The sequence below is a fragment of the Vibrio sp. THAF64 genome (assembly GCF_009363455.1).
In the GTDB taxonomy this organism is placed as follows: Bacteria; Pseudomonadota; Gammaproteobacteria; order Enterobacterales; family Vibrionaceae; genus Vibrio; species Vibrio coralliilyticus.
Genome location: NZ_CP045355.1, coordinates 2,242,707 through 2,357,582, shown reverse-complemented (window position 1 = coordinate 2,357,582; position 114,876 = coordinate 2,242,707). Strand labels below are relative to the sequence as shown.

109 protein-coding genes, 4 tRNA genes, 1 riboswitch and 1 other annotated feature (2 of these 115 running past the window's edge) are annotated in these 114,876 nt (G+C 44.6%); of the genes, 60 read left to right on the top strand and 53 right to left on the bottom strand.

What is annotated here, in order from left to right:
- Together FIU99_RS10785 and FIU99_RS10780 are read left to right on the top strand one after the other, a co-directional pair.
- Positions 1-1,018 carry the 3' portion of an alkene reductase gene (locus tag FIU99_RS10785; protein WP_006962831.1) on the top strand. 74 nt of this gene lie to the left of the window's left edge, so only the last 1,018 of its 1,092 coding nucleotides appear in the window; its start codon lies beyond the left edge, outside the window; it ends in the stop codon at positions 1,016-1,018.
- 51 nt (positions 1,019-1,069) lie between these two features.
- Positions 1,070-1,603, top strand: a complete 534-nt coding sequence (locus FIU99_RS10780) for a YbhB/YbcL family Raf kinase inhibitor-like protein (protein WP_006962830.1) — start codon at positions 1,070-1,072, stop codon at positions 1,601-1,603.
- A 280-nt stretch (positions 1,604-1,883) separates the two neighbouring features.
- Here the strand turns inward: FIU99_RS10780 and FIU99_RS10775 are convergent, their stop codons facing one another.
- The 3 genes from FIU99_RS10775 to manA all read right to left on the bottom strand — a co-directional run bounded on the left by FIU99_RS10775 (position 1,884) and on the right by manA (position 5,042).
- Positions 1,884-2,294: a PPC domain-containing DNA-binding protein gene (locus tag FIU99_RS10775; protein ID WP_006962829.1), complete on the bottom strand. Its 411-nt coding sequence runs from the start codon at positions 2,292-2,294 to the stop codon at positions 1,884-1,886.
- Between the two features lie 98 nt (positions 2,295-2,392).
- The gene (locus FIU99_RS10770) at positions 2,393-3,550 is read right to left on the bottom strand and encodes a hypothetical protein (RefSeq protein WP_006962828.1); all 1,158 of its coding nucleotides are present in this window, start codon (positions 3,548-3,550) and stop codon (positions 2,393-2,395) included.
- Between the two features lie 307 nt (positions 3,551-3,857).
- On the bottom strand, positions 3,858-5,042 hold the full coding sequence (gene manA, locus FIU99_RS10765) for a mannose-6-phosphate isomerase, class I (protein WP_006962827.1): 1,185 nt from the start codon (positions 5,040-5,042) through the stop codon (positions 3,858-3,860).
- Positions 5,043-5,193: 151 nt separating this feature from the next.
- Between manA and FIU99_RS10760 the strand changes: the two genes are divergently transcribed.
- Complete coding sequence (locus FIU99_RS10760; RefSeq protein ID WP_236612205.1) at positions 5,194-6,108, top strand: ROK family protein; 915 nt, start codon at positions 5,194-5,196, stop codon at positions 6,106-6,108.
- Positions 6,109-6,116: 8 nt separating this feature from the next.
- On the opposite strand, the gene FIU99_RS10755 is transcribed toward FIU99_RS10760, so the two are convergent.
- From FIU99_RS10755 to FIU99_RS10740, 4 genes are all read right to left on the bottom strand, one after another.
- The gene (locus FIU99_RS10755; RefSeq protein ID WP_006962825.1) at positions 6,117-6,422 is read right to left on the bottom strand and encodes a DUF1496 domain-containing protein; all 306 of its coding nucleotides are present in this window, start codon (positions 6,420-6,422) and stop codon (positions 6,117-6,119) included.
- A 97-nt stretch (positions 6,423-6,519) separates the two neighbouring features.
- Entirely contained in the window at positions 6,520-7,413 is an 894-nt protein-coding gene (locus FIU99_RS10750; RefSeq protein WP_006962824.1) for a 1-aminocyclopropane-1-carboxylate deaminase/D-cysteine desulfhydrase, read from the bottom strand.
- Positions 7,414-7,480: 67 nt separating this feature from the next.
- Positions 7,481-8,749 carry a HAMP domain-containing sensor histidine kinase gene (locus FIU99_RS10745; protein ID WP_152472275.1) on the bottom strand — a complete coding sequence of 423 codons (1,269 nt, stop codon included), beginning with the start codon at positions 8,747-8,749 and terminating at the stop codon, positions 7,481-7,483.
- Entirely contained in the window at positions 8,742-9,416 is a 675-nt protein-coding gene (locus FIU99_RS10740) for a response regulator transcription factor (protein ID WP_006962822.1), read from the bottom strand. The genes FIU99_RS10745 and FIU99_RS10740 overlap by 8 nt, the downstream gene beginning before the upstream one ends.
- A gap of 214 nt (positions 9,417-9,630) precedes the next feature.
- Here FIU99_RS10740 and FIU99_RS10735 point away from each other — a divergent pair, with 214 nt between their 5' ends.
- The 6 genes from FIU99_RS10735 to fabV all read left to right on the top strand — a co-directional run bounded on the left by FIU99_RS10735 (position 9,631) and on the right by fabV (position 17,135).
- Positions 9,631-10,632: a glycosyltransferase family 2 protein gene (locus FIU99_RS10735; protein WP_006962821.1), complete on the top strand. Its 1,002-nt coding sequence runs from the start codon at positions 9,631-9,633 to the stop codon at positions 10,630-10,632.
- Entirely contained in the window at positions 10,629-12,032 is a 1,404-nt protein-coding gene (locus FIU99_RS10730) for a glycosyltransferase family 39 protein (protein WP_006962820.1), read from the top strand. The genes FIU99_RS10735 and FIU99_RS10730 overlap by 4 nt, the downstream gene beginning before the upstream one ends.
- A complete protein-coding gene (locus FIU99_RS10725; RefSeq protein ID WP_039952545.1) occupies positions 12,029-12,439 on the top strand; it encodes a GtrA family protein in 411 nt (136 codons plus the stop codon). Before FIU99_RS10730 ends, FIU99_RS10725 begins: the two co-directional genes overlap by 4 nt.
- 336 nt (positions 12,440-12,775) lie before the next feature.
- Positions 12,776-13,402, top strand: a complete 627-nt coding sequence (locus tag FIU99_RS10720; protein ID WP_006962818.1) for a TetR/AcrR family transcriptional regulator — start codon at positions 12,776-12,778, stop codon at positions 13,400-13,402.
- Between the two features lie 65 nt (positions 13,403-13,467).
- The gene (locus FIU99_RS10715; protein ID WP_152472274.1) at positions 13,468-15,753 is read left to right on the top strand and encodes an acyl-CoA dehydrogenase; all 2,286 of its coding nucleotides are present in this window, start codon (positions 13,468-13,470) and stop codon (positions 15,751-15,753) included.
- Between the two features lie 179 nt (positions 15,754-15,932).
- Positions 15,933-17,135, top strand: coding sequence for an enoyl-ACP reductase FabV (fabV, locus tag FIU99_RS10710; RefSeq protein ID WP_006962816.1), 1,203 nt, complete (start codon positions 15,933-15,935; stop codon positions 17,133-17,135).
- Between the two features lie 55 nt (positions 17,136-17,190).
- On the opposite strand, the gene xthA is transcribed toward fabV, so the two are convergent.
- Positions 17,191-17,997: an exodeoxyribonuclease III gene (gene xthA, locus FIU99_RS10705; RefSeq protein WP_006962815.1), complete on the bottom strand. Its 807-nt coding sequence runs from the start codon at positions 17,995-17,997 to the stop codon at positions 17,191-17,193.
- Positions 17,998-18,219: 222 nt separating this feature from the next.
- Here xthA and FIU99_RS10700 point away from each other — a divergent pair, with 222 nt between their 5' ends.
- Entirely contained in the window at positions 18,220-20,337 is a 2,118-nt protein-coding gene (locus FIU99_RS10700) for a methyl-accepting chemotaxis protein (protein WP_006962814.1), read from the top strand.
- Between the two features lie 35 nt (positions 20,338-20,372).
- On the opposite strand, the gene FIU99_RS10695 is transcribed toward FIU99_RS10700, so the two are convergent.
- Genes FIU99_RS10695 through dinG form a run of 5 tightly spaced genes read right to left on the bottom strand, consistent with a single transcriptional unit; the run spans position 20,373 to position 25,088 of the window.
- Complete coding sequence (locus tag FIU99_RS10695; protein WP_006962813.1) at positions 20,373-21,509, bottom strand: cupin domain-containing protein; 1,137 nt, start codon at positions 21,507-21,509, stop codon at positions 20,373-20,375.
- Positions 21,506-21,670 (bottom strand): pleiotropic regulatory protein RsmS, encoded by a 165-nt coding sequence (rsmS, locus tag FIU99_RS10690; RefSeq protein WP_006962812.1) that lies wholly within the window; start codon positions 21,668-21,670, stop codon positions 21,506-21,508. Before rsmS ends, FIU99_RS10695 begins: the two co-directional genes overlap by 4 nt.
- Before the next feature lies 1 nt (position 21,671).
- Positions 21,672-22,220 (bottom strand): primosomal replication protein, encoded by a 549-nt coding sequence (locus FIU99_RS10685; RefSeq protein WP_006962811.1) that lies wholly within the window; start codon positions 22,218-22,220, stop codon positions 21,672-21,674.
- Positions 22,217-22,996, bottom strand: a complete 780-nt coding sequence (locus FIU99_RS10680) for a TSUP family transporter (protein ID WP_006962810.1) — start codon at positions 22,994-22,996, stop codon at positions 22,217-22,219. The genes FIU99_RS10685 and FIU99_RS10680 overlap by 4 nt, the downstream gene beginning before the upstream one ends.
- 19 nt (positions 22,997-23,015) lie before the next feature.
- Positions 23,016-25,088, bottom strand: coding sequence for an ATP-dependent DNA helicase DinG (gene dinG, locus FIU99_RS10675; protein ID WP_006962809.1), 2,073 nt, complete (start codon positions 25,086-25,088; stop codon positions 23,016-23,018).
- Positions 25,089-25,605: 517 nt separating this feature from the next.
- Between dinG and FIU99_RS10670 the strand changes: the two genes are divergently transcribed.
- Both FIU99_RS10670 and FIU99_RS10665 read left to right on the top strand, forming a co-directional pair.
- Positions 25,606-26,700: a porin gene (locus FIU99_RS10670; RefSeq protein WP_152472273.1), complete on the top strand. Its 1,095-nt coding sequence runs from the start codon at positions 25,606-25,608 to the stop codon at positions 26,698-26,700.
- Positions 26,701-26,775: 75 nt separating this feature from the next.
- Entirely contained in the window at positions 26,776-27,441 is a 666-nt protein-coding gene (locus FIU99_RS10665; protein WP_006962808.1) for a DUF2057 family protein, read from the top strand.
- Positions 27,442-27,486: 45 nt separating this feature from the next.
- On the opposite strand, the gene bioA is transcribed toward FIU99_RS10665, so the two are convergent.
- A complete protein-coding gene (gene bioA, locus FIU99_RS10660; RefSeq protein ID WP_006962807.1) occupies positions 27,487-28,764 on the bottom strand; it encodes an adenosylmethionine--8-amino-7-oxononanoate transaminase in 1,278 nt (425 codons plus the stop codon).
- 133 nt (positions 28,765-28,897) lie between these two features.
- Between bioA and bioB the strand changes: the two genes are divergently transcribed.
- The 4 genes from bioB to bioD are packed head-to-tail and all read left to right on the top strand — an operon-like array spanning position 28,898 to position 32,565.
- A complete protein-coding gene (bioB, locus tag FIU99_RS10655) occupies positions 28,898-29,950 on the top strand; it encodes a biotin synthase BioB (protein ID WP_006962806.1) in 1,053 nt (350 codons plus the stop codon).
- A complete protein-coding gene (locus FIU99_RS10650; protein WP_006962805.1) occupies positions 29,937-31,082 on the top strand; it encodes an 8-amino-7-oxononanoate synthase in 1,146 nt (381 codons plus the stop codon). Before bioB ends, FIU99_RS10650 begins: the two co-directional genes overlap by 14 nt.
- A complete protein-coding gene (gene bioC / locus FIU99_RS10645; RefSeq protein ID WP_006962804.1) occupies positions 31,082-31,885 on the top strand; it encodes a malonyl-ACP O-methyltransferase BioC in 804 nt (267 codons plus the stop codon). The genes FIU99_RS10650 and bioC overlap by 1 nt, the downstream gene beginning before the upstream one ends.
- The gene (gene bioD / locus FIU99_RS10640; protein ID WP_006962803.1) at positions 31,882-32,565 is read left to right on the top strand and encodes a dethiobiotin synthase; all 684 of its coding nucleotides are present in this window, start codon (positions 31,882-31,884) and stop codon (positions 32,563-32,565) included. The genes bioC and bioD overlap by 4 nt, the downstream gene beginning before the upstream one ends.
- Positions 32,566-32,633: 68 nt before the next feature.
- On the opposite strand, the gene FIU99_RS27345 is transcribed toward bioD, so the two are convergent.
- On the bottom strand, positions 32,634-32,801 hold the full coding sequence (locus tag FIU99_RS27345) for a hypothetical protein (RefSeq protein WP_006962802.1): 168 nt from the start codon (positions 32,799-32,801) through the stop codon (positions 32,634-32,636).
- A gap of 308 nt (positions 32,802-33,109) precedes the next feature.
- Here FIU99_RS27345 and htpX point away from each other — a divergent pair, with 308 nt between their 5' ends.
- The 9 genes from htpX (at position 33,110) to FIU99_RS10595 (ending at position 40,189) form a co-directional block, all read left to right on the top strand.
- Positions 33,110-33,970, top strand: coding sequence for a protease HtpX (gene htpX / locus FIU99_RS10635; protein ID WP_006962801.1), 861 nt, complete (start codon positions 33,110-33,112; stop codon positions 33,968-33,970).
- Between the two features lie 185 nt (positions 33,971-34,155).
- Positions 34,156-34,575: a nuclear transport factor 2 family protein gene (locus FIU99_RS10630; RefSeq protein ID WP_006962799.1), complete on the top strand. Its 420-nt coding sequence runs from the start codon at positions 34,156-34,158 to the stop codon at positions 34,573-34,575.
- Positions 34,572-35,297 (top strand): SDR family NAD(P)-dependent oxidoreductase, encoded by a 726-nt coding sequence (locus tag FIU99_RS10625; protein WP_006962797.1) that lies wholly within the window; start codon positions 34,572-34,574, stop codon positions 35,295-35,297. The genes FIU99_RS10630 and FIU99_RS10625 overlap by 4 nt, the downstream gene beginning before the upstream one ends.
- Positions 35,298-35,309: 12 nt before the next feature.
- Positions 35,310-36,590, top strand: coding sequence for an NAD(P)/FAD-dependent oxidoreductase (locus FIU99_RS10620; RefSeq protein ID WP_006962795.1), 1,281 nt, complete (start codon positions 35,310-35,312; stop codon positions 36,588-36,590).
- Positions 36,590-37,387, top strand: a complete 798-nt coding sequence (locus tag FIU99_RS10615; RefSeq protein WP_006962793.1) for a DUF1365 domain-containing protein — start codon at positions 36,590-36,592, stop codon at positions 37,385-37,387. The genes FIU99_RS10620 and FIU99_RS10615 overlap by 1 nt, the downstream gene beginning before the upstream one ends.
- Positions 37,384-38,622, top strand: a complete 1,239-nt coding sequence (locus FIU99_RS10610) for a cyclopropane-fatty-acyl-phospholipid synthase family protein (protein WP_006962791.1) — start codon at positions 37,384-37,386, stop codon at positions 38,620-38,622. Before FIU99_RS10615 ends, FIU99_RS10610 begins: the two co-directional genes overlap by 4 nt.
- Before the next feature lie 2 nt (positions 38,623-38,624).
- A complete protein-coding gene (locus FIU99_RS10605) occupies positions 38,625-39,149 on the top strand; it encodes a DUF2878 domain-containing protein (RefSeq protein WP_006962789.1) in 525 nt (174 codons plus the stop codon).
- Complete coding sequence (locus tag FIU99_RS10600; RefSeq protein WP_172974063.1) at positions 39,106-39,654, top strand: chalcone isomerase family protein; 549 nt, start codon at positions 39,106-39,108, stop codon at positions 39,652-39,654. The genes FIU99_RS10605 and FIU99_RS10600 overlap by 44 nt, the downstream gene beginning before the upstream one ends.
- 1 nt (position 39,655) lies before the next feature.
- Positions 39,656-40,189 carry a DUF3833 domain-containing protein gene (locus FIU99_RS10595; protein WP_006962787.1) on the top strand — a complete coding sequence of 178 codons (534 nt, stop codon included), beginning with the start codon at positions 39,656-39,658 and terminating at the stop codon, positions 40,187-40,189.
- Between the two features lie 83 nt (positions 40,190-40,272).
- Here FIU99_RS10595 and purB read toward each other — a convergent pair whose 3' ends face one another.
- The 3 genes from purB to mnmA all read right to left on the bottom strand — a co-directional run bounded on the left by purB (position 40,273) and on the right by mnmA (position 43,560).
- On the bottom strand, positions 40,273-41,643 hold the full coding sequence (purB, locus tag FIU99_RS10590; RefSeq protein WP_006962786.1) for an adenylosuccinate lyase: 1,371 nt from the start codon (positions 41,641-41,643) through the stop codon (positions 40,273-40,275).
- Between the two features lie 149 nt (positions 41,644-41,792).
- Positions 41,793-42,410, bottom strand: a complete 618-nt coding sequence (hflD, locus tag FIU99_RS10585) for a high frequency lysogenization protein HflD (RefSeq protein WP_006962785.1) — start codon at positions 42,408-42,410, stop codon at positions 41,793-41,795.
- Between the two features lie 28 nt (positions 42,411-42,438).
- Positions 42,439-43,560 (bottom strand): tRNA 2-thiouridine(34) synthase MnmA, encoded by a 1,122-nt coding sequence (mnmA, locus tag FIU99_RS10580; RefSeq protein WP_152472272.1) that lies wholly within the window; start codon positions 43,558-43,560, stop codon positions 42,439-42,441.
- A gap of 194 nt (positions 43,561-43,754) precedes the next feature.
- Between mnmA and FIU99_RS10575 the strand changes: the two genes are divergently transcribed.
- Positions 43,755-44,024, top strand: a complete 270-nt coding sequence (locus FIU99_RS10575; RefSeq protein WP_006962783.1) for a hypothetical protein — start codon at positions 43,755-43,757, stop codon at positions 44,022-44,024.
- A gap of 242 nt (positions 44,025-44,266) precedes the next feature.
- The gene (locus tag FIU99_RS10570; protein WP_019275705.1) at positions 44,267-45,571 is read left to right on the top strand and encodes an inosine/guanosine kinase; all 1,305 of its coding nucleotides are present in this window, start codon (positions 44,267-44,269) and stop codon (positions 45,569-45,571) included.
- 92 nt (positions 45,572-45,663) lie between these two features.
- On the opposite strand, the gene FIU99_RS10565 is transcribed toward FIU99_RS10570, so the two are convergent.
- Positions 45,664-46,071 carry an H-NS family nucleoid-associated regulatory protein gene (locus FIU99_RS10565; protein WP_006962781.1) on the bottom strand — a complete coding sequence of 136 codons (408 nt, stop codon included), beginning with the start codon at positions 46,069-46,071 and terminating at the stop codon, positions 45,664-45,666.
- A 610-nt stretch (positions 46,072-46,681) separates the two neighbouring features.
- A riboswitch (Lysine riboswitch) is annotated at positions 46,682-46,864 on the top strand.
- A 113-nt stretch (positions 46,865-46,977) separates the two neighbouring features.
- Here FIU99_RS10565 and FIU99_RS10560 point away from each other — a divergent pair.
- From FIU99_RS10560 to FIU99_RS10515, 10 genes are all read left to right on the top strand, one after another.
- Complete coding sequence (locus tag FIU99_RS10560) at positions 46,978-48,579, top strand: Na+/H+ antiporter NhaC family protein (RefSeq protein WP_038155926.1); 1,602 nt, start codon at positions 46,978-46,980, stop codon at positions 48,577-48,579.
- A gap of 174 nt (positions 48,580-48,753) precedes the next feature.
- Positions 48,754-48,890 (top strand) — a sequence feature (His leader region).
- A gap of 40 nt (positions 48,891-48,930) precedes the next feature.
- Positions 48,931-49,827 carry an ATP phosphoribosyltransferase gene (gene hisG / locus FIU99_RS10555; RefSeq protein ID WP_006962779.1) on the top strand — a complete coding sequence of 299 codons (897 nt, stop codon included), beginning with the start codon at positions 48,931-48,933 and terminating at the stop codon, positions 49,825-49,827.
- Between the two features lie 5 nt (positions 49,828-49,832).
- Positions 49,833-51,125: a histidinol dehydrogenase gene (gene hisD / locus FIU99_RS10550; protein WP_152472271.1), complete on the top strand. Its 1,293-nt coding sequence runs from the start codon at positions 49,833-49,835 to the stop codon at positions 51,123-51,125.
- A gap of 12 nt (positions 51,126-51,137) precedes the next feature.
- Positions 51,138-52,178 carry a histidinol-phosphate transaminase gene (gene hisC / locus FIU99_RS10545; protein WP_152472270.1) on the top strand — a complete coding sequence of 347 codons (1,041 nt, stop codon included), beginning with the start codon at positions 51,138-51,140 and terminating at the stop codon, positions 52,176-52,178.
- Between the two features lie 69 nt (positions 52,179-52,247).
- Positions 52,248-53,321 carry a bifunctional histidinol-phosphatase/imidazoleglycerol-phosphate dehydratase HisB gene (hisB, locus tag FIU99_RS10540; protein WP_099607419.1) on the top strand — a complete coding sequence of 358 codons (1,074 nt, stop codon included), beginning with the start codon at positions 52,248-52,250 and terminating at the stop codon, positions 53,319-53,321.
- Positions 53,322-53,347: 26 nt separating this feature from the next.
- The gene (hisH, locus tag FIU99_RS10535) at positions 53,348-53,962 is read left to right on the top strand and encodes an imidazole glycerol phosphate synthase subunit HisH (RefSeq protein ID WP_152472269.1); all 615 of its coding nucleotides are present in this window, start codon (positions 53,348-53,350) and stop codon (positions 53,960-53,962) included.
- Between the two features lie 12 nt (positions 53,963-53,974).
- Positions 53,975-54,712 carry a 1-(5-phosphoribosyl)-5-[(5-phosphoribosylamino)methylideneamino]imidazole-4-carboxamide isomerase gene (hisA, locus tag FIU99_RS10530; protein WP_006962774.1) on the top strand — a complete coding sequence of 246 codons (738 nt, stop codon included), beginning with the start codon at positions 53,975-53,977 and terminating at the stop codon, positions 54,710-54,712.
- Positions 54,694-55,467, top strand: coding sequence for an imidazole glycerol phosphate synthase subunit HisF (hisF, locus tag FIU99_RS10525; protein WP_006962773.1), 774 nt, complete (start codon positions 54,694-54,696; stop codon positions 55,465-55,467). The genes hisA and hisF overlap by 19 nt, the downstream gene beginning before the upstream one ends.
- Complete coding sequence (hisIE, locus tag FIU99_RS10520; RefSeq protein ID WP_006962772.1) at positions 55,464-56,099, top strand: bifunctional phosphoribosyl-AMP cyclohydrolase/phosphoribosyl-ATP diphosphatase HisIE; 636 nt, start codon at positions 55,464-55,466, stop codon at positions 56,097-56,099. Before hisF ends, hisIE begins: the two co-directional genes overlap by 4 nt.
- A gap of 86 nt (positions 56,100-56,185) precedes the next feature.
- Positions 56,186-56,929, top strand: coding sequence for a YebC/PmpR family DNA-binding transcriptional regulator (locus tag FIU99_RS10515; RefSeq protein ID WP_043008606.1), 744 nt, complete (start codon positions 56,186-56,188; stop codon positions 56,927-56,929).
- 66 nt (positions 56,930-56,995) lie between these two features.
- Here the strand turns inward: FIU99_RS10515 and FIU99_RS10510 are convergent, their stop codons facing one another.
- A complete protein-coding gene (locus FIU99_RS10510; RefSeq protein ID WP_152472268.1) occupies positions 56,996-58,210 on the bottom strand; it encodes a putative manganese transporter in 1,215 nt (404 codons plus the stop codon).
- A gap of 184 nt (positions 58,211-58,394) precedes the next feature.
- On the opposite strand from FIU99_RS10510, the gene FIU99_RS10505 reads away from it, so the two are divergent.
- On the top strand, positions 58,395-59,300 hold the full coding sequence (locus tag FIU99_RS10505) for a manganese-dependent inorganic pyrophosphatase (RefSeq protein WP_043008603.1): 906 nt from the start codon (positions 58,395-58,397) through the stop codon (positions 59,298-59,300).
- 69 nt (positions 59,301-59,369) lie between these two features.
- Positions 59,370-59,759, top strand: a complete 390-nt coding sequence (locus tag FIU99_RS10500) for a DUF2750 domain-containing protein (protein ID WP_006962768.1) — start codon at positions 59,370-59,372, stop codon at positions 59,757-59,759.
- Between the two features lie 9 nt (positions 59,760-59,768).
- Here FIU99_RS10500 and FIU99_RS10495 read toward each other — a convergent pair whose 3' ends face one another.
- The 7 genes from FIU99_RS10495 to pspF form a co-directional block, all read right to left on the bottom strand.
- Entirely contained in the window at positions 59,769-60,554 is a 786-nt protein-coding gene (locus FIU99_RS10495) for a DUF2927 domain-containing protein (protein ID WP_152472267.1), read from the bottom strand.
- Between the two features lie 28 nt (positions 60,555-60,582).
- Positions 60,583-61,368: an ATP-binding cassette domain-containing protein gene (locus FIU99_RS10490; protein WP_006962766.1), complete on the bottom strand. Its 786-nt coding sequence runs from the start codon at positions 61,366-61,368 to the stop codon at positions 60,583-60,585.
- The gene (locus FIU99_RS10485; protein ID WP_006962765.1) at positions 61,365-62,363 is read right to left on the bottom strand and encodes an oligopeptide/dipeptide ABC transporter ATP-binding protein; all 999 of its coding nucleotides are present in this window, start codon (positions 62,361-62,363) and stop codon (positions 61,365-61,367) included. Before FIU99_RS10485 ends, FIU99_RS10490 begins: the two co-directional genes overlap by 4 nt.
- Positions 62,363-63,250: a putrescine export ABC transporter permease SapC gene (gene sapC, locus FIU99_RS10480; protein ID WP_006962764.1), complete on the bottom strand. Its 888-nt coding sequence runs from the start codon at positions 63,248-63,250 to the stop codon at positions 62,363-62,365. Before sapC ends, FIU99_RS10485 begins: the two co-directional genes overlap by 1 nt.
- The gene (locus tag FIU99_RS10475; RefSeq protein WP_006962763.1) at positions 63,237-64,199 is read right to left on the bottom strand and encodes an ABC transporter permease subunit; all 963 of its coding nucleotides are present in this window, start codon (positions 64,197-64,199) and stop codon (positions 63,237-63,239) included. Before FIU99_RS10475 ends, sapC begins: the two co-directional genes overlap by 14 nt.
- On the bottom strand, positions 64,199-65,818 hold the full coding sequence (locus FIU99_RS10470) for an ABC transporter substrate-binding protein (RefSeq protein ID WP_039952533.1): 1,620 nt from the start codon (positions 65,816-65,818) through the stop codon (positions 64,199-64,201). Before FIU99_RS10470 ends, FIU99_RS10475 begins: the two co-directional genes overlap by 1 nt.
- A gap of 109 nt (positions 65,819-65,927) precedes the next feature.
- Entirely contained in the window at positions 65,928-66,926 is a 999-nt protein-coding gene (pspF, locus tag FIU99_RS10465; protein WP_006962761.1) for a phage shock protein operon transcriptional activator, read from the bottom strand.
- 215 nt (positions 66,927-67,141) lie between these two features.
- Between pspF and pspA the strand changes: the two genes are divergently transcribed.
- The 7 genes from pspA to FIU99_RS10430 all read left to right on the top strand — a co-directional run bounded on the left by pspA (position 67,142) and on the right by FIU99_RS10430 (position 74,578).
- Positions 67,142-67,810 carry a phage shock protein PspA gene (gene pspA, locus FIU99_RS10460; protein WP_006962760.1) on the top strand — a complete coding sequence of 223 codons (669 nt, stop codon included), beginning with the start codon at positions 67,142-67,144 and terminating at the stop codon, positions 67,808-67,810.
- A 183-nt stretch (positions 67,811-67,993) separates the two neighbouring features.
- Complete coding sequence (pspB, locus tag FIU99_RS10455; protein WP_006962759.1) at positions 67,994-68,227, top strand: envelope stress response membrane protein PspB; 234 nt, start codon at positions 67,994-67,996, stop codon at positions 68,225-68,227.
- Positions 68,220-68,609 carry an envelope stress response membrane protein PspC gene (gene pspC / locus FIU99_RS10450; protein WP_006962758.1) on the top strand — a complete coding sequence of 130 codons (390 nt, stop codon included), beginning with the start codon at positions 68,220-68,222 and terminating at the stop codon, positions 68,607-68,609. The genes pspB and pspC overlap by 8 nt, the downstream gene beginning before the upstream one ends.
- 134 nt (positions 68,610-68,743) lie before the next feature.
- The gene (locus tag FIU99_RS10445; protein WP_006962757.1) at positions 68,744-69,775 is read left to right on the top strand and encodes an efflux RND transporter periplasmic adaptor subunit; all 1,032 of its coding nucleotides are present in this window, start codon (positions 68,744-68,746) and stop codon (positions 69,773-69,775) included.
- A 1-nt stretch (position 69,776) separates the two neighbouring features.
- The gene (locus tag FIU99_RS10440; protein WP_006962756.1) at positions 69,777-70,862 is read left to right on the top strand and encodes an efflux RND transporter periplasmic adaptor subunit; all 1,086 of its coding nucleotides are present in this window, start codon (positions 69,777-69,779) and stop codon (positions 70,860-70,862) included.
- Positions 70,855-73,956: an efflux RND transporter permease subunit gene (locus FIU99_RS10435; RefSeq protein WP_006962755.1), complete on the top strand. Its 3,102-nt coding sequence runs from the start codon at positions 70,855-70,857 to the stop codon at positions 73,954-73,956. The genes FIU99_RS10440 and FIU99_RS10435 overlap by 8 nt, the downstream gene beginning before the upstream one ends.
- 61 nt (positions 73,957-74,017) lie before the next feature.
- Positions 74,018-74,578, top strand: coding sequence for a DNA-3-methyladenine glycosylase I (locus FIU99_RS10430; protein ID WP_006962754.1), 561 nt, complete (start codon positions 74,018-74,020; stop codon positions 74,576-74,578).
- Between the two features lie 21 nt (positions 74,579-74,599).
- On the opposite strand, the gene FIU99_RS10425 is transcribed toward FIU99_RS10430, so the two are convergent.
- The 4 genes from FIU99_RS10425 to cls all read right to left on the bottom strand — a co-directional run bounded on the left by FIU99_RS10425 (position 74,600) and on the right by cls (position 79,380).
- Positions 74,600-75,457 (bottom strand): lipase secretion chaperone, encoded by an 858-nt coding sequence (locus FIU99_RS10425; RefSeq protein WP_006962753.1) that lies wholly within the window; start codon positions 75,455-75,457, stop codon positions 74,600-74,602.
- A 10-nt stretch (positions 75,458-75,467) separates the two neighbouring features.
- Complete coding sequence (locus FIU99_RS10420; protein WP_172974073.1) at positions 75,468-76,388, bottom strand: triacylglycerol lipase; 921 nt, start codon at positions 76,386-76,388, stop codon at positions 75,468-75,470.
- A gap of 244 nt (positions 76,389-76,632) precedes the next feature.
- Positions 76,633-77,838 (bottom strand): cystathionine beta-lyase, encoded by a 1,206-nt coding sequence (locus FIU99_RS10415; protein WP_006962751.1) that lies wholly within the window; start codon positions 77,836-77,838, stop codon positions 76,633-76,635.
- A gap of 87 nt (positions 77,839-77,925) precedes the next feature.
- On the bottom strand, positions 77,926-79,380 hold the full coding sequence (cls, locus tag FIU99_RS10410; RefSeq protein ID WP_006962750.1) for a cardiolipin synthase: 1,455 nt from the start codon (positions 79,378-79,380) through the stop codon (positions 77,926-77,928).
- A 406-nt stretch (positions 79,381-79,786) separates the two neighbouring features.
- Here cls and FIU99_RS10405 point away from each other — a divergent pair, with 406 nt between their 5' ends.
- The 3 genes from FIU99_RS10405 (at position 79,787) to FIU99_RS10395 (ending at position 82,979) form a co-directional block, all read left to right on the top strand.
- Complete coding sequence (locus tag FIU99_RS10405) at positions 79,787-81,217, top strand: sodium-dependent transporter (protein ID WP_029236244.1); 1,431 nt, start codon at positions 79,787-79,789, stop codon at positions 81,215-81,217.
- A 122-nt stretch (positions 81,218-81,339) separates the two neighbouring features.
- Positions 81,340-82,035, top strand: coding sequence for a TIGR01621 family pseudouridine synthase (locus FIU99_RS10400; protein WP_006962748.1), 696 nt, complete (start codon positions 81,340-81,342; stop codon positions 82,033-82,035).
- 11 nt (positions 82,036-82,046) lie between these two features.
- Positions 82,047-82,979: a class I SAM-dependent methyltransferase gene (locus tag FIU99_RS10395; protein ID WP_006962747.1), complete on the top strand. Its 933-nt coding sequence runs from the start codon at positions 82,047-82,049 to the stop codon at positions 82,977-82,979.
- 272 nt (positions 82,980-83,251) lie between these two features.
- Here FIU99_RS10395 and FIU99_RS10390 read toward each other — a convergent pair whose 3' ends face one another.
- The 5 genes from FIU99_RS10390 to FIU99_RS10370 form a co-directional block, all read right to left on the bottom strand.
- Positions 83,252-83,857 carry a CDP-alcohol phosphatidyltransferase family protein gene (locus FIU99_RS10390; protein ID WP_006962745.1) on the bottom strand — a complete coding sequence of 202 codons (606 nt, stop codon included), beginning with the start codon at positions 83,855-83,857 and terminating at the stop codon, positions 83,252-83,254.
- The gene (locus tag FIU99_RS10385; protein ID WP_006962744.1) at positions 83,850-84,497 is read right to left on the bottom strand and encodes an ATP-binding cassette domain-containing protein; all 648 of its coding nucleotides are present in this window, start codon (positions 84,495-84,497) and stop codon (positions 83,850-83,852) included. Before FIU99_RS10385 ends, FIU99_RS10390 begins: the two co-directional genes overlap by 8 nt.
- Positions 84,463-86,172, bottom strand: coding sequence for an ABC transporter permease (locus FIU99_RS10380; RefSeq protein WP_006962743.1), 1,710 nt, complete (start codon positions 86,170-86,172; stop codon positions 84,463-84,465). The genes FIU99_RS10385 and FIU99_RS10380 overlap by 35 nt, the downstream gene beginning before the upstream one ends.
- Before the next feature lie 27 nt (positions 86,173-86,199).
- Positions 86,200-87,342 (bottom strand): ABC transporter substrate-binding protein, encoded by a 1,143-nt coding sequence (locus tag FIU99_RS10375; RefSeq protein WP_006962742.1) that lies wholly within the window; start codon positions 87,340-87,342, stop codon positions 86,200-86,202.
- Between the two features lie 203 nt (positions 87,343-87,545).
- A complete protein-coding gene (locus tag FIU99_RS10370) occupies positions 87,546-87,992 on the bottom strand; it encodes an META domain-containing protein (RefSeq protein ID WP_006962741.1) in 447 nt (148 codons plus the stop codon).
- Positions 87,993-88,205: 213 nt separating this feature from the next.
- Between FIU99_RS10370 and FIU99_RS10365 the strand changes: the two genes are divergently transcribed.
- On the top strand, positions 88,206-88,454 hold the full coding sequence (locus FIU99_RS10365) for a DUF1289 domain-containing protein (RefSeq protein ID WP_006962740.1): 249 nt from the start codon (positions 88,206-88,208) through the stop codon (positions 88,452-88,454).
- A gap of 72 nt (positions 88,455-88,526) precedes the next feature.
- Here the strand turns inward: FIU99_RS10365 and FIU99_RS10360 are convergent, their stop codons facing one another.
- The 9 genes from FIU99_RS10360 to FIU99_RS10320 all read right to left on the bottom strand — a co-directional run bounded on the left by FIU99_RS10360 (position 88,527) and on the right by FIU99_RS10320 (position 98,294).
- Positions 88,527-88,748 (bottom strand): hypothetical protein, encoded by a 222-nt coding sequence (locus FIU99_RS10360; protein ID WP_006962739.1) that lies wholly within the window; start codon positions 88,746-88,748, stop codon positions 88,527-88,529.
- Between the two features lie 339 nt (positions 88,749-89,087).
- Positions 89,088-89,486 carry a GspS/AspS pilotin family protein gene (locus FIU99_RS10355; RefSeq protein ID WP_029236242.1) on the bottom strand — a complete coding sequence of 133 codons (399 nt, stop codon included), beginning with the start codon at positions 89,484-89,486 and terminating at the stop codon, positions 89,088-89,090.
- Position 89,487: 1 nt separating this feature from the next.
- Entirely contained in the window at positions 89,488-89,784 is a 297-nt protein-coding gene (locus tag FIU99_RS10350) for a YciI family protein (RefSeq protein WP_006962737.1), read from the bottom strand.
- Positions 89,785-89,897: 113 nt separating this feature from the next.
- The gene (gene yciA, locus FIU99_RS10345) at positions 89,898-90,296 is read right to left on the bottom strand and encodes an acyl-CoA thioester hydrolase YciA (RefSeq protein WP_006962736.1); all 399 of its coding nucleotides are present in this window, start codon (positions 90,294-90,296) and stop codon (positions 89,898-89,900) included.
- A 92-nt stretch (positions 90,297-90,388) separates the two neighbouring features.
- A complete protein-coding gene (locus FIU99_RS10340) occupies positions 90,389-90,940 on the bottom strand; it encodes a septation protein A (RefSeq protein WP_006962735.1) in 552 nt (183 codons plus the stop codon).
- Between the two features lie 125 nt (positions 90,941-91,065).
- Positions 91,066-91,308 carry a hypothetical protein gene (locus tag FIU99_RS10335; RefSeq protein WP_006962734.1) on the bottom strand — a complete coding sequence of 81 codons (243 nt, stop codon included), beginning with the start codon at positions 91,306-91,308 and terminating at the stop codon, positions 91,066-91,068.
- A 291-nt stretch (positions 91,309-91,599) separates the two neighbouring features.
- A complete protein-coding gene (locus FIU99_RS10330; protein WP_006962733.1) occupies positions 91,600-94,113 on the bottom strand; it encodes a response regulator in 2,514 nt (837 codons plus the stop codon).
- 481 nt (positions 94,114-94,594) lie between these two features.
- Entirely contained in the window at positions 94,595-97,120 is a 2,526-nt protein-coding gene (locus tag FIU99_RS10325; protein ID WP_006962732.1) for a hybrid sensor histidine kinase/response regulator, read from the bottom strand.
- Positions 97,113-98,294, bottom strand: a complete 1,182-nt coding sequence (locus FIU99_RS10320) for an acyl-homoserine-lactone synthase (RefSeq protein WP_039952531.1) — start codon at positions 98,292-98,294, stop codon at positions 97,113-97,115. The genes FIU99_RS10325 and FIU99_RS10320 overlap by 8 nt, the downstream gene beginning before the upstream one ends.
- 708 nt (positions 98,295-99,002) lie before the next feature.
- Here FIU99_RS10320 and ihfA point away from each other — a divergent pair.
- Positions 99,003-99,299, top strand: a complete 297-nt coding sequence (gene ihfA, locus FIU99_RS10315; RefSeq protein WP_006962729.1) for an integration host factor subunit alpha — start codon at positions 99,003-99,005, stop codon at positions 99,297-99,299.
- Between the two features lie 119 nt (positions 99,300-99,418).
- Here the strand turns inward: ihfA and FIU99_RS10310 are convergent, their stop codons facing one another.
- Both FIU99_RS10310 and yeiP read right to left on the bottom strand, forming a co-directional pair.
- On the bottom strand, positions 99,419-99,739 hold the full coding sequence (locus FIU99_RS10310; protein WP_006962728.1) for an HI1450 family dsDNA-mimic protein: 321 nt from the start codon (positions 99,737-99,739) through the stop codon (positions 99,419-99,421).
- 2 nt (positions 99,740-99,741) lie between these two features.
- Positions 99,742-100,308 (bottom strand): elongation factor P-like protein YeiP, encoded by a 567-nt coding sequence (gene yeiP / locus FIU99_RS10305; RefSeq protein WP_006962727.1) that lies wholly within the window; start codon positions 100,306-100,308, stop codon positions 99,742-99,744.
- Positions 100,309-100,444: 136 nt separating this feature from the next.
- Between yeiP and FIU99_RS10300 the strand changes: the two genes are divergently transcribed.
- Positions 100,445-101,212, top strand: coding sequence for a nucleotidyltransferase domain-containing protein (locus FIU99_RS10300; RefSeq protein ID WP_152472266.1), 768 nt, complete (start codon positions 100,445-100,447; stop codon positions 101,210-101,212).
- Positions 101,213-101,288: 76 nt separating this feature from the next.
- On the opposite strand, the gene FIU99_RS10295 is transcribed toward FIU99_RS10300, so the two are convergent.
- The 4 genes from FIU99_RS10295 to FIU99_RS10280 form a co-directional block, all read right to left on the bottom strand.
- Positions 101,289-103,139 (bottom strand): leukocidin family pore-forming toxin, encoded by a 1,851-nt coding sequence (locus FIU99_RS10295; protein WP_006962725.1) that lies wholly within the window; start codon positions 103,137-103,139, stop codon positions 101,289-101,291.
- Between the two features lie 383 nt (positions 103,140-103,522).
- On the bottom strand, positions 103,523-105,886 hold the full coding sequence (locus FIU99_RS10290; protein WP_006962723.1) for a DNA polymerase II: 2,364 nt from the start codon (positions 105,884-105,886) through the stop codon (positions 103,523-103,525).
- A 74-nt stretch (positions 105,887-105,960) separates the two neighbouring features.
- The gene (locus tag FIU99_RS10285; RefSeq protein ID WP_006962722.1) at positions 105,961-107,817 is read right to left on the bottom strand and encodes a DUF4105 domain-containing protein; all 1,857 of its coding nucleotides are present in this window, start codon (positions 107,815-107,817) and stop codon (positions 105,961-105,963) included.
- Between the two features lie 125 nt (positions 107,818-107,942).
- Positions 107,943-108,428, bottom strand: coding sequence for a DUF3015 domain-containing protein (locus FIU99_RS10280; RefSeq protein ID WP_006962721.1), 486 nt, complete (start codon positions 108,426-108,428; stop codon positions 107,943-107,945).
- 349 nt (positions 108,429-108,777) lie between these two features.
- On the opposite strand from FIU99_RS10280, the gene uvrY reads away from it, so the two are divergent.
- From uvrY to FIU99_RS10245, 7 genes are all read left to right on the top strand, one after another.
- Positions 108,778-109,422, top strand: coding sequence for a UvrY/SirA/GacA family response regulator transcription factor (gene uvrY / locus FIU99_RS10275; RefSeq protein ID WP_006962720.1), 645 nt, complete (start codon positions 108,778-108,780; stop codon positions 109,420-109,422).
- The gene (gene uvrC, locus FIU99_RS10270) at positions 109,422-111,254 is read left to right on the top strand and encodes an excinuclease ABC subunit UvrC (protein WP_039952530.1); all 1,833 of its coding nucleotides are present in this window, start codon (positions 109,422-109,424) and stop codon (positions 111,252-111,254) included. The genes uvrY and uvrC overlap by 1 nt, the downstream gene beginning before the upstream one ends.
- A gap of 78 nt (positions 111,255-111,332) precedes the next feature.
- Positions 111,333-111,890 carry a CDP-diacylglycerol--glycerol-3-phosphate 3-phosphatidyltransferase gene (gene pgsA, locus FIU99_RS10265; protein WP_006962717.1) on the top strand — a complete coding sequence of 186 codons (558 nt, stop codon included), beginning with the start codon at positions 111,333-111,335 and terminating at the stop codon, positions 111,888-111,890.
- Positions 111,891-112,126: 236 nt separating this feature from the next.
- Positions 112,127-112,200, top strand: a tRNA-Cys gene (locus FIU99_RS10260).
- A gap of 3 nt (positions 112,201-112,203) precedes the next feature.
- Positions 112,204-112,279, top strand: a tRNA-Gly gene (locus tag FIU99_RS10255).
- Between the two features lie 71 nt (positions 112,280-112,350).
- Positions 112,351-112,437, top strand: a tRNA-Leu gene (locus FIU99_RS10250).
- A 17-nt stretch (positions 112,438-112,454) separates the two neighbouring features.
- Positions 112,455-112,530, top strand: a tRNA-Gly gene (locus tag FIU99_RS10245).
- A 105-nt stretch (positions 112,531-112,635) separates the two neighbouring features.
- On the opposite strand, the gene FIU99_RS10240 is transcribed toward FIU99_RS10245, so the two are convergent.
- Positions 112,636-113,676: an alkene reductase gene (locus tag FIU99_RS10240; RefSeq protein WP_006962715.1), complete on the bottom strand. Its 1,041-nt coding sequence runs from the start codon at positions 113,674-113,676 to the stop codon at positions 112,636-112,638.
- Between the two features lie 135 nt (positions 113,677-113,811).
- On the opposite strand from FIU99_RS10240, the gene FIU99_RS10235 reads away from it, so the two are divergent.
- On the top strand, positions 113,812-114,390 hold the full coding sequence (locus FIU99_RS10235; RefSeq protein WP_006962713.1) for a TetR/AcrR family transcriptional regulator: 579 nt from the start codon (positions 113,812-113,814) through the stop codon (positions 114,388-114,390).
- 30 nt (positions 114,391-114,420) lie between these two features.
- Here FIU99_RS10235 and FIU99_RS10230 read toward each other — a convergent pair whose 3' ends face one another.
- Positions 114,421-114,876, bottom strand: the 3' portion of a protein-coding gene (locus tag FIU99_RS10230; protein WP_152472265.1) for a PQQ-dependent sugar dehydrogenase. 636 nt of this gene lie beyond the right edge of the window; 456 of the gene's 1,092 nt are visible here — the last part of the coding sequence; the start codon falls outside the window, past its right edge — the gene reads right to left on this strand; the stop codon is at positions 114,421-114,423.

Here is a 114,876-nt window from a genome sequence, read left to right as displayed (position 1 = left end):
CCGAGCGCGCACTAGCCAGCCGGGTAATATACCTAACCCAATGATGGCAACCTATTATCAGCAACGCGCGACCGCGGGCTTAATTATTTCTGAAGCGACACAGATTTCTGACGATTCACAAGGCTATTCTTTCACTCCGGGCGTCTACACCGATGAACAAGTGGCGGGTTGGAAAACCGTGACTCAAGCGGTCAAACAACAAGGCGCAGTGATGTTTTGCCAGCTATGGCATGTGGGTCGAGTATCGCACCCAAGTTTTCAAAACGGCGAGCAACCTATCGCACCATCGGCCCTGAAACCCGTAGATACGCAAGTGTGGATCGCTGACGAGAATGGCAACGGTAATATGGTGGATTGTGTCGAGCCAAGAGCCATGTCTCAGGCGGATATTGACCGAGTGGTGAGCGATTTTGCTTACGCGGCAAAGCGTGCGATTGAAGCGGGTTTCGATGGCATTGAAATCCACGGTGGTAACGGTTACTTGATTGATCAGTTCCTGCGTACAAACTCCAATCACAGAACCGATCAATACGGTGGAACTCAGGCAAACCGCATACGCTTTTTATTGGAGGTGGTCGATGCTGTGAGTGTTGCCATTGGCGCCGATAAAGTCGGAGTACGACTGGCACCTTTCATCACGTTTAAGGATATGAATTGCCCAGAGATTGTCGCGACGATTCTACAGGCGTCTCAGCAACTTCAAGCTCGCGACATTGCCTACTTACACCTGTCGGAGGCCGATTGGGATGATGCGCCAGTGATTCCTGAAAGCTTTAGACAAGAGCTGCGCAACTACTTCACCAACACCATCATTGTCGCCGGCAGTTACACTCAGCAACGTGCGGAGACTGTACTCGAAAAAGGGTATGCAGATTTAGTTGCTTTTGGACGTCCGTATGTTTCTAACCCAGATTTAGTCGCACGCCTAAGGCATCAACAGCCTCTGCAGGATCTGGACGGTGCGACACTGTTTGGTGGTGATGAACGCGGGTATACCGATTACCCCACGTATGGCTAAAGGCACTAGGCTCAACGCCGCAACTTTTAAACAAAATAGGAAAGGACAACAATGAAAAAGATAGCCAAATCCTTACTGGCAGTAGGAATCCTAACGACGAGCTCTGTTCAGGCGTTTGAACTCATGAGCGAAGACATTATTGAAGGCCACCCGATGCAGAAAACCTTTGAGTATCAAGGTTGGGGTTGTGATGGTGACAATATGTCTCCGCAGCTGACGTGGAAGGGTGCGCCTGCTGGGACCAAGAGCTATGCGATTTCTGTATACGATCCCGATGCGCCTACAGGCAGTGGTTTCTGGCATTGGTTGGCGTTTGACATTCCAGCTTCCGTCAAAGCATTACCTCGTGGAGCAGACATTAACAAGTTAGGTGGGACGGAATCACGCATCGACTTTGGCACCACTGGGTATGGCGGTGCATGTCCGCCAGCTGGGGATGGTATGCATCGCTACCAGTTTACAGTTTGGGCGCTGCCTACCGCCAGCTTAGAACTCAATCCACAAACACCCGCGGCAGTGGTTGGGTTTACCTTAAACAGTGTGGCTTTAGGTAAAGCGACATTAACCGCAACGTATACGCGCTAGACAGCACAAAGCTCAGAGCGTATTTTAATTATTGCTTACTCAAAAGGCCGCATACATTACTCATGCCGAATAGTTAAGCCAAAAATGAACGTTTGAACGATCCTACGAAGATATAAAAATCCAAGTGTATTCATGCGCTTGGGTTTTTATGTTCTCAATGTAAGATCTAAACAACGTACATGATTTTTCAGATGAGCCGCATGTTTGTGGCCTGTCAGACTGATGATCATCCTGAGATGATAGATGGGTGTCTTAGAGAAACTGGGGTCACTACCATTCCTCATTTCTTATTTCGACACTCCCCAACTACCAACTCGGTATACCCCGTTGCTTCATCCTGCTCTCTTGAAAAGCTTTGGTTAGGGTACTTGTGAAGGATCAGTTCGGCGGTGGTGTCTATGATGCTGTTTTCGAGAAGGTGTCCACCAATGACTTTCCCTTCGCTATCTGCAACGGAAATGTGGATGTGTTGGTGGTTTGGGGTCAGTGTTCCCATCACGGAAACAATTTCAAAAGGCTGAGTTAGTGTTATAGATTGTTCAGCACCTGCCAAGCGCATGCTAATTTGTTCTAAACACCCTACACAAGATGCAATAGACCCTGCTTGAATATCATATTGTGTCACCAGAGACTGGATTTGCTTTTTTAAGTCTTGGCCTTTGGTGAGTCGAACAGCGATTGGCTGAATCATAGTTGGTTCTCGGTGATAAAAGTGTTGTGTTTAATGCAAAAAGGAGCAAATTGATTGCTCCTTTAAGTCGTTTACAGGTTGAGTCCGAGTTTCATGAGTTAAATTCCGTGAATCCGAAATACTGCGGCTCCAATATAGCTGCTGCCGCCTATTTCTTGCTTAGGCGCAACAAGTAACCTGTGATGATTGAGGCCGATGTTTGTACTACCGCCAATATTGTGGCTATCTGCTTGATAGTACTCGTTGATGTCATACAAGTTACCTTCTGTATCCCAAATCTGTGGGCGATCAAAGTAGTAACCGGACATCACTTGTCGGGCTGAGCCTAGAATCATACCACCTTCTGTAATGGAGTCGATGCTTGTGGCGCCATAAGGTGACTCGGTCAATTGAGTAAAGCTCGATGGGTCATTGAGGTTTATTGTCCATGGACGAGTATATAAGCTGGCATCGACACCAACGATATCGCCGGAGTTATTGATGCTCATAGCCACTGAACCATATGGGTATAAAGCTTGTGGTACGTCGAGTTTATGATGTGTGTTGGCGGTATCCCAATAGCTTGCAAACTCGCCATCAGGGATAAACTCATCGTATGCACCACCTACTGCGATCCCGTTTATGTTACCGGCACTAACACGTTCAAATCCTTGAGATTCTCCGCCTCCTCCCGGCAAAATAGTCAATCCCTCATTGTTTGACCATGTCCATGCTAAAATGCCGCGCGCGCCGTTATGAGTGAAGAAATTGGTAAAGCCAAATACTTCTCCATGAACATTGACGTCGTAAGGGAAATTACTTGGATTCGATCCCAATTGATTTTCTGCAATGAATTTGGCGATTTCCCTATCGACTTCCTGATTGAGTTTTACTATTTCGCCGTCAGCTTTCCAAAATACTGCTTGGCACCCTGAGTGCGTAAAACAAGCTGTACCCACTGCGTCACCATTGTCATTGACTGCGTACAACTCAGATTGTGTCAGGTTAGGTGCAGTCAGCCATTCTACATTGGCTTCTGCTCCTTCTTGCGACCAACGGAAGCCAGCTCTGCTCAGCTCTGGTGCGCCCTCCCAATCCCAGTCGCCATTAGAAAAACCGACAACGTAATTGCCATCACTTATATCACGAGGGTATCCAGGAAGCTCAGCTTCAAGTGTGACTGTGATTTGATTTTGATTGGCTTCAGCGATTGCGGAAGCCGTAGTTACTGCCGAAAATACAACAAGTGGAAGTAAACTTGATCTAAACGGTTTCATACCTATCCCTATTATTCATCATTTAACAAGATCGCATACAACAGTCCATATGAATCAATGCGATATCCATATTGAACAATTTAATGTTGAAAAATTGTTAATGATTAAGAATGAATGATGATGCCATTTTCTTAAGGTATGAATTTTTAATGATATTTATGCTGTTGATAGAAAATTCAATTGATAGATATTTTCAACTATTTATCTATTTTTTGAGTGAGGAGAATTTTATGCGACTAGTTGCTTTTCTTTGGCAATAAAAAAGCCCACTCAATAGTGGGCTCTATGAATTGTCAGAGTACGTAGCCTAGTGAGCTCTTGCAACAGAGCCTTTAGAGCTCACGTTAATCGCTTGAGTAGAGTAAGGAACAAATGCTGACTGGCCTCGGCTTAACACTAGCCTCTCTGTACCTGAATGAAGCGTTACATCGCTATCAATAGCGAAGATTATCTCAGCGCGGTTTAGCTCGAGCTGCTTACTTTCTGGCTGCTTAAGAACAGAAAACTTAAAGTCTTCAACAGGCACTGGGAAGTTGAGCTCACCCTCGTTAGCGACAGGTTGCGTTAAGATTTTACCTTTATCCAGCGCTTCAAATTTGCAGCTGCTCACCAATTCTTCAACGTCCATATATTTTGGCGTCAAACCCGCTCGCAATACGTTATCCGAGTTGGCCATGATCTCTAGACCTGTACCTTTGATGTAGGCGTGAGGGGTTCCCGCATCTAAGAACATCGCTTCGCCTGGTTGAAGCTCAAGCACATTAAGCATTAGAGGGGCGAGGAGACCGACATCGTTAGGGTACTGGGTGTTCAATTCCACAACCAGTGCCGCTAATGAATCTTCGCTGTTATTAGCCCAGCTTAGCAATGCATCTAAGGCATCGGATTTTTTGCCGCCATCCAGTTCTAGCATGGCTTTGAAGAATGCCTGCAGACCTTCTGACGTAAGGTTCTCGCGAAAAGCATCAATATCCTGCTGCAGAGCATGAGCATTGATCTCATCAAACAGCGTAATCATCTCTTCGAAGTCGCGGAAGCCATTCATGGCCATATAAGGCGTTAGAGCGTACACCAGCTCTGGCTTGTGATTAGGGTCTTTGTAGTTACGGTTAGAGGCATTACGCTCAATGCCTGCTTTATCCTCTCTGGCAAACCCTTCTTCCGCTTGTGCTTTGGACGGGTGAACCTGAATGGAGAGTGCTTGCGCGGCGGCAAGTACTTTGAAAAGAAACGGCAGTTCACCGAAACGCTGCTGAGTTTCTGTGCCAATGGTTTGCTCTGGGCTCTGGTTGATAAAATCAGACAGTAGGACGGTCTCATTCTCTAACTGAATTTTTGAACATCCATTCGGGTGAGCACCCATCCAGATTTCAGCCTGAGGCTGTTGCTCAGGGTTTGCAATACCAAATAGCGTGTTAATCGAATCTCGGCTACCCCAAGGGTAGTTTTGAATGACGTTTTCCAGAAGGAAAAATGGAGCAGAGTTAGACATTCTTATACCTTACAAAACAAATGCAGCTAGCAAAAAAGCCCAAACGAATAGGCCTAAACAACCGTAGTTTACAAACTTGCCAATATCATGAGCAAGATAAAAGAGATAAGAGTGTGACTGTGTCATGATGAGGTGAAACTTTCAGGTGTTTATGAAGAGGAAAACTATGCTAGTTGGGCTAGATATTGGTGGTACGAAAATAGAAGGTGTAGGTCTGGATAAGGAGACTTATGCAACCTTAGTCAAACATCGTGAACCGACCAATACAGAAAGCTATCAGGGTTTTCTGGAATCGGTATTAGCTGTGATAAAAGAGGTGGAGAAGCACGGCGAAATCCATTCTATCGGCATCGGATGTTGTGGTTCGGTAGGCAATGATGGTTTGATGCAAGGGGCCAATGTCACCGTGCTCAATGGTCAGGACTTTATCGGCGATTTAAACCGCTACATTGATGTTCCTGTTGCTTTAGCCAACGATGCTGATTGCCTTGCTTTGTCAGAGTTCAAAGATGGGGCTGCGAAAGGTGCACAGCATTCGTGTGTCGCCATCATCATTGGCACGGGCTGCGGCTCAGGTGTGGTCATCAATAACGGCTTAGTGACAGGTTTGAACAAACTGGGTGGAGAGTTAGGGCACAATCCTTTGCCTGGATACGATAAAAACAAAGACGGTCAGCCTATTGAATGTTATTGCGGGTCGTTGAACTGTACAGAGTCATTTGTGTCTGGCACCGGATTTGGTCGCTTGTTCTCTGAAAAATACTATCCAGCAGATTCCAAACAAATCATGGCGTTATGTGCCGAGGGCGATTTAGATGCACAACAGCATTTTGATCTCTATTGTGATCAACTGGCGCGCGTGTGTGCATCCATCGTCAACTTTGTCGATCCAGAAGTGATAGTGCTGGGTGGAGGCATGTCGAATGTTGAAGCGATTTACCCGCTGGTGAATGAAAAGCTGAACTTATACACCTTTAATAAATCAGCAAAAACGCGCATTGTGAAGAATGTCCACGGTGACTCGTCCGGCGTACGAGGCGCAGCGTTTTTGCACTCACTTAGCTAGTTCGCCAATCATTTAATCGAATAGCTTTTAACTTTTGGGTTACTTTCTTTTGGCTCGACTTGAGTTTGGCTGTTGAGAGGCGCCCATTTTAACGCACCATTGGTTTCAAAATCGTTGGCTTCGGTACAAATCATGTAGTGTTCGCCAACTTGGAGTATTGCGCCCAGAGAATAGCCCTGGTCTTGGTAGTAACACACTCGCTTGGCGGCTTCGCTTCCATCGATGGCAATGACGGCTTTACCGGGCGTCGTAATAACGTTTGCCGAAGCGGATACCGATGCCAGCAATAGCAAAGTGTATAGATTGATTCGCATAAACTCTCCTTAGATTAACCCGTAGGATATAGGCGACCAGTTCTGAATCGCGATTAAGTTGCTACCGAGAAAAATGTGTGGTTGTGTTTACTTCTCTTCAATCTCCAAATTTACGCTGATAACGAGGCAACATACTTTCGTTTCCCAGCAAGCCACCTTGATGCACATAAATGATCGTTTTTTCTGGGTTTTCTTCAGACCAAGATTGTAAACATTGCCACATCATTGGGTCATAAAGCAGGTCAAACTCAACATTCGTTTGTTCCAGAAGTTTACGCCAGATTCCATAATCTTGACGATAAAGTTTGCCAAAATGGTGTTTGTTCTCTAGCTCAAGTATCTGAGGGAAATCGGTTTCACCGAGCTGCTTAAATTGCTCTATTAAATAGTCTTTGCCGCCGACACAAGGGCAGGTCAGCACGTCGATTCCATGAAGTTTTAGAAAGCGATGCAAGTACAATGCTGTTGTGCCAGTACCTGATGGTAGTGCGACGACAAACTCTTTACCTGTTTCGAATCTAGTCCAAGACAGTATTTCACGGGCAAGTTGCTCAATGCCCAGTCTGGCATCGGTGGAGCGACCACCTTCTTCGACGACTAGGCAGGTGGAATCTGGTCGACGGACAGCTTTAATGAATTCAGCAGGATGAAGGTTGATCTCATTGACAGGGATGATGCTCGCACCAAGGTCTAGCGCACCTCGATAGTTACCAATCGGCCGTTCCACTAACCATTGGGGAATGTGGTCAACGTAAAACTCCAGAGACCAGCCTTTGATAGCGCACAGGGCCGCTAATGAGTAAAGTGAGTTTGCTTGCGCACTGCCATAGCTAATCAATGTGGTGACGTCTGGATAGTTTCCATCTAACAGCGTCATGAACTTGCGAGCTTTGTTGCCACTAAAGTGGCTATGTAGTTGATCATCCCGTTTGAGGTAAAACGTGGTTCCATCAAATTGGTGCTGAGTTATTGGTGTATCGCAAAGTTTCATCAGATTCGTTGAGAGATAAAATGGACGATTATCTTACCTGATTTCACTTTAAAAGCATGAATATGGATCAAAACAGGATGCGCGCGCTACAGCCTCGTCTAGGGTGATTTTCCAGCTCAAATGACCAGCCATAGCGCTGGCTTAAATCATCGACGATCAGAAGCCCTAGTCCGTGTCCATCTGCGTTGGGCGTTTCACTTAACCCTGGCCCGTCGTCGATAATCACCAACTGCTGCTCTGACAGGTCAATGGTAATCTCTCCCTCCGCGGACGCCGCGATAGCATTACGAATTAAATTGCCCAGAATCATATTCATGACCGCAGGGGTAGCCCTTACGGTAGGCAGCCCTTCAATCGTTAGTCGGATAGCTATGTTTTTCTCGGTCGCTTGAACGGAATTGGCATCGACAATCGATTGAAGCTCTGCTTCTTCGATGCCTCTCAAAGGCGCGTCATCGACATTTCGCTCGTAGCGAACGATGGAGAGCAAGGCATCCACCATAGTTGTCATTTGTGTCGTCGCATCTTCTATCCGACTGATTTGCCGTTCCTGAAATTCGGAGTGCTCTGAACGAGACAGCAATTTGTTGGCACCTTTGACGACGGTAAGCGGTGTGCGCAGCTCATGGCTGGCGTAACGTGCAAAGGCTTGTTCGCGTTTGAGTGCAAGGTTAAGGTCTTGCCGGTATTGGTTGAGTTGTTCGGTTAATGCTTGAAACTCGTCCGCGGCTCCTTCACGAATCGTAAAGGCTTGCGTGGCGCTACCTGAGTGACTTTCCAGCTGTTTAGCGATTTCATTGACGGGTTCAATCAAGCGTGTTGAGAGACGATATAACAAGGTACCAAACAGAAACATCAACACTGAAACAAAGCTGATGACAATCACACCTGAATAGATGAATTCATCCGTCGCGAACTCAACTTGATCGATCAGAGACAGCAGAACGACGACTTTCTTTTCACCTTTATCGGTATAGTAGCCCTTGTAAACCATGTGCCCGTTGGGAGACAACGTGGAGCCAACCTCTCCAAGATAAGTGTCGTAAGTATCCGTATACTTTCGATAAAAGTCAGGCACTAACGATAAGTCGTTATAGGCTCGGGTAAGGGCATCAATCTGAATTTCACCATCTTCACCAGCAATAAAACGCGCGACAGCTTCATCTCTGTCAATTAGAATCCTGCGCTCCCCCACTCGATCTTCTGACCATTGGAGCGATAGAGTAAAGATGAGGAAAATGACGACGCCTATGATGCAGGAAATCGTCGTGAAAAACAGCGCCAATCGACCAGTCAGCGAACGCGTACTAGAGAGAACTCGGTTCACGTTAGACATCCTCTAGACGAAAGCCAATTTTTGGCAATGTGGTTAACATTGGTTGGGCGAAAGGCTTATCGAGTTGGTTACGTAGTTGGTAGATATGACTTCGCAGGACGTCATTATTGGGTTCTTTTTCTTGCCAAAGCTTTTCAGAAATCTCTTGGCGGGTCAGGATCTCAGGCGCCTTGTGACATAGTGCCTCAAGGATGGTGTAGGTAGTAGGATTGAGCGCGAGTAACTTGCCTTCTCGGAATGCTTGACGTGTTTTTTGATCGATTTTCAGGCTGCCAAAACTCAATACGGTGTTGGCGACCTGTCCCCGATAGCGCTTTACCAATGCATGCATACGGGCTTCAAGAATCTCCAAATCAAAAGGTTTGGTTAGGTAATCATCTGCACCATGCTCAAACCCTTTTAGCATGTCTTCACGATTATCCAGTGCGGTGAGCATCAAAACAGGGGTATTGTTACCAGCTTCTCGCAGTTTATTGCATACCGTTAAGCCGTCCATTCGCGGTAGCATCAAGTCCAATAAAATCAGGTCAAAATTCTCGCTGAGTGCAAGTTGCAAACCCAGCTCGCCATTGTCTGCGTAGTCGAGCTCCATCCCCATACTTTCGAAGTAATCAAACAGAATACCGGCTACTTCCCGGTTGTCTTCGACCAATAAAATTTTGTTCATGCAACGGCTCTCTATTTCTATCGCCTTATGACAGCAAAACCTGCGTGGAAAAAACGTGAACAACATCGTTTTCACGTTGCGATTGATAATCTGCCAAAAAGTCGCAGAAGCTGGGCGGGACAGCGAGTTAGGTTTCCATCTCAGCTTCTTTTAGATAATCAATACGTATAGTGAAGCATCTCATGGTACGTATGCAACTATAGTGAGTTTTGCTATGGGGCTAGTCAATTCGGTACCAAACAGACTAAAAGCAGTGACATTATCGGTCATTGTTCCTTACTACAACGAAGCAGAGGTTTTGCCTGAGCTGCACCAGCGGATAACTGAGGTGCTGAGCGCTCTGCCAGATTCCTGCGAAATCATCTATGTGGACGATGGCAGCAGCGACAACAGCTTACAGTTGGTCGAATCCTTTACCGCTGACGGTTGCACGATTCGCAGCATTGGGCTGAGCCGTAATTTTGGCAAAGAAGCAGCAATGAGCGCTGGGCTGGAGCATTCTCGCGGGCTGGCAGTGATACTTATCGATGCTGATCTACAAGACCCGCCCGAGTTGATTCCTCAAATGCTAGCCAAGTGGCGTGAGGGTTATGACGTGGTCAATATGCAGCGCACGGAAAGGCAGGGGGAAACTTGGTTTAAAAGAGCCTCTGCTGCCGCGTTCTATCGTTTGCTCAATACACTCGTCAAATCGGACATTCCAGAAAATGTAGGTGATTTCAGGCTGTTAAGCCGTGAAGTAGTGGATCATATAAACCAACTGCCTGAGCGCAATCGTTACATGAAGGGCATCTTCGTTTGGCCGGGATTTAAACAAGCGACGTTGCCTTTTCAACGTGATGCGCGTTTCTGCGGCGAAACCAAATGGAATTATCTCAAGCTGATCGGGCTGGCGGTGGACGGCATCACTTCTTTTTCTATTAAACCACTACGTTTAGCCACCTTGCTTGGCGTTCTGATTGCAGGAAGTGCGTTTGGGTACGGTGCTTTTATCGTGTTTAAAACCCTACTTTTTGGTGAAACCGTCACAGGTTACCCGTCAATGATGGTGGTCCAACTCGCTCTGGGAGGGATTCAACTGCTGAGTATTGGCGTGCTTGGTGAGTATATCGGCCGCATTTTTATTGAATCCAAAGCGCGACCGCTTTATTTGGTTCAATCCGTCAGTGAGAAACCAGCAACCACTCAATATCAACAATTGGAGAAACGCGCGTGAGTTTTAATCGAGTCCACTTATGGGCGCTGCTAGGTGTTGCATTACTTATTCGCTTGTTGAGTTTGGGGGCTTACCCACTGATGGATACGACAGAGGCGCGCTATGGTGAAATGGCGCGTCTGATGATTGAAACCAATAACTGGATCACACCGCAGTTTGATTATGGAGTGCCTTTCTGGGGAAAGCCGCCCTTATTCACTTGGTTAAGTGCTGGTGGTATCGAATTGTTTGGTATCAATGAGTTTGCGGTGCGTGCTCCCCATTGGTTGGCTGGAGTCATAGTGATCGCTTTGATGGCGTACTTTGCAAATCGACAAGGCTTCAGTGGGCTGATCACGGCGCTGGTTTTAGCCACGTGCGGTATTTTTTCCATTGCGGCAGGCGCGGTGATGACGGATATGGCGCTGACGTTAGGGCTGTCGCTCGCTATGATAGGCTTTTACCTGTGTTGGCAAGGCTCTAAGCCTTGGGGGTATTTCGGTTTTGTTGGCTTGGCGATTGGCTTACTGGCGAAAGGGCCACTGGTTATTGTCTTGATGGGCTTAGCGGTTGTGCCATGGCTGGTGGTTCAGCATGGTTTGCTGGGTGCATTCAAAGTGCTTTGGCAACGCTTTCCAGTATTGGGAGGCAGTCTACTTATGCTGATTATCGCTCTTCCATGGTATTTCGCCGCTGAAGCGGCAACCCCAGGTTTTCTAGATTATTTTATTGTTGGCGAACACTTTAACCGTTTTCTGGTGAGTGGCTGGCAGGGTGATCTCTACGGCACTGCCCACGATGAACCGAGAGGAACCATCTGGTTGTTCTGGCTCTATTCAGCTGCGCCATGGTCGATAGTATTGCCCATCGTTTTTTGGTTGAAACGCAAAAAATTGGGGCGAGACATCATACTAAAAGATGGCATCTTTAGTTTTCTTGTGTGCTGGATGCTCGCTCCTATGCTTTTGTTTACCTTTTCAGGCAACATTCTTCCTGCCTATGTGTTACCGGGTGTTCCTGCGATTGGAATGCTTATGGCGATACTGCTTTCGGATGTGCGAGAGGATAAGAAGTGGTTCAAAGTAACGGCAGGCATCTTGCCTTGTTTGTTAATTGCCGCTGTTATCTACATTCAGCTTGGAGTAGGGGATCGTAAAAGTGACAAGGTCATTTTTCGTAATGCTGATCCTCAGGTAGTAACGTATTACGTAGGGAACCGCCCGTTCTCAGGTCAGTTCTACAGCCATGGTCAGGCCAAGCAGCTCACAGACAGTTCTGTTCTGAATCGATTGGATAAGGTTCAGTTGATTGGTGAGAAGAGTCAGGTGGAGCAACTGGTCAAAGAGAAGAAGATGAGTTGCGCGATTGATTTTGTCGCCGATAGCAAACGTGCATTATATCGATGTGATCGAAACTCATGATGAACAAATTATGGCGTTTTGCCCTAGTCGGGGGCGTTGGCTTTATCGCTGATGCCTCTCTTTTTGCCTTACTGTTTTATGCCATTGGGTTGCCGATATTGGACTCGCGCATTGTGGCTTTTCTCTTTGCGGCAACGGTAACTTGGTTAGGCAATCGTGTTTTTACCTTTGAGAGTCGAAATCCATCTGGGAAATTCTTGCAGTGGGTGAAATTTATGGGGTGTGCCACGTTTTCCGCTGTGCCCAATTTCGGAGTATTCAAACTCACCACTTATTATTGGGGAAGTGAAGGCGTGTTGGCGATGTTCGCGCTGGTCTTGGGTGTGCTTGCTGGAATGTTGAGTAATTTTTTGCTGAGTCATTGGTGGGTATTTCGTACTCAACGTCACTTACAAACTGAGCGGTAGTAGCAAATAAAAAAAGCCCAGAGCAAACTGGCTCTGGGCTGATACAAAACATAGGAGTTAATAAGAAAAAGCAGCGTAAATTAGTAGTGTCAGTCAAGAAAACAAGTTTTACGGCCTGTAAACTTAAGAAGGCTCTGCTAACTACACTTATTCAGACTCTCGTTATTCAATTCAGTTCCATTCACAGTGAAAATTTTTTTAATTTTTTCTTCAGAGGCTTACAACACATAACTTGCAATCTGGTCGGACCAATCTTCAAAAATGTGATGTTAAAAACTTGTTGGTTAATTGTTTCGGTTGTATATTTCAAACAGTTGTTTAATACGAGTGATTGAAATGTCGATGAGAAATACGACCAAAGAGAAAATCCTAGATGTTGCGGAAGCTCTGTTTGCTGAACATGGTTTCAATGACACGTCATTGCGCACGATTACCAGCAAAGCGGGTGTCAACCTAGCTTCTGTGAACTATCACTTTGGCGACAAGAAAACTCTGGTTAGAGCGGTTTTAAACCGTTATCTGGAAGCTTTCATGCCAGCGGTTCAAGATGCGTTGATCAATCTTAATCTTAATGAAAGTTACGAAATGGCGGATGTGTTTGAATCGCTAAGAGGGCCACTGCGTGCACTCAACGATGTCAGACCGAATGGAACCAGCCGTTTTATGCTGTTGATTGGTCGTGGCTATACCGATGTGCAAGGCCACTTACGTTGGTTCATCACCACTCGTTATCAGGATGCGTTATCTCTGTTTACTCAATCAGTGATGAAAGCGAATCCTAAGCTGTCTCAGGAAGAATTATTTTGGCGACTCCATTTTACGCTGGGTACGTGCGTATTCACTATGGCTTCAAGCCAAGCGTTAATGGAAATCGCAGAAAATGCATACGGAAAGCAGATGGACGCGAAATCTGTTGTCGATCAGCTTATTCCATACTTAGCAGCAGGTGTAGCGGCTGAGTAACACAAAAATCGAAACATAAAACAAATATAAATTGGACCACCAACTGTGAACAAAAGGATCTGATTATGTGCTCTCTACGTAGAAAATGGGTCAGTGACCCAGCTTTCAAAATGTTTAAAAAAGTACTGCCACCGCTTTCCAGCACGGAGAAGGAAGCAATGGAAGCGGGTAGCGTTTGGTGGGATGGGGAGCTGTTTTCAGGTCGCCCAGACTTCTCCAAGCTGCACAAGTATCCAACACCAACGTTAACTGCGGAGGAGCAATCCTTCGTTGATAACGAGTTGGAAACCCTGCTTAGCATGCTAGACGATCATAAGATCGTAAAAGAAGACCGTGACCTACCCCCTGAGGTTTGGGAATACCTACGTAAAGAGCGTTTCTTCTCACTCATCATTTCAAAAGAATACGGTGGTCGAGAGTTCTCTGCATTAGCCAACTCAACAATCGTTACACGTATCGCAACGCGCAGTATTAGTGCAGCGGTGTGTGTGATGGTACCTAACTCTTTAGGCCCGGGTGAACTGCTTTCTCACTATGGTACTCAAGAACAAAAAGATTACTGGTTGCCACGTTTAGCCGATGGTACCGACATTCCATGTTTTGCCCTAACGGGCCCTGAAGCCGGTTCTGACGCTGGCGGTATCCCTGATGATGGCATCGTTTGTTATGGCGAACACGAAGGCAAAGAAGTGTTGGGTATCCGCCTTAACTGGAATAAGCGCTACATTACGTTAGCACCAGTAGCAACGGTACTTGGCCTTGCATTCAAGATGTACGATCCTGATGGTTTAATGGGCGATAAGAAAGAGTTAGGCATTACTTGTGCGCTTATCCCAGCGTCCCACAAAGGGGTTGAAATTGGTGAACGTCATGACCCACTAGGTCTTGCGTTTATGAATGGTCCAACGCGCGGGAAAGACGTTTTCATTCCGATGGAATGGCTGATCGGTGGTCAGGATTACGCAGGTAAAGGCTGGCGTATGTTGGTGGAATGTCTTTCTGCGGGTCGTGGTATTTCTCTACCGGCACTAGGTACCGCAGTTGGTCACCTAACGTCACGTACTACGGGCGCTTACGCTTATGTTCGTAAACAGTTTGGTATGTCGATTGGTAAGTTTGAAGGTGTTGCTGAGGCGATGGGCCGAATCGGTGGCCTGACTTACTTGCTTGAAGCGACGCGTACTCTAACGACAACGTCTCTGGATCTTAAAGAGAAGCCAGGCATTGTGACTGCGATTGCCAAATACCATATGACAGAAATGGCGCGTACTATTCTCAATGACTCAATGGATATTCATTCTGGTCGAGCGATTCAGGATGGTCCGATGAACTATCTAGCGTCGCCTTACCTCGGTATTCCGGTAGCAATCACGGTGGAAGGTGCAAACATTCTGACCCGTAACCTGATGATTTTTGGTCAAGGTGCTACTCGCTGTCACCCATACGTATTGAAAGAGATGGAAGCCGCGGCAAATCCTGATGAGAAACAAGGCGCTAAAGAGTTTGATGACTTGCTGTTCAAACACATCGCTCACGCGACCAAGAACACTTTTGGCGCATTTGGTGCAGCCCTTACAGGCTCTCGCTTTATCAAAGCCGATATGAGTGGCCCAACTCAAGGTTACTACAAAGATCTGACACGTATAAGTCGTGCGTTGGCAGTGAGTGCAGATATTGCGATGGCCACCTTGGGTGGTGATCTAAAACGTAAAGAAATGATTTCTGCCCGCCTTGGTGATGTTCTGGCTTACCTTTACATGGGGTCAGCGGCGCTTAAGAAGTACGAAGACGAAGGGCGTCAGCAGCAAGATCTTGATTACGTACATTACGCTGTTCAACACTGTTTGCATAACGCCGCGAAATCACTGCAAGAAGCGTTTACTAACTACCCGCAAAAAGCGGTCGGCCGCCTACTCAAAGTGTTGATCTTCCCATTAGGGAATCACTTTGCTAAGCCAAGCGACAAACTGACAGTGAAATTGGCAGAAAGCTTGATGACACCAGGAGCGCACCGAGACCGTCTGACGCACCTTTGCTATGTTGGCAAAGAAGCAGATGATAGCGTTGGTCTAATGGAGAATGCCTTCCTTGCGATGTATGGTGTGAAGAGCCTTGAACGTAAACTGATGCGTGCTGCTAAAGAAGGTAAAGTTGCTCGTAAAGGCCTACTTAAAGATCGTCTGGCACAAGCGCTAGAAGCCAATGTGTTAACTCAGGACGAAGTCGACCAAATCGTTGCAGCAGATGCGCTGCGCTACAAAGCGATTCAAGTCGATGACTTTAGCCACGACTTTAGCGAAGTGAGAACAGGTAAAGCTCGGGTAAAGCCAAAGTTAGATAGCGTGGCTTAGAGCTAGCTGACCGATATTGAGTAAAGGCACCTTAATGGGTGCCTTTCTTTTTGCTCGAAATCTAAAACTTGTATGAAAGAGCTCCAACCACTTGCATTTTACCGACATTTTTACAGAAATTAGATGCGAACTGGCGTTGAACCTTTTATCCTAGCGAAGTTTTTTAAAGGAAGTTGAATATGATCATCAAACCTAGAATTCGTGGATTTATCTGTACTACAACGCACCCTGTGGGTTGTGAAGCTAACGTAAAAGAACAAATTGCTTACACAAAAGCACAAGGCCCAATCAAAAACGCGCCTAAGCGTGTTCTTGTTGTTGGTGCTTCAAGTGGCTACGGTCTATCTTCTCGTATCGCTGCGGCATTTGGTGGCGGCGCTTCAACTATCGGTGTGTTCTTTGAAAAAGAAGGCACAGAGAAAAAGCCAGGCACAGCAGGTTTCTACAACTCAGTTGCATTCGAAAAGCTTGCACGTGAAGAAGGTCTTTACGCGAAGAGCCTGAATGGCGACGCTTTCTCTAACGAAGCGAAGCAAAAAACAATCGACCTAATCAAAGAAGATCTAGGCCAAATCGATATGGTGGTTTACTCACTGGCTTCTCCAGTACGTAAAATGCCAGAAACAGGTGAAGTGATTCGTTCGTCTCTAAAACCAATTGGTGAGACTTACACTTCAACAGCCGTAGACACCAACAAAGACGTCATCATCGAAGCAAGCGTTGAGCCTGCAACGGAAGAAGAAATCAAAGACACTGTCACAGTAATGGGCGGTGAAGATTGGGAACTTTGGATCAACGCATTGTCTGAAGCTGGCGTTCTAGCTGAAGGTTGTAAGACAGTTGCATACAGCTACATCGGTACTGAGCTGACTTGGCCAATCTACTGGGATGGTGCGCTAGGTAAAGCGAAAATGGATCTAGACCGCGCTGCGACGGCTCTTAACGAGAAGCTTTCAGCAACAGGCGGAACAGCAAACGTAGCGGTATTGAAGTCCGTCGTGACTCAAGCAAGTTCAGCAATTCCTGTTATGCCACTGTACATCGCAATGGTATTTAAGAAAATGCGTGAAGAAGGCGTACACGAAGGCTGTATGGAGCAAATCTTCCGCATGTTCAGCCAGCGTCTATACAAAGAAGATGGCTCTGCGCCTGAAGTCGACGACAAGAACCGCCTACGTCTGGATGACTGGGAACTACGTGACGATATTCAACAGCATTGTCGTGACCTGTGGCCACAAATCACGTCTGAGAATCTAAAAGAGCTAACTGACTACGTTGAGTATAAAGAAGAGTTCTTGAAGCTATTTGGTTTTGGTGCGGAAGGCGTCGATTATGACGCTGATGTTAACCCAGACTACAAAGCAGACTTTATTGCTATCTAATTGATTGCACTGCGTTAAAAACAAAATCCGGAGCCTAGGCTCCGGATTTTTTGTTTTACTTAAACGTTGACCAAATCGGTGCGTGATCTGATGGTTTTTCGATGCCACGCAGCTCGTAGTCGATATCTGATTCAATACATTTCTCGGCGAGTTTTGGAGTCGCGAGTACAACGTCAATGCGCAGACCACGGTTGTCATCGAAACCACGTGAACGGTAATCAAACCACGAAAATCGGTCTTCTACCTCTGGGTGGAGTTGACGGAAGGTATCCACAAATCCCCAGTCCATTAATGTTTTCAACCATTCACGCTCTTCTGGTTGGAAAGAACATTTGCCCGTCTTTAACCAGCGCTTACGGTTAGGTTCACCAATACCGATATCGGCATCAATTGGGCTTATATTAATGTCACCCATCACGATAAGCTGTTCGTCGTTGTTGTGGTGATCATTAAGGTAAGTCATCAAGTCTTTGTAGAACTGGCGTTTGTACGGGTACTTGGTTTCGTGGCTGATGTTGTCACCCTGTGGAAAGTAGCCGTTGAGCACGGTGACTTTCTCGCCATTGTCGTCTTCAAACGTCGCCATGATCATACGTTTCTGGTGATCTTCATTGTCAGTAGGAAAGCCTTTCTGCACAGAAAGCGGTTCTTTCTTACATAGCATGGCAACACCGTAGTGTGCTTTCTGACCATGGAAGTAGACTTTATAGCCCATAGCTTCAACGTCTTCGATAGGGAAGGCTTCATCATGTACTTTGATCTCTTGAAGACCGATTACGTCTGGCTGATGTTTATCGATGACAGCTTGCAGTTGATGCAAGCGTGCGCGAAGACCATTGATGTTAAAGCTGATAACTTTCATTTTTATTCCTTGTTATTGAAATAATTCAACGAATCGAAATTTCCCCAGATATTACCACTTTCTTTAGTAACCGCCTAAAGTTAACAGTTGGTGTATTTGTATTAACATATCTGTAAACTTTCGATTGATAATTGATTGCAATATGTTGTAATTGGTCTCGAAATGTAGAATTTAGTTTTCGTTCTCATGCGATATGAATGAGTTTGCTCATAAGGATGTACTATGCGAACCCTTTCCGTTCAATGGAAAATTACCCTTCTTGCAGGTTGCTGCCTGCTCATTACCTCTTTATCCCTGATCGGATTTTCTGTTTACAACGCAGTGACTAACCAACAACAGATAAAGGCACAAAGTGCAGAGTCTGTGATCAACAAATCAGAGCAACTGCTTGAAACACGAGCACTACTGAATGCCACTGAAGTGGCTGAATATCTTAATGAAGCCTTATATCGAGCGGAAATGCTGGCATCTAATGCGCTGTTTTTGAAAACCAATACTGAAGAAAATTTTGGTGATAGCGAAGAATTGCGTACTGCTTTGGATGAAATGGTTCGCAAGTCGGTACTGAGTTTTGATTCGATTCAAGGTGCTTATCTCGTCTTCAGGCCTAACATGCTAGATGGTGAAGATAGTAACTATGTTGATGCGGAGTATGTAGGCTCGAACGAACGAGGGCAGTTTGCACCTTACTGGGTAACCGCTCAAAACGGTGAGAATGTCGTGTCTAATGTGCTGAGTGAAGCGGCGCTGGAAGATACTCAAAACAGTGAGCGATTCTTTTGTCCGCTTTCCAGTGGCGATTCATGTGTCAGTACTCCAAGACTTATTAACCAAGCTGGCGGACAGGTTTTGGCGACCTCTATATCTGTTCCGATCATGATCGATGATACTGTGATTGGTTTCTTTGGTATTGATCTTCGACTTGATGCGATGTCGGGTATTGTTGTCGAGTCAGACAGCCAACTCTTCAACGGCAGTGGTAATGTCAATATCATCAGCCTAGATGGTTCATTGATTGCTAGTGATGATTCCTCTCGTGCCATTGGACAATCGTTCGACAGCAAAACACTTTCCAGTGATCAATTGACTGATCTTCTGTTTGGGCAGGAAGTTCAAACCCAATGGAGTAGTGATGGTGAATGGCTGAGCGTATTTGCCCCTATTATGGTTGCCAATCAAACTTGGGGCGTATTATTTGATATGCCTAGAAGCAGCGTGTTGGCAGACGCAGAAATGCTCGATCAAACCATCAGCCATCAGGTGGAGTCGAGCGTGAAAACCGAAGTACTTGCGGGCTCAATTTTGGTTGTTTTCGGTTTAGTGACTATCGCGGTGATGGCATCTCGTTTGGTTAAACCAATTCGTGAGGTGGTCGCGAGGTTAGATGATATTGCATCTGGCGAAGGGGATTTAACTCAGCGCTTGGATGTGAAATCCCAAGATGAGATTGGTCAGCTTGCCACAGGGTTCAATAAATTCCTTGATAAGCTTCAGTCAATTATTAGTGATGTCGTAGAAACGACGCTGCAGATCGGTACGACGACAGAGCAGTCTCGAATAGCAGCTCAGCAAACTCGCTCAAGCAGTGATTCCCAGTTTAAAGAAGTGGATTTGGTGGCAACAGCCTCTGAGGAAATGACTCAAACGGCAGGTCTGGTGGTTCAAAACGCAGAAGTTGCAGTGAGCGAAGCTGAAAAAGCCAACGTCGCTGCAGATTCCGGTAAGAAGGTTATTGAGCAGTCTCAAGACGAAATGGTTCGATTAGTTGAGAGAATGACGGCAGCGGTTCCTGTTGTTGAAGAGCTAGCGAAAAACAACGCCAACATAACCGAGATACTGACTGTTATTGAAGGAATTTCAGAGCAAACGAATCTTCTGGCCTTGAACGCTGCCATTGAAGCCGCGCGAGCAGGTGATCAAGGGCGTGGTTTCGCTGTAGTTGCCGATGAAGTTCGCAGCCTAGCCAGTCGCACTCAATCGTCAGTTGGTGAAATTCGTCAGGTGATCGAAGATGTACAGAAAGGGACGCAGGATGTGGTCAACGCTATCCAAGATGGTAATGATTTAGCGAATGATTCCGCCCAACAAGTTGAAAGAGCAGTTTCTCAGCTCAACAATATCTTTGATGCGATCTCATCCATCAATGATATGAACTCGCAGATCGTGAAAGCCGCTGAAGAGCAGCAGTCGGTATCTGCTGAGGTAAATCAGAGTGTCAGCAACATCCGTGACTTGAGCGCGCAGATTTTATCTCAAGCAGAAGAATCTGAAACTGTCAGCACGCAAATCGGAAATCTCTCAGAAAGACAGCAAAAACTGGTGAATCAGTTTAAAGTATAAAAGTAAAGGGCCTCTTGATGAGGCCCTTTTGCTATCTAATCTAGATACCAGTAACCAAGGTTAACCAGTGTTGTAAGCAGCTGCATTTGTGAGCCAGATAACTTGCCGTCGATATCTTCAATCTCAATCGACTCTTGATTACACAGTAGGTGGACGAGGTGCGGTGACTCAGCTGGGTAAGCATCACCGTTAATGTAAACATGTGCAGATTCGTTCTCATGGTAGAGCGCACGTAAACCAGAGACTTTGCGTAAACTGCCTAGTGATTCTAAGTGGTGGTAGATTTCCAGAGTGCTGATTGGCTCTTCAGGTTCAACAATATCGAGCTGATGGCGAGATTGACTTAGCATACCCCCCATAAATTCACGGATATCGGATTCTGATTGCAGGGCCGAGCGAAGCATGGCTGTCAGCTTATCTAAATCAGTATTGAGTATTTTGCCGTATTGATGCTGAACCGTTATCTCTGGGTTATGTAGGTGAACGTCACCTTTTTCATTGGCTAGTACATAATCAGCGAAATTACTGAGCAGTTCTTGCTCCTTAGGTGAACGAAAGCCCATTGAGTAACTCATACTCGGCTCTAGCGTATTCCCTTCGTGCGGGAAACCTGGCGGGATGTATAATATGTCACCGGGTTCCAATACTTCATCAATGATGGCATCAAAGCCTTCAATCTGACGCAAAGCGTCGGCCTGAATCGACTCTTTATACTGACCTTTATCTAGATCTCCAACACGCCAGCGGCGTTTACCACTGCCTTGGATAATGAAAACATCATATTGGTCGATGTGAGGGCCAACACCACCTTCAGGGGCAGAAAAGCACACCATTAAGTCGTCAAATAACCAGTTGGGCAGCTGTTTGAATGGCTCTATTAATTCGGCTGCACCTAGGTGCCAATGGTTGCAAGCTTGTACCACTAATTGCCAATGGGACTCAGGCAGGTTTTCAAACAGAGAATCGTCAAAAGGACCGTGTTGTGCTGACCACTTACCTTCAACGTTAGAAATGTAACGCGAATCTACCTCTTCCTCCATGGCAAGTCCTGCTAACTCGTCTGGAGAAATCGGGTCGATGAAATCATTGAATCCGCCTTTAATCACAGTCGGTTTCTTGTGCCAGTATTGAGCAAGAAACTCTGTCATGTCAAAACTTAGTGGATAGCTCATGATTTCTTCTCCAATTTGTTTTCCAAATCAGATTTAACAATGTTGATGGCCGCCAATGCTACTTCGGGATCTATCTCATTGCTTTCAATTAAATAGATGAGATCCACAGCGAGTTTTATTTCATCAGGTGCTTGATCCAGATTGGACGAGTTTGAAGACATATTACTGGTTCCGCTCTTTGTAACTAATTTGCTTTTCAATTTTGATTTTAGCTTGCTGGCATCGTTGCAAACGACGCTGAGCAGACTGCAAAGTTTGTGCAGCTAGAGACTTATCTCTTGGTGTGGCGAGCTTATGTTCTTGCTCCTTGTTTTTCACCAATGTTTTAAGCCGTTGTTCCCATTGTTGGTGCTGAGCCAAGCTTTGGTAAAGTTCATTGAGGTTGCGTTGACTGAATGACTTGCCGGTCGGTTCGCTTTGTCTGAGAGCTGTTGTAGCTAATTCTCGTTTAATTGCGCTAATTTGCCACAACAGTTTTTCAGACAAAAACTCTGCTTGGTCAGGCGATAGTGATCCTGATGATTGTTCGCAGAGAATTTTGTCGAGTGTTTCATGTGCTTCATAAGTGTAAGGCGTCAGAAGCTTGGATTGGCAGCGAAATAGTTTTTGGTCGAAAAGGGCTTGCTGCTGTTCGCCTCTTTGGTTATCCAACAAAGTGGCTTCTTGTTCCAACTGTTCTAATAACGATGATAGCTGGCCAAATTGCTTCATAGATTCACAAACCACGCTTCATAAGCAAGTTTCACGGCAAGGATACTTACAACGGTAACAAATACAGGGCGGATAAACTTAGCGCCGAATCGTATTGCCGAATGAGCACCAACAAAGGCGCCTGCCATTAGGCAAACACCCATAGTCAGCCCCAGCACCCAATCAATGTGACCTAGGATGGCGAACGTGATCAGCGAGGTGAAGTTACTGGTAAAGTTCATCGCTTTCGATAGGCCCGACGCCAGCAAAATGTTCAATCGATACAGTGCCATTGAACTGACAGTCCAAAATGCGCCTGTCCCTGGGCCTGCAACGCCATCATAGAAGCCGATACTGAACCCTTGAATATATTGTTTTTTATTAAACTTAGGGCAAGGTTGTGGCATCTCATTACTGTTTGATTGTGGTGTTTTGTGCCAGATGGTGTAAATCGCGGCAAGCAGAATGATGATAGGGAGAATCTTTTCCAGCCATTCGGTACTAATTAGATCGACAACTAGGGTCCCGAGGGTTGCACCAATTAAAGTCGCAATAAACGCTCGACCCCAGCAATGAGGTTTGAACAGTCGCTTTTTATAATAAGTAAACGCTGCTGTTGATGACGCGAACGTAGCTGCCAGCTTATTGGTACCTAACGCGATATGTGGTGGTAAGCCAAGGGAAAGCAGAGCAGGTACGGTAAGCATACCGCCACCGCCAGCTACGGCATCGATAAAACCTGCCACAAAAGCAACCAGCGCTAACACCAACAACATTGTTGGTTCAAAAAGTTCCATACAGTTTCTTATATTCTAGTTATTCGATGACACGTTTAAATGGTGGTAGTGAGTCGAGTAGAGCCTTGCCATATCGCTTAGTAACGATACGACGATCAAGGATGATGACTGTACCAGAATCTCGCTCTTTTCGCAGCAGACGGCCGACAGATTGGATCATTTTTTTGCTCGCTTCAGGTACTGTGATTTGCATAAATGGGTTTCCACCTTTGCTCTCAATATACTCTGCGTGAGCTTGTTCCACTGGTGAGGTAGGGACGGCAAAAGGTATCTTGGTAATGATTAGGTTTTCAAGTAAATCTCCAGGAAGATCAAGGCCTTCTGAAAAACTTCCGGTACCAAATAAGATGCTGGTTTTCTTACACTGTACTAAGGTTTTATGTTTTTTTAGAATCTCTGAGCGTGATTCTTTACCTTGAACCTGTAGTGACCAACCTTTTTTTATAAAGTATGACGATAACGCGTCCGTGACTTGATTCATTTGCCAGTAGGATGAAAACAACACCAAGTTGGCTTTCTTCTCTTCAATCAATTCTGGCAGTCGTTCAATTAAGCTATCGGTAAATTGAGGAGCTTGAGGTTCATAAGCCATTTTAGGCACTCTAAGCTCCGCTTGGTTTTGGTAGTCGAACGGAGAAGCTAAGGCTAAAAATCTCACGCCGTCTTCTGGTTTTTCACTGATCCCAGCTTGTCGACAGAAGAAACTAAACGAGTTAAGTGCTCGCATGGTTGCAGACACAAGCACCGCACCAATACAGCGGCTCCAAAGCTGTTGATCTAATTGCCACCCAACTTCCAAAGGTGACACATTGACAACAAAATCGCCTTCTCGTTCAGGTGCGACTTCCAGCCACCTTGCTAGAGGGGCGCCTTTCTCTCGTTGAGGCTCAGCCATTAAGTTCCAGACTTGAGCAAGGTTATCCATGCGTTGAATGTAAAAACCAAGCTCGGCTAAAGCAGGTTCGGCAAGTCGGTTAGCAAGCTCGCCATCTTTCACTCGCTCAGCAATAAGATCTGCAATCTTTGCAACAGACTGCGCAGCTTTTTGGGTGACAATCTTTAATTGTTTTGACTCTTCTTCTAACCATGTGGGTAACTCACCATTCTCAAACCGATAACAGCCATCTTCAAATTGGTCAGCATTAAAACGACTCGCAAGTTGAGTCAGTGAAGGAATCAATTGTTGAACTGCGTCTTGCAATTCATTGCGAAAGCGGCCTACGCGTTTTTCATCTGCCAGATTGGCAAACTTAGTTACAGACTGATTCAAACGCTCGAGCCAACTTGCCGCGCCTTTTAAACTCGCTGCAGCTGAGGAGTGGTCTCGTGCAACATGTGGGAGGTGATGAGCTTCATCAAAAACATAAATAGTATTCTCTGGTTCAGGGAGAATGACCCCACCACCGAGATCGGCATCGGCCATAACTAAGCTATGGTTGGCAATGATGACATCCGTTTTATCTAGCTCTGAACGCGCTTTTTGGAAAGGGCAGTCACGGTGAACGGGTATGCTGTTGTTACAGCTGTGTTTGTCGCTGACGATGGATTGCCAAATTTCATCGGAGATCGGCTTTGGCCAAGAATCCCTGTCACCATCCCATTTGTTTTGCGCGAGCTTTTTATACATCAGCTCAAGCTGTTCGACATCTCTACGCTTTGGTTTGCTGTCAAACATCGCCATTTGACCACCATCCGCTCCACATGCAGCGGCGAGTTTCTCTGCACAACAATAGCGTTGCCTGCCTTTGGCCAGTATGAAAGAAAATTCCCTGTCAATCAGTCTTCTGTACAAAGGGAGGTCTTTATTGAGCAACTGTTCTTGCAGCGCGACTGTCGCCGTCGAGATCACAACTTTACGATTATTGAATAATGCCACTGGGATCGCTGCCATCAAATATGAGAGTGATTTACCGATACCAGTCCCTGCTTCGGCGACAATCATTCGTGTTGATTTGTGGTACTCACCACATAGGGATTTGGCGATTTCTGCGACTAAATAGTTTTGAGCTCTGCGAGGTACAAAGTTATCCAGCTGAGATTGTAAATTTTGATAACTGGTACGTATGGATTGCTGGATTTTACTGGTGGTCATACTGGTGCCTTTAATTAGGGAAGGCGATGTTACCACATTTTTTTAAATGATAAGTAGTTCACGAAATGAGAGCATTTCATATCAAATCTAGATCTCCTTCACAAAAAAAAACTGAACCTTCATAAACTTAGAGCATATTTTTAGATTTAAAAATATATCTCTCCATAAGTGTTTTTTATGTAGATGAAAATTCCGTTTGTTAACTGCTTGTTTACTTTGGTTAGTTTAAAATATCGCAAAACTGCAATTTCCTTTTTGATGATAATTTACTTAATTTGATTAGAACTTGCTCGAAAAAATACCCTATTTATATGTAACTATATGTATTTAAAGCATTTTATTTTTTTTGATTTGTTTTATTTAGGTCATTTGACAGGTAGCTGAATCTTTTGCAATCTAGACCCCGAATTTTAGTGGCGACAACATCTGACCAGTTAGAGTTCAGAGTTGTCATCAAAAAACATAAAGGGAACCGGATAAGGATTTCCCCATTCTATAGAAAAGGCAGTGGATTATTATGAAAAAGACTCTAGTAGCTCTTTCAGTTCTAGCGGCAGCAGCAAACGTAAATGCAGCTGAAATTTACTCTACAGATGCTTCTAAAGTATCTTTAAAAGGTGAAGTTGACGCATACGTTGCAACTACTGATATCGAAAAAACTGGTACTTCAGCAACTACTCGTACTGAAACAGACCCATTTGTTACAGTTTGGGGTAAAATCCAGCTAGATGCAGAGCACAAGGTAAGCGATACACTAACTAGCTTTGCTTCTTTCGAAATTGAATCAAGCACTGGCTTTGATTCAGCGGCTACAGATAACAATGCTAAGTTTGACGACGTTTACATCGGTGTTAAATCTGATTCTTGGGGTGTTGCGATCGGTGAAGTAGGCGATCTTGCTGAATCTCTAGACGCAATCGAGAAAGGTGATATCACAAACGAAGGTCAATTCTTTGGTTCTGCTGGCGGTCACCGTGCTGAATCAAATGGTAACGGTGTCGTATTCAAAGCTGAGCTTGCAGAAGGTCTAGTATTCGTAGCTGACGCTAACACTGAGTCTAATGAGAACATCGACAACACTTACGGTGCTTCTCTAGACTGGACTATCAACGACATGTTCTCCGTTGGCGCTTCTGCTATTAACGGTGAGCAAGCACAAGACACAGATTACCAAGTAGTTGGTCTGTCTGGTTCTGTTAACGTTGGCGGTTTCTATTTTGCAGCTACAGTAGCTCAGTTTGAGGGTGTTAACTCTTTTGGTCTATTCGGCAGTTCAGTTACTGAAGGTACAACTAAAACTAGCTACGACTATGTAGATGGTACTGCATACGGCGTTGCAGCTCAGTACACTATTGATAAAACTCGCCTTTACGCAACGTACGATGTAATGGACCTAGATGAATTCACGGTAAGTGGTGCAAATGCGAAAGGTGATACAACTAACCTAGTTGTTGGTGTTGATTACGCTCTACAAGACAATGTTACTATCTTCGGTGAATACCAAACAGCTGAAACTTCTAACGACTTTGAAGGTGCATCAGCTGCTACTCTTCAATCGAGCGCTGGCCTAGATGCAGATACATTTGTGATCGGTGCATACTACACATTCTAATTGCTAGTCATTTAGAATAGGTTAAAGCCAACGCGAAAGCGTTGGCTTTTTGTTATTGATAAAAGGAAATACCACGTGAATAAAATTAAACATATAGTTCTGGCTGTACTGGCGACTGCTGTTTCTCTTCCTTCTCTGGCGCTTGATTTGGATCTAGACAGTGGTATTTCAGCTGAAGTATTGAACGGCAAAAAAGTCAAAGATGAGAATTATGAACTGGTCAAAGGTGATAATCAGTTTGTATTTGAATTCAGTGGCAAGTTGAAGGATGGTCATAAGCGAGAGTATTACTCTTCTCGTCCTTATATTGTTACTCTGGATCTAGAAAATGCTGATGTTTTGAAAGTAGAGCTGGTTTCAAACAGATTGAGTAGTATTGAAAAAAAAGTTAACAAACGAGAGCCAATTTTTAAGTTCACGATTGATGGCAAGGCTGTAAACGATTCTCAAGAAATGCTCCCACCGGCTGAAGGTGCATTCCCTTACTCAAATGTTCCTGCTTTAGTTGATACATACAACAAAGAGCGAGGATTAGTTTTTGACTCAGGTAAGGTAGTGGAACTAAAAGCAGAGTTAGCGAAACTGGAGCAAAGTGAACCTATTGCTTCGGGTGAAAGAAAGACAACAACTATTGCTGGTGTAACCGAATCTGAAAATACACTGCAGCTAAAACTCTGGTACTTGCGCGCAAGTGATGAAGAGCGAAAAAACTTTAAGCGCTGGATGATCGAACAAGACTAATTTGATTTAAAAAGGCTTCTTAAGAGAAGCCTTTTCAATACGTACTCAATTAAAGCAAGTAGGCTCCACTAGAGCATTTTCAATTGCTCCAACAAGCTTTTCTATATGATCGGGCTCACTAATAAACGGTGGCATCATATAGATGAGTTTACAGAAAGGTCGAATCCATACGCCTTGCTCAACAAATAGTTGTTGTATCTTTTCCATATTGACTGGTTTAGTTGTCTCAACGACTCCAATTGCACCTAACCACCTCGCATCGGCGACTAAGTCATATTGCTTTAATCTAGGCAGCAATTCTGAAAACGCATTTTCAATTTGAAGTGTCTGATGTTGCCAGTCTCCTTGCTCTAAAAGCTCTAAACTAGCTGTTGCCACTGCGCAAGCAAGCGGGTTGCCCATAAAGGTAGGGCCATGCATAAAGCAGCCTGCTTCGCCTCCACATACGGTGTCAGCGACGTCTTTTGATGTGAGAGTGGCTGACAGTGTCATGTACCCGCCTGTCAGCGCTTTGCCTACGCAAAGAATATCGGGTTCTACTTCTGAGTGTTCACAGGCGAACATCTTCCCTGTACGGCCAAATCCAGTTGCGATTTCATCAAGAATCAATAGTACACCAAATTGGTCGCACAATTTCCTTACACCTTTTAGGAAGCTCGGATGGTATATCCGCATGCCACCAGCACCTTGGACAATGGGTTCTAGAATTACGGCCGCGATCTCAGTGTGATGAGCTTCTAACTTAGATTTGAAATCATTCAGATCAGCTTCATCCCACTCCTGATGAAAACCGATTTTTGGAGAGTCAGCGAATATGTGTTCCGGAAGAAAGCCTTTGTATAGCGAATGCATTGAGTTGTCTGGATCCGTCACTGACATTGCGGCGAACGTATCACCATGATAGCCGTCCCTTAAAGTTAAGAACTTAGGTCGTTTCTCACCTTTCGCATGCCAGTACTGAAGTGCCATTTTTAGACTTACTTCGACGGCTACCGAACCTGAGTCAGCTAAAAATACATGTTCGAGATTATTGGGCGCGAGAGAAAGGAGCTTCTTGCATAAATTAATCGCTGGCTCGTGAGTTATGCCCCCAAACATGACGTGCGACATCTTGCTTATTTGTTCTTGAGCCGCGTTATTCAGAGCAGTGTGGTTGTAGCCGTGAATCGCCGACCACCAAGAGGACATGCCGTCTATCAACTCTCTCCCACCTTCAAGCTTTATGTAAACACCATTCGCTGAGGTGACTGGATAGCAGGTCAGAGGTGTTAGCGTTGATGTATAGGGATGCCAGATATGGCGGCGGTCAAAGTCGAGATCCATCAATATTTCCTCAATGATGAGTGGTCATATAATGACCATATGTAAACTTTTGAAATTTAATAGTGTTGACAGTTTACATCGCGTCGGTAGACTAGCCAAGTCAAGAAACTAACAATAATAGTAAGGAATACACGTGGAAGTACGTCACAACTGGACGGTAGCCGAAGTTCGCGAATTAATGGCGAAGCCGTTTATGGATCTTCTTTTTGAAGCGCAGCTAGTTCACCGTCACTATCAGCAACACAACCACGTACAAGTCAGTACATTGCTCTCAATTAAAACTGGCGCCTGCCCTGAAGATTGTAAGTATTGCCCGCAGAGTGCTCGTTATCAGACAGATGTTGAAAAAGAACGTTTGATGGAAGTTGAGCGCGTGCTTGATGCAGCCCAAAAAGCCAAAAGTGCTGGGTCTACTCGTTTTTGCATGGGAGCAGCTTGGAAGAATCCTAAGGCTCGTGACATGCCTCACCTGACAGAAATGATTAAGGGCGTGAAGGGGATGGGGCTTGAGACCTGTATGACTCTCGGCATGCTCACACCTGAACAGGCCGCTGAACTGGCTGATGCAGGCTTGGATTATTACAACCACAACCTTGATACTTCTCCTGAATTCTACGGCAGTATTATTACCACACGTACATACCAAGATCGTCTAGATACCTTATCTCACGTACGTGATGCCGGTATGAAAATCTGTTCTGGCGGGATTATTGGTATGGGGGAAAGTGCCAATGATCGTGCTGGTCTGTTAGTTGAGCTAGCAAACTTACCGACTCACCCTGAGAGCGTTCCTATCAACATGTTAGTGAAAGTCAAAGGGACACCACTTGAAGAAGTCGATGATGTTGAGCCATTCGATTTTATTCGTCTTATTGCTGTCGCGCGTATTTTGATGCCTAAGTCAGCGGTGCGTCTATCTGCTGGTCGTGAAGATATGAACGAGCAGATGCAGGCGCTTTGTTTTATGGCAGGTGCTAACTCAGTGTTCTACGGATGCAAGTTGCTGACTACACCTAACCCTTCCGAAGACAAAGATATGCAGTTGTTCAATAAGCTGGGCATCAACAGTCAAGAAGTGTCCCAGCGACCAGATGAAATTGAGGAAAATGATCTGCTTGATCGTGTGGTAGAGCGTGTTGCTGCACGTCCAGCCAAGGATGATCTGTTTTACGATGCCAGTGTTTAGTGAACGCATTGATCGAGCTCTGAACGAAAGAAAACGTCAGGGGCTTGAGCGCAGTATGCGCATGGTTGGAGCGGGTAATAGCACGACGCTAACGCATGGAGACAATCTGTTTACCAATTTCTCCAGCAACGATTACTTAGGCCTCGCGACAGACAAAGAGCTGTCAAATGCTTGGCAAAAGGGCTTGAATCTGTATGGCAACGGAAGTGGTGCATCTCCTCTGGTTACAGGGCACTCAAAAGCGCACTCAGATCTACAAGCCGCGTTATGTGAGTGGCTTGGCTTTGAACGAGCGATATTGTTTAACTCCGGATTTTCGGCCAATCAGGCCTTACTTTTCAGCTTGTTGGAAAAAGATGATCTGCTTATCCAAGACAAATTAAATCATGCCTCTTTAATGGAGGCTGGCATGCTTTCTCCTGCGACGATGAAACGCTTTCACCACAATGATGCTGAACATTTGAAGGTAATCATGAAGCAAAGCGCGTTAGTTGTGACTGAAGGGGTGTTTAGCATGGATGGTGATCTCGCACCGTTAGCCGATATTCATGCTGTCACTGAAAATAAGTCTTGGCTTGCCGTTGATGACGCGCATGGCATTGGCGTTCTGGGCAGCGACGGTCGAGGGAGTTGTGACGTAGCGAACGTTAAACCTGATGTGCTGATAGTGACGTTCGGCAAAGCTCTGGGTTTGTCAGGAGCAGCGATTATGTGTAGTAAGGCATTGGGTGAGTATTTAACGCAGTTTGCTAGACATCACGTTTACTCAACGGCTATGCCGCCTTCACAAGCTTATGCGTTAACTCATGCGATCACTATGGTTCAAACTCAACATTGGCGACGAGACAAGCTTTCGGATCTGCAAGGTGAATACGCCCAGCACTTTTCTTCGTTTGATGGTTATGTAGAGACCTCAACACCTATTAAACCCTTGTTGATTGGGAAGAGTGGCGCTGCATTGGAAGTCGCGAATGACTTAAAGGGTGCGGGTTTTTGGTTAACGGCGATTCGACCTCCCACGGTTCCTAGTAATTCAGCAAGGTTAAGAGTGACGCTCTCGGCGAATCACTCGGTGACACAAATTAAAGAACTCGCAAAAAGCATAGAAGTTTCAATGGAAAAGGTGCATTGATGGAACACGCTATTTTGATGCATGAGTCTTGGCCTCAAGACAAAACCGCCATTGCAGAAGCGTTTGGTAAAGCAGCCAATACTTATGACTCTCATGCTGCTTTTCAAAGAATGGTAGGGGAGCGGTTACTGAATCAGTTACCTGAAGATTTAAGTAATAAAACGGTCCTCGATCTTGGCTGTGGGACAGGGTATTTTTCAGACAAGCTGCGCCAACGTGGTGCGTTGGTGATCTGCTGCGATCTTTCACAGCAGATGTTGAATAAGGCTGAGGAAAGGTGTGGCTCTGCAGGAATGCGCTACCAGCTTGGAGATGCTGAAGCTTTGCCGTTTCCAACTGCTTCTGTTGACTATGTGTTCTCAAGTTTAGCGTTGCAGTGGTGTGAAGACTTGTCACGCCCCTTGAGAGAAATGCGTAGAGTTGTTAAACCAGCGGGCCAAGTGTATTTTTCTACCTTGCTTGAGGGATCATTGGAAGAGCTGAAATGTGCTTGGCGCCAAATTGACGCATATCAACACGTCAACGACTTTATCAGCACCAATCAGGTAAAAATTGCGTTAGCGCAATCTGGTTGCCAGAGTCATCATCTAGACTTGCCTACCATGAAGGTTTGGTACGACACTGCATTTTCTTTGATGCGCGATCTGAAGGGCATTGGAGCTAATCATGTAAGCGGGCGTTCACATGGGTTAACGAGCCGTCGCACACTACTCGAAGTTGAGCGTGCATACCAAACGTTTAAAAACCATCAAGGTCTTCTACCTGCAACTTATCAGGTTTGTTTAGGGGTTATTCATCTATGATTGATGCATTTTTTATTGCTGGTACGGATACCGATGTTGGTAAAACAGTTGCTTCAAAAGCAATTCTTAACGCGCTTGCGCTAAAGGACTTAAAAACAATTGGCTACAAGCCCGTTGCAGCGGGTAGTGAGAAAACAAGCGAAGGCTACCGAAATTCAGATGCTTTGTATCTGCAAAAAGCCTCCACACTTGACGTTGACTATGATCAGGTCAATCCATACGCTTTGGAGTTGCCAGCTTCACCGCATATAGCCGCTCAGCGTGAAGGTATTGAAATTCAGTACTCCGTGTTGAGTGAAAAATTAGCGGAGCATAAAGATAAAGCGGATGTGGTTCTGGTCGAAGGGGCTGGGGGCTGGCGAGTGCCGGTCACGGAATCTAAATGCCTGTCTAGTTGGGTACAGCAAGAGAAATTGCCTGTGGTGTTAGTTGTTGGCATCAAGTTGGGGTGCTTAAGCCATGCTATGTTGACTGTCGATGCGATTAAGGCGGATGGGTTGGAAGTGATTGGTTGGGTTGCAAACCGAGTCAACCCTGGTACAGAGCATTACGCTGAAATCATTGAAATGCTGGAACAAAAAATTGGTGCGCCAAAGCTGGGTGAGATTCCTTACGTACCAAGCGTTAAACAAAAAGATCTAGCGAAATATATTGATGTGTCCACGCTAATTGATAGTTGATTTTTCCTCGTGACCTAAAACATAAAGGCTGCCATATGGCAGCCTTTATTGTATTTATAATCTGACACTTACTTATCTTGGTTTAGACCCATGAGCGCTTGCTGGGTATCAGAGATACGTTTCTGTGCTTGCTGCTCTGAAGAAATACCAAGTTGCTGCTTTGCTTCTTCCTCTGAAATACCAAGGTGGCAGCATAGTAGGTCAATAGCCATTTGATAGTTGTTAGTTTCAACCATGATTTTGTCCTTTTCACACATGGATATTTTAATCTGACAACAATCTAGCACGCTTCAGTCTAGGTACAATAAGACCAAAGTCTAATACTGCTGCTGTTGATTAATATATCGGGCAAACTGCATTTTGGCTGTGAATTCTTACGGAAAACTTTCACAATTTTTGCAGTTAAGAAAACAAATGTTTCAATTTGCATCTATCCCTTGTATTTAAAAGGGATAGACTATATCTATGAGTTAGATATAAAGCCTCGGCGCAAGATTCGTATTGCCAAGGCAAATAATTAAGCTTCCTGTTTCGGAGAAAAGTAATGAAGCGAGTAATGTTATTTTTGGCAACGAACTTGGCCGTTGTTCTGGTCCTAAGTGTTGTTCTAAATATTGTTTATGCTGTTACAGGTATGCAGCCTGGCAGTTTGTCTGGTCTGCTTATTATGGCGGCGGTGTTTGGTTTTGGTGGTTCATTCATTTCATTGATGATGTCGAAAGGTATGGCGCTGCGCTCTGTAGGTGGCATGGTGATCGAAAGTCCTCGTAATGAGACTGAGCACTGGTTGTTGGAAACGGTTCGTCGACAGTCAGAGCAAGTGGGTATTGGTATGCCAACTGTCGCTATTTATGACTCGGCTGACATTAACGCATTTGCAACAGGTGCCAAGCGCAATGATTCATTGGTCGCAGTCTCAACGGGTCTTTTGCACAACATGACTCGAGATGAAGCCGAAGCAGTGCTAGCTCACGAAGTGAGTCATATTGCAAATGGTGACATGGTTACTATGACGCTAATGCAAGGTGTTGTGAATACGTTCGTCATCTTCCTATCACGCTTCATTGCGAATATCGTTTCATCTAATGATGAAGAAGAAGGTGGCAGCAATATGATGGTGTACTTTGGCGTATCCATCGTTCTTGAACTTGTATTTGGCTTCCTAGCAAGCTTCATTACTATGTGGTACAGCCGCCACCGCGAATTCCATGCTGATGCAGGTGCGGCGCAGTTGGTAGGCAAGCACAAAATGATTGCAGCTTTGGAGCGCTTAAAAGTGAGTCATGAATCTCAGTTAGAAGGTTCAATGATGGCATTTGGTATTAATGGTAAGCGCTCAATGACGGAGTTGCTGATGAGCCACCCTCCACTAGATAAGCGTATCGCAGCCCTACGCAACTCATAAGTTTTTGATTTAACGAAAAGGCTTGATTTTATATCAAGCCTTTTTTGATCCCTTCTAATTTAACCGCCGTACAACTCTGCAAATTAAACTTTTACAAAATTTATATTTGTACAACTCATAAAAGGTGCCTAATCTTCATTATGAATTGTACATAAAAATATTTTGTATAACTAATTGGAGAGGACATGAACGTCGAGTCGGTTGGTCACATATATCAGCAACTAAGCAAGAACAACCTCTATCTTTTAGATGATGTCTATCATCAAGATGTTGTCTTTGAAGATTCAGCGCATCGTCTTCAAGGTTGGCAAGCTTTGCAAAGCTATTTCGATAGCCTATATACAAATGTCAGGCGATGTGACTTTGACATCAAAGAGCACCAGCAATCGGGCGACAGTGGGTTCTTGACTTGGTCAATGTCTCTAGAGCACCCCAAGCTTCAAAAAGGCAAAACGGTTGTAGTCAATGGAGTTAGTCATCTGAAGTTTAAAGATGGCAAAGTCATATATCACAGAGATTACTTCGACCTTGGCGAAATGCTTTATGAGAATCTTCCACTGCTTGGGTCGGTTATAAAGACGATTAAGCAGAGGTTAGGTCAATGACTTGCGTTCTAATCACAGGCGCTACGTCTGGCATCGGCAAACAACTGGCCGAGGATTACGCCCGAGAAGGCTATGAAGTTATTGCTTGTGGAAGAAACAAACAAGCACTTGAAGAGCTTGAATCTTCCTCCAGCTTGATTACTTCGCTTCAGTTCGATTTAACGGACTTATCCAGCACAAAACAGGTGTTGGAGAATCTAGCAGTCACGCCGAATATTTGGATATTCAATGCTGGTGATTGTGAATACATAGATGATGGCATTGTAGACGCTCAGCTTGTGAAGCGCGTGTTTGATATCAACGTCGTTGGTCTTGCCAATGCTATAGAAGCAAGTCAACACCATTTTCAAGCTGGTCACACGGTGGCTTTGGTGGGTTCTATCGCCAGCGAGGTGGCATTGCCTAGAGCAGAGGCCTATGGCGCATCCAAAGCCGCTGTGAGTTATCTCGGCAGAACCCTTCAGCTCGATTTAGCCAGTAAGAACATCTATGTATCAGTAATATTTCCTGGTTTCGTGAAAACGCCTTTGACTGATAAAAACACATTTCCTATGCCGATGTTGGTAACTGTACAACAGGCATCGCGAGCCATACGCAAGGGGCTTGCTGCTCGAAAACAATATATTTACTTCCCTCGAAGATTCACAACGCTATTGCGTTTCATCGGTGCCATGCCTTACAGCTGGCAAAAGCGAATAACCGCTAAATTGATCTCAGAGTAAGAGGATTCCAAAATGAAAATAGCCATAATCGGGACAGGTATCTCTGGGTTGACATGTGCTTACCATCTCAACAAGCAACATGATGTTACTCTTTTTGAAGCCAACGACTATATCGGTGGGCACACAGCGACGGTCAATGTTGAGGTTGAAGGCGAGAGCTATGCAGTCGACACCGGTTTCATCGTGTATAACGATAGAACTTATCCGCACTTCATGGCCATGATGGAAGAGATTGGTGTGGAAGGTATACCGACGCAGATGAGCTTCAGTGTTCGTAATGACGATTGCGGATTGGAGTACAACGGTCACACGTTATCTACGCTTTTTGCGCAAAAAAGAAATTGGTTCAATCCTAGGTTTTACGCTTTCATATTCGAGATCTTACGCTTTAATAAGCAAGTCAAAAGGTTAGTTGAACAATCTCAAGAGTCCGAAAAAACGCTAGGAGACTTTTTATCAGAAGAGAAATTTAGCGACTACTTTTGCGATAATTATATCTTACCCATGGGGGCTGCCATATGGTCTTCTACACTTGCAGATATGCGTGCTTTCCCTCTTCAGTTTTTCGCTCGCTTCTTCTTGAATCATGGATTACTAGACGTACTGAACAGACCACAGTGGTATGTAGTAAAAGGAGGTTCAAATGCTTATGTTGAGCCGCTAACAAGAGATTTCGCCGATAACATAAAGCTGTCTACACCTGTGAAGTCTGTCCGTCGAGAGCAACTTGGCGTGCGAATTGAACTCGACGATCGAACCGAACGTTTTGATCAGGTGATTTTCGCGTGTCACAGCGATCAGGCGCTAGCCCTGCTTAGCGATGCTAATTGCATTGAAAGTGAAGTCTTGGGTCAGTTGGAGTACCAAGCGAATGAGGTGACGCTTCATACTGATGAGAGCTTACTTCCTAAGAGGAAGTCAGCTTGGGCTTCTTGGAATTATTGGTTAGATGGAGCGCAAGGTGAGAGCGAACGCCCGCCAACGCTCACCTACAACATGAACATATTGCAACATATACAAGCGCCTGTGACATTCTGTGTTTCATTAAACAGCGCGCACCTGATTGAGCCGAATAAAGTGCTCAAAACGTTTACTTATCATCATCCTGTCTTTAGTGAGCAATCGATGCAGGCCCAGAGACGACGTCAAGAAATAAATGGTCAGGACAAGGTATGGTTCTGTGGTGCGTATTGGTACAACGGATTTCATGAGGACGGGGTCAAAAGTGCTTTAGATGTTGTGAGAGAGCTTAAACAGCTCAACAAAGTTGAGCGCCAAAGAGGTGCGGCATAATGAACTCAGAGCACAGTTGCTCATTGCTTGTTGGGGACGTAAGACATCGCCGCTTTAGTCCAGTAGAGCATCAGCTAAAATACCCAATTTTTATGCCTTGTATCGATTTAGACCAGATCAGCGCAGTGGAGAAATCTGTGTGGGGTTTCGGGCAAAAGTGGTGGCATTGGGCGAGATTCAAACGGGATGATTATCTAGGAGAGGGAGATTTAAAACACGCGGTATTTGACAAGATAAAAGAGCTGACAGGAGAGAAAGTAGACGGTCGTGTTGAGGCAGTCATCCATCTTAGATATCTCGGGATCTATTTCAGTCCGGTAAACTTCTACTATGTTTATAACAAGGATGGAGATTGGCGTTATCTGTTGGCTGAGGTAAGTAATACCCCCTGGAATCAAAGGCATTACTATGCTGTTCCTGCTTTTGATGAAACTTTGTGGCGACACAGCAAAGCGTTTCACGTGTCCCCCTTTAACCCTATAGAACAAGAATATGTTTGGCGGTTAAAACCCTTAGGGAAAAAGCTTTCGATTCATCTTGAGTGCCATCGGGATAAAAAGGAATTTGATGCCACGCTCAGCATGAGTAAGCAAGCGCTTACATCAAGGATACTCCTAAAACAACTAATTAGGACACCGCTAATGGCAGCTAAAATGTTGGTCGGTATCTACTGGCATGCGCTTAAGCTCTGGTGTAAAGGTGCCCCGTTTTACTCTCATCCTAAATACAAAACAAAGCCAGAAGCATCTTCTGAAAAACATAAATCGAGAGAACAGGTTAAGGAGCATAGGACATGATGAACTCCCAAACTTTAGGTTACTCATCGTCACTAAGCACAGGACAAAAAACAGCGCGTAGTTTGGCAATGTCATTCCTAAAAAAAATCACATCAGGTTCACTAACTGTGATTGAGTCTTTCTCACAGTCAGAAAACAGGACCACTTTTGGTGCACCCCAGACGTCACGCTTGCACGCGATAATTGAAGTCAAAAATCCGGGCTTTTACGCAAGATTGCTAAAAGGTGGCAGTATTGCAGCGGGTGAGGCTTATATGGAAGGCTGGTGGGATAGCCCAGATTTAACCAAGCTTATGGAGCTAATGGCCTTAAATTTAAAAACACTCGACTCTATTGAAGGACAGAGTAGCTTTATTTCTCGAATATCTTACCAGCTTGGGCATTGGTTCAATCGAAATACTGAGAAGAATGCGGCTAAAAATATTAGTGCTCATTATGATTTGAGTAACGAGCTTTACCAAACGTTCCTTGACCAAGAAATGTTGTACTCCGCTGCAGTGTTCAGCTCGACTGCTGATAGTTTAGAGCAGGCTCAGATCAACAAAATGGAAAGGTTGTGTCAGCAGCTTGAACTGACCTCTAGCGACCGAGTTATTGAGATTGGTACAGGTTGGGGTGGTATGGCGATATACATGGCGGAGACATATGGTTGTCACGTTACAACCACAACGATTTCCGAGCAGCAGTATCAGTACGCTCAGCAGCAAATAGTTGAAAAGGGACTAGAGCATAAGATAACACTGCTAAAAAAAGACTACAGGCAGCTAAAGGGGCATTACGACAAGCTGGTATCCATTGAAATGATCGAAGCAGTAGGCAAGGAGTATTTGGGCTCATACATTGAAAAGTGTCAGTCTCTTTTAAGGCCAAAAGGACTGATGGCAATCCAAGCCATTACCATTGCTGACCAAAGATACGACTACTACAGTAATAACGTAGACTTTATCCAGAAGTATATTTTTCCGGGTGGCTTCCTGCCTTCGATTACTGCTTTAACTCAAGCAACAACTGCACACAGCGACTTAGTCTTGAAGAACTTGTTTGATATAGGCTTAGATTATGCGCAGACGTTGAAAGAATGGCACACAAGATTTATGGCAGCCGAAAGCCATGTCAGGAAATTAGGCTTTGATGACACGTTTATCCGTATGTGGAAATATTATTTCTGTTACTGCGAAGGTGGATTTCGAGCGAAAAGTATAAGCACTGTCCACATGACTTTTCAAAAGGCGTGAATATGACGACGAAGAGGCTAATTTTCTATTCTCTCTGGTTTCAAATTGTCTGGATCATCGCAGTATTTGGTCAGGAGAAACTGCAGTGGTTAGCAGTTAGCCTTGTCGTTGGTACCTATGTATACAGCCAATTAGTTGCACCGATTAAGCTTGAGCGAGTGTTTTTGATGGCGTTATTCGGTGTCATGGTCGATTACGCCAATATGGCGCTTGGCATTTTTCGTTTTGAATTCAATGAATTCCCTATTTGGCTTATGGCACTTTGGTTTATTTTTGTTTGGTATGCATATTTTCTTGTGCCAATAGTGAGCCGATTTTCTATCTTGCTCGTATCTATTTTCGGGGGAGTTGGAGGAACGCTCAGTTATTTAGCAGGAGAAAAATTGGGCGCGGTCTATTTTCCTTTACCAACGACAACCACACTTCTTGTATTAATGGTGGAATGGCTGCTGATTGCGGCAGTCATAATAAAGGTTTATGGAAATGCATCGGATAAAATGGGGTATGCTGGCAGGGTTGATCGCTAGCTCTTTGATTGTTAGCGCAAGTGTAGAAGCAAATACTGCTAACGATGAACAATGGCAGGAATGGCGTAAAGTGGGTAGCGCACAGCTCACTTATTTCTTTTTTGACGTATACAAATCTCAGCTTCTTACACCCTCTGGCGACTACGCACAGAGTGAAGATGTTTCACCACATCCACTCGCGTTATCCATTGAGTATCAAAGAGATATTAGTCAAAAACAGTTGGTCGATGCCACTATCGAGCAATGGGAAAAACTGGGTTATTCCGACACTAGCTCTTGGGTGACTCAGCTCGAAGACATTTTTCCAGACATCAAAGATGGCCAACAACTGATCTATGTCTCCGATGGAGATATAGGCAGATTCTTTTTTTCCTCTCTCAGCGAAAAAAATCAGTTGATAGGTTCTATTACCGATCCTCAATTAAATGATGCGTTTCTCGCGATCTGGTTGTCTCCACAGACGCAATACCCAAAACTCAGGCAAGAACTGATAGGAGCTAAATAGAATGCGAAAGATTAAAACGTTTATTTTCGCTAGCCTATTCGTTTTACTAACGGGGTGTTCTGCAGATATCTCTGAATATAAAGACAGCACACCTGCTTTCAATCTATTCGAGTACTTTGACGGCGAGGTGACCGCTTGGGGGATGGTTCAGGATTATACCAACAAGCAGCAACGTCGTTTTAAGGTCGATATTGTAGGCTCAATCGATGGAGATACTTTAACACTTGTTGAAGATTTTGTATTTGACGATGGCGAGCTTGACCAGAGAATCTGGAAGATTAAGCGATTGAGCGATAGTACCTACGAAGGAGAAGCTGGAGACATACTAGGTACTGCGAAAGGTAACGAAGTGGGTAATGCGCTCCACTGGGTATATGACTTTGAGCTCGTCGTGGATGGTTCAAAGGTAACTGTAGCTTTTGACGATTGGTTATTCAGGCAAGACGAGCGACATGTCTTTAATATTACGAGTATCCGAAAGTTAGGTTTTGAAGTAGGCAAAATCACTTTGTTCTTTCAAAAGTCAGATGTGTAGTTAATGTAATACCCATCTACGAGTAGGTATAAAAAAGGGTTGACGCTTTCACGTCAACCCTTAAATTTTATCGGTGCTTGATCTTACAGTTTGTCAGTGAGCTCGATTGCCTGACCAATATAGTTCGCTGGCGTCATCTCTTTTAGGCGAGCTTTCTCGTGCTCTGGTAGCTCAAGGCCGTCGATAAAGTTACGCATTGCTTCACCATCTACACGTTTACCACGAGTTAGCTCTTTGAGCTTCTCGTATGGCTTTTCGATGCCGTAGCGACGCATAACAGTCTGCACAGGTTCAGCAAGAACTTCCCAGTTTTGGTCTAGTTCAGCAAGTAGTGCTTCACGGTTCACTTCTAGCTTGCTGATACCTTTCAGCGTAGAAGTGTAAGCAATGATTGCGTAGCCAACACCAACACCTAGGTTACGTAGAACGGTTGAGTCAGTTAGGTCACGCTGCCAGCGAGAGATTGGTAGTTTCTGTGCTAGATGGCCGAATACTGCGTTAGCAAGACCTAAGTTACCTTCAGAGTTTTCAAAGTCGATTGGGTTAACTTTGTGAGGCATGGTTGAAGAACCGATTTCACCAGCGATTGTCTTCTGCTTAAAGTGACCTAGTGCGATGTAACCCCAAACGTCACGATCAAAGTCTATTAGGATAGTGTTGAAACGTGCAACCGCATCGAATAGTTCAGCAATGTAATCGTGTGGTTCGATCTGAGTTGTGTAAGGGTTCCAAGTAACGCCTAGTGACTCAGTGATGAACTCTTCAGAGAACTTGTGCCAGTCTAGTTCTGGGTAAGCAGATAGGTGAGCGTTGTAGTTACCTACAGCACCGTTAATCTTACCTAGGATTTCTACGTTAGCGATTTGCTTGTATTGACGCTCCATACGGTACGCCACGTTCGCCATTTCTTTACCCATAGTAGATGGAGAAGCTGGCTGGCCGTGTGTACGAGATAGAAGAGGAATATCGCGGTATTCAACAGCAAGTGTTTTAATAGCGTCAATGATGTTTTTGATCTCAGGAAGAATTACTTCATCACGAGCTTCTTTAAGCATTAGTGCGTGAGACGTGTTGTTAATGTCTTCTGAAGTACAAGCAAAGTGAAGGAATTCATTGACGGCATGGAGCTCTGGTACACCTGCAACCTTTTCTTTCAGGAAGTATTCAACAGCTTTTACGTCGTGGTTCGTCGTACGCTCAATTTCTTTAATTCGAGCAGCGTCTTCTTCACTGAAGTTAGCGGCAAGATCATCAAGAAACTGGTTTGCTTCTGCACTGAAAGCTGGTACTTCTTTGATTGCATCAGTTGCAGCAAGCTTCTGCAGCCAACGAATTTCAACGATAGAGCGGTACTTTAGAAGGCCAAATTCGCTAAAAATGCTGCGAAGTGCAATCGTCTTACTTCCGTAACGGCCGTCTACTGGTGAAACAGCAGTCAGTGCTGACAGTTCCATGATGTTCTCCTGAATTGAGTTTCTAAATTTCGTGTGCTTTATACCAATAACCGCATAGATTGTCACGCAGATTGCGCAATCGTTTGCGTTAAGTTTATTTTGGTAGAAAAAATCAGCTCGCGATAGGCGCGAGCTGTATTGTTAAGTCATTACATTCTGGCTAAGAGGATTTGAGCCTGTTCAACCATTTTTTTGCGTCCGAAAATGAGGTGACGACGCTTTCCGCCGACTTGGCGCCATAGTACAGCACTGCGAATACCTGATAGTAACAAGGCTCGAACTTTATGTTGGTTACCTGTCTGTTGCAGTACAGAAGGGGTTCCAGTTACTTGAATTCTCGGTCCAATTGGGCTGATGACATCTAAATATACGCTGGCAAGGTTGCTGATCATCTGGTCGTCTAGCAGCTCAAAATGATCAAGTTGTCGCTCTATCATTTGAATACGATCAGCCAATTGAGACATTGCATCGTTACGTCCACTTAGCTTACGTTCAAGCGCCATCAGGCTAATGATATAGCGAGTTACTTCACTGCCAGAAGGCGTACTATCGATGCCTTTCACCAAGCATTCTAGGCCGAGTTTCAAATCTGATTCTCTACCATAAACACCCACGGTGTTGTTTGGGTTTGTGTTTAAGATAGCTTTGAGCGAAGTTTCAAATGCGTCAGAGTCACAGTGACCGTTTTTCGCGACCTGTTGAACCAGAGCGACAGCTTGGCAAATTCCTGCAAATGCGATGGTGCGGTCGTAAAGAGCGTTAGCCACGTAGTATTACTCCTGAAAATACATTGAATTAAATACGTTTTTCAATGATGCCGCCACCAAGGCAAACATCATCTTTATAAAATACCGCAGATTGGCCAGGGGTTACGGCTACCTGAGGGTCGTCGAAAATGACCTTAATATTTTCGTCATCAATTGGGATAATGGTACAAGGGATATCCGTTTGACGGTAACGTGTTTTCACACTGCATTGAAGCGGTGCCTTAATTATCTCTCGATCAACCCAATGAAGCTGAGAAGCAATGAGTCCCTGGGATTTTAACAATGGGTGTTCAGCACCTTGTACCGCAATTAGTACGTTACGTTTAAGATCTTTGTCTGCCACGTACCACGGGTCTTCATTACCACCGCCGCCTTTCTGACCGCCGATATGCAGACCTTTACGCTGACCCAATGTGTGATACATCAAACCTTGGTGTTCACCGATTACTTTGCCTTCAGGTGTCTCAATTTTGCCCGGCTGAGCTGGCAAATAACGAGATAGGAAGTCGGTAAACTTGCGTTCACCGATGAAGCATATACCTGTCGAGTCTTTTTTCTTCGCGGTAATAAGGTCCTGCTCTTCGGCGATTCGGCGTACTTCAGGTTTTTCTAGTTCCCCCACAGGGAACAGGCTGCGAGCTATCTGATCACTGCTCAGTGTATACAGAAAGTAGCTTTGATCTTTGTTGCTATCTAGGCCACGCAGCATTTGAGGCTTCTCACCGTTATCAGGGAAAGTACGTCGAACGTAATGACCCATTGCAATGTAATCTGCATCTAATACTTCATCTGCAAACTCAAGGAAAGCTTTGAACTTGATTTCTTTGTTACAAAGGATGTCTGGGTTCGGTGTGCGACCCGCTTTGTATTCCGCCAGAAAATACTCAAACACGTTGTCCCAGTATTCGGCAGCAAAATTAATGGTGTGAAGGTGTATTCCCAGCTTGTCACAAACCGCTTGTGCATCGGCCAAGTCTTCTGCAGCTGTACAGTATTCTTCGTTATCGTCTTCTTCCCAGTTCTTCATGAACAGACCTTCGACCTGATAGCCCTGTTGCTTTAGGAGATACGCGGAAACGGATGAGTCCACACCGCCAGACATGCCGACGATAACTTTCTTTTTACTGTTGTCAGTACAGTTCTCAGACATTACTAAACACCACACAATTTAACTGGAGGCAGATCTTAACAGAAAGCGTTTCGAGGTGACAGATCCGAGATCGAACTCACACTTCAAATTTGCCGCAATTTTACTCGTTCACTATCTTAATCTGCGAATTTTCACTATAGACAGGCTATATGTGGCATAGTTGGCAAAATTCAAGTTAGACAAGGTACAAAAACATGAGTGATGACAGTCAATTCATGGCGGAAGCAGAGCTGATTGAAATTGTTGAGAATCAGTTGGAAGATGGTGAACCGCTCAAAGTGAAAGAAACTTTGATGCGTTTGATGATGACAGGAACACCGCGAGACGAGGCTGTTGCAATGATGGCTTGTGCTGTCTCTATTGAGATCTTCGACGTAATGAAAAACGAAGGTGAGTTTAATCTCAAACGTTACTCCGAGCACCTTGACCGCTTGCCGGACATTAGTTTTATGGAAGGCGAATAAGTTGTCATCATGCGCCAACTGGTAGTCAGTTGGCTTTTGTTATTAATGGGTATGGTGCAGAGAAACTCTTCGCGTTAATTGCTTAAGATCTTCCTTCTCTTTAACACTTCTTATTTATTACCTCTCGATAGGTAGAATTTAATTTTTATCGCAATCGTTTGCTATAATTCCGGTTATTGCCGCGTCAGGTAGTGCGCGGTAGAATCCGGCATCCTTTGACCCCTTACTCAGAATATTTTGTTATGAAGTTTCCAGGCCAACGAAAGTCCAAGCACTATTTTCCCGTCCATGCGCGTGACCCTTTAGTGAGTCAATCTCAAGAAAGCAAGAAAATGTCCAGCACGCACATTATCGGTATTGACCAAACTTTGGTGGATATCGAAGCGAAGGTAAGTTCGGAACTCATTGAGAAGTATCAATTGAGTAAAGGTCACTCACTGGTTATTGACGATGTGACTGCGGAAGCGCTCTATAATGAGCTAAAGGAAAATGGACTGATTACCAATGAATACGCTGGTGGCACGATTGGTAACACTCTTCATAACTATTCTGTTCTAGCTGATGACCGCTCAACACTTTTGGGTGTGATGAGTCAGGATATTAAGATCGGTAGCTATGGTTTCCGCTATTTGTGCAACACTTCCAGTCGAATGGATCTTAATTATTTACAAGGTGTTGATGGTGCAATTGGCCGCTGTTTTGCTTTGATCTCTGATGATGGTGAGCGTACGTTTGCCATCAGTGAAGGTCAGATGAACCAGCTTCACCCAAATAGTATTCCGGAACATATTTTTGAAAATGCTTCTGCTTTAGTGCTCACGGCTTATTTGGTTCGTTGTAAAGAAGGTGACCCAATGCCAGATGCTACGATGAAAGCGATCGAATATGCGAAGAAATATAACGTTCCTGTTGTACTTACACTTGGAACGAAATTCGTTATTCAAGATGATCCAGTATTTTGGCAAAACTTTTTACGTGACCACGTTAGTGTTGTTGCAATGAATGAAGATGAAGCAGAAGCGCTAACGGGCGAATCTGATCCACTAGCCGCATCAGATAAAACGCTTGAATGGGTGGACTTGGTGCTTTGTACCGCAGGCCCTGTAGGTTTATTTATGGCGGGTTATACGGAAGAAGCGGCTAAACGTCAGACTTCTCTGCCATTACTCCCTGGTAGTATTGCTGAATTTAACCGATATGAGTTCAGCCGCCCTGCTGCAAAATGGGCGTGTGACAACCCAATTAAGGTGTATTCACATATATCTCCGTACATGGGCGGGCCGGAAAAAATTAAAAACACCAATGGTGCTGGCGATGCCGCATTATCTGCGCTGTTACATGATATGGCAGCGAATAAATACCATAAAGAAAATGTGCCTAATTCGAGTAAGCATGCCCACACTTACCTGACATATTCTTCTTTCTCTCAAGTATGTAAATATTCAAATCGTGCCAGTTACGAAGTACTAGTACAACATTCTCCGCGCTTGTCTCGAGGTTTGCCTGAGCGTGAAGATAGTTTGGAAGAAGCATACTGGGAACGCTAATCAGCAACATATAATTACAAAAAAGCCTCGCATTGCGAGGCTTTTCTTTTGTTTTATAAAAGTGTTGAGTTACAACACTTCTATAAATTCAATTAGATAAGGAAATCGTCTAGTGATTTACCTGCGTCTAGTTGCTCTTGGATTGCTGAAGGCGTGCGGCCTTGACCTGTCCACGTCTTTTCTTCACCAGTGTTATCTAGGTATTTGTATTTTGCTGGGCGAGGAGCACGTTTAGATTTTGGCTTACCTGCTGCTTCACCTGCAAGTGCAGAAATAACCATGTCTTTATCTAGACCTAGTTGCTTAATTTGTTCTGCGATATCGGCTAATTTAGCTTCTTGTGCCGCTTGAGCTTCACGTTCAGCTTCTTCAGCTTCTTTACGTTCAGCTACAACAGTTGATAATTTGTCTAGAGCTTCTTCAAGTTGTTCCAGAGTTAGCTCACGCGCAAATGCGCGTAGACTGCGAATGTTTAATAGAGTTTTTGTTAGTTCCGACATGTAAATTCCCACTTATTTAAGGAGCCGATAAAATAAATATTAAACCCGTATTATTAGCAATACAATATTTTCTGGTTAAATTGTTATAAAAATTTATTAATTAATCGCTAGTTCATTTGAATAATGAGACCTTTCAATTTAATCAACAAGTTTTTGTTGCATAAAATATCGGTGGTTTTGTGATTTTGACAATACTTATAGCGGATAAGTTTCATACATTGAACGATATTTATTTTATAACGTCAAAATAATTTGGATTATCCTTTTGTCAGCTATTTATCAAGGTAGTAACAAATCTTCATCAATTCACGAATTTTTCACTCTAATTTTCGTTGTTAGGGCTTAATACCTAGTTTCAGACGTATAATTCCACATTGGCGACTCAAATTCTGAATAATTAGATTCATATTGAGTAGTCTGAATATGATATTGGTTGATGGCTATGCAATTGTTGAGAAACCTTACGCACTGTTGCGCAGACAATTAGGGTGAGTAAATTTGGCATGATGTATTGAAATGGTGCTTTAGATGAGTACAATGGGCGCCACCTAATGCGATGTGTTGGTTAAATTGTTGTTAAAATCTATTTTTGACAGTTTAAAATATCAACATTCGCGGTAGAGGCGCGAAATAAATCAGTAGTGTTTGTTGGGGTGATGCCAATGAACAAATACGAAAGGTTGTTTCGCCGAAGTGAGTATTCAAATCAAAGATGCTTGCTGGGGTTACACTCGAAAGGGGTAACACTGCCATAGTCTATAATTTTGTAAAACTATGGAGCGCTACTGTAGGGCAGGGTGAAGTTTTCGCTTCCCTTTCGCTTAGTTCAACTTAATTGCTTGGAAATTTTTCCTTCAATTTGTCTGCAGTAGATCTCTAACCATTTATTACTGGTTTTTGAAGATCATGAATTTAATTGATTTTGCATCATCCCCTATTTCTTTGTTACCTCCTTTGGTAGCTCTGAGTTTGGCAATTATTACTCGTCGTGTATTGGTGTCTTTAGGTGTTGGTATTGCTCTTGGAGCCATACTTCTTAATGACTATTCGGTGGGTGATACTATAAGCTACGTTGGTTCTACAGTATCAAGCGTCTTCATCGAAGATGGCGGTATTAATACTTGGAACATGAGTATTGTCGGCTTTTTGCTATTGCTAGGCATGATGACAGCGTTGTTGACGTTATCAGGTGGTACTCGCGCTTTTGCTGAATGGGCACAATCACGTGTTAAAAGTAAGCGCGGTTCTAAGTTACTGGCGGCTTTTCTAGGCGTATTTATTTTTGTTGATGACTATTTTAATAGCCTAGCCGTTGGCGCGATTTCCCGACCTGTCACGGACCGTTTTTATGTATCCCGCGCTAAGCTGGCCTACATCTTAGACTCAACCGCAGCACCTATGTGTGTGATCATGCCTGCGTCTAGCTGGGGTGCTTACATCATGACGATCATTGGTGGCATTCTCGTCTCTCATGGCATCACTGAGTATTCTGCTCTTGGTGCTTATGTACGCCTTATTCCAATGAACTTTTACGCTGTTTTCGCTTTGCTAATGGTATTTGCAGTGGCTTGGTTTGGTCTTGATATTGGCAAGATGCGTAACCATGAAATCGCAGCATCTCAGGGGCATGGCTTTGAAAAAGAACAAGCTGATGACTCTCAAGAAGCTCATGATATTAATGAAGAATTGGATATCCAGGAAAGTGAAGGTGGTAAAGTTTCCGACTTAGTTCTACCGATTGTATTCCTGATTGTCGCAACGATTGCCTCAATGCTATATACGGGCGGACAGGCATTAACCGCAGATGACAAAGCCTTTAATGTACTAGGCGCTTTTGAGAACACAGATGTAGGCACTTCGTTGATCTATGGTGGTCTTGTCGGGTTGGCTGTAGCTCTGTTTACGGTGCTTAAGCAAGGTATCGCATTTAGCGAAATATCGCGTACGCTCTGGATCGGTGCGAAATCCATGTTTGGTGCAATTCTGATCCTAATATTCGCTTGGACTATTGGTTCTGTGATCGGTGATATGAACACGGGTAAATACCTGTCGACGCTAGCACAAGGTAATATCAACCCTCATTGGTTGCCAGTTATCCTTTTCTTGCTATCTGGTCTGATGGCGTTCTCTACCGGCACATCATGGGGTACGTTTGGTATCATGCTACCAATTGCTGGCGATATGGCAGGTGCAACGGATCTTGCTCTGATGCTGCCTATGCTAAGTGCTGTATTGGCAGGCTCGGTATTTGGAGACCATTGTTCACCAATTTCAGATACGACGATTCTCTCTTCAACGGGCGCACGTTGTAACCATATTGATCACGTAGCCACTCAGCTGCCGTATGCACTATCTGTCGCTGCTGTCTCTTGTATTGGTTTCATCACGTTGGGTATGACTGCATCTGTAGGCATCTCATTCGCTGTATCCGCAGTTGCTTTTGTTGGCGTCTGTGTCTTGCTATCGATTCTTTCAAAAGCGAAGATGGCAAGCTGTCAAAACGTTTAATGATTTGAACGATAAAAGAATTTTAAAGGGAGCTTTCGCTCCCTTTTTATTTGTCTTATACAAATTGAAAAAATCTTTAATTTTTAGTTGAAAAATGGTTTTGCCTTGGTTAGTGTGGTTACCAAGCAAGCGAACTGAAGAGCTTATAAGTATGCGTAATTTTGTAATGAACATTCATCACCATCATCACCCAGTCTAGTCTTTCGGGAGATGTACGCATACCCGGGGGACAGGAAACTCCCGGAGGCAGAAATCGCAAACTACAAGATTCAGAACCCTCGGGAGACCAATTCTTCCGAGGGTTTTTTAGTTTTAACGATTTAAAAATTAATTTGCACAGGGATAAAAGCAATGCAAACACAACGCCTAAGAATCGCAATCCAAAAGAAAGGTCGCCTAAGCAAAGAATGCCAAGAACTGCTTAAAAAGTGTGGCGTAAAATTCAACATCATGGGTGAGCGTTTAGTCGTTCACTCGCTGAACATGCCTATCGATCTACTGTTAGTTCGTGATGACGACATCCCAGGTCTAATTATGGATGGTGTCGTTGACCTTGGTTTCATCGGTGAAAACGAGCTTGAAGAAGTCCGTCTTGACCGTATCGCTTTGGGTGAACCAAGCGAGTTTGTGCCACTTCGTCGTCTTGATTTCGGTGGTTGCCGTTTGTCTATCGCTATTGACAAAGATGAAGAGTACAACGGCCCTCAAGATCTGGCAGGCAAACGAATTGCAACTACCTACCCGCAACTTCTTAAAGCGTATATGGATGAAGCAGGTGTACCGTTTTCAACGTGTATGCTCACTGGTTCTGTAGAAGTCGCCCCTCGCGCTGGTCTTGCTGACGCCATCGCTGACTTGGTTTCTACTGGTGCAACATTGGAAGCGAACGGTCTAAAAGAAGCCGAAATTATCTTCAAATCAAAAGCAACGCTGATTCAACGTACAGGTGAATTCGATGCAGACAAAGTCGCGCTAATCGAAAAACTGTTGACTCGAATGCAGGGTGTACAGCAAGCGAAAGAGTCGAAGTACATCATGCTACATGCTCCAACGGATAAGCTAGACCAAATCAAGTCATTGCTACCTGGTGCGGAAGATCCAACTGTATTGCCTCTCTCTGCGGACCAACAGAAAGTGGCTGTTCATTTGGTTAGTACTGAGAACCTGTTCTGGGAAACCATGGAACAACTTAAAGAACTGGGTGCGAGCTCAATTCTGGTGCTACCAATTGAGAAAATGATGGAGTAATCGCCATGAGAACTGTCGTATGGCAATCACTAAGTGAAACGCAGCAAGATTCTATTTTAGAGCGTCCGGCAATTGCTGAAGGTGCAAACATCACGGCTGCGGTTTCTGAAGTTATCGCGAACGTTCGTAGTGAGGGCGATTCAGCCTTGCTTGAATTGACTGAGAAGTTTGACCGTGTGAAACCGGAATCCATTCGAGTGTCGGCTCAAGAGATTGAGGAAGCGTCAGCGCGTCTTCCGGAGAAGATGAAGAATGCACTTGAGCAAGCTTATGCCAACATCTCTAAGTTCCACAAAGCGCAGAAGCCGCAACCTATCAAAGTAGAAACTCAACCGGGTGTGCTTTGTGAGCAGGTAACGCGCCCAATTCAAAAAGTGGGCTTGTACATTCCGGGTGGCAGCGCGCCATTGCCATCGACTGTTTTGATGCTTGGCGTCCCTGCGAAGATTGCGGGCTGTCGCAAAGTGGTGTTGTGTTCTCCACCACCAATCGCAGACGAAATTTTGTATGTTGCTCAGCTGTGCGGCATTGATGAAGTATACAACGTCGGTGGTGGCCAAGCCGTTGCTGCGATGGCTTATGGCACAGAAACGGTATCCAAAGTTGATAAGATTTTTGGTCCGGGTAACGCTTACGTGACTGAAGCAAAACGTCAAGTGAGCAATGATTTTCGCGGCGCAGCGATTGACATGCCAGCGGGTCCTTCAGAAGTACTGGTTTTGGCCGATGAAACTGCGGACCCTGATTTTATTGCTGCCGACCTGCTAAGCCAAGCAGAGCACGGCCCTGACTCTCAAGTAGTGCTTGTGACGCCTTCACCTGTGATTGCAGACCAAGTCACTGACGCAGTTCAGTGCCAACTCAAAGAGCTATCTCGTGCGGATATTGCTGAGAAGGCACTCGCTTCAAGTTTGGTTATCATCGCGGAGTCGTTGACTCAGGCGGTTTCAATCTCAAATTACTACGGCCCTGAGCACTTGATTGTTCAGACCAAGAACCCTCGCGAGCTTTTGCCTTTACTCGATAATGCAGGTTCCATCTTCCTAGGGGATTGGTCACCAGAATCGGCGGGGGATTACGCATCGGGCACTAACCACGTTCTCCCTACTTACGGTTACACGCGTACGTATTCGAGCTTAGGTTTAGCGGATTTCTCTAAGCGGATGACAGTTCAAGAGTTGTCTGCTGATGGTCTAAAAAACCTTGCTCCAACGGTGGTGACCATGGCTGAAGCAGAAGGTTTGGATGCACACAAACGTGCCGTGACTATTCGTGTAGAAAAACTGGCAGTTAAGTAAGAGGGCAATGAGATGGAAAAGCTAGCGCGTAAACAGGTCCAAAAACTTACCCCTTATTTATCGGCTCGTCGTATCGGTGGTACAGGTGATGTTTGGCTGAACGCCAACGAATCGCCATTCAACAATGAATACAAAACAGACTTCGCTCGTCTTAATCGTTATAGCGAATGTCAGCCTAAAGAACTGATTTCTGCATACGCTGCGTATGCCGGGGTGAACCCAGAACAAACGTTGACTTCTCGCGGTGCAGATGAAGGCATCGAGTTACTGATTCGTGCTTTCTGTGAGCCAGGTGAAGATGCGATTCTTTACTGCCCACCGACTTACGGTATGTACTCCATCAGCGCTGAAACCATTGGTGTAGAGCGCAAAACCGTGCCGCTAACATCAGATTGGCAACTAGACCTTGCTGGCATCGAAGCTAATCTGGATAACGTTAAACTGGTTTTCGTATGTTCACCAAATAACCCTACGGGTAACTTAGTTAAGCGTGAAGATATTGTCTCTCTGCTTGAAATGACAAAAGACCGCGCAATCGTGGTGATGGACGAAGCGTACATTGATTTCTGCCCAGAAGCGTCAACGGTAGATTTACTGGCGCAATACCCGAATCTTGCAATTCTGCGTACTCTGTCGAAAGCTTTTGCCCTTGCGGGTTTGCGTTGTGGATTTACGCTTGCGAACGAAGAGCTGATTAAGGTACTTCTGAAAGTCATCGCACCATACCCAGTCCCAGTTCCTGTTGCAGAAATTGCCACTCAAGCGCTTTCTGAAGCAGGCCTAGCGAGAGCGAAGTTCCAAGTTCTCGATTTGAACGCGAACCGTGCTTATTTGCAGGTGGGCTTGTCGATGATTCCGGGCTTGGAAGTCTTTGAAGGATGGGGTAACTACCTATTGGTTAAATTCCCAGATGGTGATGATCTTTTCAAAGCCGCTTGGGAAACAGGCATTATCTTGCGTAACTCGCCAATTGAGAACTGCGTACGTATCAGTGTGGGTAACCGCGACGAGTGCGAAAAAACACTCGGATTTATTAGAAACTACTACTCATAAGTAGAGACAAAATTAATTGCTTTCGCTGACAAAGCGGAGGCGCCAAAGATTAGCAATAAGGAAGTTCGAGTGAGTAAACAACAAAAAATCCTTTTTATCGACCGTGATGGCACCTTAATTGTTGAGCCGCCGGTTGATTTTCAAGTTGATCGTTTAGATAAACTAAAACTAGAACCATTTGTTATCCCAAGTCTGCTGTCGTTGCAGGATGCAGGATACCGTCTAGTGATGGTAACGAACCAAGACGGTTTGGGTACAAACAGCTACCCACAAGCAGATTTTGATGCACCGCACGATATGATGATGGAAATCTTCGAATCTCAAGGTGTGAAGTTCGATGACGTACTGATTTGCCCTCACTTTGAAGAAGATAACTGCTCATGCCGCAAGCCTAAATTAGGCATGGTGAAAGAGTACCTTCAGGGTGGCAAAGTGGACTTCCAAAACTCTGTTGTGATTGGCGATCGTCAAACCGATCTTCAACTTGCAGAAAACATGGCAATTCGTGGCATTCAGTACAACCCGGAAACCATGGGCTGGAAACAGATCCTGAAAGATCTGACGGTGAAAGCTCGTGTTGCTGAAGTGGTTCGAACTACGAAAGAAACTGATATTAAAGTCGCGGTCAATCTTGATGACCAAGGCGGGAATGATATTTCTACAGGTCTTGGTTTCTTTGACCACATGTTGGATCAAATCGCAACACACGGTGGATTTAAGATGGTTTGTAAAGTGGAGGGCGACCTACACATTGACGATCATCACTCAGTAGAAGACACCGCACTTGCATTGGGCCAAGCGCTAAAAGAAGCGCTAGGTGATAAGCGTGGTATTGGCCGATTTGGCTTTAGCCTGCCAATGGATGAGTGTTTGGCGCAATGTGCTCTAGACCTGTCAGGGCGTCCTTACCTTAAGTTCGACGCGAAGTTCAGCCGTGAGCAAGTCGGTGACCTTTCAACCGAGATGGTGGTTCACTTCTTCCGCTCTCTAACTGACACCCTAGCGTGTACGCTGCACCTTTCTTCTGATGGCGACAATGATCACCACATCATTGAGAGTCTATTTAAAGCGTTTGGTCGTACTCTGCGCCAAGCAATCAAAGTAGAAGGCACTGAGCTACCAAGTAGCAAAGGCGTGCTGTAAGGCTAACGCTAGCAAGGAGAAAAACAGTGACAGAGCAGAAAGTTGTCATTATCGATACTGGCTGTGCCAACGTTTCTTCGGTGAAGTTTGCCATTGAACGCCTAGGCTATGACGTAACGATTTCAAAAGACCCACAAGTTGTATTGTCGGCAGATAAGCTATTCCTACCGGGTGTAGGAACAGCAAGTGAAGCAATGAAAAACCTAGCTGAGCGTGATCTTATCAGCTTGGTAAAACAGGTAGAGAAGCCGCTGTTAGGTATCTGTTTAGGCATGCAACTGTTAGGTAAAGTGTCTCAAGAGAAAGGACAGAAAGCGGACGAGTTGGTTGAGTGTCTTGGACTTTGTGATGGCGAAGTGAAGCTACTACAAACTGGCGACTTGCCGCTGCCGCATATGGGCTGGAACACAGTCTCTGCGAAAACAGGCAACCCGCTGTTCAAAGGCATTGAAGAAGGTGAGTACTTCTACTTTGTACACAGCTTTGCCATGCCAGTAGGGGACTACACCATTGCAGAATGTGAATACGGAAATCCGTTCACGGCAGCGGTGCAAAGCGGTAATTACTACGGCGTGCAATTCCACCCTGAGCGTTCTTCAAAAGCGGGCGCAAAGCTTATTCAAAACTTCTTAGAATTATAAAAGGGATTTAGTGTGATTATTCCAGCTCTTGATTTAATTGAAGGACAGGTGGTTCGTCTTTATCAAGGTGATTACGGTCAAGTAACCGAGTACAAAGTCGACCCAGCAGAGCAGTTCAACTTGTACCACCAAGCAGGTGCTAACTGGCTGCACTTGGTGGATTTAACTGGCGCGAAAGACACGACAGCACGCCAGCTTGATTTGATTGCAAAGCTATTAGCAAGTACGCCAGCGAACATCCAAATCGGTGGTGGTGTGCGTACTGAGCAAGACGTGATTGATCTGTTAGAAGCCGGTGCTCAACGTGTTGTAGTTGGTTCTACAGCAGTAAAACAACCAGAGCTTGTGAAAGGTTGGATGGAAAAATACGGCGCAGAGAAAATCGTTCTCGCACTAGACATTAACATCGACCAAAACGGTACACGTAAAGTGGCGATCTCTGGTTGGCAAGAAGACTCAGGCGTGACCATCGAATCGCTTATCAACGATTACCTAACAGTAGGTCTACGGCATGTGCTTTGTACCGACATTTCACGTGACGGTACGTTAGAAGGCTCAAACGTAGAGCTTTATGTTGACCTATGTAAACAGTACCCACAAGTGCAGTTCCAATCTTCAGGCGGTATCGGATCGCTAGCAGATATCGAAGCACTAAAAGGCAGTGGTGTGGCAGGCGTGATTGTTGGTCGCGCACTGCTAGACGGAAAGTTCACGGCAGAGGAGGCATTTGCATGCTGGCAAAGCGAATAATTCCATGTCTTGATGTTCGCGATGGACAAGTGGTGAAGGGCGTTCAGTTCCGCAACCACGAAATCATTGGCGACATCGTTCCTCTGGCACAGCGTTATGCGGAAGAAGGCGCCGACGAGCTGGTGTTTTACGATATTACCGCTTCCAGTGATGGTCGTGTCGTCGATAAAAGCTGGGTCGCTCGCGTTGCAGAAGTGATTGATATTCCGTTCTGCGTCGCTGGTGGCATTAAATCAGCCGAAGACGCAGCACGCATTCTTGAGTTTGGTGCGGACAAGGTGTCGATCAACTCACCGGCATTGGCGAACCCGCAACTGATTACCGACCTTGCTGATAAATTTGGTGTTCAGTGTATCGTGGTTGGCATCGACTCTTATTACGACAAAGATACTGGCAAGTATCAGGTTTACCAGTTTACTGGCGATGAGGAACGCACTAAAGCGACCCAATGGGAAACGCGTGATTGGGTGCAAGAAGTGCAAAAGCGTGGCGCTGGTGAAATCGTATTGAACATGATGAACCAAGACGGCGTGCGTAACGGTTACGACATCGAACAACTGAATATGGTACGTGAAGTGTGTAACGTTCCGCTGATTGCATCAGGCGGGGCGGGTGCCATGGAGCACTTCGCGGAAGCTTACCAAAAAGCAAATGTGGATGGTGCGCTTGCCGCATCGGTATTCCACAAACAAGTCATCAATATTGGTGAACTAAAGCAGTATTTGAAACAACAAGGTATTGAGGTGCGACTATGAGTTTAAACACCACCGAAGTGAGTTCTCTAGCTGAGCGCATCAACTGGGACAAGGTGGATGGTTTAGTGCCTGCCATCGTACAAGATTTCCAATCAAGTCAAGTGCTGATGATGGGTTACATGAACCAAGATGCGTTGGCAAAAACGGGTGAAACGGGTCAAGTGACGTTTTTCTCTCGTACCAAACAGCGTCTATGGACCAAAGGTGAGACCTCAGGTAACGTATTGCAATTGGTGAACATGCAGTTAGATTGCGATAACGATACGCTGCTGGTGAAAGTGAATCCCATTGGCCCTACGTGTCACTTGGGCAACACCACTTGTTGGGATGTCGATCCGCAAGAGGAGTCACAAATGGTGTGGCTTCATCAACTTGAGCAGTTATTGGCTGCCCGCAAGAGTGCCGACCCTGATTCCTCTTATACTGCCAACCTTTATTCCCGTGGCACCAAGCGTATTTCGCAGAAAGTGGGCGAAGAAGGCGTTGAAGTCGCGCTTGCGGCGACGTCGGGTGACAAGGCGGAGTTAGTGTGTGAGTCAGCGGATTTGATTTATCACTTACTGGTTCTACTTCAGGATCAAGGTTTATCAATGAACGACGTGGTTAATAAGCTGAAAGAGCGTCACAAGTAAAGCTGTCTTCATTGTGATAAACTGAAGAAAATTCAAAGCCGTAAGCATCACTTACGGCTTTTCTTTTTGTTAGGGAGTATTCATTTATGGCTGGTCATAGTAAATGGGCTAACATCCGTCACCGCAAAGCAGCACAAGATGCAAAGCGCGGTAAGATTTTCACTAAACTGATCCGAGAAATCGTCGTTGCAGCTAAAGAAGGTGGCGGTGAGCCAGAGAATAACCCACGCCTTCGCGCTGCTATCGACAAAGCTCTTTCCAATAACATGACGCGTGATACGGTGAATCGCGCAGTGTCTCGTGGTGCTGGTGGTGAAGGGGACGATGGCATGGAAACCGTCATCTACGAAGGATATGGGCCTGGTGGTACCGCGGTAATGGTTGAGTGTATGACAGACAATCGTAATCGAACTGTGTCTGGTGTCCGTCATGCATTTTCTAAGGCAGGCGGAAACCTAGGTACGGATGGCAGCGTAAACTATCTGTTCGATAAGAAAGGCGTGATCTCTTATGCTCCCGGATTAGACGAAGATGAAGTGATGGAAGTGGCACTCGACAGTGGCGCAGATGATATTGAGACAACAGAAAATGGCGCCATTGATGTCTTTACCGAGCCTCATGATTTTGGTGCCGTAAAAGATGCACTCGATGCTGCTGGGTTCGAAGCGGCAAACGCTGAAGTATCACTGATTCCATCGACTAAAGCTGAGTTAGACGCTGATACCGCGCCGAAGTTACTTCGTTTGATCGATGCATTGGAAGACTTAGATGATGTTCAGGAGGTCTACCATAATGGCGACATTTCTGATGAGGTAGCAGCAACGCTATAACGTAGGTTGATCAAAAACGCCCTCAATTGAGGGCGTTTTCGTATTTACGTATTAGCCAACACGTTATTATATCTCGAATAAGAAATAGTAGCCGTAGCCGACGAACAGCGCAGGAATAGCGGAATAGATAGACGCAACCAGTGCTGCCCTTGGTGCCAGAGCGATAGCTGGGAATAGTGCATCGCCATCGTTTGAAATCGCGTTGGCTAATTGAGCTGACAGTGGCGCAGCGCCTGAAATATATAAGCTGGTTACCAGAATTTGAGGCCCACACCCAGGCAGCATACCAACCGCTAGCCCCATCAGTGGCATCCACACTCCCCAACCGGAAAAGGTAGCGGCTAAATCGATGTGACCAAAGAAAGCAATCAGCTCGAATGCCATAAAGGCCAGAATAACCCATGCGGTAACGAAGTTTGTATCCTGAGCCGCTTTCTGTAGAGGATGTGATGAAACGGTCTTCTTATCTTCTGATACTGTTGACTCGTAATCTTTGATTTCTTTAGTCAGCGACCAAAGCAGCATACTCAAAATGATCAGCCCTGCACCGAGCCACTCAATGCTCATAGCAGGCAGAGAAAGAAGCTCATTGATATCGACCTGGAATGAACCCAATACTGCTACCACAGTCGCAGGAACGATGAGCCACTTCCAGAAGGCTCCTTGCAGGTTGATGGCTTTCTTTTCAAGACCAGAAGGATCGCTTGCTTCTGAACGACAACAAAATTTGTCCGCAAGTACCGACTTAGCGGCCGGCCTTAGGAAATCATCTTGGTGGATAGCGTTGACGGCCCATCCAGATACTGAGCCTACCACAACGCCCAGTGCAACAACGGCCAAACCAATATCAGGTTTACTGGCCAACAGCAGAAAAGCAGCATCACCCATAGTGGACGTTAATACTGCGACAATGGCGCCAAAGCCAACTCGCCCGCTGACAAATTGAGTCGTTACTATAATGGCACCGCCACACCCAGGCAGGGCGCCCAGTAAAGAAGCAAAGAAAACCTGATAGCTACGTGAGCTCTGGTATAGATTGACCAGCTTGCTCTCCTTGTTCATCCACAGGGAAACGTAGTGATAGATGACCAGAGTAAAAGCAACGTAGGCAGACACTGCCCAGAAGGCATCAGACAGAGTAGAAACGGTGACTTCACGTGTCGTTTCACTCAGTACCAGTGCCAGTAGAGTCACAGGCAGGAGAAGGCGTTTATAGGCAGGCCGAAACTGGGAAAAAGACAGCCAACCTGGCAGTGTTTGAGAAAGTCTTATCGAGTCCATTGAGCTTTAAATGCAAATACGAATAATTCTCAATATATGTTAGTGAGAATTATTTGCAACTAAAAGTTGTGATTTACACTTTTCTTTTTGCTAACTCATGACAAATTTCAAAATTCAGGTAAAGTATCGGCCTTTGTGAGTAATTGCCCAATACGGGCCTATTTAAGTCGTAATAGGAAAAAAGATGATTCTAGTTGTAGGTCACAAGAACCCTGATAGTGATAGCATCTGTAGTGCATTGGTAGCAACTGAGCTGCTAAAAGCTCGTGGCGTTGAAGCAATGCCAATTCGCCAAGGCGAAATCAACCGTGAAACACAGCACATTCTTGAAGTCGCAGGCGCGGAAGTTCCTGAACTTCGCACCTCTGTTGCTGGTGAGAAAATTTGGTTGGTTGACTACTCAGATCTAGCGCAAGCACCGGATGACGTGGCTGAAGCAGAAATCTTAGGTATCGTAGACCATCACCGCCTAGGTGATGTTATGACAGTAAACCCAATGGAAGCGTGGATTTGGCCTGTTGGTTGTACGAACACAGTACTTTTCAACATGTTCAAAATTGAAGGTCATGAAATCACACCGCAAATCGCTAAGCTAATGATGTCGGCTATCCTGTCTGACACCGTCGGCTTTGCCTCTCCAACTTGCACACAGAAAGATAAAGATGCTGTTGAAGAGCTAGCGAAAATTGCAGACGTATGTGATGTTGACGCTTTCATTAAAGATCTTCTTATCGCAAAAACAAACATCGAAGGTCTTTCTGCGGCTGAGCTTGTAGAAAAAGATCTGAAAGGCTATCCATTTAACGGCCGTGATGTTGTTGTCGGTCAGGTTGAACTTGCGACTCTAGAGCAAGTAGACGGCATGATTGAAGCGCTGGAATCTGATCTAGAACGCCGCTGTGCAGAAGAAAGCCTAGCCTTTGCTGCAGTAATGCTAACTGACATCACTACAGCTCAAACTCGTCTACTATACAAAGGTGAGTGGGCAGAGAAACTGACTCAGCACGAGCAAGACGGCATGCTGATGATGGAAAACACGCTAAGCCGTAAGAAGCAAGGTTGGCCTTGGCTTCAGACTGAACTGGCTTAATTCGCCGGTTCATTAACAAAATTCGACGCCCACGGACTTCCGTGGGCGTTTTATTTGAGGAGTAAGGAAATGTCAGAACCACTTTCACCGCAGCAGATTGAATCCGTGCTTAAAATGCGTGAAGACGAACGATTGAAGTACACAGTCAAAGAAATTGCGAAGCATAGAAAAGTTTGGATTCTTACAGATGAACACGGCTGTGTCATGCTCAACACTGAAGATGAGGATTGTGTACCTGTTTGGCCTCACGAAGAGTTTGCCAATCAGTGGGCAACGGGTGATTGGGAGCACTGTAAAGCAGAGTCGATCTCGACGGCAAAATGGTTTAGCCGCTGGACTTACGGTCTTGAAGACGATGAATTGGCAATCGTAGTCTTCCCAAACCAAAATGAAGAAGGTTTAGTGCTCTATCCGGATGAGTTCGAGTTTGAGCTGAAAAAGCAGGAAAATAGGAACTAATCTAGCCTGTTAATACCCTACAATCTGAAACAACTCACCCGACTTGGACATAGCTACGGCGTCATTCAACACCCCTTGGCGTTGATACTGATCCAATATCTTTTTAGCGAGCTTTTTCACTTGAGCTCGCTCCATCCCTGGCTCTAACGTTGGGTCATAAAGCATTTTCAATAGAATAACATCCAACGGTGAAAGTAGATCCTCGGGCGTTTCATCATTGAAAATGGATGGATAGGCTGACTCGGCATCATTGGGCAATCCCATCACCTGAGTGATTTCTTCTACGATACAAGCCAACAATTTTCCATGCTCTCTTGCTTGGTCGACCGGAATAATGACAGTTGCAGAATCAATTTCACTTGTGGCCTGGTTTACCCGATATCCCGCTTTGCAAAGGGCGCCATGAATGTTTTTGAGAGCACTAGGGCCGATTTCTTTTTCGATATCTTTTCGCCAGTCTGATTCGCGGGTATAGATCCAGATGATATTGGCCTGTTCTCTGCTGGATACGCGTTCGATTGGGTGGCGAGTTATCGACGAGAGATCTCTAAGTTGAGCATTGGTTAGCTCATCATGGAGATCTTGGTCAGCCACTTTGTGTTCAACCCAAACCTTGATCGGTTGTTTCCATTTAACCAGAGGTTTATTGCCCTCTGAGTATTCGTTCTTTAACGCGACATCCAAAAATGCCTGATTGATAAAGCTAGGATCTAGCCAAGTTTTGGTGGTGGTGTAGGCCAGTGCGGGGCTGAATAGAAGCAAACCAAATACGAACCCAATCGCTATCCTTAGCATGTGGGACTCCTGTCAATCTTCAAACAGATTACTTAAAACAGGTCGCTTTATTGAAGTGGCTTTCCACCATACGTTGAGTGATGATGTTGTCCGGGCAGCTTAGAATCTGCTGAGTTTCTCCTGCTTCGACCACTTCACCATTATGCATGACCATCACCTTATCTGTGATGTGTTTCACGACCCCCAGATGCTGCGATACGTAGATAAACGACACGCCCATCTCTTCCTGTAATTCTAAGAATAGGTTAATAATCTGGGAACGCATGGCCATATCTAGACCATTCAGCGCTTCATCGGCAACAATAATCGAAGGTTGTAGAATCAAAGCGCGTGCTAGGCATATACGCTGTTTCTGTCCTGCCGCTAACATCTGCGGATAAAAGTAGGCGTGTTCAGGAAGTAGACCGACTCTCAGCAAGACATCCTTGACCCGCTTCATACGCGCTTCAGGCGTCATATTGGTGTTTCGCTTTAAAGGACCTTCAAGAATTCGACCAATTTGAATGCGTGGGTTGAGCGAGGTATTTGGGTCCTGAAAGATCATCCGAATCAACTTACAGCGAGTTGAGTAATCTTTGTGTTCTAAAAGCTCGCCATTGACTCGAATTTCGCCTGCGGTGGGCTCGACCATACCTGCCAACATGCGCGCTAACGTCGACTTTCCTGAACCATTCTGGCCGATGAAACCAAGGGTTTGGCCTGCTTCAAGCGTAAAACTGACGGGCTTCACTGCTTGATGGACTTTTTTACGAAATAAGCCTGAACGAGTAACGAATTCTTTGCTCAGGCCATTAACTTCTAGCAGCGCACTCATACTTTTTTCTTCTCCATATTCAGCGGGAAGTGACAGGCGAACTTGTGGTTCTTAACTCGTCGTGTCATTGGCATCTCAACACACTGGCGTTGTGCATAAGGACAACGTGGTCCGAGTCGGCAGCCAATCGGTAAGTGCTGCAATGGAGGGATGGTACCGGGGAGAGATTGCAGTTTCTCTTTGTGAGGAATCCACTCACTGAAGTCCGGCATCGCTTTCAGTAAAGCTACCGTGTACGGATGTTTTGGTTTCTCTAAAATCTTTTTGGTGTCTGCGGACTCAACGGACTGGCCACAGTACATGACGGTAATTCTGGTCGCCCACTGAGTAATGGTTGTCAGATCGTGGCCGATCAGCATGATCGATGTGTTGTTGACCTGATTCATGCGACTTAGCAGACGAAGGATCTGCGACTGAGTGATTGGGTCGAGGTCATTGGTTGGCTCGTCGGCAATCAGAAGCTTAGGTTTTGCTGCGATAGCCATGGCAATCATGATTTTCTGACATTCACCGTCAGTCAGCTCATACGGGTAGCTAGACATGATCTGCTCGTGGTTTTTGATCCCAACCTTGTGCAATAGAGTGACTGCCTGTTTTTTACGCCACTTAAAGCGTTCCCACCATTTGCCGTCAAAAGAATGCGCGGGAATCGATTCGATCAGCTGGCTGCCCACTTCTTCCGAAGGATCAAGACAGGTTGATGGTTCCTGAAAGATCATCGCGATATCGCGTGCGATTACGCGGCGACGTTCTTTTGGGGTCAGTTGGAGTAAGTCAACATTGCCCAGACGCATTCGGTCAGCAGTTACTTTCCAGTTTTCTTTACATACGCCAACAATCGCTTTAGCGACTAGGCTTTTGCCTGAACCCGATTCGCCCACCAAGCCACGAATTTCTCCTTCGTTCATGGTAAGGCTCATGCGATCTACAGCTTTCATCAGTCCTTGAGGCGTTTCAATCTCAATCGTCAGGTGGCGAATATCTAGTAATGGCATTATTCGATCCCCGCGTTCAGTGCCTGACGAACCCCTTCGCCGACTAAGTTGATGACTATCACGATAAACATGATGGCGAGGCCCGGTAGTGTCACGGTCCAAGGTGCTAGGTAGATTAACTCGACTGAATCACCAAGAATGGCTCCCCATTCCGTGCTAGGCGCTTGTGCGCCTAAGCCAAGAAAACCAAGGGCGGTGATATCAAGAATGGCGATCGATAGCGCAAGTGTGACCTCTGAGGCAATCACCACCAAAATATTGGGCAGGATTGAGTTCCAAAGCAGGTAGAAGTCGTTTGCTCCATCAAGGCGTGCCGCCATGATGTAGTCTTTTTCCACTTCTGTGTGTACGGCAATGTAAACCGAGCGAACGAACCTAGGTATCAATGCAAGGCATATCGCAAGGAGAATATTGAATTCGCCGAAACCCAGGAATGCGACAAAAATGATCGCGAGCAGCAGCGAGGGAATCGACATAACCGTGTCTAGCAGGTGGTTAAGCGTACTCGAGATGAGTCCTTTGGTCATTCCGGCTAAAATACCAATCAAGCAACCAACCACGGTTGCGATGAGGGTAATGATGACTGCAGCACCAAATGTCAGTTGAGAGCCAACAATGAGACGAGACAGAATATCTCTGCCCAAATCATCTGTGCCAAGGAAGTATTCAACAGTACCTGCGGGATTCCATGATGGCGGAACCAGCAGTTCGCCCGTTTGAGCTTGAGGATCATGTGGTGCAAGCCAAGGAGAGGCGATGGTCACTATGACGATTAAACCAAGGCACCAGAGCCCAAACATCGCCAAGCCATTAGCTCGATAGCTGCGCCAGAAACGTTCGAACTGGGTTGGGATCTGTTCTTCCTGATATACGTTATCGGTTAGCATACCACTCTTTCCTTACTAACGGATTGACCATAGCGCCGATCAAATCTGAAAGAATATTAGCAGTCAGAACTAACGTTGCGACCACAATAACACCTGCTTGAATCGAGACGTAATCTTGATTGGATAACGCATCCAAAAGCCAGCGTCCGATGCCAGGCCAGTTAAAGATCGACTCGGTGATGATGGCCAGCGTTAACATACTTGAAAGCTGCACACCAATCTTAGGAATGATTGGTGGGATAGCATTCCTCAGTACGTGTTGAGTAACAATCTCATGTGTTGAAAGACCCTTGATACGAGCCGCACGGATGTAGTTTTGCCCCATGACTTCTGCTACCGAGGTGCGCATTAAACCGATGACTTGTGTTGTTGGTGCAAGCGCGAGTACCAAACAGGGCAGCATTAGGTGCTCGAGCACACTCTGCAGTGCGTGGGCGCGGTATTCACCACGAGCGAAAAAGGCGTCCACAATGGCAAAACCAGTGATGTGGTCAATTTCATAGAGTAGGTCGTAGCGGCCAGCAACGGGGAATATTTCAAAGTGCAGCGAAAACGCCATGATCATCAAGAGCGCGACCCAGAAAATCGGCGCTGAGTAGCCAGACATAGAGGTAAAGGAGATCGCGGTATCAATCCATTTACCTTGTTTCATGCCAGCCAAGGTTCCAATTGGAATGCCGACTAGAAGAGAAAGGACAAAGGCGATCAAGCACAGCTCTAGTGTTGCAGGGAAGACCAATGCCAGTTCGTCGACAATAGGAACACCGCTTTTGGTGACGCCAAAGTTTAGGTGCATTAACTCGCCAATATAGGTCATCCAGCCGGGCCAGAAATCCTGAATTGCCCACGGAGAGTTAGGGTCGAGTCTAAGCAGACTAAAACCGACCATGGTCAGGATGAGCAAAGTGATGATAAACAGGTTGATACGTCGAACAGTATAGAGAAACATTATTTAACCCTCTCTACTGCATCGAAAGGTTGTGCGTTAAATGGACTCACTTTAAACCCTTGTAACGAAGCATCATAAGCTTGAAATTGCATGCCGTGACTGAGTGGGATGACAGGGAATTCTTCATTAAGAATGTTTTGCGCTTGTTTATATAGGTTGAGACGGTAGCGTGGCTTGTCGACTTCCAAAGCAAGGTCGAGTAGGAAGTCGAAATCAGAATTACACCAGCTTGACACGTTTAGCCCCACTCTTTTTGAGTCACATGACAGTAGTGGTCGCAAGAAATTATCTGGGTCACCGGTATTGGCAATCCAGCCTGTTAGATAGAGATCGATATTGGCGTTGCTGGCAACGTCAGTACGGTCGTAGCGATCATCGGTGAGTAGATTGAGGGTAATACCGATATCTGCGAGATTTGCTTGGATCAGCTCAGCGGTTTTGCGTGGGCTTGGGTTGTATGCTCTTGGTTCCAGCGGCACTGACATGGTCAGTTCTAACCCTTTATCGAACCCAGCTTCTTTAATCAATGCAATGGCGTAATTTCGGTCGTAACGAATCTGGACGCTGTCTTTTAGATAAGCCCAAGAACTGGGCGGAAGAACAGAGTATGCTTGACTGCCGGTACCGTAATAAACTGATTCCAGAATGTTTTGGCGGTTAATGGCGTAGTTGAGCGCTTTACGAACTCGTGGATCGTTGAGCGCTGGATGAGTCGTGTTGACGGCAATAAATGAAATATTCATCGCGGGTTTCGCCATCAATTCAATATCATTCTGCTGCTCAATGATGGGGATTTGGCTAGAGAGCGGTGAATTTAACACATCGCACTCATTGCGCAGCAATTTAGCGAGTGTTCCTGTACCGCGGTGAGAAATATCGAACACCACTTGAGCCATTTTAGGGCGGCCTTTCCAGTAATCATTATGACGTTTTAAGCGTACTAAATCGTTGACCTGAAAATCATCGAGGTAGAATGGGCCTGTACCGACAGGGTGGCTATCAAGCATCGCTTTGTCATCGGTTAATTCGAGCGTGCTGGCGTATTCCGCTGAATGAATTACTGCATGGCTGGTGGCAATGTTGGATAAAAAAGTATTGTCTGGGCGGCTTAAGGTGAATCGGACTTGGTATTCAGATGTGGCCTTTACATCAATCAAGAGATTCTGAAAGTCGATACCACTAAACCAAGGGTACAAGCCGCTGCCAACGTAATGATAAGGGTGTGAAGAATCGATGATCCGGCGGAAGCTGAATACGACATCTTCCGCATTCATTGGACGTTTTGGGGTAAACCAAGCCGTCTTCTGAAACTTCACGCCCTTGCGCAAATTAAAAGTGTATTCCGTACCTGCTTTGTTCACTGACCAACTGGTTGCAAGGTTTGGTATCGGCTTGAAGTTATTCGAGTCCAATGTCAGCAGAGTATCGAAGAGCTGCGGGCTCAATGTTTCAGATGTAATCCCGCTATCGACCAATTGAGGGTTAAAACTCGTCGGGCCGCCTTGACCACAGTAAACGAAGCCGTTTTGACGAATTTTGTTGTGATCAAGTTCTTCACCGCAGCCTGTAAGCAGGGTGACGCCGAAGATACTCAATGTCAGTTGAATGAATGCTTTCATAGAAAGAACAATTGCCGGAGACAAAGCATAATAGAACTCCCCATTATGCCCTAAGATCTCAGTAATTTACCATTATTAGTTTATGGTTTTTAAAATAACGTTCGCACGATCAGGAGAGTGTCGAGAGGTCGTACTTTCTGATCATCCCTCTTAGCTGATGATAGCTCAGACCCAGCATATCGGCCGCTTTCCGTTGGTTAAACTTACTTTGTTCCAGCACTGCCTTTAGTAGATGGATGTCTTGATTCTCTTGCCAAGCTTTATAATCCATTGGAAAGGTAAAATTCGTGCTGGCGATTTCTGGTTCCGCTTCTTCAATGGCTTCTTCAGGCTCAGGTTGCCATTCGGTCGCAAAAGGATCGAAGATCAGGTCATGAATCGGGTTTTCTTGTTGACCGTGTTGATAGACTGCTCGCTCAATGACGTTTTTTAATTCTCGCACGTTACCCGGCCATTGATAATCAAGCAATGCTTGTTCTGCTTTGGGAGAGAAGCCAACGAAGTAATCAAAGCTCAACTCACGACACATTTTAATTGCATAGTATTCAGCTAACAGCAGAATGTCCTCTTTGCGCTGGCGTAGGGGCGGTAAATGAATGACATCAAACGCCAGTCTATCGAGCAAGTCTGCTCTGAATTCACCATTGGCTGCCATCTCAGGCAGATTAGCGTTGGTTGCGCAGACTAGCCGAACATTCGCATTGAGCAATTGGTGTCCGCCAACACGCTCATACTGGCCGTATTCGATTACTCTGAGTAGTTTCTCTTGTACCAGCAGTGGAGCAGTAGCCAGTTCGTCCAAAAACAAGGTGCCATTCTCCGCTCGCTCAAATCGGCCTTTGTGCCGGCCTTTAGATCCTGTAAACGCGCCTTGTTCATGACCAAAGAGCTCTGAATCGATAAGGCCTTCGCTGAGTGTCGAGCAATTCAGTGATATCAGCGATTGATCCCAACGTTTGGAGAGATAATGCAGGCGTTGAGCAATCAATTCTTTACCTGTCCCTCGCTCACCAATGATCAATATCGGTCGTTCTATGGCGGCCAGTTTCGACACTTTATCAAGTACCGAAAGGAAAGCGGGTGACTCGCCGATGAGATTTTGTTGCATGAAACCACTCCGTTGGTGAAATTTACCTACTGTTAGTTAAATTCATCATAGATTAGATTTAATTACAATGGTTGTTTTCGTAACTTAATGTTTTATATGAATTTATAAGTTGGCACGCATCTTGGTTACTAGATAGGTAAGTGAAACCTACAATGAACATCAGATACAGCCAAGCCGTCTTAGAAGTGATTGACTGTAGAATTAAGGAGTAAACTATGGGTATTTTTTCTCGTTTTGCCGACATCGTAAATTCAAACATTAGCGCATTGCTAGACAAGGCTGAAGATCCTGAAAAAATGATTCGCCTTATTATCCAGGAAATGGAAGATACCTTGGTTGAAGTGCGTACTAACTCAGCCAAAGCTATTGCTGATAAGAAAGAGTTGGCACGTAAAGTAGAAGCGCTAGAAGATCAAATTAGCGAATGGCAAGAAAAAGCAACGCTGGCTTTGACGAAGCAACGTGAAGATCTTGCTCGTGCTGCTTTGATTGAAAAGCAGAAGCTGCAAGACGTTTTGAAAGGCTTACACACTGAGCAGACATTGGTAGAAGAAACCATTGAGAAGCTGACAGGTGAGATTAGCAAGCTTGAAAGCAAAATTACGGAAACCCGAGCTAAGCAACAAGCGCTGGCTATCCGCTCTCAGGCGGCGTCTAACCGACGTGATGTGCAAAAGCATCTCCACACCGCGCGTACTTCCGAAGCGATGGCAAAGTTTGAGCAGTATTCTCGTAAAGTCGACGAGCTAGAAGCGGAAGCGGATGTGTACGCCAAAACGGGGAACTCTAAGTCGTTGGAACAAGAATTTGCAGAGTTACAAGCTCAAGACGAAATTGAAAAAGAGCTAGAGAATCTTAAGCAACAGATGAACGACAAAAAGTAATTTAAGTCGCGAGCGAGAAAGCACGATAGGTCGGGCGTCTGTCGCCTGACCAGTCTCAGATTATTCTTACCGCTTTCCATTTTTATTTCGAAGTTCTTATCTTTATTTAATTGATTTTATAACATCTTACGGCAGAGTAGAGGATCTACTCACGTAAAACTGTTGTCTATTTAGGAGTCGCGTATGTCGTCTTTTCTTATTGCCGGGCCTTTGATTGTATTTCTGATTTTTGTCGCACCTCTGTGGTTGATACTTCACTACCGCAGTAAGAAGAAAACAGCTGGTGGGTTGTCTGAAGATGATTTTCAAAGGCTACAGACACTGTCTGAAAAGGCAGAAAAAATGCAAAAGCGTGTAGATACATTAGAGCGTATTTTGGATGCAGAAACACCTAACTGGAGACGCCGATATGAATAAGCGAGAGCTATATCGTGATACCGCCAATGGTAAGATCTCTGGTGTGTGTGCTGGATTGGCAAATTACTTCGGCACTGAAGTTTGGTTAATTCGAATTCTGGTGATTTCGGCGGCATTACTCGGTGGCAGCTTTTTGGTCTTGCTGGCCTATATTGCAATGACGTTTATGATAGAAAAACAGCCGGCGAATTACGTAGAGTCGATTAAAACGGAACAAGAACATAAGCTGAAAAGTAAACCGTGGCAGCAAGGGCAGACCCCAGGAGCACTTTTGGATACGTTGGAGAAAGACTTTGACGGACTGGAAGGTAAAATCCGCGACCTTGAGGCATACGTCACTTCTGATACTTTTAAGGTCGACCGAGAGTTTAAAAGCTTATAACTTAATAATGAGAACTTAAGCTATATTTTGTCAGCAAATTATTAATTTTCATAATAATTTACTGGTATGTCTCTGGCAGTCGCGTAATCATTCATCTATCTTTGTAACTAAAAGTGACAAATGGATGTTTGACTATGCACAAAAATCTCGTGCTTCTTGCCATTGCCGCAACACTAGGTGGCTGTGGTAAGGAGCTCCCTCCTGTCCCTGAACCCGAATCCAGACCCGCAAAACTCTTTACCGTTTCAGTTGGCAACGCTCAGTTTGAAAGACATTTTCCCGCCACATCTGAAGCCGGTGACAAAGCTGTTTTAGCTTTCCGAGTCCCAGGGCAACTTCAATCTATCGATGTGCTTTCAGGTCAGCCTGTGAGTAAAGGTGAAGTACTGGCGTCATTAAACCCAGACGAATATTCGTTGTTGGCTAAACAGGCCGAGGCGCAATATCGTTTGGCCGACGTTCAATATGAACGTTATAAAAAGCTTCGCGTTGATAAAGTCGTTTCTGAGCAAGACTTTGATCAAGCCAAAGCCAATCACAATTCAGCGAAAGCCAGTTTGGAACAAGCACGCGCCAATTTGCGCTACACCAAATTGGTTGCGCCATATGATGGCACAATTTCAATCATACCAGCTGAGAACTATGAGTACATTGCGGCTAAAGAAGGCGTAATGAACATTCAGACCAATCAGTTGATGAAAGTACAATTCCAACTACCTGATCATCTGCTTAATCGTTTCGCGAGTGGTATCAATCTTACCGCTACGATGAAGTTTGATGCTTTCCCCGAGAACAGCTACGACCTCACTTTCCAAGAAGTCGATACTGAAGCAGACCCAAAAACTGGCTCATACAAAGTCACCATGGTGATGGAGCGCCCAACCGACATCGGTATTCTTCCTGGTATGGCAGGTGAAGTGCACGTCAAAGTGGATTCAACTGGTGCGACTCGAATTCCTAGTGCCGCTATTTTCGAAGAAAACGGAAAAACCTGTGTATGGCGTGTCGGGCAGACAGGCGTGGTTGAGAAAGCCACGATTGTGTTAAACGACAAACGTCAGGTGAAAAGCGGTTTGAATGACGGCGATCGAATCATCATCTCTGGTGTCAGCGGTATTGAGCCTGGCATCAAAGTCAGAGAGTGGGTCAAGGAGCGAGGGTTGTAATATGAAGCAGTGGATTAGCCTAGGTATGCTTTCTACAGCTGCAGTTCTTGCTGGCTGTGGTGCTGAAAATCAATATGTGGATTTTGGGCTACCTAAAGTAAAAATTATGGAGATCGGTAGTGGAGTACAAGGTGACAATCTGTATTTCCCAGCAGTGGCCAATGCCGCAGAGCGCTCCCATCTCAGTTTTCGTGTTGCAGGAGAAATCAGTGAGCTAAACGTCAAAGAAGGTGATCAAGTCAAAAAGGGTGATGTATTAGCTAAGCTAGACCCTACGGATTATAAACTGGATGTTGATAATGCCTCGGCGAAGTATAGTGTGGTCGATAGCCAGTACAAGCGTTCCAAACCTTTAGTCGATAAAGGCCTGTTGGCAAAATCTCAATTTGATGAGATTGCGGCGAATCGACAGATTGCCTTCGCAGAATTGAGGCTTGCTCAGCTCAGGCTCTCTTTCACCAAATTACTTGCTCCCGTGGACGGAATTATTTCTCGCGTTAATGTTGACCAGTTTGAAAATATTCAGGTTGGACAACAGATCGTCAATATCCATAGTCTCGAAAACGTTGAAGTTCTGATTCAGTTGCCTGACCGGTTGTACGTCAATCAGCCTGATCAGGAAACCCTGTCACGCATTGAAGCATTGGTCAAAGTACCAAGTGGTAATGAATATTCAGCCTCTATCAAAGAGTTCACCACTGAGCCAGACCCTGCTACCGGTACATTTACCGTGACTCTTTCACTTCCTATGCCAGAAGAAGAGTACATTCTGGATGGTATGGCCGTTGAAGTGACTTCGGAAGGTGATGATGTCGGGCTGAATTTGAACGCTGGTGTTTTGGTTCCGATTGAAGCTGTGTTCAATGCCGACGGTGACAAGATTGATCGGCTGAACAAATATGTTTGGGTGCTGAATGATGACAACACCGTTTCTAAGCAAGCAGTGACGATCGGTAAAGTCACCAAACAAGATTTGCAGATTCTGGATGGCCTCGAAAGTAAACAACAAGTGGTTGTGGCAGGAATTTCCCGCCTAAGAGAAGGAATGAAGGTGGAAGTCGTGAAGCAGGAGGCAGGCAATGAGTGAGCAAAATAATCAACTGTCTCAGAAAGATGAAGATGTAACAGGCATCGCTGCCTATTTTATACGTAATCGCGTCATCAGCTGGATGATCTCGCTGATCTTCTTGATTGGTGGTGTCGCGGCGTTCTTCGGGTTAGGCCGTTTAGAAGATCCAGCATTCACCATTAAAGATGCCATGGTAGTGACATCCTATCCGGGGGCGACGCCTCAACAAGTTGAAGAAGAAGTCACGTACCCGATAGAAAAAGCCATTCAGCAGCTCACTTATGTTGATGAGATAAACTCGATTTCTAGTCGCGGGCTATCTCAGATCACCGTGACGATGAAGAACAACTACGGCCCGGACGATTTACCACAAATCTGGGATGAGTTGCGTCGTAAGGTGAATGACCTTAAAGGCCAGTTTCCTCCTGGCGTCAATGATCCTCAGGTGATTGACGATTTTGGTGATGTTTACGGTATTTTGCTTGCTGTGACGGGGGAAGGATACAGCTATAAGGAGCTACTTGATTACGTCGATTATTTAAGGCGTGAATTGGAGCTGATTGATGGCGTTAGTAAGGTTTCTGTTTCTGGTCAGCAACAAGAGCAAGTCTTCATCGAAATTTCGATGAAACGTTTGAGCAGTTTGGGTTTAGCCCCCAATACCGTGTTTAACCTGCTGTCGACGCAAAACGTGGTGTCCGATGCTGGTGCGATTCGGGTTGGCGATGAGTATATACGTATTCAGCCGACGGGGGAGTTCCAGAATGTTGACCAGTTAGGAGATTTGATCATTACCGAGAGCGGTGCTCAAGGGCTGATTTATCTTCGTGACGTTGCGGAAATTAAGCGCGGATATATCGATGTACCGGACAACATTATTACCTTTAACGGTAAGTTGGCGTTGAACGTAGGTGTTTCCTTTGCACAAGGCGTTAACGTGGTTGAAGTGGGTAAACGTTTTGACCGTCGCCTCGCAGAGCTTAAATATCAACAACCTGTTGGTGTTGGGATCTCTGAGATTTACAGCCAGCCAAAAGAAGTGGACAAGTCAGTCAGTGGTTTTGTCGTCAGCCTAGGGCAAGCCGTGGCGATCGTCATTATCGTCCTGCTGTTCTTTATGGGTCTACGCTCAGGTTTACTTATTGGCTTGATCTTGTTGCTCACTGTATTGGGCACCTTCATCTTCATGAAGTATTTTGCCATCGACTTACAGCGTATTTCGCTTGGTGCATTGGTTATCGCTCTCGGTATGCTGGTGGATAATGCCATCGTGGTGGTCGAAGGGATACTGATAGGAACGCAAAAAGGCCGAACGCGAATGCAGGCGGCGACTGACATTGTGACTCAAACCAAGTGGCCGTTGCTGGGTGCGACAGTCATTGCGGTGACAGCGTTTGCACCTATTGGACTGTCTGAGGATGCAACGGGCGAATACTGTGGCACTCTATTTACCGTGCTCCTAATTTCTCTCATGCTCAGCTGGTTTACTGCGATTTCCCTGACGCCGTTCTTTGCAGATATCTTCTTTAAAGGGCAAAAAATTAAAGGTGGCGGAGAAGAGAGTGATCCATATAACGGCATGATATTCGTGCTGTACAAGGGCTTCCTTGAGTTTTGTATGAAGCGCGCTTGGTTAACGGTTGCTGTGATGATTGTTGGCTTGGTCGTTAGTATTTACGGTTTCACTTTCGTCAAACAGTCATTCTTCCCATCGTCTACAACGCCAATATTTCAAGCAGATATCTGGCTTCCGGAAGGGACAGACATTCGAGCAACCAACACAAAGCTGAAAGCATTGGAGTCTTGGTTATCCGAGCAAGATGGTGTTGAGCACATTACGACGACAGCGGGCAAAGGCTTACAACGCTTCATGCTTACTTACGCCCCAGAGAAGAGTTATTCTGCGTATGGTGAGATCACGACTCGGGTTGAGAGCTATGACCAATTAGCTAAGTTGATGTCTGATTTCCGAGCTCACGTCGAAAAAGGGTTCCCGGAAATCAATTATAAGCTTAAGCAAATTGAATTGGGCCCGGGTGGTGGTGCGAAGATAGAAGCTCGAGTGATCGGTTCAGATCCGACCGTACTGAGAACAATTGCGAAGCAAGTTGAAGACATCATGCATGCCGACCCAGGTGCGACCAACATCCGCCATGACTGGCGTGAACGTACTAAAGTACTGGAGCCACAGTTCAACGAAGGTCAGGCTCGACGTTACGGTATCACTAAGTCAGATGTGGACGAATTTCTTGCTATGTCATTCTCTGGTAAATCGGTCGGTGTGTACCGTGATGGTACGACGCTGATGCCAATTGTGGCGCGATTACCAGAAGAAGAGCGTGTGGATATTCGTAACATTGAAGGGATGAAAATTTGGAGCCCGGCATTAAGCGAATACATTCCATTGCAGCAAGTGACGCTAGGTTACGACATGCGCTGGGAAGACCCAATCATCGTACGTAAGAACCGAAAACGTATGCTGACGGTGATGGCAGATCCAGACTTGCTTGGTGAAGAGACGGCAGCAACCTTACAAAAACGCTTGCAGCCTCAGATTGAAGCCATTGAACTTCCACCAGGCTATGCATTGGAGTGGGGGGGCGAATACGAGTCATCTGGTGATGCTCAAGCGTCATTGTTCACGACCATGCCGATGGGTTACCTGTTCATGTTCTTAGTGACGGTGTTCCTGTTTAATACCGTGAAAGAGCCTCTGATCGTATGGTTAACTGTTCCGCTCGCCATTATTGGTGTGACGACTGGTTTGCTGGCATTAAACACTCCGTTTGGCTTTATGGCGCTACTCGGTTTCCTCAGCTTATCGGGTATGCTACTTAAAAACGGTATCGTACTGCTCGATCAGATAGAAATCGAAATGAAGTCAGGTAAAGACCCATATCTGGCCGTCGTGGACGCTTCTCTGAGCCGTGTACGTCCAGTTTGTATGGCTGCCATTACCACGATTCTGGGCATGATTCCGCTGCTACCGGATATATTCTTTAAACCAATGGCAGTGACCATCATGTTTGGTTTGGGATTTGCGACCGTACTGACACTTATTGTCGTGCCAGTGTTGTATCGTATCTTCCACAAAGTGAAAGTGCCAAACTGATTCAACTAAGATCGAAGACGCCCCTGACTTTGTCGGGGGCGTTTTATTTAAGGAGAAAGCAATGGATACCACTTGCGCATGGGCGATGAACCATGAGCTTGAGCGTGAATACCACGATAAAGAGTGGGGTGTTCCCGTTTATGACGATAAGGTATTGTTCGAGTTTATTACTTTAGAGGGAGCCCAAGCAGGATTGAGTTGGATCACCATCCTGAAAAAACGCGAAGGCTACCGACAAGCCTTTGAAAACTATGATCTGGATAAATTGGCAGCGTATGAGGACGAGCACGCTGAGCATATTGTTGAAAATTATGATGTGGTTAAGCACAGAGGAAAAATTAAATCTGTGTTCAGTAACGCGCGAGCCGCGAAAGCATTGATTGAAGAATACGGTAGCTTATCGCAGGCGTTATGGCAGTTTGTGGATGGCAAGCCTAAGGTCAACCAGTGGCAGGATATGAGCGAAGTGCCAGCCTCGACTGAGCAGTCAAAGGCTATGAGCAAATTCCTGAAAAAGAAAGGCTTCAAATTTGTTGGAGAGACCATCTGCTACGCGTTTATGCAGGCGGTAGGTATGGTCGACGACCATATGGTGAGTTGCCCTAAGAAACCCAAGTATTAACGGTTTAAACGCATCCTTCGATTATAAACTTTGATCATGGATGCGTTCTAATGCCTGGATTCTTCGCCATTGCACAGAATCGAAACTTTGCTCTCTCAGATATGCGATTTGAGATTGCTTGTCATCGTCCGACAAGGTGTTGTCAGACAGGATTACACTTCTTTGCTGCAAGTAGCTGTCGAGCTGAGTGTTAAATTGTTCACGTTTGGTGTCTAGTTTATCAAGCCTCTCTGCGGCTTCTTCCCCTACTAACTCGACACGTGTCAAATGTTTGTTTTGCTCATCCATCTGAGCCGATTGGTTAAGCCCGATAATGAGGTGATTATTGCGTTCTGCTTGCTGAATGTAGTCAGGTTGGTCGGCTAAGGTCTCTTCTAACCATTGCGCTTGCGACTCCGCATCCAAGTTTTGATTGGCTATCGCGAGTTTATCGATCGCGAGCTGGCGTAGTCGATTTTCTTCACCAAACAATGTCTGTATCTGTTCGTCAGTAAAATACTGGCTTTGCAGCGCCATAATCTGCTGATGAAGCTGCTCTAAATCGGTCAAGGTAATTTGTTGTGAGGTTATAGATTCCAGAGTTTCTAGCTCTGTTTTGTATTGTAAATAGGTCTCGAAAAGTGCTTCATCGACGACTAGCCCTTGTTGGTCTTTAGGAAGACTTTGTATCCGAGCTTTAATTTGGTCTAACTCTTGTTCACCTAAGCTGCTTAACGCGTAATCAAACAAATCTCGACTTGAGGAGGTATCTATCTGGGTATCTCGTTGAGATTGTGATTGGTTTGCAATCTCTTCACTGTCTTCTTGATTGATAAAATAGACCGCTCCAAGACTCATCGAGGCGATCATCACTGTTGTTATTAGAGCGGTCTTTTTCATCTTATAGTTCCTACAAACCTTGCAGTTTCAGGCGGTTGGCATGTTGGCGATAAAGAGTCACTGGATCGGTTTCAAACAAATGGTGGATACCAAGTAAGCCATTGATCTCATCCAAGTGATTCATTTTGTAGTCGTCACGAATAACTTGACCTAGGTGCGTGCTACAAGCGCCAACCAGACCGTCATTCGGTTCGTTAAATGCTAGGCCAAGAATGGTCATTGCGGCATCCGTTGGATCAAAGATATTGGTAAAGGTAGATGAACCTGTCCAAGAGTAGTAATAAACACCGTTACCAGCGAGCAAATCACCGCTGCCACACTCTGTGGCCGGAATGCCTTCTGGGTAATGTTGGTTAAAGGCAAGTGATCCTTCGGTGGTTAATGCATCCAAAGAGGCAAGAGGATCTTGGTCGAGGTCACCACCACCAGACAATAGATTGATCAGTGTCGTCAGTCCTTGAGCTAGCTTTACTGCCAAGGCTTCTAAACCAGAGTCTTCTGGTACGGTACCGCGAACGAGGTCAGCCACTTTAGAGCCTTTATTGACACCACCGATACTTGTCACAGAAGCGACAAGGTCCGGTCTGACAGACGCTACATAACGCGCAGTAGGGCCACCATGGCTATGTCCGACTAAGTTAACTTTTGCTGCGCCTGTTGCTGCAAGTAAAGTTTCCACTTGTTCTAGCAACTGCTCGCCACGAACTTCAGAACTGTTCGTCGCAGAGACTTGAGCAACGTAAACGCTTGCACCGTCTTTAGTTAGGGCGTGTGGAATGCCATAGAAATAGTCAACGCCCGCTAATGTATCAAAGCCGAATAATCCGTGAACTAGCACAATGGGGTATTGAGTTTGAGTGTAGCCACTAGCATTGGACGCGCTAGTAGTTGCCGATAGCCCTAAACTGAAGATACAGAGCACAGCAAGTATCAGTTTGTGTTTCAAAATTAGCTCCTTCTGGTATGACCTCTGATGAGTAACTAAACAGTAGAATAGAAAATGAGCTATACGAAATTTGAATGAAAAGTAAGCAATAGAATTGTGAATTAGAGATGGAAAACAACACAATTGTTTAACGTGTCATTATTAAGTAAGTAATTGATAAAATATTCAATAATATCATTGGGTTAAAAATAAAGCCCCTGAGTCAGGGGCTTGATTGAATTGGCTAGCGTTAAGCCGTCGCGGACTGCTCTAAAATGAGTGAGTTATAGCGTTCAAAACCTCGCTCAAGGTCAGCGATCAGATCCTCAACATTTTCCAAACCGATATGCAGACGGATCAACGTGCCATCAAAGTTTGGATTGGCGATGGTTCTCAAGCTGTTGAAGCTTTTTGGCTCGTTGGCCAGAATCAAACTTTCAAAACCGCCCCAAGAATAGCCCATGCTGAAATGTTTCATGCCATCAAGCAGTGCCGTAGTGGCACGTGGGTAGCTTGTTTTTAGTACGAATGAGAATAGGCCGTTACCGCCAGTGAAATCACGCTGGAAAAACTCGTGACCAGGACAGCTTTCTAAAGCTGGGTGGCGCACGTGATCGACTTCAGGTCGGCTTTGCAGCCACTGTGCAACCTTGAGGCTATTTTCGGCATGTTGACGTAGTCGGACATCCAGAGTGCGAATACCACGTAACCCGAGATAGGCATCATCTGGTGAAACACATTGACCCATCAGATAGCTTTGTTCGCGTAGCTGATCCCAATGTTTCTCATTGGCGATTGCCGTACCTAACATGACATCGGAGTGGCCAACAATGTACTTGGTCGCAGCCTGGATAGAGATATCAACGCCATGGTCAAAAGGCGAAAAGTTCACGCCAGCCGCCCAAGTGTTGTCGAGCATTACAATGATGTCATGTTCGTGAGCAATCTTGGCTAATGTTGGAACATCTTGCACTTCCATAGTGATAGAGCCAGGTGACTCTAGAAACAGCACTTTGGTATTGGGCTGAATTAAATCGCGAATACCTTCTCCAATCACCGGATCGTAATAGGTGGTTTCCACTCCCATCTTCTTCATGATCTTGTCACAAAAGTCACGGGTTGGTTCATAGCAGGTATCAACCATAAGGATATGGTCACCCGACTCAACAAAAGAGAGAATTGCGTTCGAAATAGCTGCAGTACCACATGGGTACAAAGCGCAACCAGCGCCACCCTCAACTTCAACCATTGCATCTTGGAAAGCAAAGTGAGTGTTGGTGCCGCGGCGGCCATAAAAGAGTGTTTTGTTTGCGCGGTTAACGGTTGCATGGTGTTTTTCGGCAACCGTATTAAACACGACAGTAGAAGCTCGTTGAACTGGTGGATTAACGACACCATTGGTCCATTTTTCATCACGACCAGCGGTGACCAGCTTCGTTTGCTTACCTTCTGACATTGGAAGTCCTTATCTGAAAATGCGTTGCCCTATTTAAAACATGGCAACGCATTAATAGCAAGAGGGTCAGGAGTAAGAAATAACGGATTACAGAAGTGGGTTAAATAGGTAATAAGTACGCTCTAAGAAACGTGAATATAGAGAGCGCTTTTTCCATTCTTCTAACTTCACTTGATGGGAGGTTTCCATGTAGTTCTTCTGAAGCCAGTACATCTCTTTAGTGAAAGCTTCGTCGTCGATCGCCAATGTGAGCTCGAAATTGAGCCATAGGCTGCGCATGTCCATATTAACCGTTCCCACTAAACAGAACTGCTGATCGATAACAACAGATTTGGTGTGCAGCAGGCCACCATAGAACTCATAAATTTCTACGCCTGCTTCCATCAACTCAGCGTAAAACGCCCGCGAAGCCCATTGCACCATGAGCGAGTCGTTCTTGTGCGGGATAATAAGCTCAACCGTAATACCCCTTTGTGCCGTCATTTTCAGTGTTTCGAGTAAATCGGCACTAGGAACGAAATAAGGCGTGGTGATCCTCACCGACTGGTTGGCCTGATTAATGGCGAGTGTCAGTACCTGAGAAATGAGATGCTCTGGCATCCCCGGTCCAGAAGGCACAACTTGCACGGGATGTTGAGGTTCGTTTGGATCGAGCTGGCATTCTGGTAATTGAGGGAGTGAACGCGAGCCGGTTTCCACCTCCCAATCCCAGCAGTGAATAGCAGAAAGAACGTTAACCGTCGGACCTGTCACGCGGACCATCATATCGATCCATTGCCCAACACCTGATTCTTGCTTGAAGAAAGCCGGGTCAACGAGGTTCATTGAGCCTGTATAGCCAATTTTGTCGTCTATAACGATAATTTTCCGATGCTGGCGAAGATCGAGGCGACGCAGGAAAATACGCCAAGGGCTCACTTCTAAGGCTTGCACGACTTCCACGCCGGCGGCTTGCATCATCTTGAGCCACTGACTGCGGAAGAAGCGCGGGCTACCCGCTGAGTCGAGAAGTAATTTCACTTCTACGCCTCGTTTCGCAGCTCTTATTAGCGCTGAAGCTACGGCATCCGCGAGCCCACCTGGATGCCAGATGTAAAACACCATTCTTACGCTAGTTTGTGCATTCTCAATATCATCAATGATCGAATGGAGTATTTCGTTGGGCGAGCTTTGCAAAGACAGAGTATTACCACTTAAGGCAGGTAAACCTAGGCGATTGTTGCAGAGTTCATCGATACGATAGATATGACGGCCAAAGCTTGTGGTGTCGTGGGCGTGACATTCATTCAGGCTGGAAAACCATTTGGCAAAAGGCGCAAACATCTCTTTTGCGCGCTCGGCTCTCTTTCGCCCGAGATTCAACTCACCGAATAAAAAGTAGCAAGCGACCCCAACAATGGGAATGATATAGATGATCATCAGCCATGCGAGAGAAACACTAACTGCTCTCCGTTTCAGAACGACGCGTAAAGTCACCCCTGCTACGAGGATCCAGTAAAAGACAATGCCCGCCAATGTGAGGAAGTGATAGAACTTTTCCATTCAATTTCCTGCGTAAATCAATCGCTTGAGTAAGGTTGATGTTCAACCTAGATATTAAATCCAGTTGGAAGCGCCGACAACAAACATTTCGTTGCCAAATGTTCTTACAAGTAATGTGACACAAGTGGTTAGATAAATGTCAGGAATAGAATTATTATGTTATGACAATGTAAAATGTAGATAAAAGGGGAGGTTTTTGATTAAAAAAGCAGCGTTTAAGCATGCTATACCGTGCGGTGGTGGGAATTTACACTTTTTGGGGTTCCAATTTTAATCTCAAACTGGTTTACTTGCCACATTGTTAGGGTCACCTAGAATTCTAATAAGTGTAAATTTTTTTATACACTCAACTTTTCGACGCCTAACGTAGCAAACACAACTGATAAAATTTTTTAATGGAGTAACCGTGGCTACTAGTACAAGTGCACAGCCCCGTGATACGTGGGGGTCTAAATTAGGCTTCGTAATGGCCGCAGCAGGTTCTGCTGTAGGTTTGGGCAACATATGGAAGTTTCCATACACAGCAGGTGAGAGCGGTGGCGGTGCGTTCGTTGCTATCTACCTGATTTTTGTAATTTTCATCGGCTTTAGCGTTATGCTGACAGAATTCGCTATTGGCCGTAAGACAGGTCTATCTGCAGTAGGCGCGTTTAAGTCTACTGATCGTCGTTGGACATTTACCGGCGTTATCGGTGTTGTGAGTGGCTTGCTTATCATGGGTTTCTACCCAGTAGTAGGCGGTTGGGCACTGGCATACATCTTTAAAGTGGGTGGTGGTCTACTCAGCACGCCAGAAGCTATCGGCGATAGTTTTGGTGGCTTTATCTCTGACCCAGTACAGCCACTGATGTGGATGGGTATTTACCTGATGTTTAACATCGTTATCGTGATGAAAGGTATTTCTGGCGGTATCGAAAAAGCAGGTAAGATTCTGATGCCACTGCTATTCCTTATCCTGATCGTTGTATCAGTGAAAGGTCTGATGCTTCCAGGTGCGATGGCAGGTCTAGAGTTCCTGTTCATGCCGGACTTCTCCAAAGTGGATAGCAACGTAGTGCTAGCGGCGCTAGGTCAGGCGTTCTTCTCTCTAAGTCTTGGTATGGGTTGTATGATGACGTACGGTTCTTACCTGAAGAAGAAAGAGAACCTAGTTCAGACTACCGGTATGGTAACAGCTATGGATACGGGTGTTGCTATCCTAGCAGGTGTGGCAATGTTCCCAGCAATGTTCGCATTCGGTATGGAGCCGGCAGCAGGTCCTGGTCTGGTGTTTGTTGTTGTGCCTCAGCTATTTGCTGAAATGGGCGGCGTTATTGGTCTTCTGTTCGCACTACTGTTCTTCATTGGTCTAACAGTAGCGGCACTGACATCTTCGGTATCATTGCTTGAAGTTGTGGTTTCTTACCTAATCGATGAGAAAGGTATGAAGCGCCCAACAGCGGTAATCGCAGCAAGCTCAGTAATGGCAGCACTGTGTGTGTTTGCTTCTCTATCTCTGGGTGGCGTTGGTCCAACTCTGTTTGGTACTGGTGCATTTGATATCTTCGACCTACTGACTGATAAGATCTTCCTAGCAGTTGGCGGTATGTTGGTATGTATCTTTGCGGGCTGGCGTCTAAGCCGTGCAGACCTTGAGAAAGAAATCACTAACGACGGTGAAGTTTCTTTTCCACTGTTTGGCCTATGGTACAACCTAGTGAAATACGTAATCCCTGTTGCTATCGCAATCGTTGCTTTCATGGGCATCAAGTCCGGCTTCGATAGCGGCAAAGGTGAAATCATGCTACTGGGTATCGGAATCATTGCGTTTGCAGGTGTTCTTTCTAAGAAATTGTAACGCTGAATCCAGATAACAACGTAAACGGGGAGCCTACATGGCTCCCCGTTTTTATTTGCTTATCTACTTATGGAATTAGATCGCATAACAGGTATACTCATCCGTCCAAAGTGGAGTCCTCTATGTTTGATATCGTTTTTTCTCATTCAGACTTTGTCGTCATTAATAAACACCCCAATGTTTCAGTTCATAAAGATGATGGCGAAACCATGTTGCTACATGAAGTGGCATTAGTTACTGGTGATGAGCAACTCTATCTTGTGCATCGATTGGATAAAATGACTTCTGGGCTTCTTTTACTTGCGCGCAACGCTGCAGCTGCGAGTGAGTTGTCGACACAATTTGCTCAGCGCCGTGTGGAAAAGTTCTATTTGGCGATTGGTAGTAAGAAGCCGAAGAAGAAACAAGGGCTTGTCAGTGGTGATATGGAGCGCTCGCGTCGCTCGGCATGGAAACTGACCAGCTCTCATTCAAACCCTGCGATCACGCAATTTCTTTCAACTAGCGCAGAACCGGGTGAGCGTTTGTTTTTGTGCAAGCCCCATACAGGTAAAACTCATCAAATCAGGGTGGCACTAAAGTCGGTCGGCTCACCTATCGTCGGTGATGCGATTTATACCCCCGCCAGTAAATCAGACCGAGGTTACCTCCATGCATTTGCGCTTGAATTTGAGTTTTATGGAAAAGCATTCCAGTTTGTCTGTGACCCGAGAGAAAGTGCTCTGCTTGGAGAAAAATGGCAGCAGGAAAATGTCAGCCAAGGCATTAATGCTTGGTTAAAACCTTGGGAGCTTTCATGGCCGAAAATCAAAAAATAACAGGAACCAGTATGCAGGTTGAACAACTTCCTACATTCTTCGCTCACATTTCGGAGCAGTTATCGAGTACTTCCAACGAAGTCAGGCGTTTATTTCATGGTCGAGGCCGTGTTTACCAAGGTTTAGAGCAGATCACTTGTGACTGGGTCGAATGCCAATTGCTGATCAATATATTCAAGAGTGTTGACGATGAGTTTCTTGAACAGCTCAAACAGGGATTGCATGAGCTGTCTAAGACTGCGCTATGGCAGGAGAAAGGTGTCAAGTGTGTGGTTATCCAACATAGATACAGCGAAGGTGCGCCATCGGAAGTGCTTATCGGTGAACTGAACACTAAACCTGTTGTGGTTGAGTCAGGGCTGAAGTACCAACTCGATATTGGTCGCAACCAGAACTTTGGTTTGTTTCTCGATATGCGCCTAGGCCGAGAGTGGGTTCAGCAGCATGCTAAGCATAAAAATGTTCTCAATTTATTTGCTTATACCTGTGGATTTTCAGTTGCGGCTATCGATGGTGGGGCTAATCAAGTAGTTAACGTAGATATGGCAAGAGCGTCATTGTCGAAAGGGCGAGATAACCATAGGTTGAATGAGCACAACCTAAATCTAGTGAAGTTTCTGGCTTACGACATATTCAAGTCATGGGGAAAAATAAAAAGATCCGGACCATATGATCTAGTCGTCATCGATCCACCTTCATTTCAAAAAGGCAGCTTTGCGCTAACCAAAGACTACAAGAGAATTCTGCGTCGTTTGCCTGAGTTACTCACTGATAAGGGCGAAGTGCTTGCTTGTGTGAACTCTCCTCAGGTCAGTAGCGATTTCCTAATTGAAAGCATGAAGGAAGAAGCGCCAGAGCTTAGCTTTGTGCAACGGTTAGATAATCCGCCTGAATTTGCTGATGTTGATAGTGAAGCTGCGCTTAAAGTGATGCTGTTCCGCTAATTTTATTGAGATCTTTGTAAATCCGTCTTGACCTCAACTTAACTTGAGTTTCTATGCTGAAGTCAGAATCACTTCAGTTGGGAGAACGGACATGCAGAATGATTACATCAAGGAATTATCAAAGAAAACATTTCAAGAAGGGCCAGTACTAGAATATCAATCTATGCCGAAGCGTCAGTTTCATGTTCCGAGTTTCTTCTCCGGATTGCTGGTCGCAGTGATAATCAATTTTGTCTTTTAAAAAAGGTCGCATTGAGCGACCTTTTTTATGTCTATTTCAGAGTGTGGAAACCTGAATAGATGCGAGTAAAGGTCGTGAACCAGCAGGCTGTGCCAAACAGGTATGCAATGATGGCAAAGTGCTGCGGGAAAAGACAAAACGCAATGAAACACGCTATGGTTTCAGTGCCCTCAGTCAGCCCACTCATATAGTAAAGGGATTTGTTTTTATAAATAGGATTCTCAATTCCACGTTTCCCTGCCATGACGGCAAAAGCAAGAAAGCTGCAGCCAGTACCAATGAATGAGAAAATGAGAAAGGCGCCCGCAACTGCGTTTTGCTCTGGATTAGCAACCACAAAGCCAAATGGGATCAGAGAATAAAACAGGAAGTCGAGGCTGATATCGAGAAATCCACCTGCATCTGTGATGCCCTGACGCCGAGCTAACGCGCCATCCAAACCATCAAATACTCGGTTCATAACGATGAACACAAGTGCCAGCTCGTATTGCTCAAAGTACAGAGCAGGAAACGCCAGACACCCAAGAAGAAAACCGCTTACCGTCGTTTGGTTCGCGGTCACACCGAGTTTATCTAATCCGGCGGCTGTAATAGCCAAAGGGGAGCGAATGACTTTGATACTGAACCGATCAAGCATGATGAGTCTCCCACGGCCAACTTAATACCCGTCCATTCTCAGGAACATCATCCCTGTCATGCGTGACCATCAGAGTAGGAATGTTGGCTTCTGCCAGTTGAGCGATGACCCAGTCACGAAACTGTGTTCTAAGTTCTTTATCCAGTTTGCTAAATGGTTCATCTAACAGCGCCAGTTTAGGCTTAGCCAACAGCATCCTGAGCAAGCTGACACGAGCACGTTGGCCGCCGGAGATCTGGTCAGGAAATGAATCTGCGAGTTGTGATAGCTCAACCTTGTTCAATGCAACCATGGCTTGGTGGCGTCTTTCATCGCCTTTGATTGAGTTAGGAAGGGCAAAAGCGAGGTTCTGCCACACGTTTAGGTGTGGAAACAGCAAATCATCCTGAAACAGAATTCCAACTTGTCGCTGATGAGGTTCAAGTTCAGCCAAGTTAATGCCATTCAGTAGCACGCGCCCGGAATGGACAAACTCGCTACTCATATGTCCTGCAATCAAGCTTAACAAGGTTGATTTTCCGCATCCACTGGGGCCCATTAGACAAACAACTTCCTGCGCTGAAACGGATATATTCAAATCAGAAAAGAGGGCTTCACCGCTGGTTTTATGGATGGCGAGGCTTTCTAGAGACAGCGTCATGCTTAAGGGCATCCTTGTTCGTTTGTTTTTGATAATCAGGTTGTCGCAATGCGAATCTGCCAATAAGGATGGCAGAGACAAAGAAAACAAATGGCAAGATGGCTTGCCAAATCGCGTAGATGGCAGTAACGCGTCGATCGAAGCCACTTGAAAGAGCTACGGCTTCCGTGGTCACGGTTGCAATCCTGCCCCCACCGAGCATGAGAGTCGGTAGATATTGCGCCAAGCTCACACTGGCTCCGACAGCCCAAGCGTACAAGATGGCTGGTAGCAGCAACTTAACCTTAATATGAAAAAAGACAAAGAGGGGCGTTTTGCCAAGGCTTAATGCCGCTCGAGTATAGTTGTTGTCATAGCTTCGCCATGGGCCATCGAGTGCTAAGTACACAAATGGGAAAGCAAAGAATACATGTGACCAGATGACCCAGGTGTAATAGGCATCACCAGACAAGTAGAGCGTGGTTATCTGGATACCAAATAAGATAGAAAGCTGCGGGATAAGCATAGGTAAAGCAATGACATAACCTGGCAAGTGTAAGCGAAAACGGATACGACTTTCCTGAGCCACCACGCCCAATATCAAAGCAAAACAAGCGGTAACGGCGGCAATGATCAAACTTTGGTTAATCGTTGGTAATATATTGAGCCACTCATTGATCCAAAAGCGGTCGCTATATCGGGTAGGGATAAGGTCCGGAAAGCGCCATCGATGAGCGAAGCTCCAGATCAACATCAGTGGAAACATAATGCCGGCTAAAATGGCCGAAAAGGTAAATAGCGTTTTCCCGGGAAGGCTAAACCCTCTTCGACCTGAGTATTGCCACTGACCAAAATGGCCGACGAGAAGCTTTTCGACCAGTACGATTAAGACTAAAAGTAAACTTGCTAACACAAATAACATGACCGCGCCTGATGCCGCACGAGGTATCAGTGATAAGTCGGGGTCATTAAACCACTGCCATACTAAAACGGCCAAAGTAGGTGGATTGGTTGGACCCAAGATCAAACTCAAATCGACCACTGAAACGCCATAAGCCATCACGGCAAACAAAGCGAAGCGCATTCTTACCAACCAAAGAGGGAAGACCGCCTTCCACCACATTTGTGTGGGTGAATACCCTAAAGAAGTGCTGACTTGATACAGCTTGTCGATTTTAATCTGCTGCAAAACGGGAATGCTCATGAGCAGTAAAAATGGCACTTCTTTAAATGAAAGTGCCATGGCTAACCCCAGCGCATAAGGGTCATGCACTAACCAAGTTGCTTCATGTGTGTCTACGTCAATACCTAAGGTTTGAGCCAACATACGTGCAACCATACCTGTAGGAGCGAACAGAAAAGCAAATCCAATCGCGAAAGCGACGTGAGGCATTGCTAGCAAGGGTGAAAGTAGTGCTTCAACTTTTCGCCAATGGCGGTCTAACCAAAGGCTTTGAAGAATCGCAAAGCAGATTAAACAAGAAAGATAAGTACTGGTTATGGAGCTGAGTAAAGTGAGACCAATGGAGTGCTCAATCCCCGGCCATTCGAAAAACTGCTGATAGCTGCTGAGTGAGAAATCGAACAGGCCGACAGGAGGAACGTAGCCAAATGATGAAAGCAATACACCAACTAATCCGGGGATTGTTGGCGCAATGCAAAGCAAAATTAATACTATGTACGCAGCTCTTAACATCTGGCTCTCGTAACCTAATGATTGTTCTTAATTACCGTAGCGTTTTTGCCATTCTGTTTCCAGAGCAGCCTGCCAGCTTGGATGTGGTTCGGCAACGGATTTAAACAACGTTGTTTTCTTTGCACTTTCTGTCAGGTATTGATTTTGAAGTACGGATGGGTCGCCCCAGATAGACAAATCGCCTTTGCGTGATTGAGCTTCAGGGCTCAATAGGAAGTTAATCGCGACTAATGCACCTTCTGTCGCGTTCGCATTCCATGGAATCGCTAGGAAATGAATGTTCGACAAAGCGCCGCCATCCATTGCGTAAACAGTGGTAGTCTCAGCCAGATTACCGTTCGCTTGTGCTGAATAAACTGAGTTTGGATTAAATGTGATGGCTAAGTCCAATTGCCCATCGTCAAGCAATTGCACTGTTTCAGCAGAGCTTGCTGGGAATTGTTTGCCTTGGCGCCATGCGACTTTGTGAAATTCGTCTAGGTATTTCCACAAAGGCGCAGTGACGGCATTGAAATCCACCTGTTCAACGGGTTTGGCTAAAGACGGATCATTGGCGGTCAGTTCAATTAATACGGCTTTAAGAAAGCTGGTGCCATGGAATGCGGGTGGGCGAGGGTAGCTCAATTTGTTCGGAAATGCTTTAGCATAGCTGAGCATTTCAGCATACGATGCTGGAGGGTTGTTGAGCGTCATTTTATCGTGAATGAATACTAACTGGCCTACCCCCCAAGGTGCTTCTAATCCTTCGGTAGGCTCTGAGAAATCACTATCAACGGGTAAGGATTTATCGACTTGTTGCCAACTTGGTAAACGTTCGACGAAAGGACCGAAAAGCAATTGGTTGTTCTTCATTGATTTGAAGTTCTCACCATTGATCCAAACCATATCGACACTGCCGCCAGTGTTCTTTCCAGCCGCTTTCTCCGCAATCAAGCGTGTTGTGGTTTCGGCGATATCAGTGACTTTGACATGTTTTAGTGTCACGCCATATTGTGATTGCAACTGTTTATCTGCCCAGCGCAGATAGTTGTTGATTTCTTGACTGCCACCCCAAGCATGGAAGTATACGGTTTGTCCTTTTGCTTTCTCTGTTACTTGCTGCCAATTGTCTTGTGCTGTTACTCCAACAGACAGAAGTACAGTGGAGATGAGAGTGATCAGCCTTTTCATGGTTGTCCTTACCCTTTGAATGAATCTATAAGTTTTGTGATAGACCGTGCTATCCATGTTTTTCATTCATTATGACTGAAAAAATTTAATTTTTTTATGTATTTGAAGGAATTGTAGGCGGGTTGTATGAGATTTGTTCTCTTTTTCTACGGGCAACAAAAAAGCAGTCATAATTGACTGCTTTGGTTTCTAGTTGTGGGTGATTAGTTTTTCCAATCACTTAGCTTGAAAGTCAGAGTATGAAGGTCATTTTTTAGTACCATACCTTCATTGGTCAGGGACATGTCGCTCCATTCAGCGAGTGTTTTCGAGAATGACTGCTCTAAATCCATCGCGTCACCCATACACATCTTCATCGTCATGCCCATTTTCTCAATACGGAACTGATTATCTTTGAGCTCAGCCTGACCGAAGAAGTTGTTACAACCTGCGTTACCGTTAGCCATCATGTTCTCGCCCAATTCTAGGCGTGGTCGTTTTTGGTGACCTTCCGCTTTTACTTCTTTTCCATCAATACTAACCAGTTCCCAGTTATGATGCTGAAGATCTTTAACTGTTATTTGCTTCACATCGCCTCCATTGCTCGCGCAAGCCGTCATGACAAACGGTAGGGTGACAGCTGCAAGTAATGTTTTTGGACTAAACTTCATAGTAATGAACTCCGAAATATAGAAACGTTAATCGACACTTTGTCGACTTTAATGGCACAAAGTATAGGTTATAAAACACTGTTTTTGTCAGGTTAAGGTCATAGTTTGTTTACAGTCACATAATGAAAGTTATTGAATTTTATTTAATTATAGATGCAATAAAGTAGTGATGGGTGCTTAACGCGTAGCTGAGAAAACTATGAAGAGGCACAGATGGAGCAGCTAGAATTTTTTGTCGTCCCTAGCCCATGTGTAGGTGTATGCACAGTAGATGAAAAAGGCTACTGTAAGGGCTGTATGCGTAAGCGTGAAGAACGCTTTAATTGGCTGACTTTTACCCCTGCCGAGCAACTGCACATTATTAAACTTTGTCGGCAGCGTTATCGTCGAAAAATGCTAGGCTCTAGAATAGAGCAGCAAGCGGAGTCCGATCCGAAAAGCCCTCAGCAAGATCTCTTTTAACTGCTTTAAACATGCTCAATAAACAGGAAAGCGAGAAATGTTCCCTCTCGCTTATAGTCCTAACCTTACGGGTTACTTTAATCCCCACTTGTCACTTACCCACCCCCCGACATGATCGTCGAAGTGGTTGCCACTAAAGCGATAATTTTTTTCTTCATGCAGCTCAGACTCAGATTTGGAGTCTAATAGTTGTTGGATATAGTTGGCCATGGGATCACCGCAGCTCAGCCGCTCTTGCCGGGTGGCAACTTCTTTTATTAATTGCAGACGGTAGGAATTGCTTGCGCGCTTCATTGGGTGATCCTCCTTGGTTATGACACTAATATGAAAAGTTAGAAGGCGATTGGATAAGCGTCAATGCAAGATCACAGTTTTAAAGATTATATATCTTTTATTTGTTGGATAAATGGCCGGCTTTAGGTGAATTATTTTAATAATCGATAGGCACTTAGCGGTTTTTATCCATCTTATGATTCAATATCGGTGTCATAAAAACTTCATTTATTCGTGCTATGCCCATTATGCAACTAGAGTGTTATCAAGTTGATGGGCTAGATTACGTGAGCAGATGTTTCAATGACTTAGACCCCGCATTGCGAGGTCTAAGGAGTCGTTACCCTGCTGAAGGGAAGGTTACGGTTTAGCTTGGCAGGTTTGTTGAGTCACTATTTCGTCAACCATTAATTGACCGCGGCTGTTACGCATCTTCAATCGATAGCTCAACCCGACATCCAAATTGTTTTTGGTATCGGGATTCGTACAGTAACTGTTGATGCTGTGGCGAAGCACTTGCTGGATGGGTTTAGCACCTCTAGCATCTTGATTGTATACCATCATAATTTCTATCATGGTGCCTTTCGCAGTGGCTCTCATAATAGAAAGCGGGCCAGCTTCCATTGGCAGTTCTGAGGCCAGCAGACTGGCTCGGTTGCTTGCGAGCAGCTCCAGTTCTCTTTGCTTGTCTCCTTCCGGTGACGCACATCCTGCCAAAAGAACGGCAGAAAGCACACCTAACGCAATCTTCATTCTCATCTTAAAATACTTTCTTGAAAGGTTTGACGATCACTTTCTCGTAGACACCTGCTTCGATATACGGATCCGCATCAGCCCAGTTTTGAGCTTGTTCAAGAGAATCAAACTCAGCAATAACGGTAGAGCCTGTAAAACCCGCTTCGCCAGGATTGTCCGAATCAATAGCTGGCATTGGGCCTGCGGTAAGCAGTCGGCCTTCGTTTTGAAGTGTTTGAAGGCGCTCTAGATGAGCAGGGCGCGCACTTAAACGTTTTTCCAGTGAGTTTTCAACGTCTTGAGAGAAAATTACATACCACATGTATTGATGTCCTTATAATGAATAAGCGACAGCGCAGCCGCTTATTGTGTGATTAGCCTAACTCTACAGAATGTAACAGCTTTTTAAAGACTTTCTGACAGCAAAGTGTGAGATTAGTTTTGTTTGATTGGACGAGGTTTCCCCTCAGTGTCGATGGCCACATAGTTGAACGTCGCATCACACACCATGAAGCGATCTTCTATCCCGTGCTCTTTGACAGGTTTTACCCAGACTTCAAGATCAATACTCATCGATGTGCGGCCAATCTTGGTACATTCACCGTAGCAGCAGACAACATCGCCAACCTTAACTGGCTTTTTGAACGTAATACTTGAAACAGACACAGTGACAATCCGTCCACCCGATATTTCTTTTGCCAGAATGCCACCTGCTAAATCGAGCTGTGACATGATCCAGCCACCAAATATATCACCATTTGCATTGGTGTCTGCAGGCATGGCAAGGGTGCGTAAAAGCATTTGTCCACGAGGGGAAGTGATTTCATTACTCATTTTGACATCCATAAAACTAAACAGCGGCCAATCCGGCCGCTGTAATACCCCAATGGGGAAAAATTAGTGTGGATTATATCAAAAACGCTTGGTTAGTCACCAGGGTCGGCTTCGGGCTTGTCTTTTGGCAGATGTTTGTAGATGTAGATACCGGTCAGCAAGGTAAAACCAAATGTTGCTGCAAGTAGACCAAAGACTTTGAAATTGACCCACACATCAAGTGGTAGCTCAAACGCAACATACACATTGAGTCCTGCACAGATAGAAAAGAATACAACCCACGCCCAAGTTACCTTTGCCCATACTGTATCGGGTAGACTAATCTCTTTGCCAAGCATGCCTTTTATGGCGGATTTGCCAATGGCGTGGCTGACGGCAAGGCCGATTGCGAAGACCATATATACGATGGTAACTTTCCACTTAATGAAATTGTCATCGTGTAGGAATATGGTTAGGCCACCAAAAAAAGCCACCATCAAAAAGGTGACAAGCTGCATTTTTTCAACTTTTTTGTATAGGGCGTAGGTAACGATTATTTGAATTGCTGTCGCTACGATGAGAGCGCCTGTAGCCACGTAAATGTCGTGCATTTTATACAGGACAAAAAAGATAATGAGTGGAATAAAATCAATCAGTTGTTTCATTGTAAAGCTTGTAGATTGCGAAGTTGCCTTCAGTGTAACCAAATCTGAACAATTCACAAAGGCTTAAGCAGTACTCGCTTTAACAGTTCAAGGCCAGCAATATATTGCTGGCCTTGAACTGTAGGCTAAGAGTGCATTTCGAGGCGTCGAATCAAGGGTTTGATGTCTTCTAAGTAGCCTTCGTTTTTCAGGTTGGTGACGGCAACTTCGAGTTCTTCATTAGTCATGGCAAAACAGCTGGATTTGCCGGTCATGTAATTGAGATAATCATGGTACTCGTGTTCGGTAAAATGACCTATGCGATCGACTAACAAGCTTTTAATGCCATGATGGATAAGGCGATAATAAGTATGACGATGAATTTCCATAAGCTGCCTCTCTTATCTATGCCAGCCTGACAACATTCTCAGGCTGAGAAAGTAGCGAAGACAAAACATCGCCACTTTTTTATTCATAGTTCTCTAGAAGCATAATGAATGCCACAACCAACTTGAATTAGGTTGTAGCCAACTTTCATCATGTATATTAAACAGTTAGTGAATCAAATCTCGGTGTCAAATTTCAAACACAAGTATAACGTCATAAAGAAAGATAACCGTTTTATTTATTCACGACTGAGCGATACGCAAACTGCGAGTCGTTTTGAAACTACGGAAATGTTATTGCATTGTAGTAGGCAAAGCCGATATCAGTATCTGATTGAGCGCTTGCTTTGACGTCGGTTTGGATAAACGCCCGTCCATAAGTTCGCTGATTCTTTTCAGTTCTTTTTCTCCCGATTCACCTGATAGAGCAATGATTGGGAGAGATGGGTGTGAACGCTTGATTAGAGTAGCGGCTTCAAATCCATCCATTACCGGCATTTGTATATCCATAAAGACGAGATCAATTGGGTTATTCTGAACCATCTCAACTGCGATTTTTCCGTTATTTGCCAGTAGGACGTTGTAACCCAGCTGCTCAAGGTAAAGCTTAGCGAGTGAAAGCTGAACTCGTTTGTCGTCTACGACAAGGATTAGAGGTTTATCTGGGTTAGTTGTTGGTGTTAATTCTGAAGTAGGGGGGAGTGTTGGCAAAGTACCTACATTGCCTGAGGTCACAACCGATTCATTGATTTGACACTCTTCCACTTTATCTGAAGTAACAGGAAAATTCAGATAGAACGTTGTATATTCACCAATTTTCGAGTCGCATCGAATAGAGCCGCCAAAGGCTTTCATTACTCTCTTACAGTATCCCAACCCTAGACCACTGCCGCCACTCTTATTGTGGCTGAAAAAATCGTCGAATATACGTGCTAGATAGGTTTGAGGAATTCCTGGACCTGTATCTGTAAACATTACAGTGTTTCTATTTTGCCCTTTTTCAGTGCGAATAGTGATAATGCTCTCTGGGTAAGATTCAAAATAATAAACAGCGTTGCGTAGTAGGTTAAACATGACAAAGTTGAACAGAGTGTTGTTAATCTCTACGATGAAATCGTCTCTTGTCTCGAGCATTACCCTGCTTCTTAGCGAATCATCGTCAAACCCGTATTGATTAACCGCTGAGGTCACAGCTGAAGTAATGGAACAAGCAGTCGCTGGTTCTTGATCGAGAGATGTGTTGTCAATTTCCCTTAAAATAATATCGATGAGTTGTTTGCCTCTAGCTATCGCTTGTTTACCACTACCAACATGGGACGCGAGATCTTGATAGGATTGCCTTCCATCTATTTTTTGCGCGAGATTTTCGAACTCCAACTGAACTTGGGTTAGAGGGTTACGCATTTCATGAGCTATAGAGTTCGCTAATGCCTGTGATTGGCGTACTTTTTGTTCGTACGTGATATGAAGTTGAACTTTTTGAAGCACATGCTCCAGCGCTGATAGTTCTTCATAGGAAAAATAAGCTCCTTCGGATTTCGAGCTCGAAACGAGAACATGGGACAGATCTTTATTATTATCGTAAATTGGTAAGACAAGAGCTGATTGAGTCTCTTTCATATTACGATGTACGAGATTGAGTGTAGTATCGCTGGTCTGTGCAATTCTTTCCTCAACTTCATCTATCACCAACGGAGTGCTTTGTTTCTCGAAGTAATGCTGATAGACGTTCGCACCTTGATAGTTGTCTAAGAGACGGAGTTTCCCTTTAGGAACTCCGAGATATTTAGCGAGTTTTACCATGGCTTGGGTTGGTGATTTGTGAAAGTCCTCTTCGAGGAGAGCTATTTTGGCTACTGGAGATAGTGATTCACCATAGAACAATTTACAGCTTGTTAGTTGAATCGTTTTATAAACCTTTGGCCAAGATACTCCGATTATTAGAGCAACTAATGCAAGTTCCGAGATACTTGTGTTTTCAAATGAATAGAATGAGGAGATAAAGCCCGCATAGGCAAATGCGGTTATCGTAAAACTTGTCATAATGTAGCTAATGTATCTAGGGCTATAAAATCTAGAGGTTAGTATTGCGTAGCCCATGAACAGAACTTCTCGGACAGATAATGTTGGAGGTAGCCAAGTTAGTGAGAAATCGTCAAAGAACAAAGTGAATCCGAGCTGTATAATCACGGTTGAAAGCATGAATATTGTCATTCCCCAAATCATGTAAATTACACGAGTTCTTCGAATTAGATTGGGATTGTTCTTTAAAGATATTAGGTTCACTAGCGTGAGTGTGACTAAAATAGCAAGCCCCAAAAAAAATGGTTTAGTGTATGGGCCGAAATCTAGCTCAAAGTCGCTTGGGCCTATAATACTTATTCCACGCACAGTTAATCCGGGTATCAGATTGCATGATACGGCGAATATTATTGTGATTACAACAACAGCACTTTGCCAATGTCCAATAGATTTTTGAGCGTAAAAGTTATGTAGTTTTGCCGAAAATAAATACGCAGAAACAAATGCAACGAGGGTGGCTAAGTTAGCGATGATTGCCACGTTTACTGCAGCACTATTACCAAATGCTTTAAGAAGATCTGTATGAAAATAACTGTTACTGATAATCCATACAAATAACCCCGCCATGTAAAGAATGTAATAGTAATAAAGCCGCATACCATCTTTTCCATAGCGTTTGATTATCGCTGAGCAAAAGTATACAGCCCATATCAATAAAGACAGCGCTGCACCAATCAGTACCATAGCTTTAGGGTATGAAACCTGGTCTAACATATAGCTGAACATAATGTTCCGATTTCACCAATTTCTGACGTCGTTTTATTAAATTAAATATCGTATTTTATAATCACCCTAGCTCGCTATTTATAGTGTTCCATTCAAACCTTTTATTTATTAAGCCATATATAGTTCGATGAATTATGTCTGGTCGCGATATCTTTTTGGGTATTATGTGTTATAAATTTATAATTATCTTCTTTTCTAAAGTCGTTTATTGATTGAATTGATATTTACATAAGCTGTTACTTTGGGTTTGAAAATTGAAGCAATATTGTTTACCCGATAAAAATATTTTTGCAACCTGTTTTTATTCGTGTTCAGATCTAGTCCCATTTTTAATCGAAAAGTATTTACTAATTTTATTCCTTGTTGTTTTAGATTGATTCAATACTGCATCATAACTTTAAATTTGATTAATGAGCCGATTTAAACTTAGAGCGGTAAAAAACTAGCTCTTGCTACCGCTCTCGCTTAATGGGCGTCTTTCTTAATGCGTAGTTACAGGTAAAGAAGAAGTAAGCATTTGGTTTAAAGCCTGCTTAGTGGTAGGTTTAGAGAGTCGTCCATCCATCAATTCACTTATCAGATTAAGTTCACGCTCTCCTGATTCACCAGACAGAGCAATTATTGGTATGGTTGGATAGGAACGTTTTATTATGCTTGCTGCTTCAAAACCATTCATAACAGGCATCTGTATATCCATAAAAACAAGGTCAATTGGGTTACTATGGATTATTTCTATTGCCACTTTTCCATTGTTTGCCAAAACAACATCATAACCTAGTTGCTCTAGATATAGCTTAACAAGCGAGCGTTGAATCTCTTTATCATCAACAACTAGGATTAAGTGATTATCAGATTTATCAATACTGTGAGTTAAGCTACTTATAAAACTATTTTTATCCTCTACCAGTTCTTCGTGTAAATAAGGAGAACAGCCTTGAACGGACTTTACTGGTGGCGCAATCGATATTGATGGGAACGATAGATGGAACTCGGTATAATAGCCTAGCTGAGAGTAGCAGCGTATCGAACCTCCAAACGCTCTCATAACACGCTGGCAATATCCTAATCCTAGCCCACTACCACCACTCTTGTTGTGGCTAAAGAAGTCATCAAATATACGTTTGGTTAAATGTTCTGGAATGCCGGGGCCTGTATCTCTGACAATAACATAATTTTCATATTTACCCGCAATGGTTCGTACTTCAATAGTACTGTCTGGGTAAGAGTCAAAATAGTAAATGGCATTACGCATTAAGTTAAACAAAACGAAGTTAAACAAGGTGTCATTTATTTTCACTACAAAATCTTGGTCGATATTGAGAATAACGCGTTTCTTAATCTTATCATCTTCAAAGCCATATCGCTCTACTGCTGTACGTATAACAGGTTGTATTGAAGTCGATATCGCAGGCTCCTGTTCCAAAGAAGAATCACTTACTTCTCTTAATATAATATCTATAAGTTGTTTTCCCCGCTCAATCGCATTTTTACCATCCAATACATGCCTATTAAGTTCATCACGCGAGGTACCATTACCTAATTTGAGTGCAAGGCTTTCAAACTGAAACTGAACTTGAGCGAGTGGATTTCTCATTTCGTGAGCAATGGAATTTGCTAATGCTTGAGATTGTCTTACCTTTCTGTCGGCATTGATGTATCCCTGTACTTTTTTTAGTACAGACTGTAAGGCTTGGATCTCTTCACTGAAGAATAAGCGGCCATCACTTTTCTTACGTGCAACTAACAGATGCGACATATTGTTTGTATGATCGTATATAGGAAGAACCATAGCAACATTGTCTGCACTCATTTTCTTATATAGTTTTGATAGAGAATGAGCGACGTTTTTACTAGGAACAGGCAAAGATTCTTCAATTTCTTCATAGATTAGAACACTTCCAGCTCCTTTCAAGTGAGACGTATAAAGTGTTTCATCTTGAATGTTTGACAATAGCTGTAAGGAAGTTTCATTTACCCCCAAAATTGCTGCCACTTTTCTCAACGCTTGATTGGTCGAAACCTGAAATTCATTTTCTAATTGATAGAGCTTATCTTGTGGTGAATATGCATCATTAAACACAATTCTGCTCGCTAATCGGCTACACGAACCTATTAGTGGTTTCCAACTGATTCCCGTAATAGTTATAAACAGTAACCCAACTAAAACTATGTTCTCTGTTTCAAGTACACGAATAACAAATAGTGTAGGGAACAAGAGCACAGTAACAGCTAGGGTAATTGCTGATAGTCGATGTATTATATGTCGGCTACTATAGAAGCGAGATGTAATCAGTGCATACCCCATTAATAACATTTCCGTGATGGAAAGTGCTGGCGGTAGCCATGCTAAAGAAAAGTCCTCAAATAACATTGGAACGACAACATGAATCGCAAGCGTGGATAGCATGAAAACACCTATACCGAATAGCATGTATAGCGATTTGAGCTGCTGGAGTGGCTTTGCGTTACGTGCGTATCGAATTACGTTTTTAAACGACAGCAATATTAATACCATAACGGTCAGGAAGAAATAGTTGGTTCCCTCACCAAAATGAATGTTAAACATTCCCACATTATCAATCGTAATACCACGTATCATGGAATGATTACCGATATTAGCTAAGAGTACGATTGCAGAAACAGTACATAAAAAGGCTATTTCTCTCCAAGAACCTTCGCCTTCTTTCTTCGCGAGCATTAAACACACTAGGTATGCATTAGCAAATGCAAGATAAGATGTGACATTTGCAAACAAAGCCATCCCTATAGCAACGTTACTCCCCCAGCTAACTAAATACGGAGAGTAGAAAAAAGCGTTGCTTAAAGTCCAACCTAGAATTGATAGGGAATAGCATAAATAAGGTAATTTTATCTTTCTTAGCTGGACGCTGTTACTGCGATTAGCGGTTTTTGCAAAGTAAATACTCCAAGTAAGAACAATTGAAGCAACAACAAAAAGCAGCAGAAATGCTGGGTGGATCTGGATATTTGTAAGCAAATCAGGCATCGCTTTTTTCCAAAGTCATGATTTTTTGCCTAGCCATAGACTTATATCGCTTAAAGTTGATATATGAATATTGACGGTTAAATTCTTTTACAAGCCACATGCCTCTATAGGTTGGACACTCGCCTTGATTAATGCCGAAGCTACCGCAGTGAACGTATGCGTTACCTTCTAGCTGGGCGTAAAAGTTTAACAGCCACGGGTTATTAATAATTGTATAAGCACAACCATAGTCAGATTGGGCCAATTGCTTTGCCATTTGTTTCTGAGCCAAATAGAGAAGATAGAGTTGCTGAATTTGATTACCGCATACAGTTAACCTAAGTATCTCACATCGCTTGTATGAAGAGTTAGCTTTTGCCATACAATCTGAATCAAACTGCTCTAGAGTTGGTAGATTGTTAGAAAGCCCGTTAAAAACTCCCGTTTTGTTCAAGCTATCAATTGCTTCTTTCGAGATAAGCAGTGACCATCTTTCATGCTGAAAAAAGGGACTAAAGCTAAGCCACCGATGTTTGTGCTGCCAGTCTGTGATCATGGCTGATGAACATAGGCAAGGATACTTGTTTTCACCTGACTTATGAAACATAACGAAATGTTGACCAGATGAAGAATGTTCCATAAGAAAAAGGAGCTCGTACCACTTTTGCTTGATGACAAATAATTCGATATTTGAGAGCAAGATGGCATCACTTAATCGATAGAGGCCGTCATCAAATGGGACAGAAACGATTTGTGGATCTTCTGATATTTCTTCGATCAGGTCACTGTAATACTCAATGTCACTATAACTTAACTTAGGAGTATCTGTGAGAGCACTCAATTGTTTAGATCTCAATTTATGGCGTTCTACTTGTGCCCATAGCAACGGTAAAGATTCAAAGTGTTTTAATGCAACTTGTTCTAAAAAAAACTTTAGCTCCTCAGTCAGATCTCCAGTAACTGGTTTTTTCCTTGTAAAGAAAGCGTATTCATCAGTTCCTAATAGTGTATTTAGATCTTTAAGTTTCAAGTCCGAACGTACTTGTAGTACTTGGAACTTTCTTTTGCTAATGAGTGCCCCAAGTATTTCTGCATGTTGTGGTGTATCTGCAATTTTGTGTAAAAGCTCTTTAGATTGAGCTCTAGATAGCATGTCTTCCTGTAAAAAAGAAGACAGCATTTCTATAATATTCATGTTCTGATTGCCAACAATAGTTTAGATTATTTATTTATTTATTTTTTTGTCAATATTTAAATACTAACTTCCATATTCTAAACATTTATTGACTTGGAGAATAAATGCGCAGTTCACGTTATTAATATAAATGTTTGTCAATTGATTGTGTCTTGCTCGGTGTGTACAAGTAATGGTGCATTGGACTGTAAAAAACCTATTAGATGCTGGTGTGAATATTTCTTTTGTGAACGTTTTTAATGACTTTACATTCAGCTAGTTAGAGAAAACTAAAAACGAAAGTGTTGTTTTATTATTCTTCTATTCTTTACAGTGAGCATATAAAGTTATGCTGCAGTGTTATTTGATAAGAATCCATATGCACAAAAGCATATCTAACAGACTGAATTCGCTATCATGTTAAGCGTAAGAAAATTTTTTGCCAATAAATTCAGGCTCTAATACTGATGGTTCTGATTTTTATGAGTTAATTATCTGAAAAATAAAGATTTTTTGAACTAACAGCTTAGTCGGCATGTTTGTTTTAGGTCATATATCTATTTGTTTTTAATGATTAATTTGCCTTCAATTAATAAAAAAGTTGGCGAAAATCAGAAGGTTGGCATACACTTTCCCAAGTAAAGCCGATATGTTGTTGATTGGCTGGGCAAAATGCTTTGGCGCTGCCAACTCGGCAGCATTGTTTAACACAGCTTTGAGGAAAGTTTTATGGCGCTCACAAAGGCCGATTTGGCTGAAAACCTGTTTGAGAAGCTCGGATACAGTAAACGGGATGCCAAGGAAACGGTTGAGGCGTTTTTCGAAGAAATTCGTAAGGCACTAGAGAGTGGCGAACAGGTAAAACTGTCTGGATTTGGTAACTTTGATCTTCGAGAAAAAAACGAACGTCCAGGTCGAAACCCAAAGACGGGTGAAGACATTCCAATCAGTGCTCGTCGCGTTGTCACCTTCCGCCCGGGGCAGAAACTAAAAGCCCGTGTAGAAAATGCCAAGGTAGAAGGCTAACAAGCACGCGTTTGTCAGTTGAAACCGATAGAATTCTAGAAGACGGATTTGTCTATAATTCGTCTTCTAGTTATTTATAAAAAATACCCAAGTTAAAAACTTGGGTATTTTTTTGTTGTTTAGTCTCGCTTCCAAAGAACGTGGCAGAACTTATGCTCTGGATCTCGGCTTACCAGTAGGCGGGCGAAAACTTCATCCAAGACATCATTCTCTTCGTTCACTAAGCCAATACGGACTTCCGCATAGATTTCTTTATCGACTTCAAAGCCGACATGACCAGCCCAATCATCGCCAGTTTCAACCAGCTCAGCAGCACCACGGTCGTCAAATTGAGCGGTGAATATAATAACGTCTGCGGTTTCAAGATTATCTGGAGCCATCTCTAGAAAGATGTCATAGGCCGTTTCAATGGCGTCATCATAGGAGATCAGTTCGGACATAATTACGCTCGGCTCATGTATTTACGTTCAGTGGTATTGATAACAATACGGTCACCTGTTGCAATATACTCAGGAACTTGAACTGTCAAGCCTGTCGCGAAACGTGCAGGCTTTGTGCGCGCCGAAGCTGAAGCCCCTTTTATTGATGGGTCAGTTTCTTCGATTACAAGCTCAACAGAAGCGGGAAGCTCTAGTCCTACTGCATTGCCATCCACGACAATCACATGTAAGCCTTGAATTTCTTCTGTAACAAACTGTAGTTCGTCTTCAATTTCTTCTTTCTTGAAGGTGTATTGAGTGTAATCTTCATTATCCATGAAAATGTACTCGTCACCATCCACGTAAGAGAAAGCAACAGCACGTTTAAACATATCTACCGTTTCAACTACGTCGTCTGATTTAAAGCGCTCATCGACACGTCCACCTGTCGCAAGATCAGTACAACGAAGTTTGTAGATTTTTGCGCCGCCGCGTCCACCCGGAGTGGTGACTTCGATATCTTTAATCAGAAGTGTTTTGCCACTAGATTCGATAGCAAAACCTTTTTTAAGCTCACTTGCCCTTGGCATAAAAGTGTTTCCTTAGTGTGAGATGGAATTGTCGTATTATATACATAGTGTTTAAGGGAAGGAATATCTTGATTCGTGTCTGTGTGTGGGCGAACATTAAAGAATCGAAAGCCTAAAAATTATTGTTATCAACTAAATGCATCTTTCTGTTATTGACCCTAAGCAACCTTTTCAGGAAAGGTATCAGCCTGCCATTAACGATCTTATCGCTTTTCTAAAGGGAGGGTTGGGTGACAATCTACACAGTGTCTATCTTTACGGCAGTGTCGCTCGTAAGAGGGCAAAGCCTAATCGTTCTAACTTAGACGTGTTGGTCGTTACGCATGACAGCTTTAGTGATGTCAGAACCACCTTGTTCAACTCTATTAAATGGCGTTTTCAGAAGTCCTATCCATTCTTAACAGATGTATCGCTAAAGAATACGCTTGTGAAAGAAGTGGCGAGCTTGGACAGCATTTTTTCTTGGGGATTTCAGCTTCGTCATTGCTCGGTGTGTATTTACGGTGACGACCTTTCTGAGTGTTTTGGCGACTATGAGCCAAGCTGGGAAATCGCCAAACATTGGAATATGGATGTTGAAGATTGGGTCGCAGTGTACCGCAATCGTATTGCACGCTCTGCGACGCCAGAGGAACAGTCAAAAGCACAGATAGTTATTGCCAAGAAGCTGCTGCGTGCGAGCTATTCGCTAGTGATGTACAAAGATAAAAATTGGTTCGATGATCCTATTGAATGTGGGCAGAACTTTCTTCGCTACTATCCTGATAAACAGGTCGAAATTGAACGGTTAGGGATTTTGCTCACAGGACGAGTGATAGCAAAACGATCCGTCGTTGGCATTCTTGATGGTTTCGGTGAGTGGCTAGCTAAACAGTACAAGAAAACCGAATTTAAGATAGGCTAAGATACTGATTATGCGGCAATAAAAGCTAAAACGTCTATTATTGCCGCTCAATTTCTCGCTTTAGGTATGCGGCTGATTACTTATACGAGTTGGTTTCTACCGTAGAAGCATCAAAAACATTGACATATCGTGTGTACATCTTGGTACTAAGGCTAGCCTCCGATTGCGTACTGGCAGTCATACTTAGTTTCTCAGTCTGTTTATCGTATGTCAGATAATGGCCGAGGTGAGCACTTTTTAAGTTATCTTGGTTAGCTTTTTCTTCCCAACTCCATTTTTGGGTGAGGCTAAAGTTGCATGATTGAGCTTGAGTTAGGTCGGTACTGTCTAAGCAATATTCTGTATTGTATGCACTAATATAATGACCATCTTGACTGTAGATGAAAGCTTGTTGGTTATCGTATTCATCACACTCTTTAGCGGATATCTGCTGTTGAGTATCGATAGCCAGACATTTGTTCTTGAATCCGCCAAGTTGCAGATTCACTGGTCTGCCACCAGTGAACACAGGGTGGTCCCAATCAACTACAAAATTAATGTTCTTATTGACGCTATTGACTTGGTGATCGTCGTCTTTAGCGTAGTAAGTTCGTACTCCGAAGAACGGCGTCACGTTCGTCATATACCTAAATCCAGTGATGTCGACAGTGGAATCAATATTAAATTTGGTGTTGCCCGTTGCATCAGGGGCTGCAGAGTATATGACTTCCATTTTTGGTAGGAAGCTTGCGTGCCCCATTTTGTTAATACGACTTTCATCGACAGGCAGTGTGATCCCTGCCGTATAGCCATGAATTGTGGTGACCATAACTGATTCCGCGGTTGGGTATTGCTCCCTTGCCCACTCGAAACCTACATGCTGAGGGCCATTTGAATGGCGATCGACTCGATAGTCATTGGTTTCAAAGGATAGCCATTTTGATTCTGTCCAGTTTGCCGAAGCTTCAAGTTTGCCTTTTGCGCCGTCACTACTTGCCTCACCTCCCGCGACCACACCGAATGAAAAGGTTGAAATCTCACGGTTAGTGTAGTTCTTGTTTAAATTGCTTTTAGGCACGGTACGCAGGATACGAGCTTTTTCATTTGAAGCATTGAAATTGAAGTCATAGCTTTGGGCGAGAGCTGTGGTCACCATCTCATGCTCGTCGCCGCCCTCAGGCCATGGTATACCGCGTGTATGAAGCAGAATGTTGTCGAAGTTTTGGTTCAGTTGAATACCTGCACCGGTCGTTGAATCGTCAATTGCAATTCTCACTATTTTGGCATCGGGCGTTGCGCTTCCTTGGGTTCCAAATGGCAATGAACGTTGCAGCGTCACCTGATAAATTAAAGAAATATGGGCATTGTCACACATGCCTGTACTTTTAACGGGGCCTTGGTAAGTATTCCAGGTAGGATTGCATGCTGCGTCACTGATGGTACGTTTCGCCTCGATATAGAAAGCGACCCTAGGTATGCTGTTATCCACCTCTGCAAGAGGGGAGATGCTTTTCTTTACTCGGCGTGGTTTAGGTTTGTATTCAAGACGTTTAAGGTTGGTGTCATCAGAGCTCTCTAACTGACTAAACAGGAGTTTACCTTTGTGCTCACTAATGATTACCATATCTCCGAGAGTCAATAATCCCAAGCTTCTGCGGAGTTTGGCTCGAGCAATGTTTTTTTCAGTCTCATGTTCTATGTTACTAAAGTCGATCAAATAGCGTTTGTTCTCCACCAACACCTGAGTTTTTACATGGGATAATGTTGGTGGTGTGCTGTTTCCGCTGACGAGATTCTCAGCATTGATGTAAATCACCGCACTTGAATCTTGTAAGGCACTGAGAATATTAATGGCTGCTCCAGCAGGCTCGTCAAATTCTGACGCCCAAATGTTGGCACTCAAAACGCTTGATACGGCTATTAGAAGCAGGTTGAACTTTCTTTTCATACTATCTCTCTTGTCATTTGATGACATAAACCTGAACGCAGGCAGTCTGGACACCAATCAAGTTGCTAACGGGAATAGTCAAGATTTGTGTGATTCGCTAGGTTTGGTCAAAATAAAGAATTAAGCAGCACCGAATGTTCAAATGGTGGCTGCATGTCGTTAATAGTACAAATGGGGTTAAAAATGAGTTAAAAATCGCAAGCAAAGATGTATGTTATATGATCAAATATTTGATTCTGAACGAGTGTCTCGCACCGTTGGCGGTTAACTCATAGGTGAGCGCATCACTACTTGCAGTACGAACGATAGAGCGAACATCGATACGTAAAAATGGAGTGTACTCATCTGGAATAACAGCGCCCTTCAATATAGTTTCTTCAGTGTTAGAACAAACCGAGTTGAGGCTCACTGAGCGTTGAAAAATCGATGCCAATAAATGGCAAGATAGCCTCTGCAACAGGCTGAAGCTGTTTATCAATGTAGTGCTGATAATCAATGTTGCTTTTAAGGTATTCTTTGGGTTCAGGGCCAGAAATCGTAATCAGGTATTCAATTCGTCCTTTGTTTTGGTATTGCAAAGGGCGACCTAACTGGGCATTGATTTCATCTGCTAACCGAGCTGCACGCACTTGTGGTGGTACGTTTTTCTGATACTCGTGTAGCTTCCGGCGTAGCCTTTTTTGGTAAACCAGCTCATCATCAAATTCGCCCGCCATGGTTCTTTCGACAAAATCCCGAACGTAGTCAGAGGGATCTTTACCATGGAAAACCAGTGAATACAGATCTTGCTGAAAGCGCTGAGCGAGCGGAGTCCAGTCGGTGCGAGCACTTTCCAATCCCTTAAAGACAATTTTTTCCCTGTCGCCTTCGCCAATCAAGCCTGCGTAACGCTTTTTGGATCCTGTTTCTTGACCACGGATAGTTGGCATCAGAAACTTCTTATAGTGGGTTTCATACTCCAGTTCGAGGATTGAGGTAAGGCCGTACTCTTGTTTGAGATGGGTCGTCCACCACGAATTGATATGCTCGACAAGCTGGTGGCCAATCTCATCGGCTTGCTCTTGAGAAAATTGCCCGTTCAAAGAAACAAACGTCGAATCTGTATCCCCATAAATCACTTGATAGCCTTGCTCTTCGATGAGTACTTTCGTCTGCTTCATGATTTCGTGACCACGCATAGTGATACTTGATGCCAAGCGAGTATCAAAGAAGCGACAGCCAGAAGAGCCCAGTACGCCGTAGAAGGAGTTCATAATGATTTTGATCGCCTGTGAGAAGGCCTTTTCGTTGTTTTTCTTGGCGATATCACGCGCCGCCCACAGGTTTTCGATCATCTCGGGCAAAAAGTGTTTACTACGATGAAATTGACCGCCACGAAATCCTTCAACAGCTTGGTTTTCCTGTTTACCCACGTCCAATTTCAACCCTTCGATCAAACCCATTGGGTCAATTAGGAATGAACGGATAATGGAAGGGTATAGGCTCTTAAAATCCAGAACTAACACCGAATCATACAGGTTTGGGATGGAGTCCATTACATAGCCCCCTGGGCTAGCCAACCAGTTTTCAGAATGTAGGTTAGGGGCAATGTACCCAGCACGATGGATTTGTGGCAGGTAAAGATTGGTAAATGCCGCGACCGAGCCGCCGACACGGTCCAGTTCAACACCAGTCAATTTAGAGCGTTCGATGGCAAACTCAAGCAAGTGGGTGTGGGCAAAAATCTTGTTGACCAGAACACAATCTTGCAGGTTGTACTTTGCAAGTGAGGGTTTGTCCTTTTTGAACATGTAATTGATTTCGTCCATTCGATCATGAACGTTGTGGATTTGTTTACCCTCTCCGAGTAACTCCTGAGACACTGATTCTAGCGACCAGCTTCGAAAGTGATAAGTGGCGGTTTTTAGCGTATCGATACCATCTAAAACCACGCGACCTGGGATTGATATGAATGCTTGTTGAGTGTTACTTGAGGTGCGGAAAAAACTCGCCTGATTCGCACGCCCAATTGCTAATCTGACTTTATTCCACTCGGCACGTTTATGTAGCAGCCTAAAGTCAAAGTCAATGACGTTCCAACCTACGATGACATCGGGATCAAATTGCTGAAACCACGTGATCAGTGAGAGCAATAAGTGTTTCTCGTCTTGGACCCACTCAACAGCGGTTTCAGCAGCTTGCGGTTCTCCAATCATGATGACACGGCTGTCCATAGGACTATCGAGTCCTATAGAGTAAAGAACGCCTTTCTCTGAACATTCGATATCGAGTGAGACAACCTTTAACTGAGGGGTATAGTGACCCTGACGGCATTTGACGTTTGAAAAGCGAGTGTAGTCTTTCCTGCGTTGGGGGTGACCGGTAAATTCGACACTGCCTTGAACAAAGCGCTCCATTAAATATCGATCGGCAAGGCGTATATCGTCTTCGAGTACAAGAATCTCATGATGTTTGAATTTCTGACTTAGCCGTTGTCCGTCTTTAACGGTTAAGCAGTAACAAGCCGCAAGTTTTACATCATCAAAGCTATGCAACGCCAAAGGTTTTATCTCAGCCTGAATGGATAACTCGCTAACTAAAGCTTGGCATTGTTCGATATCGTCTTGAGGAATAAAGAAGACGGGTTTTTCTCCCGGTATAACAAGCTGTACCGGCCCATTATCAGTAGATAACCATAAATCGATCTGAGTTTGACCAGAAACATCTCTGGCGTGGCGAGTAAGTAGGAAACCTTGTTGGACGGACATTTGTACTGCTCTAAATGAAAACCAAGCAACGGATGAAGCTTGGTTTCACTAGCTTAGCATAAGCAGGCGTTCTCTTAATAATAGATAAAGCCTGTCAGTCTGGCGCCAATGTTCTCAGACTGCCAACTTTGATAACTCAGTTGCGTTCGCACAGCAAAATTACGATTGAAGCTCCAGTTCCAGCTTGCATCAATTTCGACATGGCTCTCTTCCTGAGAGTTAATCAGCGCCATATATTGAGCTTGTAATCCTATTCTATGATTACGTCCAGCTTGGAAAATTGCTCCCGTTTCCAAGCCGACCCCAGAGACTGCGTCATATTCCGTCAGATTGCCGCCACTGACTGCACCTGAAAAGAGTGTGTATACGTGGATCTTGTCTGGTGAGCCCCAAGCCTTGCCAAAGCCACCTTGTCCAAACCATCTTCCTGCCAACTTATTAGACAGAGGCTGTCTATCAAAGCCAGTGCGAATATTCCAAGCCCAACTGTCGAATACTCTATTACTTGGAGCAAGCGCCATTGTGTCGATAAAGTAAAACCTATCGAGTCGAGAAGTGCCTTGCTGATCAATACTCACTTGAGTATCTAGAAAGTTGATCTGTGCGCCAGGTATGAAGCCATCCTGTGAGTCAAGCAAATCATGATACGCCGCTCTCCATTCAATGGTGGCTTGATTACTGAACTCATCCCAGTATTGGTAGCTCAGTCCGATACGGGCGGAAGCGTGCCCTTTTTCTGGTGGAACGTCAGGCTGAGGAACTGGGGTAAACGGAGACTCTACTTTGATTCTGCTGCGCAGATAGAGCAATTTGGTTAGCCGTTTGGCTGTCGGATCTCGTTCTAAACCGGAGTCATACAATTGAAAGTTTAACCACTCGTAGGCGAGTTCTAGAATTGCTGCTCGTTCTTCATCTGAGAATTCGTTTTCACTCGGGTACTCGCCTTGTGTCGCTTTTTTAGCAGCCTCGAAGATTTTCTCATCGGCTTCATTGGCTTGATGTAGCAATCTGGTGCCAAATGCCTCGCGATATTGAGTTTCTTCCAATAATCCGCTTTCCGCTAATGCATAAACTGTATCTGACGGAATTGCCTGTATCGAGAAGTCTTTGGTCAAGCTTAAGTCTTCCCGAGCGACATCCAATAGAGACAGCAACTGATAAGAACAGTTTTCGTCTAAGAAATAGTAATCAAACTCTGCTCTTTGCATTTCCCATAAGTGTAATAAAACCCGATTTACTTCCTCTTCATTGAGTTTAAGTTTGTACTCCCAAATATCTCTCGATTCGATGTCGTTGTATTCACGAACTTTTCGATAATATGGCATCACGATGTAACGACCGGGGTAGCTGCCGATCAATCCTTTGATCGCAAACAGAGCGGGGTTGTCATCTGTTTCTGGCTCAGCAGCAAAATTAATGGCAAATGCGACCAATTCTTTATGTCTGGTTTGATCCTTAGCGTCGACACGCAATAGGGTGTGACCAAACATAGAAGAAGGGTTATTCATAAATGCGGTTGGGAAAACAAGCGTAAGACCAGCCGGGTCGATGACTTGGCTCCAAGTTTCTAGCTCTGGGCAGTTCAATATCGCCTGGCGACCTTGTTGCTGTTCAAGCCAACTATAGCGTGCTGGATATTGACACTGAGTCTCCAATGCAAGTTGCTTATCCTCTGAATAAAGCCGACTGATGGTTGCCTCAAGCTCCGCTTTTGGAGAGTACTTTCCTTGTTCCGAAAGAAAAAATTCGCTTTTATCGACGGTACTTTCGTATCCAGATAGAAGCGCAGGCAAATAGTGGCCGAGCTTATGCCAGTATGAGTGCTTGGAGAGCTGTTCTACATCGAATTCACTAGCGATTGATGCTGAAGGTAATAAAAGGCTCAAGCTTAAGCCACACAACAAAGAGGTTTTTAGCAAAGGGGACTTCATCTAATACACAGTCTTACAGTTCGATTGAGCTTCTACTTTTAGCGTCAGGATACAACAAATAATAGGGAGGCTTTAGGGTGGTGTGAAAAAGGTGCCTAGAAAGGCACCTTTTAATAGGGCATTGATTAAATAGCGTAACCCGCTAATTGTGCGTTATCCGCAACAACGTTGTTCAGGTTTACAAATACTTCTTGAGAAGTGACATTTTCAGATTTGAATACTTGCGCAAAGTTTTCTTGAGCTAGAGTGTTGAATGCTGCTTTGTCAGCTTCATTAATACCCCAAACTTCAGAAAGTGTTGCCAGAGTTTCACCTTCGCCTTTAGCGATATCACGTGCTAGGTTGTCCATGTTGCCATCAATGAACATGGCTAGCTTTTCAGATGATGAAATTGTACCTGTGCCGTCACAACCTAGAGTACCGAAAGTGATACCAAAAGTTTGGTTACCTGAAGTGCCGTTAGTTGTAGCAGCTAGAATTTTAGAAACTTTGCCTGACTGACCGTCGAATACCATAGTACCCAAACCACAACCAATATCATTGTCAGCAAGTGCTAGATTAGACATAGGAATAGTTGTTGCTAGGGCTGCCACTGCTAGAAGCTTTTTCATAACATATCCTTATAAGATGATATTTAAAATGTACTTTAAAGTGTGCAACTATGCGCACTGCACTATGTATTAATAGGTGAAGTTAGATTCGTTTTCAATGGTAAGCCTTGTGTTGTGTGTGCGTATGCCGATTTTTGACTCATAACCTCATTGTATGACTTAACTTATTGATTGCATGGTTATTAACGTGCTAAGCAGCAGATATGAAAATAAGTACTTGCTAAAGTTTGCGTTTGAGCACATATTCAGAGTAAGTAAAAAGCGTAATTTAAGTTAAAATAGGCTGCCATGCTGTTATCCACTACAAATAGTGGGTGCAGAGCCAATCAAGAAGTGTGGAGATACAAGTTTGATAAGTGTTTTCCTTGTAGATGATCACGAGCTGGTTCGCACAGGGATACGACGTATTATTGAAGACGTCCGTGGAATGAACGTAGCAGGGGAAGCTGAAAGCGGTGAAGACGCAGCAAAATGGTGTCGTAGCAATCATGCCGATGTCATTTTGATGGATATGAATATGCCAGGTATTGGTGGCTTAGAAGCTACCAAGAAAATCTTGCGGTTCAATCCTGATGTGAAAATCATCGTTTTAACTGTTCATACGGAAAATCCGTTTCCAACTAAAGTGATGCAAGCAGGTGCCGCAGGCTACCTGACTAAAGGTGCGGGGCCAGATGAAATGGTCAACGCAATTCGTGTTGTAAATAGCGGCCAACGTTATATTTCTCCTGAAATTGCTCAGCAGATGGCGCTTAGCCAATTCTCTCCAGCATCGGAAAATCCTTTTGCCGATCTTTCTGAGCGTGAATTGCAGATCATGATGATGATCACCAAAGGGCAGAAGGTAACCGATATTTCAGAGCAGTTGAATTTGAGCCCGAAAACTGTCAACAGTTACCGCTACCGCTTGTTCAATAAGCTGGACATCAGCGGTGACGTAGAGTTGACTCATCTAGCCATCCGCCATGGAATGTTAGACACTGAGACATTGTAGTGACCGCCACATTCGACTCGGCTTCCTTTCTAAAAACCGTTACTAATCAGCCCGGCGTGTACAGAATGTATAACGCCGAGGCTGTTGTCATTTACGTAGGTAAAGCCAAAGACCTTAAAAAGCGTCTTTCTAGCTATTTCCGTAAGAAAGTAGACAGCGAAAAAACACGAGCTCTAGTCAGTAATATTGACAAGATTGATGTTACGGTGACGCACACCGAAACAGAAGCCCTGATACTTGAACACAACTACATTAAGCAGTATTTACCCAAATACAATGTATTACTGCGTGATGACAAGTCATACCCTTACATTTTTGTCAGCGGCCATAAGCACCCGAGGCTATCTATGCATCGCGGAGCAAAAAAGCGCAAAGGTGAATACTTTGGTCCTTACCCTGACTCGGGAGCAGTTCGGGAAACGCTGCACTTAATTCAAAAAATTTTCCCGGTTCGACAATGTGAAGATACGGTTTACAGTAATCGAACTCGGCCTTGTCTGATGTACCAAATTGGCCGATGTGCGGGGCCATGTGTTAGCAGTATTATCTCCGATGAAGATTATGCCGAGCTGGTGGGTTTTGTTCGTTTGTTCCTGCAAGGAAAAGATCAGCAAGTTCTCACGACCTTGGTTGAAAAGATGGAGCTGGCTAGTAAAAGTCTTAAGTTTGAAGACGCGGCAAAGTTTAGAGACCAAATACAAGCGATACGACGTGTTCAGGAGCAGCAGTTTGTGTCTGAAGACTCTCAAGATGATATGGACGTTTTGGGTTTTGCTCAAGAGAACGGCATTGCCTGTGTCCATATTCTGATGATTCGCCAAGGTAAGATTTTGGGCAGTCGTAGCCATTTTCCTAAAATTCCAAATGATACGACTCAAGAAGAAGTGTTTTATAGTTTTTTGAGCCAGTATTACCTGAGCCACAACGAAGCACGAACGATCCCGACACGAATCATCCTTAACTCCGGCCTGATGGAAGAATCGCTGCCATTACAAGAAGCTTTAGGCGAGATTGCCGGACGTAAAGTCAATTTTCATGTTAATCCGACGGGAACTCGTGGGCGCTACCTTAAGCTGTCGAATACCAACGCACTGACGGCAATTACTACCAAAATCAATCACAAGATGACGATATCCCAACGCTTTAAAGAGTTACGGGAAGTCTTAGGTATGGATATCATCACTCGTATGGAATGTTTCGACATATCGCATACGATGGGCGAAAGTACGATTGCTTCTTGTGTTGTGTTTAATCAAGAAGGGCCAGTGAAGCAGGAATACCGTCGCTACAATATTACTGGGATTACCGGTGGTGACGATTACGCCGCGATGGGACAAGCACTCGAGAGGCGTTACTCTAAGCAGCTGGATGTGGAAAAAATCCCGGATATTGTGTTTATTGATGGTGGTAAAGGGCAGCTTAATCGAGCGTTTGAAATCATTTCACAGTACTGGGGAGATTGGCCTAAGCGGCCACGTTTGATTGGTATTGCGAAAGGAGTGACGCGTAAACCAGGATTGGAAACTTTGATTACCACAGACGGTGAAGAGTTCAACTTGCCTAGTGATGCACCAGCTCTACATTTGATGCAACATATCCGTGATGAAAGCCATAACCATGCCATTGCGGGGCATCGGGCTAAACGTGGAAAAACAAGAAGAACCAGTGCCTTGGAAGGCATTGAAGGGGTGGGGCCGAAACGTCGTCAGGCATTGCTCAAATACATGGGGGGATTACAGGAACTTCAACGTGCTAGCGTTGAAGAAATCGCCAAAGTCCCTGGGATTAGTGTTTCTTTGGCAGAAAACATTTATCAAGCATTGAAACAATAGGAAAAATCCCGCACCATAAGAGCCCTGTTTTTAAGCAGTGAACAGAGCAATACGCAAACGATAAGAGCCTCAATAAATATGCGTTTAAATATCCCTAACATTTTATCTTTGTTACGACTTTTCCTTATTCCAGTATTTGTCGTGGTTTTTTATCTTCCTTACAGTTGGGCACCTTTTGCAGCGGCAATGGTGTTCTGGGTTGCAGGGTTCACGGACTGGCTAGATGGAATGTTAGCGCGAAAGTTGGGGCAAACCTCTCGTTTTGGTGCTTTTATTGATCCTGTTGCTGATAAAGTCCTTGTCGCGACCGCTCTGATTCTTGTCACTGAACACTACCACTCCATTTGGGTAACAATTCCTGCTGTGACTATGATTGCTCGAGAAATCATTATTTCTGCATTGCGTGAATGGATGGCAGAAATCGGTAAACGTGCCAGTGTGGCAGTTTCATGGGTAGGTAAAGTAAAAACGCTTAGCCAAATGTTTGCTTTATGGGTGCTTATCTGGCGTTATGATGACTGGATGATTTGGTTAGGTTACGCCGCGCTTTATGTTGCTACCGTATTGACCTATTGGTCTATGGCACAGTATTTAATGGCAGCCAAAGACGATCTTCTCAGTGAAGAGCATCATTAAAGAAAACTGGCAATAGCCCGTTTTTTTATGCCTCTCATCTACTTTGTTTAAGTTAACTTGGTCAAAATCAAAAGAATTTTGAGAGTAAATTAATCAAATTAGAAGCTTTTGACTGTTAATTAGACAAACGATTCAAAAAATTAAAAATAGTGTTGACTCATTAGTTCGAATCCGTAGAATGCATCCCGTACCCAAGAGGAACGCAGCGAAATAAGCGAGACGATTGGTGTTACGAAGGCGCGTTGGCAGAGTGGCTATGCAGCGGATTGCAAATCCGTGGACCTCGGTTCGACTCCGGGACGCGCCTCCATTTGCGACACTAGCTCAGTTGGTAGAGCGCAACCTTGCCAAGGTTGAGGTCACGAGTTCGAACCTCGTGTGTCGCTCCAAATTTTATGATAGCGATTCCTAATGGGTCGATGTCAAAGATGGTGTCTCCATCACAAATTTAGATTTGTGTGCCCTGGTGGTGGAATTGGTAGACACAAGGGATTTAAAATCCCTCGGCGTTCGCGCTGTGCCGGTTCAAGTCCGGCCCGGGGCACCATCTAACTAACGCATTATGCGACACTAGCTCAGTTGGTAGAGCGCAACCTTGCCAAGGTTGAGGTCACGAGTTCGAACCTCGTGTGTCGCTCCAAATTACGAAGCCCTGACCATTTGGTCAGGGCTTTTTTTTATCTTCATTACATAAGGAATCAGCGGCAACAAGCCGCTGATTTTTCACTCACCAAACGTGAATGGGTTATACAAGCTCGGCAAGCATTTCATCCGAGTATTCGGTCAACACTGAGCCTGATTTTACTTTTTCGATATAGTCAGGGTTGGCGATTAATGGACGACCAATTGCCAGCAAATCAAATTTGCCAGACTCCAACGCCGCATTCCCAGTTTCTGGTGTAAAACCACCGACACCCATTAACGTCTTACTGTAGTTTGAACGCATATACTCTGAAACGGTGCCATCTAGGTAATCAAATGACATGCTATCGTCAAAAATTCCCACGTGAAGGTAGCTTAGATCACGGCTTTCGAGCGCTTTGAGCAAGTAATCTGAAACCTGACGATCACGATTGTCTGGTTCCATGTTGAAGTAAGCACCCGGAGAGAGTCGTAGCGCTGTTCTATCTTTACCAATGGCATCAACGATTGCATCGACGACTTGCAACGGGAAGCGCGCCATATTTTCTGCTGAACCACCAAATTCATCGTCTCGAGTATTGCTTGAATAATGCAGGAACTGGTCGATCAGATATCCATTTGCTCCGTGGATTTCAACCCCGTCAAAGCCGGCTTCTAGAGCATTAATAGCGGCCTGACGATAATCTTCAACAAGTTCTTCAATCTCTTCTCGGGTCGCTGGCTTAGGCGTGGTGTAGGTCAGTTCTCGCATGCGGGGTACGCTGCCTTCAACAGCCACTGCTGAAGGCGCCAGCACATATTCTCCATTGAAGAAATGAGGGTGCGCAACACGGCCCGTGTGCCACAACTGCACAAAAATCTTACCGCCTTTCTCATGAACCGCGTCTGTCACCTTACGCCAGCCAGTAATTTGCTCCTGACTGAATATTCCGGGGGTATTTGGATATCCCTGACCATCTGGGCGAATGATGGTCGCTTCACTAATAATCAAACCAGTATCTGCTCGACGAGCATAGTAATCCACCATCGCTTGAGTTGGAACTAGGCTGTCATCAGCCATACAACGAGTCAGTGGTGCCATCACAATTCTGTTGTTCAATGTAATAGTGTCGTTCAGCGCTAATGGTTCAAATAGGTTATTCATGACGTTCCCTTTGTGGTTTTTCTTGAATGCCCATTCAAGTTAGTCTAATTTGAACAAGCATTCAACTACTTTTTTGAATGCTTGTTCAAAATAAAGTAGAATCAATCCATATTGATAATTGAGATAAGAGAGCCAATGCGCAGCGCTGAATTTGATCGGAAAAAAGTATTACGTTCTGCAATGGATGCTTTTGTAGCTAAAGGGTACGCTAAGACCAGCATGCAAGACCTAAAAAAGGTAACTGGACTGCACCCCGGTTCGATCTATTGTGCCTTTGAGAACAAGCGCGGCTTATTGATTGCGGCGTTGGAACAGTATCGTGACGATAAATCGCAAGAGTTTCAGGCCTTGTTTGACTCTCAACCAACAGTGATGGCTGGCTTTGAAAAATATCTAAGCTGGGTGGTCGAAGAGTGTGAAACGGAAGAAATCAAAGATTGTTTGCTGCAGAAATCACTCAGTGAGATGGCACAGCAGGATGATGAAGTGGAACATCTTATCAGCATGATGCTTCAAGACTGGCATCAGTCTATTGAAGAGAAGCTTTCCCAGGCGCAGCAGGCGGGTCAAGCATCTCAAAAAAAATCGCCAGCTCAGTTAGCTCAGTTTTTGGTCATGGGTATCTATGGCATGCGGACTTTATCTCACACTCAGCCAAAACCTGGGGTATTAGGTGAGCTCAAGGATGAACTGCTGGAGCATATCAGTGCTTAAGAAAAGGCCCGTAATAACGGGCCTTTTTTCTTAGCTGCGAGTTGGAACAAGGCGGTATATATTGCCTTGATCAGTACTAAAGATGAGTTCATCCTTAGGGCTGACGATGACATGGCGAATGCGTTCGTTAAGTTCGGACAATATTCGAATTTCATCTACTGCTTGATTGTTTTTGTTTAGCGTGACGACATTAATATGGGTCAGTTTCAAAGCGGGTGCGAGAAGCTTACCGTTCAGTTCAGGGTAGTTTTTACCTCGATACAAAAGCAAACTTGAGGGAGCGATGGAAGGAACATAAACCTTGATTGGTGACTCGATCCCCTCTTTTTCTTTAGATTCCCCGACATTAATCGGCCCCCAGTATTCTTTACCGTGAGAAGTGATTGGCCAGCCATAGTTTGAGCCTGCCCGAATAAAATTTATTTCATCGCCGCCTCTTGGGCCATGTTCTATCGACCATAAAGCGCCAGCTGCTGAATCGTAAAA

Excerpts from the sequence above, each read along its gene's own strand:
- FIU99_RS10780 (WP_006962830.1), top strand. The coding sequence starts at position 1,070 with ATGAAAAAGATAGCCAAATCCTTACTGGCAGTAGGAATCCTAACGACG.
- FIU99_RS10775 (WP_006962829.1), bottom strand. The coding sequence starts at position 2,294 with ATGATTCAGCCAATCGCTGTTCGACTCACCAAAGGCCAAGACTTAAAA.
- FIU99_RS10770 (WP_006962828.1), bottom strand. The coding sequence starts at position 3,550 with ATGAAACCGTTTAGATCAAGTTTACTTCCACTTGTTGTATTTTCGGCA.
- manA (WP_006962827.1), bottom strand. The coding sequence starts at position 5,042 with ATGTCTAACTCTGCTCCATTTTTCCTTCTGGAAAACGTCATTCAAAAC.
- FIU99_RS10760 (WP_236612205.1), top strand. The coding sequence starts at position 5,194 with ATGAAGAGGAAAACTATGCTAGTTGGGCTAGATATTGGTGGTACGAAA.
- FIU99_RS10755 (WP_006962825.1), bottom strand. The coding sequence starts at position 6,422 with ATGCGAATCAATCTATACACTTTGCTATTGCTGGCATCGGTATCCGCT.
- FIU99_RS10750 (WP_006962824.1), bottom strand. The coding sequence starts at position 7,413 with ATGAAACTTTGCGATACACCAATAACTCAGCACCAATTTGATGGAACC.
- FIU99_RS10745 (WP_152472275.1), bottom strand. The coding sequence starts at position 8,749 with ATGTCTAACGTGAACCGAGTTCTCTCTAGTACGCGTTCGCTGACTGGT.
- FIU99_RS10740 (WP_006962822.1), bottom strand. The coding sequence starts at position 9,416 with ATGAACAAAATTTTATTGGTCGAAGACAACCGGGAAGTAGCCGGTATT.
- FIU99_RS10735 (WP_006962821.1), top strand. The coding sequence starts at position 9,631 with ATGGGGCTAGTCAATTCGGTACCAAACAGACTAAAAGCAGTGACATTA.
- FIU99_RS10725 (WP_039952545.1), top strand. The coding sequence starts at position 12,029 with ATGATGAACAAATTATGGCGTTTTGCCCTAGTCGGGGGCGTTGGCTTT.
- FIU99_RS10720 (WP_006962818.1), top strand. The coding sequence starts at position 12,776 with ATGTCGATGAGAAATACGACCAAAGAGAAAATCCTAGATGTTGCGGAA.
- FIU99_RS10715 (WP_152472274.1), top strand. The coding sequence starts at position 13,468 with ATGTGCTCTCTACGTAGAAAATGGGTCAGTGACCCAGCTTTCAAAATG.
- fabV (WP_006962816.1), top strand. The coding sequence starts at position 15,933 with ATGATCATCAAACCTAGAATTCGTGGATTTATCTGTACTACAACGCAC.
- xthA (WP_006962815.1), bottom strand. The coding sequence starts at position 17,997 with ATGAAAGTTATCAGCTTTAACATCAATGGTCTTCGCGCACGCTTGCAT.
- FIU99_RS10700 (WP_006962814.1), top strand. The coding sequence starts at position 18,220 with ATGCGAACCCTTTCCGTTCAATGGAAAATTACCCTTCTTGCAGGTTGC.
- FIU99_RS10695 (WP_006962813.1), bottom strand. The coding sequence starts at position 21,509 with ATGAGCTATCCACTAAGTTTTGACATGACAGAGTTTCTTGCTCAATAC.
- rsmS (WP_006962812.1), bottom strand. The coding sequence starts at position 21,670 with ATGTCTTCAAACTCGTCCAATCTGGATCAAGCACCTGATGAAATAAAA.
- FIU99_RS10685 (WP_006962811.1), bottom strand. The coding sequence starts at position 22,220 with ATGAAGCAATTTGGCCAGCTATCATCGTTATTAGAACAGTTGGAACAA.
- FIU99_RS10680 (WP_006962810.1), bottom strand. The coding sequence starts at position 22,996 with ATGGAACTTTTTGAACCAACAATGTTGTTGGTGTTAGCGCTGGTTGCT.
- dinG (WP_006962809.1), bottom strand. The coding sequence starts at position 25,088 with ATGACCACCAGTAAAATCCAGCAATCCATACGTACCAGTTATCAAAAT.
- FIU99_RS10670 (WP_152472273.1), top strand. The coding sequence starts at position 25,606 with ATGAAAAAGACTCTAGTAGCTCTTTCAGTTCTAGCGGCAGCAGCAAAC.
- bioA (WP_006962807.1), bottom strand. The coding sequence starts at position 28,764 with ATGGATCTCGACTTTGACCGCCGCCATATCTGGCATCCCTATACATCA.
- FIU99_RS10650 (WP_006962805.1), top strand. The coding sequence starts at position 29,937 with ATGCCAGTGTTTAGTGAACGCATTGATCGAGCTCTGAACGAAAGAAAA.
- bioC (WP_006962804.1), top strand. The coding sequence starts at position 31,082 with ATGGAACACGCTATTTTGATGCATGAGTCTTGGCCTCAAGACAAAACC.
- bioD (WP_006962803.1), top strand. The coding sequence starts at position 31,882 with ATGATTGATGCATTTTTTATTGCTGGTACGGATACCGATGTTGGTAAA.
- FIU99_RS27345 (WP_006962802.1), bottom strand. The coding sequence starts at position 32,801 with ATGGTTGAAACTAACAACTATCAAATGGCTATTGACCTACTATGCTGC.
- htpX (WP_006962801.1), top strand. The coding sequence starts at position 33,110 with ATGAAGCGAGTAATGTTATTTTTGGCAACGAACTTGGCCGTTGTTCTG.
- FIU99_RS10630 (WP_006962799.1), top strand. The coding sequence starts at position 34,156 with ATGAACGTCGAGTCGGTTGGTCACATATATCAGCAACTAAGCAAGAAC.
- FIU99_RS10625 (WP_006962797.1), top strand. The coding sequence starts at position 34,572 with ATGACTTGCGTTCTAATCACAGGCGCTACGTCTGGCATCGGCAAACAA.
- FIU99_RS10620 (WP_006962795.1), top strand. The coding sequence starts at position 35,310 with ATGAAAATAGCCATAATCGGGACAGGTATCTCTGGGTTGACATGTGCT.
- FIU99_RS10615 (WP_006962793.1), top strand. The coding sequence starts at position 36,590 with ATGAACTCAGAGCACAGTTGCTCATTGCTTGTTGGGGACGTAAGACAT.
- FIU99_RS10610 (WP_006962791.1), top strand. The coding sequence starts at position 37,384 with ATGATGAACTCCCAAACTTTAGGTTACTCATCGTCACTAAGCACAGGA.
- FIU99_RS10605 (WP_006962789.1), top strand. The coding sequence starts at position 38,625 with ATGACGACGAAGAGGCTAATTTTCTATTCTCTCTGGTTTCAAATTGTC.
- FIU99_RS10600 (WP_172974063.1), top strand. The coding sequence starts at position 39,106 with ATGCATCGGATAAAATGGGGTATGCTGGCAGGGTTGATCGCTAGCTCT.
- FIU99_RS10595 (WP_006962787.1), top strand. The coding sequence starts at position 39,656 with ATGCGAAAGATTAAAACGTTTATTTTCGCTAGCCTATTCGTTTTACTA.
- purB (WP_006962786.1), bottom strand. The coding sequence starts at position 41,643 with ATGGAACTGTCAGCACTGACTGCTGTTTCACCAGTAGACGGCCGTTAC.
- mnmA (WP_152472272.1), bottom strand. The coding sequence starts at position 43,560 with ATGTCTGAGAACTGTACTGACAACAGTAAAAAGAAAGTTATCGTCGGC.
- FIU99_RS10575 (WP_006962783.1), top strand. The coding sequence starts at position 43,755 with ATGAGTGATGACAGTCAATTCATGGCGGAAGCAGAGCTGATTGAAATT.
- FIU99_RS10570 (WP_019275705.1), top strand. The coding sequence starts at position 44,267 with ATGAAGTTTCCAGGCCAACGAAAGTCCAAGCACTATTTTCCCGTCCAT.
- FIU99_RS10565 (WP_006962781.1), bottom strand. The coding sequence starts at position 46,071 with ATGTCGGAACTAACAAAAACTCTATTAAACATTCGCAGTCTACGCGCA.
- FIU99_RS10560 (WP_038155926.1), top strand. The coding sequence starts at position 46,978 with ATGAATTTAATTGATTTTGCATCATCCCCTATTTCTTTGTTACCTCCT.
- hisG (WP_006962779.1), top strand. The coding sequence starts at position 48,931 with ATGCAAACACAACGCCTAAGAATCGCAATCCAAAAGAAAGGTCGCCTA.
- hisD (WP_152472271.1), top strand. The coding sequence starts at position 49,833 with ATGAGAACTGTCGTATGGCAATCACTAAGTGAAACGCAGCAAGATTCT.
- hisC (WP_152472270.1), top strand. The coding sequence starts at position 51,138 with ATGGAAAAGCTAGCGCGTAAACAGGTCCAAAAACTTACCCCTTATTTA.
- hisF (WP_006962773.1), top strand. The coding sequence starts at position 54,694 with ATGCTGGCAAAGCGAATAATTCCATGTCTTGATGTTCGCGATGGACAA.
- hisIE (WP_006962772.1), top strand. The coding sequence starts at position 55,464 with ATGAGTTTAAACACCACCGAAGTGAGTTCTCTAGCTGAGCGCATCAAC.
- FIU99_RS10515 (WP_043008606.1), top strand. The coding sequence starts at position 56,186 with ATGGCTGGTCATAGTAAATGGGCTAACATCCGTCACCGCAAAGCAGCA.
- FIU99_RS10510 (WP_152472268.1), bottom strand. The coding sequence starts at position 58,210 with ATGGACTCGATAAGACTTTCTCAAACACTGCCAGGTTGGCTGTCTTTT.
- FIU99_RS10505 (WP_043008603.1), top strand. The coding sequence starts at position 58,395 with ATGATTCTAGTTGTAGGTCACAAGAACCCTGATAGTGATAGCATCTGT.
- FIU99_RS10500 (WP_006962768.1), top strand. The coding sequence starts at position 59,370 with ATGTCAGAACCACTTTCACCGCAGCAGATTGAATCCGTGCTTAAAATG.
- FIU99_RS10495 (WP_152472267.1), bottom strand. The coding sequence starts at position 60,554 with ATGCTAAGGATAGCGATTGGGTTCGTATTTGGTTTGCTTCTATTCAGC.
- FIU99_RS10490 (WP_006962766.1), bottom strand. The coding sequence starts at position 61,368 with ATGAGTGCGCTGCTAGAAGTTAATGGCCTGAGCAAAGAATTCGTTACT.
- FIU99_RS10485 (WP_006962765.1), bottom strand. The coding sequence starts at position 62,363 with ATGCCATTACTAGATATTCGCCACCTGACGATTGAGATTGAAACGCCT.
- sapC (WP_006962764.1), bottom strand. The coding sequence starts at position 63,250 with ATGCTAACCGATAACGTATATCAGGAAGAACAGATCCCAACCCAGTTC.
- FIU99_RS10475 (WP_006962763.1), bottom strand. The coding sequence starts at position 64,199 with ATGTTTCTCTATACTGTTCGACGTATCAACCTGTTTATCATCACTTTG.
- FIU99_RS10470 (WP_039952533.1), bottom strand. The coding sequence starts at position 65,818 with ATGAAAGCATTCATTCAACTGACATTGAGTATCTTCGGCGTCACCCTG.
- pspF (WP_006962761.1), bottom strand. The coding sequence starts at position 66,926 with ATGCAACAAAATCTCATCGGCGAGTCACCCGCTTTCCTTTCGGTACTT.
- pspA (WP_006962760.1), top strand. The coding sequence starts at position 67,142 with ATGGGTATTTTTTCTCGTTTTGCCGACATCGTAAATTCAAACATTAGC.
- pspB (WP_006962759.1), top strand. The coding sequence starts at position 67,994 with ATGTCGTCTTTTCTTATTGCCGGGCCTTTGATTGTATTTCTGATTTTT.
- pspC (WP_006962758.1), top strand. The coding sequence starts at position 68,220 with ATGAATAAGCGAGAGCTATATCGTGATACCGCCAATGGTAAGATCTCT.
- FIU99_RS10445 (WP_006962757.1), top strand. The coding sequence starts at position 68,744 with ATGCACAAAAATCTCGTGCTTCTTGCCATTGCCGCAACACTAGGTGGC.
- FIU99_RS10440 (WP_006962756.1), top strand. The coding sequence starts at position 69,777 with ATGAAGCAGTGGATTAGCCTAGGTATGCTTTCTACAGCTGCAGTTCTT.
- FIU99_RS10435 (WP_006962755.1), top strand. The coding sequence starts at position 70,855 with ATGAGTGAGCAAAATAATCAACTGTCTCAGAAAGATGAAGATGTAACA.
- FIU99_RS10430 (WP_006962754.1), top strand. The coding sequence starts at position 74,018 with ATGGATACCACTTGCGCATGGGCGATGAACCATGAGCTTGAGCGTGAA.
- FIU99_RS10425 (WP_006962753.1), bottom strand. The coding sequence starts at position 75,457 with ATGAAAAAGACCGCTCTAATAACAACAGTGATGATCGCCTCGATGAGT.
- FIU99_RS10415 (WP_006962751.1), bottom strand. The coding sequence starts at position 77,838 with ATGTCAGAAGGTAAGCAAACGAAGCTGGTCACCGCTGGTCGTGATGAA.
- cls (WP_006962750.1), bottom strand. The coding sequence starts at position 79,380 with ATGGAAAAGTTCTATCACTTCCTCACATTGGCGGGCATTGTCTTTTAC.
- FIU99_RS10400 (WP_006962748.1), top strand. The coding sequence starts at position 81,340 with ATGTTTGATATCGTTTTTTCTCATTCAGACTTTGTCGTCATTAATAAA.
- FIU99_RS10395 (WP_006962747.1), top strand. The coding sequence starts at position 82,047 with ATGCAGGTTGAACAACTTCCTACATTCTTCGCTCACATTTCGGAGCAG.
- FIU99_RS10390 (WP_006962745.1), bottom strand. The coding sequence starts at position 83,857 with ATGCTTGATCGGTTCAGTATCAAAGTCATTCGCTCCCCTTTGGCTATT.
- FIU99_RS10385 (WP_006962744.1), bottom strand. The coding sequence starts at position 84,497 with ATGACGCTGTCTCTAGAAAGCCTCGCCATCCATAAAACCAGCGGTGAA.
- FIU99_RS10380 (WP_006962743.1), bottom strand. The coding sequence starts at position 86,172 with ATGTTAAGAGCTGCGTACATAGTATTAATTTTGCTTTGCATTGCGCCA.
- FIU99_RS10375 (WP_006962742.1), bottom strand. The coding sequence starts at position 87,342 with ATGAAAAGGCTGATCACTCTCATCTCCACTGTACTTCTGTCTGTTGGA.
- FIU99_RS10370 (WP_006962741.1), bottom strand. The coding sequence starts at position 87,992 with ATGAAGTTTAGTCCAAAAACATTACTTGCAGCTGTCACCCTACCGTTT.
- FIU99_RS10365 (WP_006962740.1), top strand. The coding sequence starts at position 88,206 with ATGGAGCAGCTAGAATTTTTTGTCGTCCCTAGCCCATGTGTAGGTGTA.
- FIU99_RS10360 (WP_006962739.1), bottom strand. The coding sequence starts at position 88,748 with ATGAAGCGCGCAAGCAATTCCTACCGTCTGCAATTAATAAAAGAAGTT.
- FIU99_RS10355 (WP_029236242.1), bottom strand. The coding sequence starts at position 89,486 with ATGAGAATGAAGATTGCGTTAGGTGTGCTTTCTGCCGTTCTTTTGGCA.
- FIU99_RS10350 (WP_006962737.1), bottom strand. The coding sequence starts at position 89,784 with ATGTGGTATGTAATTTTCTCTCAAGACGTTGAAAACTCACTGGAAAAA.
- yciA (WP_006962736.1), bottom strand. The coding sequence starts at position 90,296 with ATGAGTAATGAAATCACTTCCCCTCGTGGACAAATGCTTTTACGCACC.
- FIU99_RS10340 (WP_006962735.1), bottom strand. The coding sequence starts at position 90,940 with ATGAAACAACTGATTGATTTTATTCCACTCATTATCTTTTTTGTCCTG.
- FIU99_RS10335 (WP_006962734.1), bottom strand. The coding sequence starts at position 91,308 with ATGGAAATTCATCGTCATACTTATTATCGCCTTATCCATCATGGCATT.
- FIU99_RS10330 (WP_006962733.1), bottom strand. The coding sequence starts at position 94,113 with ATGTTCAGCTATATGTTAGACCAGGTTTCATACCCTAAAGCTATGGTA.
- FIU99_RS10325 (WP_006962732.1), bottom strand. The coding sequence starts at position 97,120 with ATGCCTGATTTGCTTACAAATATCCAGATCCACCCAGCATTTCTGCTG.
- FIU99_RS10320 (WP_039952531.1), bottom strand. The coding sequence starts at position 98,294 with ATGAATATTATAGAAATGCTGTCTTCTTTTTTACAGGAAGACATGCTA.
- ihfA (WP_006962729.1), top strand. The coding sequence starts at position 99,003 with ATGGCGCTCACAAAGGCCGATTTGGCTGAAAACCTGTTTGAGAAGCTC.
- FIU99_RS10310 (WP_006962728.1), bottom strand. The coding sequence starts at position 99,739 with ATGTCCGAACTGATCTCCTATGATGACGCCATTGAAACGGCCTATGAC.
- yeiP (WP_006962727.1), bottom strand. The coding sequence starts at position 100,308 with ATGCCAAGGGCAAGTGAGCTTAAAAAAGGTTTTGCTATCGAATCTAGT.
- FIU99_RS10300 (WP_152472266.1), top strand. The coding sequence starts at position 100,445 with ATGCATCTTTCTGTTATTGACCCTAAGCAACCTTTTCAGGAAAGGTAT.
- FIU99_RS10295 (WP_006962725.1), bottom strand. The coding sequence starts at position 103,139 with ATGAAAAGAAAGTTCAACCTGCTTCTAATAGCCGTATCAAGCGTTTTG.
- FIU99_RS10290 (WP_006962723.1), bottom strand. The coding sequence starts at position 105,886 with ATGTCCGTCCAACAAGGTTTCCTACTTACTCGCCACGCCAGAGATGTT.
- FIU99_RS10285 (WP_006962722.1), bottom strand. The coding sequence starts at position 107,817 with ATGAAGTCCCCTTTGCTAAAAACCTCTTTGTTGTGTGGCTTAAGCTTG.
- FIU99_RS10280 (WP_006962721.1), bottom strand. The coding sequence starts at position 108,428 with ATGAAAAAGCTTCTAGCAGTGGCAGCCCTAGCAACAACTATTCCTATG.
- pgsA (WP_006962717.1), top strand. The coding sequence starts at position 111,333 with ATGCGTTTAAATATCCCTAACATTTTATCTTTGTTACGACTTTTCCTT.
- FIU99_RS10240 (WP_006962715.1), bottom strand. The coding sequence starts at position 113,676 with ATGAATAACCTATTTGAACCATTAGCGCTGAACGACACTATTACATTG.
- FIU99_RS10235 (WP_006962713.1), top strand. The coding sequence starts at position 113,812 with ATGCGCAGCGCTGAATTTGATCGGAAAAAAGTATTACGTTCTGCAATG.